At 54.0% G+C, this 115,343-nt stretch carries 105 protein-coding genes and 1 other RNA gene (2 of these 106 cut by a window edge); 49 read left to right on the forward strand and 57 right to left on the reverse strand.

Annotated elements, in window-relative coordinates; all coding sequences use genetic code 11:
* The 9 genes from TH19_RS10410 to TH19_RS10450 all read right to left on the reverse strand — a co-directional run.
* A protein-coding gene (locus TH19_RS10410; RefSeq protein ID WP_114102293.1) for a tetratricopeptide repeat protein crosses the window boundary here: on the reverse strand, nucleotides 1–316 show its 5' portion. It extends 350 nt beyond the left edge of the window; 316 of the gene's 666 nt are visible here — the first part of the coding sequence; its start codon is at nucleotides 314–316; its stop codon lies off the left edge, out of view.
* The gene (locus tag TH19_RS10415; protein WP_114102478.1) at nucleotides 313–1,098 is read right to left on the reverse strand and encodes an SDR family NAD(P)-dependent oxidoreductase; all 786 of its coding nucleotides are present in this window, start codon (nucleotides 1,096–1,098) and stop codon (nucleotides 313–315) included. Before TH19_RS10415 ends, TH19_RS10410 begins: the two co-directional genes overlap by 4 nt.
* Nucleotides 1,088–3,124, reverse strand: a complete 2,037-nt coding sequence (locus TH19_RS10420) for an AMP-binding protein (RefSeq protein ID WP_114102294.1) — start codon at nucleotides 3,122–3,124, stop codon at nucleotides 1,088–1,090. Before TH19_RS10420 ends, TH19_RS10415 begins: the two co-directional genes overlap by 11 nt.
* A 2-nt stretch (nucleotides 3,125–3,126) precedes the next feature.
* Nucleotides 3,127–3,825 carry a thermostable hemolysin gene (locus tag TH19_RS10425; RefSeq protein WP_114102295.1) on the reverse strand — a complete coding sequence of 233 codons (699 nt, stop codon included), beginning with the start codon at nucleotides 3,823–3,825 and terminating at the stop codon, nucleotides 3,127–3,129.
* 101 nt (nucleotides 3,826–3,926) lie between these two features.
* On the reverse strand, nucleotides 3,927–5,255 hold the full coding sequence (locus TH19_RS10430; RefSeq protein WP_114102296.1) for a mechanosensitive ion channel family protein: 1,329 nt from the start codon (nucleotides 5,253–5,255) through the stop codon (nucleotides 3,927–3,929).
* Nucleotides 5,256–5,361: 106 nt separating this feature from the next.
* Entirely contained in the window at nucleotides 5,362–5,607 is a 246-nt protein-coding gene (locus tag TH19_RS10435; RefSeq protein ID WP_147250752.1) for a hypothetical protein, read from the reverse strand.
* Nucleotides 5,607–6,020 (reverse strand): hypothetical protein, encoded by a 414-nt coding sequence (locus tag TH19_RS10440; protein ID WP_114102298.1) that lies wholly within the window; start codon nucleotides 6,018–6,020, stop codon nucleotides 5,607–5,609. The genes TH19_RS10435 and TH19_RS10440 overlap by 1 nt, the downstream gene beginning before the upstream one ends.
* Before the next feature lie 99 nt (nucleotides 6,021–6,119).
* Nucleotides 6,120–7,043: a DnaJ C-terminal domain-containing protein gene (locus TH19_RS10445; RefSeq protein ID WP_114102299.1), complete on the reverse strand. Its 924-nt coding sequence runs from the start codon at nucleotides 7,041–7,043 to the stop codon at nucleotides 6,120–6,122.
* Nucleotides 7,044–7,236: 193 nt separating this feature from the next.
* Nucleotides 7,237–7,713 (reverse strand): RT0821/Lpp0805 family surface protein, encoded by a 477-nt coding sequence (locus TH19_RS10450; protein ID WP_114102479.1) that lies wholly within the window; start codon nucleotides 7,711–7,713, stop codon nucleotides 7,237–7,239.
* A gap of 145 nt (nucleotides 7,714–7,858) precedes the next feature.
* Here TH19_RS10450 and pdxH point away from each other — a divergent pair, with 145 nt between their 5' ends.
* Nucleotides 7,859–8,479, forward strand: coding sequence for a pyridoxamine 5'-phosphate oxidase (gene pdxH, locus TH19_RS10455; protein ID WP_114102300.1), 621 nt, complete (start codon nucleotides 7,859–7,861; stop codon nucleotides 8,477–8,479).
* 107 nt (nucleotides 8,480–8,586) lie between these two features.
* Here pdxH and TH19_RS10460 read toward each other — a convergent pair whose 3' ends face one another.
* Nucleotides 8,587–8,889 carry an ArsR/SmtB family transcription factor gene (locus TH19_RS10460; RefSeq protein WP_114102301.1) on the reverse strand — a complete coding sequence of 101 codons (303 nt, stop codon included), beginning with the start codon at nucleotides 8,887–8,889 and terminating at the stop codon, nucleotides 8,587–8,589.
* Between the two features lie 326 nt (nucleotides 8,890–9,215).
* On the opposite strand from TH19_RS10460, the gene TH19_RS10465 reads away from it, so the two are divergent.
* Together TH19_RS10465 and TH19_RS10470 are read left to right on the forward strand one after the other, a co-directional pair.
* Entirely contained in the window at nucleotides 9,216–10,073 is an 858-nt protein-coding gene (locus TH19_RS10465; protein ID WP_114102302.1) for a universal stress protein, read from the forward strand.
* A 205-nt stretch (nucleotides 10,074–10,278) separates the two neighbouring features.
* Entirely contained in the window at nucleotides 10,279–10,464 is a 186-nt protein-coding gene (locus TH19_RS10470; RefSeq protein ID WP_114102303.1) for a hypothetical protein, read from the forward strand.
* A gap of 47 nt (nucleotides 10,465–10,511) precedes the next feature.
* On the opposite strand, the gene TH19_RS10475 is transcribed toward TH19_RS10470, so the two are convergent.
* Nucleotides 10,512–11,255, reverse strand: coding sequence for an SOS response-associated peptidase (locus TH19_RS10475; protein WP_258547908.1), 744 nt, complete (start codon nucleotides 11,253–11,255; stop codon nucleotides 10,512–10,514).
* Nucleotides 11,256–11,402: 147 nt separating this feature from the next.
* Here TH19_RS10475 and TH19_RS10480 point away from each other — a divergent pair, with 147 nt between their 5' ends.
* The gene (locus TH19_RS10480) at nucleotides 11,403–12,146 is read left to right on the forward strand and encodes an SDR family NAD(P)-dependent oxidoreductase (RefSeq protein ID WP_114102304.1); all 744 of its coding nucleotides are present in this window, start codon (nucleotides 11,403–11,405) and stop codon (nucleotides 12,144–12,146) included.
* Between the two features lie 49 nt (nucleotides 12,147–12,195).
* On the opposite strand, the gene TH19_RS10485 is transcribed toward TH19_RS10480, so the two are convergent.
* From TH19_RS10485 to TH19_RS10520, 8 genes are all read right to left on the reverse strand, one after another.
* Nucleotides 12,196–12,702, reverse strand: coding sequence for a GNAT family N-acetyltransferase (locus TH19_RS10485; RefSeq protein WP_114102305.1), 507 nt, complete (start codon nucleotides 12,700–12,702; stop codon nucleotides 12,196–12,198).
* Between the two features lie 72 nt (nucleotides 12,703–12,774).
* Nucleotides 12,775–13,314: a hypothetical protein gene (locus TH19_RS10490; RefSeq protein ID WP_114102306.1), complete on the reverse strand. Its 540-nt coding sequence runs from the start codon at nucleotides 13,312–13,314 to the stop codon at nucleotides 12,775–12,777.
* Between the two features lie 137 nt (nucleotides 13,315–13,451).
* On the reverse strand, nucleotides 13,452–13,910 hold the full coding sequence (rnk, locus tag TH19_RS10495) for a nucleoside diphosphate kinase regulator (protein ID WP_114102307.1): 459 nt from the start codon (nucleotides 13,908–13,910) through the stop codon (nucleotides 13,452–13,454).
* A 659-nt stretch (nucleotides 13,911–14,569) separates the two neighbouring features.
* A complete protein-coding gene (hemA, locus tag TH19_RS10500; protein ID WP_114102308.1) occupies nucleotides 14,570–15,787 on the reverse strand; it encodes a 5-aminolevulinate synthase in 1,218 nt (405 codons plus the stop codon).
* 530 nt (nucleotides 15,788–16,317) lie between these two features.
* Nucleotides 16,318–17,709, reverse strand: a complete 1,392-nt coding sequence (locus tag TH19_RS10505; RefSeq protein ID WP_114102309.1) for an aspartate aminotransferase family protein — start codon at nucleotides 17,707–17,709, stop codon at nucleotides 16,318–16,320.
* Nucleotides 17,710–17,904: 195 nt separating this feature from the next.
* Nucleotides 17,905–18,747 carry a universal stress protein gene (locus tag TH19_RS10510; protein WP_114102310.1) on the reverse strand — a complete coding sequence of 281 codons (843 nt, stop codon included), beginning with the start codon at nucleotides 18,745–18,747 and terminating at the stop codon, nucleotides 17,905–17,907.
* Nucleotides 18,748–18,897: 150 nt separating this feature from the next.
* Nucleotides 18,898–19,497, reverse strand: coding sequence for a hypothetical protein (locus TH19_RS10515; protein WP_114102311.1), 600 nt, complete (start codon nucleotides 19,495–19,497; stop codon nucleotides 18,898–18,900).
* A 233-nt stretch (nucleotides 19,498–19,730) separates the two neighbouring features.
* The gene (locus TH19_RS10520; RefSeq protein WP_114102312.1) at nucleotides 19,731–20,420 is read right to left on the reverse strand and encodes an orotate phosphoribosyltransferase; all 690 of its coding nucleotides are present in this window, start codon (nucleotides 20,418–20,420) and stop codon (nucleotides 19,731–19,733) included.
* Nucleotides 20,421–20,699: 279 nt separating this feature from the next.
* Between TH19_RS10520 and TH19_RS10525 the strand changes: the two genes are divergently transcribed.
* The 3 genes from TH19_RS10525 to TH19_RS10535 all read left to right on the forward strand — a co-directional run bounded on the left by TH19_RS10525 (nucleotide 20,700) and on the right by TH19_RS10535 (nucleotide 23,749).
* Nucleotides 20,700–20,981 carry a helix-turn-helix domain-containing protein gene (locus TH19_RS10525; RefSeq protein ID WP_114102313.1) on the forward strand — a complete coding sequence of 94 codons (282 nt, stop codon included), beginning with the start codon at nucleotides 20,700–20,702 and terminating at the stop codon, nucleotides 20,979–20,981.
* Nucleotides 20,982–21,091: 110 nt separating this feature from the next.
* Nucleotides 21,092–22,849 (forward strand): SulP family inorganic anion transporter, encoded by a 1,758-nt coding sequence (locus TH19_RS10530; protein ID WP_114102314.1) that lies wholly within the window; start codon nucleotides 21,092–21,094, stop codon nucleotides 22,847–22,849.
* A gap of 114 nt (nucleotides 22,850–22,963) precedes the next feature.
* The gene (locus TH19_RS10535; protein WP_114102315.1) at nucleotides 22,964–23,749 is read left to right on the forward strand and encodes an enoyl-CoA hydratase/isomerase family protein; all 786 of its coding nucleotides are present in this window, start codon (nucleotides 22,964–22,966) and stop codon (nucleotides 23,747–23,749) included.
* A gap of 9 nt (nucleotides 23,750–23,758) precedes the next feature.
* Here TH19_RS10535 and TH19_RS10540 read toward each other — a convergent pair whose 3' ends face one another.
* From TH19_RS10540 to TH19_RS10570, 7 genes are all read right to left on the reverse strand, one after another.
* Nucleotides 23,759–24,268 carry a DinB family protein gene (locus TH19_RS10540; RefSeq protein WP_114102316.1) on the reverse strand — a complete coding sequence of 170 codons (510 nt, stop codon included), beginning with the start codon at nucleotides 24,266–24,268 and terminating at the stop codon, nucleotides 23,759–23,761.
* A gap of 32 nt (nucleotides 24,269–24,300) precedes the next feature.
* A complete protein-coding gene (locus TH19_RS10545) occupies nucleotides 24,301–25,554 on the reverse strand; it encodes a multidrug effflux MFS transporter (RefSeq protein ID WP_147250753.1) in 1,254 nt (417 codons plus the stop codon).
* Between the two features lie 382 nt (nucleotides 25,555–25,936).
* Nucleotides 25,937–27,346 (reverse strand): TRAP transporter large permease, encoded by a 1,410-nt coding sequence (locus tag TH19_RS10550; protein ID WP_114102318.1) that lies wholly within the window; start codon nucleotides 27,344–27,346, stop codon nucleotides 25,937–25,939.
* 21 nt (nucleotides 27,347–27,367) lie between these two features.
* Nucleotides 27,368–27,946 (reverse strand): TRAP transporter small permease, encoded by a 579-nt coding sequence (locus TH19_RS10555; protein WP_114102319.1) that lies wholly within the window; start codon nucleotides 27,944–27,946, stop codon nucleotides 27,368–27,370.
* A gap of 42 nt (nucleotides 27,947–27,988) precedes the next feature.
* A complete protein-coding gene (locus tag TH19_RS10560) occupies nucleotides 27,989–28,978 on the reverse strand; it encodes a TRAP transporter substrate-binding protein (RefSeq protein WP_114102320.1) in 990 nt (329 codons plus the stop codon).
* 296 nt (nucleotides 28,979–29,274) lie between these two features.
* A complete protein-coding gene (locus TH19_RS10565; RefSeq protein ID WP_114102321.1) occupies nucleotides 29,275–30,699 on the reverse strand; it encodes a sigma-54-dependent transcriptional regulator in 1,425 nt (474 codons plus the stop codon).
* Nucleotides 30,699–32,669 carry a sensor histidine kinase gene (locus TH19_RS10570; protein ID WP_258547910.1) on the reverse strand — a complete coding sequence of 657 codons (1,971 nt, stop codon included), beginning with the start codon at nucleotides 32,667–32,669 and terminating at the stop codon, nucleotides 30,699–30,701. Before TH19_RS10570 ends, TH19_RS10565 begins: the two co-directional genes overlap by 1 nt.
* A 286-nt stretch (nucleotides 32,670–32,955) precedes the next feature.
* Here TH19_RS10570 and TH19_RS10575 point away from each other — a divergent pair, with 286 nt between their 5' ends.
* Together TH19_RS10575 and TH19_RS10580 are read left to right on the forward strand one after the other, a co-directional pair.
* Complete coding sequence (locus TH19_RS10575) at nucleotides 32,956–33,963, forward strand: mitochondrial fission ELM1 family protein (RefSeq protein ID WP_114102323.1); 1,008 nt, start codon at nucleotides 32,956–32,958, stop codon at nucleotides 33,961–33,963.
* Between the two features lie 65 nt (nucleotides 33,964–34,028).
* The gene (locus tag TH19_RS10580; protein WP_114102324.1) at nucleotides 34,029–34,979 is read left to right on the forward strand and encodes an EamA family transporter; all 951 of its coding nucleotides are present in this window, start codon (nucleotides 34,029–34,031) and stop codon (nucleotides 34,977–34,979) included.
* 14 nt (nucleotides 34,980–34,993) lie between these two features.
* Here the strand turns inward: TH19_RS10580 and TH19_RS10585 are convergent, their stop codons facing one another.
* Nucleotides 34,994–35,896: a LysR family transcriptional regulator gene (locus TH19_RS10585; protein ID WP_114102325.1), complete on the reverse strand. Its 903-nt coding sequence runs from the start codon at nucleotides 35,894–35,896 to the stop codon at nucleotides 34,994–34,996.
* A 147-nt stretch (nucleotides 35,897–36,043) separates the two neighbouring features.
* Between TH19_RS10585 and TH19_RS10590 the strand changes: the two genes are divergently transcribed.
* Together TH19_RS10590 and TH19_RS10595 are read left to right on the forward strand one after the other, a co-directional pair.
* A complete protein-coding gene (locus TH19_RS10590) occupies nucleotides 36,044–37,228 on the forward strand; it encodes an MFS transporter (RefSeq protein ID WP_114102326.1) in 1,185 nt (394 codons plus the stop codon).
* 89 nt (nucleotides 37,229–37,317) lie between these two features.
* Nucleotides 37,318–38,142, forward strand: a complete 825-nt coding sequence (locus tag TH19_RS10595) for an aldo/keto reductase (RefSeq protein ID WP_114102327.1) — start codon at nucleotides 37,318–37,320, stop codon at nucleotides 38,140–38,142.
* A 68-nt stretch (nucleotides 38,143–38,210) separates the two neighbouring features.
* Here the strand turns inward: TH19_RS10595 and hemN are convergent, their stop codons facing one another.
* Together hemN and TH19_RS10605 are read right to left on the reverse strand one after the other, a co-directional pair.
* Nucleotides 38,211–39,566 (reverse strand): oxygen-independent coproporphyrinogen III oxidase, encoded by a 1,356-nt coding sequence (gene hemN, locus TH19_RS10600; protein WP_114102481.1) that lies wholly within the window; start codon nucleotides 39,564–39,566, stop codon nucleotides 38,211–38,213.
* 91 nt (nucleotides 39,567–39,657) lie between these two features.
* Nucleotides 39,658–40,086, reverse strand: coding sequence for an HIT domain-containing protein (locus TH19_RS10605; protein WP_114102328.1), 429 nt, complete (start codon nucleotides 40,084–40,086; stop codon nucleotides 39,658–39,660).
* Nucleotides 40,087–40,250: 164 nt separating this feature from the next.
* Here TH19_RS10605 and TH19_RS10610 point away from each other — a divergent pair, with 164 nt between their 5' ends.
* A complete protein-coding gene (locus TH19_RS10610; protein WP_114102329.1) occupies nucleotides 40,251–41,543 on the forward strand; it encodes an NAD(P)/FAD-dependent oxidoreductase in 1,293 nt (430 codons plus the stop codon).
* 64 nt (nucleotides 41,544–41,607) lie between these two features.
* Here TH19_RS10610 and TH19_RS10615 read toward each other — a convergent pair whose 3' ends face one another.
* The gene (locus TH19_RS10615) at nucleotides 41,608–42,297 is read right to left on the reverse strand and encodes an FMN-dependent NADH-azoreductase (protein ID WP_114102330.1); all 690 of its coding nucleotides are present in this window, start codon (nucleotides 42,295–42,297) and stop codon (nucleotides 41,608–41,610) included.
* Nucleotides 42,298–42,420: 123 nt separating this feature from the next.
* Here TH19_RS10615 and gcvA point away from each other — a divergent pair, with 123 nt between their 5' ends.
* Complete coding sequence (gene gcvA / locus TH19_RS10620) at nucleotides 42,421–43,314, forward strand: transcriptional regulator GcvA (protein ID WP_114102331.1); 894 nt, start codon at nucleotides 42,421–42,423, stop codon at nucleotides 43,312–43,314.
* A gap of 81 nt (nucleotides 43,315–43,395) precedes the next feature.
* Nucleotides 43,396–44,187, forward strand: a complete 792-nt coding sequence (gene otnI / locus TH19_RS10625; protein ID WP_114102332.1) for a 2-oxo-tetronate isomerase — start codon at nucleotides 43,396–43,398, stop codon at nucleotides 44,185–44,187.
* Nucleotides 44,188–44,202: 15 nt separating this feature from the next.
* Here the strand turns inward: otnI and TH19_RS10630 are convergent, their stop codons facing one another.
* Entirely contained in the window at nucleotides 44,203–45,465 is a 1,263-nt protein-coding gene (locus TH19_RS10630; protein WP_114102333.1) for a glycerate kinase type-2 family protein, read from the reverse strand.
* A gap of 58 nt (nucleotides 45,466–45,523) precedes the next feature.
* Nucleotides 45,524–46,273, reverse strand: coding sequence for a FadR/GntR family transcriptional regulator (locus TH19_RS10635; protein ID WP_114102334.1), 750 nt, complete (start codon nucleotides 46,271–46,273; stop codon nucleotides 45,524–45,526).
* Nucleotides 46,274–46,546: 273 nt separating this feature from the next.
* Between TH19_RS10635 and TH19_RS10640 the strand changes: the two genes are divergently transcribed.
* The 4 genes from TH19_RS10640 to TH19_RS10655 all read left to right on the forward strand — a co-directional run bounded on the left by TH19_RS10640 (nucleotide 46,547) and on the right by TH19_RS10655 (nucleotide 49,388).
* Nucleotides 46,547–47,347: an N-formylglutamate amidohydrolase gene (locus TH19_RS10640; protein ID WP_114102335.1), complete on the forward strand. Its 801-nt coding sequence runs from the start codon at nucleotides 46,547–46,549 to the stop codon at nucleotides 47,345–47,347.
* 1 nt (nucleotide 47,348) lies between these two features.
* On the forward strand, nucleotides 47,349–48,518 hold the full coding sequence (locus TH19_RS10645; RefSeq protein WP_114102336.1) for a carboxylate-amine ligase: 1,170 nt from the start codon (nucleotides 47,349–47,351) through the stop codon (nucleotides 48,516–48,518).
* A 101-nt stretch (nucleotides 48,519–48,619) separates the two neighbouring features.
* The gene (locus TH19_RS10650; protein ID WP_007090950.1) at nucleotides 48,620–48,865 is read left to right on the forward strand and encodes a DUF2312 domain-containing protein; all 246 of its coding nucleotides are present in this window, start codon (nucleotides 48,620–48,622) and stop codon (nucleotides 48,863–48,865) included.
* A 76-nt stretch (nucleotides 48,866–48,941) separates the two neighbouring features.
* Complete coding sequence (locus TH19_RS10655) at nucleotides 48,942–49,388, forward strand: MmcB family DNA repair protein (RefSeq protein WP_114102337.1); 447 nt, start codon at nucleotides 48,942–48,944, stop codon at nucleotides 49,386–49,388.
* 58 nt (nucleotides 49,389–49,446) lie between these two features.
* On the opposite strand, the gene TH19_RS10660 is transcribed toward TH19_RS10655, so the two are convergent.
* Entirely contained in the window at nucleotides 49,447–52,929 is a 3,483-nt protein-coding gene (locus TH19_RS10660; protein WP_114102338.1) for an indolepyruvate ferredoxin oxidoreductase family protein, read from the reverse strand.
* Between the two features lie 396 nt (nucleotides 52,930–53,325).
* On the opposite strand from TH19_RS10660, the gene TH19_RS10665 reads away from it, so the two are divergent.
* From TH19_RS10665 to TH19_RS10680, 4 genes are all read left to right on the forward strand, one after another.
* A complete protein-coding gene (locus tag TH19_RS10665) occupies nucleotides 53,326–53,769 on the forward strand; it encodes a VOC family protein (protein WP_114102339.1) in 444 nt (147 codons plus the stop codon).
* A 150-nt stretch (nucleotides 53,770–53,919) separates the two neighbouring features.
* A complete protein-coding gene (locus tag TH19_RS10670; protein ID WP_114102340.1) occupies nucleotides 53,920–54,582 on the forward strand; it encodes a Crp/Fnr family transcriptional regulator in 663 nt (220 codons plus the stop codon).
* A 186-nt stretch (nucleotides 54,583–54,768) separates the two neighbouring features.
* Nucleotides 54,769–55,632 (forward strand): MBL fold metallo-hydrolase, encoded by an 864-nt coding sequence (locus TH19_RS10675; RefSeq protein WP_258547911.1) that lies wholly within the window; start codon nucleotides 54,769–54,771, stop codon nucleotides 55,630–55,632.
* 42 nt (nucleotides 55,633–55,674) lie between these two features.
* Nucleotides 55,675–57,459, forward strand: coding sequence for a SulP family inorganic anion transporter (locus tag TH19_RS10680; RefSeq protein WP_114102342.1), 1,785 nt, complete (start codon nucleotides 55,675–55,677; stop codon nucleotides 57,457–57,459).
* Nucleotides 57,460–57,526: 67 nt separating this feature from the next.
* On the opposite strand, the gene TH19_RS10685 is transcribed toward TH19_RS10680, so the two are convergent.
* From TH19_RS10685 to TH19_RS22740, 12 genes are all read right to left on the reverse strand, one after another.
* The gene (locus tag TH19_RS10685) at nucleotides 57,527–58,702 is read right to left on the reverse strand and encodes a benzoate/H(+) symporter BenE family transporter (RefSeq protein ID WP_114102343.1); all 1,176 of its coding nucleotides are present in this window, start codon (nucleotides 58,700–58,702) and stop codon (nucleotides 57,527–57,529) included.
* 142 nt (nucleotides 58,703–58,844) lie between these two features.
* Nucleotides 58,845–60,008, reverse strand: a complete 1,164-nt coding sequence (locus TH19_RS10690) for a peptidoglycan -binding protein (protein ID WP_114102344.1) — start codon at nucleotides 60,006–60,008, stop codon at nucleotides 58,845–58,847.
* A gap of 4 nt (nucleotides 60,009–60,012) precedes the next feature.
* Nucleotides 60,013–61,197 carry a flagellar motor protein MotA gene (locus TH19_RS10695; RefSeq protein ID WP_114102345.1) on the reverse strand — a complete coding sequence of 395 codons (1,185 nt, stop codon included), beginning with the start codon at nucleotides 61,195–61,197 and terminating at the stop codon, nucleotides 60,013–60,015.
* Between the two features lie 12 nt (nucleotides 61,198–61,209).
* Entirely contained in the window at nucleotides 61,210–62,439 is a 1,230-nt protein-coding gene (locus tag TH19_RS10700) for an OmpA family protein (protein ID WP_114102346.1), read from the reverse strand.
* A gap of 266 nt (nucleotides 62,440–62,705) precedes the next feature.
* Entirely contained in the window at nucleotides 62,706–63,515 is an 810-nt protein-coding gene (locus tag TH19_RS10705) for an inositol monophosphatase family protein (RefSeq protein ID WP_220151726.1), read from the reverse strand.
* Between the two features lie 53 nt (nucleotides 63,516–63,568).
* A complete protein-coding gene (efp, locus tag TH19_RS10710; RefSeq protein ID WP_114102348.1) occupies nucleotides 63,569–64,135 on the reverse strand; it encodes an elongation factor P in 567 nt (188 codons plus the stop codon).
* Between the two features lie 198 nt (nucleotides 64,136–64,333).
* A complete protein-coding gene (gene thiE / locus TH19_RS10715; RefSeq protein ID WP_114102349.1) occupies nucleotides 64,334–64,975 on the reverse strand; it encodes a thiamine phosphate synthase in 642 nt (213 codons plus the stop codon).
* 63 nt (nucleotides 64,976–65,038) lie between these two features.
* Nucleotides 65,039–65,473: a hypothetical protein gene (locus TH19_RS10720; RefSeq protein ID WP_114102350.1), complete on the reverse strand. Its 435-nt coding sequence runs from the start codon at nucleotides 65,471–65,473 to the stop codon at nucleotides 65,039–65,041.
* Nucleotides 65,474–65,487: 14 nt separating this feature from the next.
* Complete coding sequence (locus TH19_RS10725; RefSeq protein ID WP_114102351.1) at nucleotides 65,488–66,210, reverse strand: polyamine aminopropyltransferase; 723 nt, start codon at nucleotides 66,208–66,210, stop codon at nucleotides 65,488–65,490.
* Nucleotides 66,211–66,336: 126 nt separating this feature from the next.
* Nucleotides 66,337–67,344, reverse strand: coding sequence for a type I glyceraldehyde-3-phosphate dehydrogenase (gap, locus tag TH19_RS10730; RefSeq protein ID WP_114102352.1), 1,008 nt, complete (start codon nucleotides 67,342–67,344; stop codon nucleotides 66,337–66,339).
* A 113-nt stretch (nucleotides 67,345–67,457) separates the two neighbouring features.
* The gene (gene tkt / locus TH19_RS10735; protein WP_114102353.1) at nucleotides 67,458–69,440 is read right to left on the reverse strand and encodes a transketolase; all 1,983 of its coding nucleotides are present in this window, start codon (nucleotides 69,438–69,440) and stop codon (nucleotides 67,458–67,460) included.
* A 218-nt stretch (nucleotides 69,441–69,658) separates the two neighbouring features.
* The gene (locus tag TH19_RS22740; protein ID WP_181846395.1) at nucleotides 69,659–69,907 is read right to left on the reverse strand and encodes a hypothetical protein; all 249 of its coding nucleotides are present in this window, start codon (nucleotides 69,905–69,907) and stop codon (nucleotides 69,659–69,661) included.
* On the opposite strand from TH19_RS22740, the gene TH19_RS10745 reads away from it, so the two are divergent.
* The 4 genes from TH19_RS10745 (at nucleotide 69,907) to TH19_RS10760 (ending at nucleotide 71,740) form a co-directional block, all read left to right on the forward strand.
* The gene (locus TH19_RS10745) at nucleotides 69,907–70,131 is read left to right on the forward strand and encodes a hypothetical protein (RefSeq protein ID WP_258547912.1); all 225 of its coding nucleotides are present in this window, start codon (nucleotides 69,907–69,909) and stop codon (nucleotides 70,129–70,131) included. The two genes, TH19_RS22740 and TH19_RS10745, sit on opposite strands and share 1 nt — an antisense overlap.
* A 3-nt stretch (nucleotides 70,132–70,134) precedes the next feature.
* Nucleotides 70,135–70,473 carry a cell division protein ZapA gene (locus tag TH19_RS10750; protein WP_114102356.1) on the forward strand — a complete coding sequence of 113 codons (339 nt, stop codon included), beginning with the start codon at nucleotides 70,135–70,137 and terminating at the stop codon, nucleotides 70,471–70,473.
* 163 nt (nucleotides 70,474–70,636) lie between these two features.
* Nucleotides 70,637–70,797, forward strand: a non-coding RNA gene (gene ssrS / locus TH19_RS10755) — 6S RNA.
* 127 nt (nucleotides 70,798–70,924) lie between these two features.
* Nucleotides 70,925–71,740 (forward strand): TIGR00282 family metallophosphoesterase, encoded by an 816-nt coding sequence (locus TH19_RS10760; RefSeq protein ID WP_114102357.1) that lies wholly within the window; start codon nucleotides 70,925–70,927, stop codon nucleotides 71,738–71,740.
* Between the two features lie 79 nt (nucleotides 71,741–71,819).
* Here the strand turns inward: TH19_RS10760 and TH19_RS10765 are convergent, their stop codons facing one another.
* From TH19_RS10765 to TH19_RS10775, 3 genes are all read right to left on the reverse strand, one after another.
* Entirely contained in the window at nucleotides 71,820–74,042 is a 2,223-nt protein-coding gene (locus tag TH19_RS10765; protein ID WP_114102358.1) for a methyl-accepting chemotaxis protein, read from the reverse strand.
* A 356-nt stretch (nucleotides 74,043–74,398) separates the two neighbouring features.
* Complete coding sequence (locus TH19_RS10770) at nucleotides 74,399–76,621, reverse strand: methyl-accepting chemotaxis protein (protein WP_114102359.1); 2,223 nt, start codon at nucleotides 76,619–76,621, stop codon at nucleotides 74,399–74,401.
* 376 nt (nucleotides 76,622–76,997) lie between these two features.
* Nucleotides 76,998–79,172, reverse strand: a complete 2,175-nt coding sequence (locus TH19_RS10775) for a methyl-accepting chemotaxis protein (RefSeq protein ID WP_114102360.1) — start codon at nucleotides 79,170–79,172, stop codon at nucleotides 76,998–77,000.
* A gap of 494 nt (nucleotides 79,173–79,666) precedes the next feature.
* Between TH19_RS10775 and TH19_RS10780 the strand changes: the two genes are divergently transcribed.
* The 15 genes from TH19_RS10780 (at nucleotide 79,667) to TH19_RS10850 (ending at nucleotide 94,504) form a co-directional block, all read left to right on the forward strand.
* Nucleotides 79,667–80,413, forward strand: a complete 747-nt coding sequence (locus tag TH19_RS10780; protein WP_114102361.1) for a YebC/PmpR family DNA-binding transcriptional regulator — start codon at nucleotides 79,667–79,669, stop codon at nucleotides 80,411–80,413.
* Between the two features lie 130 nt (nucleotides 80,414–80,543).
* Complete coding sequence (gene ruvC / locus TH19_RS10785) at nucleotides 80,544–81,074, forward strand: crossover junction endodeoxyribonuclease RuvC (protein WP_114102362.1); 531 nt, start codon at nucleotides 80,544–80,546, stop codon at nucleotides 81,072–81,074.
* A complete protein-coding gene (gene ruvA / locus TH19_RS10790; RefSeq protein WP_114102363.1) occupies nucleotides 81,071–81,766 on the forward strand; it encodes a Holliday junction branch migration protein RuvA in 696 nt (231 codons plus the stop codon). The genes ruvC and ruvA overlap by 4 nt, the downstream gene beginning before the upstream one ends.
* Nucleotides 81,763–82,836, forward strand: coding sequence for a Holliday junction branch migration DNA helicase RuvB (gene ruvB, locus TH19_RS10795; protein WP_114102364.1), 1,074 nt, complete (start codon nucleotides 81,763–81,765; stop codon nucleotides 82,834–82,836). Before ruvA ends, ruvB begins: the two co-directional genes overlap by 4 nt.
* Entirely contained in the window at nucleotides 82,836–83,297 is a 462-nt protein-coding gene (locus TH19_RS10800) for a YbgC/FadM family acyl-CoA thioesterase (protein WP_114102365.1), read from the forward strand. Before ruvB ends, TH19_RS10800 begins: the two co-directional genes overlap by 1 nt.
* 7 nt (nucleotides 83,298–83,304) lie before the next feature.
* Nucleotides 83,305–84,036, forward strand: a complete 732-nt coding sequence (tolQ, locus tag TH19_RS10805; RefSeq protein ID WP_114102366.1) for a protein TolQ — start codon at nucleotides 83,305–83,307, stop codon at nucleotides 84,034–84,036.
* Nucleotides 84,037–84,038: 2 nt separating this feature from the next.
* Nucleotides 84,039–84,491, forward strand: a complete 453-nt coding sequence (gene tolR / locus TH19_RS10810; RefSeq protein ID WP_181846388.1) for a protein TolR — start codon at nucleotides 84,039–84,041, stop codon at nucleotides 84,489–84,491.
* A gap of 6 nt (nucleotides 84,492–84,497) precedes the next feature.
* The gene (locus TH19_RS10815; RefSeq protein WP_114102367.1) at nucleotides 84,498–85,481 is read left to right on the forward strand and encodes an energy transducer TonB; all 984 of its coding nucleotides are present in this window, start codon (nucleotides 84,498–84,500) and stop codon (nucleotides 85,479–85,481) included.
* 40 nt (nucleotides 85,482–85,521) lie between these two features.
* On the forward strand, nucleotides 85,522–86,892 hold the full coding sequence (gene tolB, locus TH19_RS10820; RefSeq protein ID WP_114102368.1) for a Tol-Pal system beta propeller repeat protein TolB: 1,371 nt from the start codon (nucleotides 85,522–85,524) through the stop codon (nucleotides 86,890–86,892).
* Between the two features lie 129 nt (nucleotides 86,893–87,021).
* Nucleotides 87,022–87,516: a peptidoglycan-associated lipoprotein Pal gene (gene pal, locus TH19_RS10825; RefSeq protein ID WP_114102369.1), complete on the forward strand. Its 495-nt coding sequence runs from the start codon at nucleotides 87,022–87,024 to the stop codon at nucleotides 87,514–87,516.
* A gap of 153 nt (nucleotides 87,517–87,669) precedes the next feature.
* Nucleotides 87,670–88,809, forward strand: coding sequence for a tol-pal system protein YbgF (gene ybgF, locus TH19_RS10830; RefSeq protein ID WP_258547913.1), 1,140 nt, complete (start codon nucleotides 87,670–87,672; stop codon nucleotides 88,807–88,809).
* 27 nt (nucleotides 88,810–88,836) lie between these two features.
* Nucleotides 88,837–90,291, forward strand: a complete 1,455-nt coding sequence (tilS, locus tag TH19_RS10835) for a tRNA lysidine(34) synthetase TilS (protein ID WP_114102371.1) — start codon at nucleotides 88,837–88,839, stop codon at nucleotides 90,289–90,291.
* An 84-nt stretch (nucleotides 90,292–90,375) separates the two neighbouring features.
* Nucleotides 90,376–92,319: an ATP-dependent zinc metalloprotease FtsH gene (gene ftsH, locus TH19_RS10840; protein ID WP_114102372.1), complete on the forward strand. Its 1,944-nt coding sequence runs from the start codon at nucleotides 90,376–90,378 to the stop codon at nucleotides 92,317–92,319.
* 12 nt (nucleotides 92,320–92,331) lie between these two features.
* A complete protein-coding gene (gene folP / locus TH19_RS10845) occupies nucleotides 92,332–93,447 on the forward strand; it encodes a dihydropteroate synthase (RefSeq protein ID WP_114102373.1) in 1,116 nt (371 codons plus the stop codon).
* 151 nt (nucleotides 93,448–93,598) lie between these two features.
* Entirely contained in the window at nucleotides 93,599–94,504 is a 906-nt protein-coding gene (locus tag TH19_RS10850) for a response regulator transcription factor (RefSeq protein ID WP_258547914.1), read from the forward strand.
* A 69-nt stretch (nucleotides 94,505–94,573) separates the two neighbouring features.
* Here TH19_RS10850 and TH19_RS10855 read toward each other — a convergent pair whose 3' ends face one another.
* Nucleotides 94,574–96,574, reverse strand: coding sequence for a sensor histidine kinase (locus TH19_RS10855; RefSeq protein ID WP_114102374.1), 2,001 nt, complete (start codon nucleotides 96,572–96,574; stop codon nucleotides 94,574–94,576).
* A complete protein-coding gene (locus TH19_RS10860; RefSeq protein ID WP_147250754.1) occupies nucleotides 96,571–98,613 on the reverse strand; it encodes a sensor histidine kinase in 2,043 nt (680 codons plus the stop codon). The genes TH19_RS10855 and TH19_RS10860 overlap by 4 nt, the downstream gene beginning before the upstream one ends.
* 246 nt (nucleotides 98,614–98,859) lie before the next feature.
* On the opposite strand from TH19_RS10860, the gene glmM reads away from it, so the two are divergent.
* From glmM to TH19_RS10880, 4 genes are all read left to right on the forward strand, one after another.
* A complete protein-coding gene (glmM, locus tag TH19_RS10865) occupies nucleotides 98,860–100,209 on the forward strand; it encodes a phosphoglucosamine mutase (protein ID WP_114102376.1) in 1,350 nt (449 codons plus the stop codon).
* A 62-nt stretch (nucleotides 100,210–100,271) separates the two neighbouring features.
* Nucleotides 100,272–101,069, forward strand: a complete 798-nt coding sequence (gene thiD, locus TH19_RS10870; protein WP_114102377.1) for a bifunctional hydroxymethylpyrimidine kinase/phosphomethylpyrimidine kinase — start codon at nucleotides 100,272–100,274, stop codon at nucleotides 101,067–101,069.
* Between the two features lie 50 nt (nucleotides 101,070–101,119).
* Entirely contained in the window at nucleotides 101,120–101,662 is a 543-nt protein-coding gene (locus TH19_RS10875; protein WP_114102378.1) for a DinB family protein, read from the forward strand.
* A gap of 9 nt (nucleotides 101,663–101,671) precedes the next feature.
* Complete coding sequence (locus tag TH19_RS10880) at nucleotides 101,672–102,031, forward strand: hypothetical protein (protein ID WP_114102379.1); 360 nt, start codon at nucleotides 101,672–101,674, stop codon at nucleotides 102,029–102,031.
* Here TH19_RS10880 and TH19_RS10885 read toward each other — a convergent pair.
* Nucleotides 102,028–102,903, reverse strand: a complete 876-nt coding sequence (locus tag TH19_RS10885; RefSeq protein ID WP_114102380.1) for an AEC family transporter — start codon at nucleotides 102,901–102,903, stop codon at nucleotides 102,028–102,030. The two genes, TH19_RS10880 and TH19_RS10885, sit on opposite strands and share 4 nt — an antisense overlap.
* 218 nt (nucleotides 102,904–103,121) lie before the next feature.
* Between TH19_RS10885 and TH19_RS10890 the strand changes: the two genes are divergently transcribed.
* Entirely contained in the window at nucleotides 103,122–103,763 is a 642-nt protein-coding gene (locus TH19_RS10890; protein WP_114102381.1) for a D-glycero-alpha-D-manno-heptose-1,7-bisphosphate 7-phosphatase, read from the forward strand.
* Nucleotides 103,764–103,786: 23 nt separating this feature from the next.
* Here TH19_RS10890 and TH19_RS10895 read toward each other — a convergent pair whose 3' ends face one another.
* Entirely contained in the window at nucleotides 103,787–105,859 is a 2,073-nt protein-coding gene (locus tag TH19_RS10895) for a tetratricopeptide repeat protein (RefSeq protein ID WP_114102382.1), read from the reverse strand.
* Nucleotides 105,860–106,360: 501 nt separating this feature from the next.
* Here TH19_RS10895 and ilvD point away from each other — a divergent pair.
* The gene (gene ilvD, locus TH19_RS10900) at nucleotides 106,361–108,214 is read left to right on the forward strand and encodes a dihydroxy-acid dehydratase (protein WP_114102383.1); all 1,854 of its coding nucleotides are present in this window, start codon (nucleotides 106,361–106,363) and stop codon (nucleotides 108,212–108,214) included.
* 90 nt (nucleotides 108,215–108,304) lie between these two features.
* Here ilvD and ald read toward each other — a convergent pair whose 3' ends face one another.
* Nucleotides 108,305–109,420 (reverse strand): alanine dehydrogenase, encoded by a 1,116-nt coding sequence (gene ald, locus TH19_RS10905; RefSeq protein WP_114102484.1) that lies wholly within the window; start codon nucleotides 109,418–109,420, stop codon nucleotides 108,305–108,307.
* Nucleotides 109,421–109,625: 205 nt separating this feature from the next.
* Between ald and TH19_RS10910 the strand changes: the two genes are divergently transcribed.
* Nucleotides 109,626–110,084: an Lrp/AsnC family transcriptional regulator gene (locus TH19_RS10910; protein WP_068518095.1), complete on the forward strand. Its 459-nt coding sequence runs from the start codon at nucleotides 109,626–109,628 to the stop codon at nucleotides 110,082–110,084.
* A gap of 348 nt (nucleotides 110,085–110,432) precedes the next feature.
* Nucleotides 110,433–111,146, forward strand: coding sequence for a TetR/AcrR family transcriptional regulator (locus tag TH19_RS10915; protein WP_114102384.1), 714 nt, complete (start codon nucleotides 110,433–110,435; stop codon nucleotides 111,144–111,146).
* Between the two features lie 87 nt (nucleotides 111,147–111,233).
* On the opposite strand, the gene TH19_RS10920 is transcribed toward TH19_RS10915, so the two are convergent.
* From TH19_RS10920 to TH19_RS10935, 4 genes are all read right to left on the reverse strand, one after another.
* Nucleotides 111,234–112,067, reverse strand: coding sequence for an ABC transporter permease subunit (locus TH19_RS10920; RefSeq protein ID WP_114102385.1), 834 nt, complete (start codon nucleotides 112,065–112,067; stop codon nucleotides 111,234–111,236).
* Entirely contained in the window at nucleotides 112,064–112,993 is a 930-nt protein-coding gene (locus tag TH19_RS10925; RefSeq protein WP_114102386.1) for an ABC transporter permease subunit, read from the reverse strand. Before TH19_RS10925 ends, TH19_RS10920 begins: the two co-directional genes overlap by 4 nt.
* Complete coding sequence (locus TH19_RS10930; protein ID WP_114102387.1) at nucleotides 112,990–114,156, reverse strand: ABC transporter ATP-binding protein; 1,167 nt, start codon at nucleotides 114,154–114,156, stop codon at nucleotides 112,990–112,992. Before TH19_RS10930 ends, TH19_RS10925 begins: the two co-directional genes overlap by 4 nt.
* 425 nt (nucleotides 114,157–114,581) lie before the next feature.
* Nucleotides 114,582–115,343, reverse strand: partial view of a polyamine ABC transporter substrate-binding protein gene (locus TH19_RS10935; protein ID WP_114102388.1) — the 3' portion only. The gene runs 339 nt beyond the window's last position; only the last 762 of its 1,101 coding nucleotides appear in the window; the start codon falls outside the window, past its right edge; it ends in the stop codon at nucleotides 114,582–114,584.

Here is a 115,343-nt window from a genome sequence, read left to right on the forward strand (position 1 = left end):
CACGGGCATCGCGGACTTTGCCAAGGGCGGAAATGCCGCGATCAATCCCGGCATCGGTCGAAAGAACAATGCCCTGCCAGATTTGAAGTTCCGGACTTTCCGGGAAGCGGACAAGCAACTGATCACCATCCGCTTCAAGCTTGTGAATGGCGGTAATCTGTTGGTCCTTGTCAGTCATGTCATATTTGATCCGGGCCCATTCTGATTGCAGGTGGGTAACCCCGTCCAAAATCTGCGGGTCGGTGGTTGCGGCCTGTCCGGCAATCGGGATCATCACGACCATTGCACAGGACAGAAAAAGTCGTTTCAAAGTCATGCGATGTTCCTCCGGGTGACGTCGCAATCTGCTGCGACCAGGTGGGCGGTTTCGGCAATATCGTGATCTGCGTTAAGGATGTCCATGCCGATGGCGGTGTTCTTGCGAAGGCCCTTGTCAATCAGGGCCGGAAAAACGGCGTTCAGCTGTGCAAACAGGCGTTCGGGCCACCCGATGCGTACATCGGCCTCGTTATGTTCGATGGCATCGGCAATCCGGTTTGCCACGTCACGCGGGCGGTCCTCGGTTGCGTGGGTTCGCTTGTTGAGCAGCCCAAGCTTGCCGCTATTCATTGCGGTATGAACGGCACGCGGCGCGATATGTGATATCCGGACACCGGTGTTTGAAAGTTCGCGTCGCAAAGCGTCGCTAAACCCTTTAAGACCGGATTTGGCGGCACTGTAACCGGTCATATGCGGCAGCGGGATCAAGCCAACCATTGATCCGACATTGACGATCTGACCGTAATTGCGTGCGCGCATATTGGGCAAAACCGCCTGGCAAAGGCGCATCGGAACAAGCAGATTCAGGGTCAATAGCGCGTCGTAATTCTGGTTTTCTGCGAGATCAAATGCGTTGATGCCTGCCAGATTGATCAGGATGTCGGGGGTGTTTTCACCAAGCGCCTTGCAGGTCGTATCGATGTTTTCCATCAGATCACCCTGCTGTGCCCGGTCATAGGTTGAAACCTGTGCGCCCCGTGTTCTGAGTAGGGTGGCAAGCGGCCTGCCAATGCCGCCGCTTGCCCCGGTCAGAAAGACGCTTTTTCCATCAAGCAACATGTTTTCTTTGCCCTTCATGTGGAATGGCAGCGAACAGATTGGCAAACAGACGGAAGGCGTTTTGCGCAACTTCGATGATGGCGGCCTGATCATCGGGATCGGTGATCTTGTTGACGGTCTGTTCGAAGAATTTCATGTGCTCGATATCAAGCGATCCGTGCGAGAACAGATAGCTGAAGGCCGATTTCGGCAGGTCAAGCCCACTCATTACAGCATCGGCACCCTGACTTGCGATCTGGGTCGAGGTGCTTTCAAGCATGAAGACCATGCCAAGGAAACCGACCGGATTTTTGCGCGCGATATAGTCGTAATTATAGGCAACCATGACCTGTGTTTCGAGGTTCGGGGCGGCGTTACGCGCAGTTTCACGATTGCCGCCAGCGGCCTCGATATCATTGAGGATCCATTCCTCGTGACCTTCTTCCTCTTCGAGATATTCAATAATCGCCTTGTGGAGCCAGCGTTTGCTGTCAGGAAGGCGCGACCCCATGGTCATCAGGAAGGGCACCGTGTGTTTGACATGGTGATAGGCCTCGGTCAGATAGGCGACATAGGTCGAACGCGAAATATTGCCCTGAAGCCCGTCAACCAGCTGCGGTACATGATAAAGGCTTGCGCGTGCGGTGGCGGTTTCGGCAACCAGGCGATCATAAAAATTCATCGAAGACTCCGGGGTAAGCTGAGGGGAAAGATAGCGTTGTAAAATCGCGTCGCGCTTGGGACGGCGATTGCCGGTCAGGCAGCCATTTTCGACGCTGAATGGCGGGACGATCTGAAAGTCCCTGATCTGGGCGTAGTCGGGAAAGATTGTGTTGGCCGTTTCAATGACAGCCTTGATGTTGGCATCGGTTCGGGACGGAACGATCAGGGCGCTCAGATGCGGCTGGTCATCACCGTAAACGATGGCCTGATAGATATCGGGTTGCGCCAAAAGAACGGATTCCGGCCATTCCGGGGAAATATTGCGCCCATATGACGTGATCAGAACGTTTTTGCGCCGTCCGGTGACGTGAACAAAACCGTCCGGGTCTATTTCGCCAATGTCGCCGGTGGCAAACCATTCATCAGCCGTTTTGTCGGTATCGCTTGTTGTGCCGATATATCCAAGAAAACCCGGATGACGGACAAAGATTTCACCATCACGGATTTCGGCTGTTACATGGGGTAGCAACGTTCCGGCGGTTCCCGGTTTGTCCTTGCCGGGGATGTTCATCGACAGAACCGATGCACATTCCGAAAGTCCGTACCCTTCATAAACGGGAAGCCCCAATTGACGTGCTATTGCAATCAGGCGCGGGGCCACACGTGCCCCGCCCACGGCAATGAATTTCAAATCGGGCAGGGGGCCTTTGGCCTGGACCTGCATCATCAGGGCGCGCAGGATTTCCGGAACAAGAATCACCGAATTCGCCTGTGCCGTTTTAAGGACCTCGTGCAGGTTCTGATAATGCGGGCCGAATTTCTGTAAGCCGGTCAGATGAATTGTGCACCCGGCCATCAGACCGGCATAGACACCCGCGACATTTTCCAAAAGAACCGCAAGTGGCAGGACGCTGGCATGGGTGCCCACAAACTTGTCGCCCAGAACAGTGTGAATGGAATGGGCGACATTGATCATCGCCTTTTCTGAAAGGCACACACCTTTGGGCGTCCCGGTCGTGCCCGAAGTAAAGGTGATTTTCGTCGTACCTTGCGGGATCAATGCGGAGCGTCGGAGACCTGTCGGAACAAGTCCGCTTGGTGTCACCATATGCGTGATGCCCGCAGTGGCGATGCTGTGATTGATCTGATCCTTGGTGAAAAAGGGCGGCAACGGGATGCAAACGATGCCGATGTAAAGGGCCGCCATGTCCCAGATCAGCCAGTCAATGCCATTATCAACGGCAATGCCCAGCACGTCGACGTCAACCAGCTGATTGCTGCGATCTTCGATGTGGCGGATCAAATCGCCGTAACTCAGTTCAACACCTTCGGCGCGCAAAGCGGTTTTGTGGGATGGATGATTGCGGATACGCTCAAACAGCATAATCAAATCTCGCCGTTATGTTGGAAATGGGGGTACAGGCGCGGGCGCATATGGCTGTATTGGACACCATAAAGCGATTGCAGTTGTCGGAACCCGTGTTCGACGGAACCCGACAGGACATGCGGGCAGCGCTCGTAATAGCGGCCCCAATTGACGTCTTTTTCCGAAAGGCGCGCCGGATCAGCCATCGCATGACGCACCGGGTTCAGGCCCATCTTGCGCAGTCGCTTTTCGATATTGTCGGTGCCGGTCACGACCGCCTGCTTGTAGGCGTTGTGATGCAGATAGGCCGACAGGGCGGTGAACAAAAAGGACGTCCCGCCGCCACCTGACGAAGCCAGATTTCCGATCTCGACAATCTGGTGGCGGGAGATGCCCAGAACGGCATCGATTGGTTGCGGTAGATATTGTTCGAGAAAAAGCGGACCGTGGCCGGCAGACCGAAAACCAAGGGCTGCGACAATTTTTCCGCTGTCGTCGCGGACACTCATAAGGGTGTCGTACTGAACGCGGATTGATGCGTCATAGGCATCGGCATAGGTTGATGCGATGAAGTCTTCGACTTCGGCCCGCTCGGTCGCAAGGCCGGTCAGAATGGAAATCGCACAGGCACGCATTTGCACACGGGCAAGAAAGCCGTTCTTCTGAAGGCTTAATCTTGCGGCCGGGTTGCCATTTTCATTGTAATTCAGCAGAAGCATTTCGGGGCGCCTTTAACTGCGTTAATGACGCATTCTGGCGCTCCTACCTGACAGGAACCTGAAAATGTGATCTGGGTCACAAATTGGTGGTTTTGTCAGGGTTATTCAGGTGGCGGGGACATTTCAACACGAATGGGGAAATCGCCACTTCGCAGATGCAGATCACGCTGCGGGAACGGGATTTCAATTTCATGTTCCTTGAAGGTATCCCAGACATTCAGCAGGATTTCACTGATGATGTTGCCGCGCCCGTTTTGCGGATCGTCGATCCAGAACCGGATTTCCAGATCAACAGAATTGTCACCAAATCCGCGCAACAATGTATTCGGACCGGGATTTTCCAGAACGCGTTTGCATTTGGCCGCGGCTTCGTTGCACAGATTGATTGCAAAGTGGGGATCACAGCTATAGGCAATGCCAACCGGAATTTTCAGACGCAGCTTAACGTCGGAATGGCTCCAGTTTTCGACTTGCGTGGTAATCAGGTCTTCGTTCGGGATCAGGAATTCGGTACCGTCACGGGTCCGAACTGCGGTGTAACGCGCCCCAAGTGACTGAATCCAGCCAAATGTTTCCCCAATCGCAATCACGTCACCGGGCTTGATCGAACGATCAAGCAACAGGATCACGCCACTGATCAGGTTCGCCACAATCCGTTGCAAGCCAAGCCCGATACCAACACCGACCGCACCGCCAAACACAGCCAATGCCGTCAGGTCCACCCCAATGGTCGACAGGGCAAACAGAACCGCGACCGACAGCAGGACAAGTTTCAGAAGTTTTGCCATCAGGACCTGAACCGACGGGGTCAGGCGGTGGACTTTCTGGATGCGCTGTTCAAACAGTCTGGACCCGAATGATGCGACCCAAAGAAGCACGGCCAACGACAAAACAGCCTTCAGGATACCGTATACCGATACCCGGAAGTCACCGACCTGCATGGCAAGCCCGTCCAGGATTTCGATGGTCGGTTCAAGCCAGCCAACAATGTTAAGTGCGGCCAATCCCCATGCGACGGCTGCAATCGTACGGGACCATACCGGATCGTTGACAATCGCGGCGGCAAGCCGAATGGCGATCCAGGCATTCAGAAGGCTTGCGATCAATCGAATGATATTGTGTCGGAAACCAGCTTGGACGGCGATGGCATCAAGTAACCAAACCAAAACGACCAGTAATAGCGGAAAGGCAAGGTCGGGCAGAACATTTGCAAAACGCCGGAACCCTGCATATTGCAAAAGCGGTTTCCAGTTTTGCAGGCGCGACAGTTGCAAGGCGAGTGGCTTGTGCAACAAAAAGGCCGGAATGGTGACAACCACACATGATGCGATCTGCAACAGGATGGGTACAAGGAGTACGTTGGCCTTGATCCACGCAACGATCTGTTCAAGCCACACAAGATACTGATCTGGATTGAGAAGCTGTTCCATATGCCCCTGATGGATTTTTTTGCTTAGTGCGTCACACTGTATGGGGCATATGGGAACTCAAACCGGCTTTTTCAGGGGGCGGGTTGATCGGAATGTGCGTTTCTATTCAATCTGTTGGCGGCTGACGTGTTTCTTCTTCCCAGCTTTCAGTCAGGATTGCCGCCCCGTATCCCAACCCGCCAAAGATCACAAGGCTTAGGATCAAGGCAGGGTAAAGGTTGTCAGAAGGAAGGAATTCTGCGGACCCGCCAGGCAATAGAAGCCAGACCAGCACGGCACTTCCCCAAAGCAAGGCTATGGCTGTTGCGCCAACTGCCATAAAGGCAAGCCGCAAAGGCGTGAAAATTCTCATCAGCCACCTGTGCGGCGTTCAATTGTCCCGTCATGGTGAAGGGCAACTGTTTCACTGGTTGCAGTGTCGCGTGCAATGGCAATGACATCGATCGGCTTGCGTCGCAAAAGAGTAATGATATCGCCAGAGGAAACGTCGCCAATCACATGATATCCCGCAATGCTGACCATTTTGCAGTCACGCAGCGGTTCGGGAAGTGACATCATGGCTTGTTGTTCGGAAAGGGTAAGGTCACTTACCGCGAAGGGACGAATGTCAAAGCCCTCTGCCGTCAGGTCGGCTTTCCAGCGATCAACATTTGTGCAGTTTTCAGAATAGGTAAGATCGGCCGTCGGACGTGCTGTTCCGACAAAGGCGGTTATCCCCATCAATGCAATGCCAACCACAACCGGGACAAGTGTAATCTTGCGCATGATTTTTCCCTTTGAGAGGTCAAATTCGTCAAAAGGAAAAATACATGTGCAAACAAGATCGTTACTTGAGCCCGGTCAAGCCAAAAGGGCCGTCTTAAGTTAACGGGCCTTGTAGGGATGTTTTTCTGACCATTTCTTGATGAAGTCGATCAGTTCATCATCGCGTTCATCCGGCAGTTTGACCGTCAGATGCACATATTGGTCGCCGCGCTTGTTGCCACGGTCATAGGGTGCGCCCTTGCCACGCAGGCGCAGTTTGGTGCCGCTATTGGCGTTGGCGGGGATCTTCATATTGACCTTGCCATCGACAGTCGGAACTTCGATTGATCCGCCAAGCAGGGCTTCGGACAGGCTAATCGCAAGATCACAATGGATATCATTGCCTTCGCGACGGAATGTCGTGTCGGGATGGACATGCAGTTTGATCAGCGCATCACCTGCTTCGCCGCCATTCATTCCGGCCATGCCCTGACCCTTCAGGCGCAGGGTCTGTTCATCTTCGCTTCCGGGCGGAATACGAACTTCAAGGCTTTTGCCGCTGGCAAGGTTGATGCGTTTGGTTGCACCAAGGATTGCTTCGCTGAAATCAAGGCTCAGTTCATAGGAGATATTCGGGCCTTTGACCTTTTGCGGTCTGCGCTCTCCGCCAAAACCTCCAAAGCCGCCACCGGATCGACCGCGTCCCTTGCCGAAAATCTCGTCAAAGATGTCTTCGGCATTGCCGCCGGAAAAACCGAACGGATCGCCATTGCCGCCGCCAAATCCGGAACGTCCGCCGCCACGCGCAAACGGGCTGGTTTCACGGCCATCGGCATCAATTTCGCCATTGTCGAACTTCTTGCGGCGTTCAGCATCACCCAAAAGGTGATAGGCGCTTGAAACCTTTTTGAAGCGTTCTTCGATTTTCGCGTCGCCGGGATTTACGTCTGGATGGAGCTCTCGCGCCAATTTGCGATAGGCTTTTTTGATTTCTTCCTGACTGGCGGCTTTGGAAACGCCAAGAGTCTTATAGGGATCCTGCATGTACTGACCGGTTCTGAATACTAAAAGCACGTTGGATCATTATTAGATCATGATCCGTCAAATATGAACCTTAATCGCAATCAGCAAGATGTGCCGCGATCTGGTTTTTCGGCCACCAAATGCGAAAAGGCGGAGCCAATCACAAAGATTGCTCCGCCTTGTTCTGATTTGCCTTGGATGGGGGTGGCGCAGATCAGTTCACAACCTGCCAGCTGCCATCCGGTTTACGGCAGGCGGTGCCATAAGCGGTCTCTTCCTGACCACCAATCATGACCGTCTGCTGATACTCGCGGCAATATTCCTGGGTTTTTGGGGCCTGATAGGTGCGGGTCGGGGTAACCGTGCCCTGCACGCCGGTATCCGGGTTCTGCCAGGTGGAAGTCTGACCCGTCGGGGTTGCTTCCAGCGTGCGCTGGGTGCTTTGTGCCATGATGGCACGATCCGCATTATCAAGCGAACGGCCGACTTCGCTACCGATAAAGGCGCCAGCCAGTGTTCCAAGCGCAACGCCGACAAGCTGTCCACTGCCTTTACCAAATTGCGCGCCAGCAACAGCACCACCAACCGCACCAAGCAAGGTACCTGCGGTTTGCTTCTGACCCTGATCCTGGGCACAGCCGGCGATGAAGGCGGTCATAACGACCGGAATTACGATATGACGGAATTTCATGTTTGTTTTGCCCATCTTGTCTTTACGGTCCCAACCGATATCTTTTTTGTATATATAGTTTAAACGACGCGTCTGCCACCAAAGTTCCGAATTAGTTGATCCGTTCGGTGACTATTTTCATTCAGTCAAAGGAATTGCTTTTCCAATGGACGAAAAAAATACGCCAAAATTTGGGCACGAACCCCACGAAGCCCCGTTTGAGATGTTCCAGACCTGGTTTGACGAAGCCAAATCAGCTGAAAAAGCATATCCCGATGCCATGACGCTGGCGACGGCGGATGCGCAGGGGCGCCCGTCCGCACGGATTGTACTTCTGAAGGATTTTGATCCGCGCGGTTTTGTTTTCTACACCAACTATGAAAGCCGTAAGGGCGATCAGCTTGGCGAAAACGGCTTTGCGGCCCTTTGTTTCCATTGGAAAACGCTTGAAAAATGCGTGCGCATCGAAGGCAGGGTATCTAGGGTCGATGCCGCTGAGTCTGATGAATATTTCGCATCACGGCCACGTGGCAGCCAGCTTGGCGCCTGGGCATCCATCCAGTCCCGCCCGATGAGTGGCCGGTTTGATCTGGAAAAACGTGTTGCAGAATTCACGGCCAAGTTTGGTCTTGGCAAAGTGCCGCGGCCTGATCACTGGGGCGGGTTCCGTCTGGTGCCCGATCGCATTGAATTCTGGGCCGAAGGCAAATTCCGTCTGCATGACCGCAAATTGTTCACCCGCGATTCTGATGATGCAGGCTGGAACATCGACAAGCTGTTCCCGTAAGGTTTGCGACAGTTCAAAAAACAAAAACGCACAAGGTCAGATGACTTTGTGCGTTTTTGTTAGGGGGGAACCTACACCGGCAGAATGCCGGATGTTGTATTGGGTGTTTATTCTTCTGGCGGACAGAAAAGTTCCTGCAACAGGGCAATCACTTTCATGATGTCCGGGTTCGCCAGCGAATAGTAGATGGTTTGCGCATCACGGCGCGTTTTCACAAGGCCTTCACGACGCAAGCGTGCAAGATGCTGGGACAAGGCGGACTGCTTGATACCCAGTTCATTTTCAAGCGTTCCAACTGATTTTTCCTGATCCCCAAGAGAGCAAAGAATCATCAAACGCCATTCATTGCCCAGAGTTTTGAGGAACTCCGCCGCTTCGCGGGCATTCTCGTGGAGCGATTCATAATCCATTCGGTAGATGACCCATTCCAAGTTCTGTGGCTGATTTCGCCCATTGTTTTGTATTTGCAGTTTTTAAAGGGTGAATTTTCTGATTTGATATTGAAACCGCCATCGTAATCACAACCATAGATGATACAATCATTTTATGTGCAGAACCCCACGAAAAAGGATCAATTTTGTCCTTGATGCATAAATGTTGACTGTGATGGGTGCAGCTTTGATCTTGAACAAAGAAAATGGCGACGAAAGGTCGCAAATTTGACACTGGCTTGAACCGGAATTGTTCCGGATATCAGGTCGCTCGGTTATCAGACTGAATGGCGGGAGTGTGAAAAATGGCAATACGAACGATTCTGGCACCGGTGGCAGGGACTGCCATTGATCAGCGGGTGATGGAAACGGCGTTCCGGATGGCCAAACGGTTTAATGCCCATCTTGAGGCGCTGTTTGTTGCTGCTGAACCACAGGATGCCATCCCGATTGTTGGCGAAGGCATGTCCGGACTTATCATCGAAGAAATGATCCGGGCTGCGGAAACTGAAACCGAAAAACGTGAAGTCAATGGCAAGGCGTCTTTTGCTGCGGCGGTCAAGGATGCGGGAATTGAAACATCCGAAACCCCGACCGATGACGCAAAGCCAACCTGTGCATGGCGCAAAGACAGCGGTCGTGAAGATGAAACTGTCGCACGCCGTGGCCGGTTGTTTGATCTTGTTGTGATCGGCCGTGATCCCAAGGAAGCATCGGCTTCGCTGACCTTTGATGCCGCCCTGATGGAAACCGGGCGTCCGATCCTGGTTGCGCCGGAAAATCCGCCGGCAACCGTTGGCGAAAAAGTCATGATTGCCTGGAATGGCGGGGTCGAAGCCGCACGCGCCGTTACCTCGGCCATGCCGCTTTTGCGCAGTGCCAAGGAAGTGACGATTGTCAGTATCGGTGACGTACCCTATGGCCGTGCATGTGGCAAAGCATTGGCCGTGCAGTTCCGCTGGCACGGAGTCGAGGCGAATGTTGTCGATAATACGGACAGTGGAAACGTGGCTAACGCGCTGATTTCCGAGGCGGAAAAATGTGGTGCCGATACGATTGTTCTGGGCGCTTACAGCCATTCGCGGTTCAAGGAGATGATCCTTGGCGGTGTGACCCAGGATATGCTGGCAAAATGCACATTGCCGCTTTGGATAATGCACTGACGTGCAGGGCATCATAACCATATGATTTCGCGAAATTAAATTACCTATCCAATGGTATATTGCTGAAAAGGCGCATTTTTATGCGCCTTTTTTTGTTGCATCCGCGAATGAAAGGGGACAGGGTTACGGAAATCTTACAAAGACGGAACCCCGAAAAACGAGGCGTTTCGCATGAGGAAAAGAAACGTCTGACAGGGGAACTCCCATGTTATCATTGCGCGATGTCATTGATTTCGCCGCCATGTCCGAGGACCTGGCATATGAACTCAATAACCCGAAAGTAGGTCTTCCTGATCTTGGTGCTGTTGTCGCACGCAAGGCTGGTTTGACCGGTAATCTGTGTGGATGCGGTGCAGCAACCTGTGCTGCCAACGATGTGGATGCCGACTAGGTTCCGCTGGTTCAATTCGCTGCCCTGATGGCGGGTTGGTTGATTATCTATTTCGAAAACAGATCAATTTGATCCCGGGCGCGGGCGGACTTGTTCGTTTCCGGTGTTTCTTCGTGCCAGGCCAAGACATGGTCTGGTAACGGCCCAAGCAATTCCCGCAAATCGTTAAATCCGACCATCGGATCAAGCCAGTATTCAAGATGGTTCGGGCCAAGCACAACCGGCATCCGGCTGTGGATATGGGCAATGGACCCGGACGGGGCACAGGTTATGATGGTGGCCTCGCGACCGTTTTCCAGTCCGGCAAAGAAGAACGGCTGGTGATCGGGCAGGGTGATGCGGTTCTTGTGCTTGCCTTTGCCATCCTTGCGCCATTCATACCAGCCTGTTGCCGGGATCAGGCATCGCTGATCCAGAAGCGGTCGGAATGTCGGCTTTTCGGCCAAAGTTTCAAGCCGCGCATTGATCAGGGGTTTATCAAGTCCGGATGCCGATAGGCCCCATGACCGGATCGCTGCCTTTTTGCCCGGCATGATGACGGCAATCGGATCGGTCGGGCGGCGCGTACCCGTCAGGCTTTCAAAGGCGGCTTCAAGTGCATCTTCATCAACGCCATCTTCCTGATCTGTAACAGGTGTCTGGGCATCCCGCATTGCCCTGCGATGGATATCTTTCATATCCAGTCCCAGATGAACCTGAAAGGCGCGGATATCACTATTTAGATCAAATCGGCTGCACATGTTCTTTGTTACCTGTGTGGTGACCAGATCATAGCGGCTTTGATGAACCATGCCAAACCGCCAACAGGGGCGGTATGCGAAAGCGCCATTAAAAATACATGATTTCCGGGCTTTTTCTTCAATGGTTTGGCACGGCGATGCTATAAGAACAACATCCAATATATGGACAATTGTCCACGTCCTGAAGCGAGCACATAAATGACCAATAGCGCCCCGAAAACAGTTGTTCTGACAGGTGCCAGTCGCGGCATCGGTCACGTCACCGTTGGCTATTTTGCCAAACGTGGCTGGCGGGTGATTTGCTGTTCACGTGAAGCGCCGCCGCCAAGCTGCCCGCGTGATCCGGCACAGGGGATTCATATCCGGGCTGATCTTTCCAAACCCGAAGATGTCGAAACCTTTATCGCGCAGGCCAATGAAGTTCTGGGTGACGACCCGCTTCATGCCTTGGTCAATAATGCCGGTGTGTCGCCAAAAACCCCCTATAAGGAACGGCTTGGCTGTTTGAACGGGGATATTGCCGCTTGGCGCGATGTGTTTGAACTGAATTTCTTTACCCCGCTGACACTGGCGCGCGGATTTGCTGCCGCCTTGCATCGTGGCAAAGGGGCGATCTGCAATATCACATCCATCGCGGGCCATTATGTGCATCCCTTTGCGGGATCGGCCTATTCCACGTCAAAGGCTGCCCTTTCCGGGTTGACCCGCGAAATGGCGGTGGAGTTCGCCGAGCTTGGGGTGCGGGTAAACGCCGTTGCCCCCGGCGAGATCAAAACCGACATGATTTCCCCGGAATACGAGGCATTGGTCCCCCGTATCCCGATGAACCGGATGGGCACGCCCGAAGACGTGGCCGCAGCCGTTCATTATCTGGTCGGGGATGACAGTTCCTATGTGACCGGCACCGAGATTTTCGTGACTGGCGGGCAGCATTTGTATTGAAACTGGCGATTTGCTCTGAGTAAGAAAAAGGCAGTCCTTGAGGCTGCCTTTATGCTGTCGGCTCAATATAAAACGCCGGGTCGTAATCGACTTTGCCCCTAGGTGTTTGATCACTCAGTGCAAAGGCCATGAAATATTGTTCAGGAACACCATCAAGTTTCAAGTCGGGCAGGGGGGCAAAGCCGAACCGGCTGTAATAGTTGGGTTCACCAAGAACCACACAGCCGTCTGCATCATTGGCGCGAAGATGCCGGATACCGCTTTGGATCAGTTCCGACCCAATGCCCATACCTTGTCGATCCGGTGTCACGGCAACCGGGCCAAGCCCGTACCAGCCTGAATTGGCCCCGTTGATTTTGACAGGAGAAAAGGCAACGCAGCCGACCAGTTCGCCGTCTTCCTCAGCAATTAGCGACAGGGTCAAATTGCCGCTTTGCCGCAGGGCATCGACAATCAGATGTTCGGTTTTCTGGCTATGAGGTGCTGTTTCAAAGGCGCTGGATAACAGCGCACTGATTGCCGCGAAGTCTTTTTCGGTTTCTTCACGTATCAACATTTTCCGTCCCTGCCTGTGACGTTGGACCTGCTTCCTGCCGGTCTTCGGTCACGACTATAACGGGAAAATGCGTCAGGCCAACAAGCTTTTCAGCCAGTCGCGTTTTTGTTCAAGGCGTTTGACTTCCATTTCAAGCCACCCGGTAAAGTTTCCGGCTTCGTTGGCATGCTCGTCGCGCAGGGCAAGGACGCGATCAAGATCAAGTTCGCAGACATCTTGAAGGATTTCGATTTGATCGGCGCGGATGTCGTCATCAAGCAGATGCAAGAACCGCATCTTAAGCGCCATGATCAGACGGGAAAGCTCGCCCGAGGTATCACGCAGATTACCCTGCATCAGCTCGATGAATTTCTCGTGCCCGGCTGCGGTCAGGCTAAGCTGCGCGTCGGAAAACGATCCGTTGGCGGTATCTTCCTTGACCAGTCCTTCAAGTTTCAGAAGTTGAAGCGAGCTTCCCATCATATCAAGCGACGGCCCCATGATATGGGACATGAAATGACGGACCGAATTGGCCAGATCGGCATAGCTGATCGGCTTGTCGGAAAGGGCAAGGGTGCCAAGCGCGCAAAGTCGCAGACATTCTTTGGGAAGCAAGGTTCTATCCGAATACATGGGGCGGTCCCTGTTTGATGACAGGTCCGACGTTAACGCGAACGGTTCTTAATTGCAAATATTCAGTGCCGGATTGTTCCGGTACCTTCTATATAGACCACAAAACCGATCTCGCAAATACAGTGTCACCGGTTAATTCAGCGCGGAACTGCGCCATTTGGAACGCCACGGTCGTGATTGTTGCTTACGACGTCATGGATGGTCAGTTCGCGAACTTCATTGTCCATTGTCTGCCACCAGATCGTCTCGCCTTTGCGAATCCCGATCAGGGCCGCACCGATTGGCGTCATGATCGAAATGCGGTGGGTGGTGATATCGGCATCGGTTGGCATGGTCAGGATGACGGTCTGCATGTTGCCTGTGGCGTTGTCACGAAATGTGACTTCCGATCCGATGGTGACGATATCAGATGACAGCTCGGTACTATTCACAATGACGGCGCGATCAATTTCTTCAAGCAATCGGTTTGCGGCCAACGGGTTCCTTGCCATGTTGGCATAGGCAAGGTTTTCAAGCTGATCTGCAATGGCGCGATCAATGTAAACGTCCGGGTCGGTGGTGTGGGGCGTGTCAGGGATAGAGGTCTGGGTATTCATTTTGAATTCTCTCTTTGGTTTGAAAGTGGGGCTGTCTGCGTTACTGCAAACAACAAATGATCTTTGAAGGTGGCTTGTTGCAAAGGGTGAACGGCGCTGCCAAACCCCGAAAAATCCGGTTATCGGCAACTTTGATTCGATGCGTGATGCTGGATTAACGGAGAGCCAACGGGGCGCATGGCAACGATGTTAGCGCTAACATCGCGGCAATTGCCTGCGCGCGGACCGGGCATGGAGATGGCATTGACAGAGATTCTGTCTGCGCGGAACGGTCATACAAATTCACAAGCCGTTTCGGAACGGCAAACGAATTAGGGGTACATTTCGGGAATGTGGTGAAGCTGTTGTCTGGAAACGGCGTCATTGTGATCCTGCCTCTCGGCAGCTTGAGCTGCCTGTCATCGGTTATTGAAGATTGACTTCAAAACCCCGAGTGCAGATGCAGGAAACCGTTCCTCACCCCACTCGGGGAGAGGTTCCTGCGAGCAGAGAACCCGCATTGATCACAAAGCGAACAAACAGTTTATACTTCAACATGATGACAGCAGTGTAGCACATCGCCCGCGGAATAAATCGATAAATTTCGTCCGCGTGCGACCCCGGACAGCAGGCCGGGGTGTGAAGCAGGAGCGATATCACAATATCGCTCCTGGGAAGCTTTAGGCAGCTTTGGAAATACCCAGCTGGCTCCAGACGGTCAGGAGCGAGTCAATCAGATGATCAATCAGGGCATCGTCATGAAGCGGACCCGGGGTAAAGCGCAGGCGTTCGGTGCCACGCGGAACGGTCGGGTAATTGATCGGCTGAACATAAATGTCATGTTCAAACAACAGACGATCACTTGCTTCCTTGCACATCGACGCATCGCCAACCATCAAAGGCACGATATGGCTTGGCGCATCCATCACCGGAAGGCCAGCCGCACGCATGCGTTCACGCAGAGTTTCCGCGCGTTCCTTCTGGGCCTGACGTTCTGCGTCGCTTTCTTTCAGGTGGCGCACAGATGCCAGTGCACCGGCCGCAATGCTTGGCGGATGGGAACTGGTAAAGATGAAGCCGTTGCCAAAGCTGCGCACGAAATCGACGATTTCCGGTTTGGCCGCGATATAGCCACCAATCACACCAAATGCCTTGGCAAGGGTGCCCTGGATGATGTCAACGCGGTCCATGACGCCGTCACGTTCGGCAACACCGCCACCGCGCGGGCCATACATGCCAACCGCGTGGACTTCATCAAGATATGAAATCGCGTTGTACTTTTCGCAAAGATCAAGGATCTCGGCGATTGGGGCAATGTCGCCATCCATCGAATAGACCGACTCAAAGGCAACAATCTTGGCGCGTTCCGGGCCGATTTCCTTGAGGATCTGTTCAAGATGTTCGACGTCGTTGTGGTTCCAGATACGGCGTTCGGCCTTGGAATGGCGCATGCCTTCGATCATGGAATTGTGGTTCTGCGAGTCCGAAATGATCACGCAATCAGGCAATTTGGAGCCAAGGGTCGAAAGCGTGGTCCAGTTCGCGACATAGCCCGAAGTCATCAAAAGGGCGGCTTCCTTGCCGTGCAGATCGGCGAGTTCTTGCTCAAGCGCGACATGCAGATGGTTGGAGCCGGAAATGTTACGTGTGCCACCGGCTCCGCCACCCTGACCTGTGATGGCATCCTGCATGGCTTCGATCACTTTGGGGTGCTGTCCCATGCCAAGGTAATCGTTGGAACACCATACGGTGATTTCGCGCGGTGCTTCGCCGTTGCCCGGGTGATACATGGCCTTCGGGAATTTGCCGACAATACGTTCAAGGTTGGCGAACACACGATAGCGACCTTCAGCCTTGAGGCCAGCCAGCGCGTCTTTGAAGAAGTTGTTATAATTCATCTTTGGTTCTTTCGCCTGTCTCTGTGTGGCCGAAACAATTGGCCACGAAGCTCTGTCAGCGCCCGGATCAGAAACCTGATCAGAACATTTCTGCCTGTTTTGACCGGTGCATGATTTATCCCTTATCGGACATGGCGACCGACGGGGCATTGACCCTTGTCAAAAATTAAAGCGATTCCAGTTTTGTTTGGAACCGTTCGGGCAAAAAAGATGTTCTGTCTCTCGATTGTCGATCTTGCACTATGGGCGCGCTATATCGGGAAAAATCGGCTCGCCTCGTCTTATTACAGTTCTCAATTTGAGCCTATTGGCTTCATTTGGCAAGGATTTGAACGCATTTGGCGGCACAATTATATTGATTTAATTCATAGATAAAATCGATGAATTTTCTGCCGTGGTAATTGCTGTGTCTATTTTGATTGATCTGCGGTTTCAAAGCCAAAGGACCGTTCAAAATCAAATCCCGCGCAATCATCGGGATTGGCGCGGGACTCGTCAGTGCGATCAGTTGAATTCGATGCTGTATCGAATTATTTGGTTGCGTGCCAAGCGGTTAGTGCGGCTTCAACCTTGTCGAACATATCGTTGATCTGGTCTTCGGTGATGATCAGCGGCGGGCAGAAGGCCACCGTGTCGCCAAGTGCACGCAGGATCACGCCATGTTGCAGGCAGGCCTCGGCAACGGCTTTGCCCGCTGCGCCATAGGGCTCGAACGGCGTCTTGGCGCATTTGTCTGCCACCAGCTCAAACGCGCCGATCAGGCCGCGACCACGGGTTTCCCCGACATGATCGAACTTGTTCAGGTCTTTCAGGCGTTTCTGGAACGGCGACATGACAGTGCGGACATGCTCGATAATGCCGTCATCCTCATAGATTTTAAGGGTCTCAAGGGCGACTGCCGCGGCAACCGGATGGCCGGAATAGGTGAAGCCATGGCCGAATGTGCCAACCTCGTTCGATCCCTTTTTGACCGCCTGATAAATCTTGTCATTGATGAACAGGGCAGAAATCGGCTGATAGGCCGATGAAAGCTGTTTGGCGACCGTGATCATGTCGGGTTTCAGGTTAAAGGTCTCGGTCGCAAACATCCGGCCGGTACGGCCAAAGCCGCAAATAACCTCGTCCGCGATGAACAGAATGTCATAGCGGTTCAGGACTTCCTGAACCTTTTCAAAATAGGTGCGCGGCGGAACAATGACGCCACCAGCCCCCATGATCGGCTCGGCGATAAAGGCACCAACTGTTTCCGGGCCTTCGGCCTGAATAAGGTCTTCAAGCTGTTCGGCAAGACGGGTTGCGAAATCTTCTTCTTCCTCGCCCGGCTGTGCTTCGCGCCAGTAATGGGGTGTATCGGTATGCAGGATCCGGTCAATCGGAAGATCAAACAGTTTGTGGTTGCCCGGCAGGCCGGTCATCGATGCGGATGCAACCGTAACACCGTGATAGCCCTTTTTGCGCGAAATGATCTTCTTCTTTTCGGGCTGACCGATGGCGTTGTGATAATACCAGACCATCTTGACTGCGGAATCGGTTGCTTCGGACCCGCTATTGGCAAAGAACACCTTCGACATCGGGACCGGCACAAGTTCCAGAAGCTTCTCGGCAAGATCAATCGCCGGGTTTGTGCTTTTGGATGCAAAGGTGTGGTAATAGGGCAGGGTGCTGAGCTGTTTGGTTGCGGCATCAACCAGACGCTTCTCGCTAAAGCCAAGGGACGCACACCACAGGCCTGCCATGCCTTCGATCAGGCTGCGGCCACTGTCATCGGTCACATAGATGCCGTTGCCGCCCGTGATGATATGCGGGCCGGTTTTTTCATGGGTGACCAGATTGGTATAGGGATGCAGATAGCTTGCAACATCGCGGCTGGCATCCGAATTGCCGGGAATGGTCGGATTGACGTTGGTGGCGTCGATGGTCATGTCGAACCTCTGATTTCTATGGGGCGTCAAAGCCCGAATATCGTTTAAGGCACTTTAATCCTGCTACCGGGTTGCGCAACTCTTTCCTGTGTTGATGGCAATGATTGATGTGCGGGCGGTCGTGCAAACAACAAAACCGGTCAGAAAACTGACCGGTTTTGGGTGTTCAGGATCATTAAAACTGATATTGCCGGATCAGTGCGACATCAAGACCGGAACCGTCATGTGACGCAGAAGATGCTGGGTGACGCCACCCATCATCAGTTCACGCAGGCGCGGGCGGCCATAGGCGCCACAAACGATCAGATCGATGCTTTCATCGGCTGCACGCGACAGCAACAGATCGCCAACACTGATGCCGGTGGCATTCATGGTTTCGCGACGAACCTTGATGCCGTGGCGTTCAAGGCGGGCGGTCACATTAGTGCCCGGTACCGGCATGGTGTCACGGGCGCCCTTGTTCGGGTCGGCACACAAAACCAGCGCGGATTTGGCGTTTTCCAGGAACGGCATGCCGTCATTCACCGCACGGACTGCTTCGCGATACGGTTTCCATGCAACCATGATGCGTTCGCCCACGGTGTCAAACCGGCCGACATACGGCACAACCAGAACCGGGGCACCGGACGTCAGGATGACCTTGTCGGGCATTTCCGAGACCGAACACGGATCAGAGCTTTCCGGATCATGCTGACCCATGATGGTCAGGTCATGGTGACGGGCATACATCGCGGCGGTATCGGCGATTTCGGATGCCGAACATGCGGTCTGCTGCCAGCTGAACGGAACACCGGCTTCTTCACAGGCGTGCTTGAATTCCTTGTGGGCGTCATTGGCGGTTTCGGCCATGGCTGCACGCTGCTGGGAGATGATTTCCTCGGTGATCTGCACTTCCATGAAACGCGGAATTTCGGCATAGGGCAAAAGATACAGACCGGTAAGGTGTGCGTTCTGTGCTTTTGCGATTTTCAATGCAACCGAAAGACGTTCCTTGCACGAGGGCGAGGTGTCGATATGAACAAGAATATCCCGATACATAGAGCAATCTCCGTTAGGTAAAAGACGTGGCGCAGACCGAATTGGCACTGTGCCACGATGGCCTTGACGTCATGACAACGAAGATATCCGCGCACCCGGAAGTTTTCTTTGTTCTATCTCAAATTGCAGTCTGTTGAGACGAAAAGAATTTTATCCGTCAGTGCCCGGTTGGGTCATCGGAATGATCTTTTCCATCGACGGGGTGTTTGTGCTGTCGGTCGGGGCATTCATCGCCGGTGCCGTCATTGCGGGTGTCATCGGGGATGTATCATTCATCTCGGGCATATCGGGCAGGGCGGAGGCACCGGAAGGCCCCGTCATCGGTGCCTGCATGGGGTCTTTTGAAAACATCGACAGCGTTTTGTGCAATTGCTGGGACAGGCTTGGCCAGTTGGTTTGTAGTGTTGCGCAGGCTGCTGCCTCGCCGCCCTGAACACATCGTTGTGCCATACGATCAAGAATGCCCAACGCAATGCGGGCCTCGTCGATCTGCTGTTGCTGCATAAGATCAATGGCCTGACGTTTGATGTCTTGCATAATCACCAGACTGTCATCGCTTTGCGCACCATTTGCCGTGGCGTGGGACGGGGATGCTGACGACGTCGTTCCCCACGGCGTGACCAGCGTCTGCGTTCCGTTGGGACTTGTGACAGGTGCCTGCTGTTCAAGGGCGCAACCAGACAAGGCAATGCCCGTCGCAAAGACAATCGCAACGGTGGTCAGACTTTTGGCCGTTTTGTGCATCGACATGCGTTGCTCCTTTGACCGCGGGGCAATGAGACTGCCCTTATCACGTCAATATGTATCCCGTGGAACCGCCATAGTTGGTGCTATGGCTTTGCTTTTACTTGGGAACATATTGAACCGACTTGTCGCACCTGTCCAGAAAAGGCGGGATGACAAATCCCTGAAATGCAAAACGCCCGCCGATAAATCGACGGGCGTTTGAAATAGTGCTGATTGATCAGGGCCGGGAAGGCTGATCAGTCGTGCTTGCCACCATTGGCTTTGGACCAGCCGATCGGGTCGTTCAGGAAGGAACGAACGCCTTCGATGGCTTCCTTGCTGAAATATTCACCTTCTTCGGCAATGGCCAGAACATCGGCCCAGGTTGCCAGATAGTGCATTTCGATATCGTCTTTGCGCAGTTCATCAAGTGCGCCTTCAAAAATGTCATAGAAGAAGACGACAAAGGCGTGTTTGCACTCGGCACCGGCTTCGCGGATGGCATTGACGAAATTGACTTTCGATGCGCCATCGGTTGCCAGATCTTCGACCAGAAGAACGCGCTGACCTTCGTGAATGTCACCTTCGATGCGGGCTTTGCGGCCAAAACCTTTCGGCTTTTTGCGGACATACTGCATCGGAAGATCAAGCGCATCGGCCAGCCATGCCGAATAGGGGATACCAGCCGTTTCACCACCGGCAACCGCATCGAATGCTTCGTATCCGGCGGCATCAGAAACCTGACGGGCAGCAAGTTCAATGACCTTGCGGCGCGCACGCGGGAAAGAAATCAGTTTGCGGCAATCGATATAGACCGGGCTGGCCCAGCCGGACGTCAGGATATAGGCTTCTTCCGGGCGGAAGTTTACCGCGCCAATATCAAGCAAAATTTTGGCGACGGTCTTCGCAGCATAGGTGCAATGCGCGGTCGGTTTTTCGTTGGTCATGGCGAATATACCCTTCTCGGATCGAATATTTGCGCACCTCTTAACGCTTTCTGCCCAAAAGCGCAAAGAAAAGCCGCTGACCGTTTGGTCAGGTTTGCCTCGGTCGTCGGCAGATCGGGCGTATATGCTTGCCCGGATTTCCGCGGGTTGCTGATGCTGTGTACTTAAAAACGGCAATATTGATATTTCAAACATCAATATTATGGTTTAGTATCTGAATTATGCGTATGAAACCCGTACTGGTTCGTGTGCAGACAGGGTGTAGATGAAGGTGCCGATATGATTACAGCCGGACAATTGCGGGCTGCACGTGCCCTTTTGGGCATTGATCAGAAAACACTTGCCGAAATGGCGGGGGTGTCGGTGCCGACCATTCAGCGGATGGAAGCCAGTCAGGGCAATGTTCGCGGCGTGGTCGATACATTGTCAAAGGTGGTCACCGCCCTTGATCGCGCCGGTATCGAGCTTATCGGTGAACAGGTGCCCAGCATTGCCTTGGGGCGCGGTGTCCGTTTGAAAGAACCTGTGCCACAGGCTGTCAGCGACGACACCGCGGAATAGAAAAGTGGCCCCGCGTTCGGGCCTGAAGTCCTGAGATGAATATTGCGGCTTCCCGATTTGCCTGCGGGGAGCCGTTTTGTGCAATCACTGTCACGAGGTTGCCAGATACCATGAAGACAGCAACACCACCCAAAAGCCGCGCTGCCGGTCCGGGATTTGTTGAGCTTTTTACCCCGAAACTGATCACGGTTTTACGGGAAGGCTATGGTCTTGCGCAGTTGCGCGCCGATGCCATCGCCGGACTGACGGTTGCGATTGTGGCCCTGCCTTTGTCGATGGCCATTGCCATCGCATCGGGGGCAAGCCCGGCACAGGGTCTGTATACAGCGATCATCGGCGGTATTCTGGTATCACTTCTTGGTGGAAGCCGCTTTCAGATTGGTGGGCCGGCGGGGGCCTTCATCGTGCTTGTTGCGGCAACGGTTCAGCAACACGGAATGGATGGATTGTTGCTGGCAACAATCCTTGCCGGATTGATGTTGGTTGTGATCGGTTTTTTGCGGCTGGGAACCTATATCAAGTTTATTCCCTATCCGGTTACGGTCGGTTTTACAGCCGGAATTGCCGTCATCATCTTTGCAAGCCAGATCAAGGATCTTCTGGGATTAAAGCTGTCGGGGGGTGAACCCGGGCCGCTTCTTGAAAAGCTGCCCGTCATCTGGGATGCCTTGCCCGGAACGGATTTGACCACGGTCGTTCTGTCGGGACTTACAATCGTGGTGATTGTCGGTCTGAAGCATCTGAAGCCGCATTGGCCCGGGATGCTGATTGCGGTGGCCTGTGCTGCCATGGCGACAGCCATGCTTGATTTGCCGGTTTCAACAATCGGCAGTGTTTTTGGCGGGATACCGGGGTCCTTGCCGATCCCGTCACTTCCGGAAATCTCGGCGACCAAGATGCAGGCTGTTTTGCCCAATGCCATTGCGTTTGCGCTGCTTGGCGCGATTGAGTCTTTGCTGTCTGCTGTGGTTGCGGACGGGATGACGGGGCGGCGGCATCGTTCGAATTGTGAGCTGGTTGCACAGGGTGTCGCCAATGTTGCATCGGGCCTGTTTGGCGGCATTTGCGTGACCGGAACGATTGCCCGTACTGCAACCAATGTCCGTTCCAAGGCACATGGGCCGGTTGCCGGGATTTTGCACGGTGTTTTCCTGTTGCTGTTCATCCTGATTGCTGCACCTTTGGCAAGCTTCATTCCGCTTGCATGTCTTGCCGGTGTGCTGGCGGTGGTTGCCTGGAACATGATCGAAAGGCACGCAATCATCACATTGTTACGGTCTTCGCGTGGTGATGCCGCTGTTTTGCTGACCACATTGTTGCTGACGGTTTTTCGCGACCTGCTTGAGGCGATTGTGGTTGGCTTTGCTTTGGGATCGGTTTTGTTTATCCGCCGAATGTCAAACATCGCCGATGTCGAAAGTGACACGCCATTTGTTGCCGAAGACCGCGCCGATAGTCAGGTTTCCGTGCCAAAGGATGGAACTGTTTCGGCTGGCGATCCGGATGTTGTTGTTTTCCGCATTTCGGGCGTGTTTTTCTTTGGGGCCACGGCGGCGTTCGGATCGGTTCTGGATCGCATTGGTGATACACGTCGGGCGCTTATTGTCGATTTTTCCGCCGTTCCATTTCTGGACTCAACAGCGGCCAATACGCTTGCCGGGCTGGTACAGAAGGTGCGTGGACGGGGCGGGTATATCGTTTTTTGTGGCACAAAGCACGATATCAGGCGTGATCTTTTCGTGCATGGCATGAAGCCACCACTTGTCCATTACGAAGCCGATATTGATCAGGCCGTCACCTGGGCCAACAAGCGACTTGATAAAACGGTCAATGCAACAGCGGGGCTGGCCGACAAACATCACGCCTGAATTCAAAATGCGATGAAGTTGTTGTCTTATATTGGCAAATCGGTTGTTTCGGTTTATTCGGTATAGTTATACCGATTTAAGCTGTGTCAAACAGCAAGCCCCAAAGGAAATGTCATGACCGATCAAACCGGATTGAATGTCGCCATTGCAGATGGCATCGCGACCGTCACCATTTGTCAGCCCGAACGCAAAAATGCCCTGACAAAACCCATGTGGGGCACGCTTGCCAATATTGCAGAGAAACTGTCTGACGATCTTGATTTGCGTTGCATCGTCATTCGTGGCGGCGAGGGGGCTGGTTTCGGTGCCGGTGCCGATATTCATGAATTTGTCCGCGAACGGGCAGGGTTTGACAAGGCGCGTGATTATGGGCTTCTGCATGCCGAGGCCCTGCAAGCGATCCAGAATTGCATCCATCCGGTGATTGCCGCGATTGATGGCCCGTGCATGGGGGCATCCTTTGTTCTGGCATCGGCCTGTGATCTGCGCATTGCGGCGGATAACGCCAAATTTGCTGTCCCGCCGATGAAACTTGGCGCGACGCTTGGCTATCCCGAGCTTGAGATCATGCTTGATCTTCTGGGCGAGGCAGCCCTGTTTGAAATTCTGCTTGAAGGCCAGATGTTTGATGCCGAACGCGCACGCGAAATCGGTTTTGTGGCCCGTCACGTGCCGATTGCCGATTTCGATGCCGAGATCGATAAAACCGCGCATCGTATCGCCGGTGGCGCGCCGATTACCCAGCGCCTGCACAAGAAAATGATCAATCGCCTGCGTCAGGGCGGGGCGATTGATGCCCGTGAATTTGATGAAGGTTATCGCGCGTTTGACAGCGCGGATTTCAAGGAAGGATACACCGCCTTCCTTGAAAAGCGTAAAGCCGTCTTTACCGGGAAGTAATTGCGAATATCACAATGGCAGATCGGGCGTCAGGGGTACGTCCGTGATGCCGTAATCAAGTCCCATCTTGTGCAATTCACTGGTGATTTGTGATCTGTGATGGGTTTGATGATTGAAAAACTGGATCAGGAATAATGGTCGGGGCAGGTTGCGGGTGATGCCGTCTACGCCGGTAAATTCACGAAAACCGTCCTGCCAGTCACAATCGTCCGAGGAGACGAATGCCTCAATCTCGGCATCCAGTTCACGGCGGATTTCACGCAGGGTTTCAAAATCATCGGCGACCTGTGTATGGGCGTCATAGACCGGGGCTTCGCCGGTTTTCATGATGCCCAGAATGCGGCGGTCAATATGGATAAGATGATTGAGCGTCGCATCGATTGATTTGAAAAACATGCCGCGATCACGTGCGCGTTCTTCAGCCCCGATCTGATCGCAAAGATCATAGAGAACCCGGTTTTGCCAGCTGTTGTAAACAGCCATGCAGCGGCCGTAATCGTTGAAACTCATCTTTGCCATGATCGCGGGGCTCCTGTTCTATGCTTTGTTATCTATTCTGCGCTGTTTGTTGCGGCTGCTTCGCGCAGGCTTGCGGTGACATCGGATGGCTTGGCTGCGGCAACGAAGTGAACCATGACATTGGTGAAAATGCCAAAGCCCAGCATCGATAAGGTAACCGGCAACAATGTCCCGTCATGGAAATGGCCGATGACCATACCGGCCAGTGCACCTGTTGCAAACTGGATGGTGCCCATAAGGGCAGTGGCGGTTCCCCCGATATGGGGGAAGAACTGCATGAAGGATGCGGTTGCGCTCGGCGCGGTCAAACCGATCATACCGACCGAGATCATCACCAGCGGCACAACAACATAAAGGCTTGGCTCGAAAATATTGACCGCAACAAACAATCCGACGACCGCTGCAAGCTGAAGGGCGGTTGCGATTTTAAGGATCTGGTGCAGTTCATAACGTCGCAGCAACGGGTTGTTCAGGCGATTGCATATGACGATCACCATGACATTGGCCCCGAACAAATAGGGGAACTGTCCGGGTGTGACGCCAAAAAAGTCGATATACATGAACGGGCTGTCGGTCAGGAAGCTGAACATCACCGCACTTGCCCCGGTATGGGTCAACATAAAGCCAACCGCCTTGCGGGTGCGCAGAACTTCCAGATAGGTCCACCAGACGCGGCGTGTCGGTCCGGCATAATGCGGGCGATATTTGGTGGTTTCGGGCATCTTGAACCAGACAATCACCAGCATCAGGCTGCCATATCCGATCAAAAGGACAAAGATCGCCTGCCAGCTAAACCAGACCAGAAGAACAGAGCCGACCGTTGGCGCGGCAAGCGGCGCAATCATCATGATCACGGCAATCAGCGCAAACATCTGTGCCGCTTCCTTGCCGTCATAAAGATCACGTACAGATGCCCCGACAACCACAAGGGCAAAGCCCCCGCCAATCGCCTGCACAAAGCGCATGATGTTAAGCGCACCGGCACTATCAACACCGGTGATAATTGCGCTGGTGATGATGTAAATCACCAGTCCGATCAGGGCGACGGGCCGACGACCAATGCGATCAGACAAGGGGCCGCCAATCAATTGGCCAAGGGCAAAGCCGATCAAAAAGGTACTGATCGATACTTCAACCGCATGGGTTGCCGCGCCAAAATCGGCCGCCATTGCCGGGATCGCGGGAAGATAGGTATCAATGGCAAAGGGTGCCGTTGCAATCAGGGCTGCAAGCAGTAATGCCAGACGTTTGGGATCGGGTCTGTTGTCAGGCGTAACATGTGCCATGGGGCTGCATTCCGTTCCGTTTGGTGGCAAGTGGGGCGCATATTCCGCGATTGCCGGTGCGTCATGACGTTCGATTGCCAAGGGCGGGGCGCAAAAGGCCGCGTTCAATTCTGGACGCGGCTTGGGGCTGAACCCTGATCAATAAGGCATATTGGGTGGCGTCAATGCTGCGTCCGGGCCTGCGCAACCAACTGGTGCGCCATCGGGGACTGCAACCTGAAACGATTCAAGAGATGCCATTATCCACAAGATTGGTGTTTTTTCCAAGTATCTCAATTTGATCGCCCGGAATGGCTGCCATGCGTACAAACGAAAAAAGGGCGACATCGATATTTGATGCCGCCCTTAAGTGGTCTTTCTTGGGGAAAGACTGTTTTATGAATTAGTGGGTCATGATCCGTTCCGGCCCCATAAGGGTGGTCGGAAGCCATGTGGATATGGCCGGGACATAGGTAATCAGAACCAGGAAGCCCAACAGGATCAGCAACCACGGGAAGGCGGCCTTGACGACCTTAAGCAACGGCATCCCGGTGATCCCGGATGTTACAAACAGGTTCAATCCGACCGGCGGTGTGATCATGCCGATTTCCATATTGACCACCATGATGATGCCCAGATGGATCGGATCAATGCCCAGCTGCATGGCAATCGGGAACAGGATCGGCGCCATGATCAGAAGGATCGCCGATGGTTCCATGAAGTTGCCGGCAATCAGCAGAACGATGTTGACGACAATCAGGAAGCCCCATGCCGGAAGACCCCAGCCAATGATGGTTTCTGCAATGGTGTGCGGGATACGTTCGGATGTCAGAACATGGGCAAACAGCATCGCGTTGGCGATGATGAACATCAGCATGATGGTGACTTTGCCTGCATCCAGAAGAACGTGACGCACATCCTTGTCAAAGGGCAGCAGCACAAGCGCCTTGCCCATTTTCGGCAGGTTATAGGCCATGACATTGCCGAAACCGGTTTTGCCGTTTGCAGGGGTCCAGGAAAGATCCTTGATCGGGCCCATGTCGCGGTAAAACAGCACGGCAACAAACATGGCATAGAAGGCGGCAACGGCGGCCGCCTCGGTCGGGGGAAAGACCCCGCCATAAATGCCACCCATGATCAGGATAACCAGCAAAAGCCCGCCGGATGCGGAAAACAGTGCGCTGCCCCATTCGCCAAGGGTCGGGCGCGGCTGGCTTGGCAGTTTCTTGATGCGTGCAACGATATAGATCGCAATCATCAGCAACAGGCCAACCATGATGCCCGGAATAACCCCGCCCAGGAACATGCGGCCAACTGAAACCTCGGTCGCGGCTGCGTAAACCACCATGACGATGGATGGCGGGATCAGGATGCCAAGTGTTCCGGCGTTACAGATCACGCCCGCAGCAAAGCTTTGCGGGTAACCTGCACGAACCATCCCGGCGATCACGATGGAGCCGATGGCAACAACCGTTGCCGGGCTTGAACCCGAAACAGCAGCGAACAGCATACAGGCCAGAACCGATGCCATGGCAAGGCCACCGGGGAACCAGCCCACAGTATCAATGGCAAAGCGGATCAGGCGGCGGGCAACGCCACCGGTCGACAGAAATGCCGATGCCAGAATGAAATAGGGAATGGCAAGAAGGGTGTAATGTTCCATCCCGCCAAACAGCTTTTCGGCCAGCGTGGCAAGGCTGTCATCACCAAACATCAAAATGGTGGCAAGCGACGATACGCCAAGCGAAATGGCAATCGGTGCGCCCATCGCCATCAGGCCGAACAGCAGGATAAACAGAAATGCAATTGTCATGAAATATGTCCCCCGCGCGGCTTATGCGTTTGGCTTTGACGCGCTGGCGGTCTTGTCGCCATCTGCGGTCCCATCGCCAGCATGATTAAGCTGGTCAATGGCTTCGCGTGCTTCGTCTGCCAGGTTAAAGCCGACCTGTTTGCCGGTGATGATGCGCCAGCCCACCTGTGCCAGACGGAACGCCAGCAATGCAGCGCCAACCGGCATGATCAGATAGACAAACCACAGCATAAGCGGGCTGTCCTCGGCTTCCATTTCAAGCATGTGGTTGAAGCTGACCAGTTCCCAGCCACCAATGATCAACCAGCTCGAATATAGAATGCCCGTGGCAACCACGATCAGGCCAATGACGCGCTGAACCCGATCCGGGAACAGGCGAACAAGGGCATCGACACCAATATGCGAGCCAACCTTGACCCCATAGGACATGCCAAACAGGATCAGCCAGGCAAACAGAAACTCGGTGATTTCCAGCGCCCATGTAAGGCCGGAATTAAAGACATAACGCATGACGACGTTTACAAAAGTAAGCGATGTCATGGCGGCGAGCAGGAGGGCAATAATGCCCTCCTCCAGCCGGGTAACGACCGTCGAAATCATCGTAAACGGCCCTTTTCCGAAAATGGTTGGAAAAAGTGTGGATCAGTTACACGCAGCAGCGGCGTCGATGATGTCCTGACCGATATCGCCAGCGAACTCATCCCAAACCGGCTTCATTGCGGTCTGCCACTTTGCGAAATCTTCCGGAGATACGGACAGGATCTCGGTTTCGCCGGAATCGATGACTGCCTGACGCTGTTCGGCGGTCAGATCAGCCGACAGGCCGTTGGCATATTCGGATGCTTCGTTCATAGCCTGGGTCAGGCCGTCACGAATTTCCTGGTCCAGACCATCCCACCACTTGGTCGAGGTAACGACCATATAGTCGAGAAGACCGTGGTTGGATTCGGTGATGTAATCCTGAACTTCGAAGAACTTCTTGGAATAGATGTTCGACCAGGTGTTTTCCTGACCATCAACAACGCCGGTCTGAAGGGCGGAATAGGTTTCCGAGAACGCCATTTTCTGCGGAACAGCGTCGATTGCTTCGAACTGTGCGGCAATCACGTCAGAGGACTGAATACGGAATTTCAGGCCTGCGGCATCTTCCGGAAGGCGCAGCGGCTTGTTTGCCGAAAGCTGTTTCAGGCCGTTGTGCCAGTAACCAACACCGGTCAGACCTTTGCCAGACATGGCATTAAGCAGTTCCTGACCTTTGGCACCGTTCTGGAAGCAGGAAACAGCATCCATGTCCTTGAACAGGAATGGAAGATCATAGACCTGCAGTTTTTTGGTCCATTTGCCGAATTTCGCAAGCGACGGTGCGCCGAACTGTACGTCGCCGCGCAGAATGGCCGGAAGGACCTTGTCGTCGTCAAACAGCTGCGAGTTCGGATAGATTTCGATTTTAACCTTGTCGCCCAGAATTTCTTCAGCGCGTTTTTTGAAATATTCCGCACCCTGACCTTTCGGGGTGTTCGGCGCAACAACGTGCGCAAATTTGATAACTTCCTGTGCGGATGCAACGTTGGCACCCATCAGGGCAGCGGCAGCAACACCAGCTGCAAGAATATGTTTGGTGATAGGACGCATTAGAATGTCTCCCTTTGACTGGCTTATGCGTTTTCCCGTAAGCGCGCCTTTTGTGGCGTCGTTTTGAAACGCCGTTTGGCGCTGTGCCGTAATCAGCAAGGTGCGGGCCAGTTTTGGGAATTCCGATTTAACTTATAAAAATCAGATGCTTATGGTGGCTTTTGTATTGCTGCAATGCGGTGTAAATCATTGATTTGTTGGCTATTTCGCACATAATATTTTGCTTGATGTGTGGTAATTCACACAGTTGTTTTGTCGTCAATCCAAGGCGGAGTTACGGCAAAGAAAAAGCCCGCCTAATTGGCGGGCTCGTCGTCCGAAGCGCTGCGTGTGCGCCTGAATTCGGCTGGTGTAATTTCGTATTTGGTCAGCTTGTCATAAAATGTTTTGCGCGGCACGCCCAGCGCACTGACCGTGGCCGTGACGTTGCCTGCATGTTCACGAAGGGCCTCGGTAATCAGGCTGCGTTCAAACGCCTCGACCTGTTGGGGCAGGGTCAGGCCGCTTTGGGTATTGGCGTCGTTGCCGCTGTTAAGGGGATCAAGGCCAAGGACCCGCCGTTCCGCGGCGTTGCGCAGCTCGCGGACATTGCCGGGCCAGTCATAGGCAGTAAATTGCGCCATTTCGGCGGGGGTTACCAGATTGACCGGGCGTTCAAACCTTTTGGCGGCATCGCGGCTGAAATGTTCAAACAAAAGCGGGATGTCATCCTTGCGGTCGCGCAGGGGCGGGATGTGGAGTTGCACGACATTAAGCCGGTAATAAAGGTCTTCGCGGAATTCCCCGCGTGATGATGCCGCCCGAAGATCGGTTTTGGTTGCGGCAACCACGCGCAGATCAATCGGTTGCACCCGGTTTGATCCCAACCGTTCAAGGGCGCGTTCCTGTAAAACACGCAACAGCTTGATCTGAAGGGCAAGGGGCATGCTTTCGATTTCATCGAGGAAGATCGTGCCCTTGTCGGCAAATTCAAACTTGCCGATACGCTTGTGATCTGCCCCGGTAAAGGCACCGGCTTCGTGACCGAACAGCTCGGATTCAATCAGGTTTTCCGGCATGCCGCCGCAATTGACCGCGACGAACGGGCCGCTACGGCCCGACATTTCATGCAGATTACGCGCAATGACTTCCTTGCCTGCACCGGTTTCACCATTGATCAGGACATGGGCATTGGTGCTGGCGACATTGCGGATCAGGGTGCGCAGCTTTTCCATTGCCGGATTGCGGCCGATAAAGTCCGATGCATTTTTGGTGTGGCGGGCAAGCTCGATCCGCAATGTCCGGTTTTCAAGGATCAGCTGGCGGTGGCTCATTGCGCGTCTGGTGATGTCGACGAACAAATCCGGGGCATAGGGTTTTTCGATAAAGTCAAATGCACCGCTTTGCATGGCTTTGACAGCCGTTGCGACATCGCCATGCCCGGTCACCATGATCACCGGCATATCGGGATCGATTTTTTTAACCTCGGTCAGGAATTCAAGCCCGTCCATCTTGGGCATACGGATGTCGGAAACAACAACGCCGGGCCAACCTTTGCGTAGATGGGCAAGGGCAGATGCCGCGTCTGGAAATACTTCGACATGGATATCTGCAAGTTCCAGCGTTTGCTGTGCGGCTTCACGCACATCGGCGTCGTCATCAACAAACAGGACACAATTGGCAATCGCTGACACTGACTTTTCCTTTGACCCTGATCGGCAATCAGGGGACGGATGGTGCATCAGGCCTGATCGCGGTGTGCATCAACGGGGGATGCATATTTTTCAAAGGTTCTATCAGGACCGGCCATCGTCGTCGAGATGCTGTTTTCTTCCGCGTTTTCGTCAATATCTTCCTGACGAAGCTCAATCACAAAAGATGATCCGCCATTTGGGCGGTTTTCCGCACGGATGGTCCCGCCGAAGCTTCGAATGATGCCATAACAGATCGAAAGCCCCAGTCCCAAGCCATCGCCGAACGGCTTGGTGGTAAAGAACGGGTCAAATATTTTGGGCAGGTTTTCCGGCAGGATACCATGACCATTGTCGTTGACCTTGACGATGATCCGGCCTTCGCGCTCGATGATTGATATGTCGATACGCGGGTCTTCAATGTTCTGGCAGGCATCGGCTGCGTTGCTGATCAGGTTGGTAAAGACCTGTGTCAGCTGGTTGGCCTCGGCAATGACGGGGCGCAGGTCATCTTCGTGGCTAAGTGAAATGTTGGATGCACCAGTTCGGCCGGTTTCAAGAACCAGATCGATGGCCTTTTGCATTTGCTTGGGGACATCAACCAGATGGTTGTCCTGTTCGGGGCGGCGTGAAAATGTCTTGAGGTTATTGGTGATCCGCCCCATGCGGTCCGTCAGTTCGGAAATCCGTTGCAGGTTGCGTCCTGCGGTTTCCTCGTTGCCGCGCGCAATGAATTTAAGGGCATTTTCCGCATAGCTGCGAATGGCCGTCAGGGGCTGGTTGATTTCATGGGCAATGCCCGCAGACATCTGACCAAGGGCGGCAAGCTTGCTGGTCTGGACCAGTTCGGCCTGTGCAGATCGCAGGGCGTCTTCGGTGCGCGACCGTTCGGTGATTTCCTGTGCCAGTCGCAGGTTGGTGCTCATCAAATCGGCGGTGCGCAGGCGGACCTGGCGTTCAAGTTCGCGTTGGGACCAGTCGCGAATTTCAAGCTGTTCAAGCATCGCCCGGCGTCGTTGCAAGATGATGAAAACCAGACCGGTGAAAATGATATGGGCGGCACCGCCCATCAGACCGGAACTGATCACTGATTTATCAAGCGCGGACTTGTCGGTCAGAAGATACATCCGCCACCCTTGGGTGGGCAGGGTGCTGCCCGTCACAAGATAGGTGGTCTTTGCCGGTTCCGGTTTGGCGTTTTCCGAACGTGCTGATCTGGCATTCGGTTCGGGCGCGACACTTTGATCGCCGATATCGCGCGGTGTCACACCAAGCGCAAGCGTGCCAAGGTCATTACCCTTGGGCCATGCACCGGAAATCAGGGGCATCGGATCAAGCGGTGAGTCGCCATATTTGCGCGATGCAATCAGGCGCGGGCGATCCCGCGATGGCAAACCGTCAAGATCGCGGAACCGCCATTCCGGATGGGATGCAATGATGACAACACCGTTTTCATCGGTCACCAGAACGCTTTCACTGCCGCGTGCCCAGCGTTGGACAAGGGCTTCGAGGTGGGTCTTGACGATCACGGCACCCTGAAACGTTGTGCCGTCCGGCCGCACAGGATGGGAAATGTAATAACCCGGCACATTCGATGTGATCCCGAATGCAAAGTAATGCCCGGTGATGCCCATGCGGGCCTGCTGGAAATAGGGGCGGAACGAAAAGTTGCGCCCGATAAAGGATGCCTGGCTGTTCCAGTTGCTGGCCGCAATCGTGGTGCCGGCCTTGTCCATGAAATAGATGTCAGACGCGCCGCTGTCGGTTGTCAGGCGTTCAAGATAGACATTCACCGCCGATGCGGTTTCCGGATCGGCATCAAGGGCAAGATCAATGATGCGCTTGTCAGAGGCCAGCGTAATCGGAAGATATTCATGTTCCTTGATCGCACCCTGAAGGTTGGAACGATACAGTTCCAGCTTGTTGCGTCCGTCTTCGGTGATGTCGATCAGTTTGGTTTCGCGCCAGAATTCGGTGACCAGCCAAACAGTTACAGGCAACAGGGCAAGCAGGATGCACAAAACAATCCTAGATGTTTTTTTGACTGAACCCGATGTGCCTAGCATTCTGCCCACGCTTGATTAATCCCGTTTTCCCACACTAAAGAATAGGTGGGGACGCGAGATTAAATTACAAAATTGTTTCAATTCCCAGCACCAAATTCATGACTTGGCGTGGATGCTTGATAAACCCGCAATCTGACTGTACCTATCAGGGCAGGGCATCGACGCCAGCATGGTAAACGATTATGATCTGCTGTTACGCGCACCCCAAAGAACAATAATCAAATCAGGAAAGTTTCCCTGAATGTCCGAGCAAGATACGCATCTGATCTGGGTTCTGGCCGATGATCGTGCCGGGAATGTCAATCAGGCAATCGGCGTGGCCGAGGCACTGGCACAACCCTTCAAGCGTATTGATATCGGTTACACAAAGCTCGCGCGCCTGCCCAATATCATCCGCGGGACAAGTTTGATGGGCGTTGATGTTCCATCGCGCACCCGGCTTGTCGCCCCCTGGCCCGATCTTGTGATATCGGCCGGGCGTCGAACAGCCCCCATTGCCCGGTGGATTAAAAAACAAAGTCGCGGTCATACCCGGATTTGCCAGATCATGCGCCCCGATTGTGGCGAAGGTGCCTTTGATCTGATTGCCGTACCGGCCCATGATCGGATGACTATCCGCGAAAACATCCTTGAAATTCCCGGTGCCCCGCATCGCGTGACCGAAACCCGTTTATTGATCGAAGCCGATACCTGGCGTCCCCAGTTCAAGGGGCTTCCGACACCGCGCTTTGCGGTGATTGTTGGCGGCAACACCAAGAAATCGGTATTCACGCGTGACATGGCCGACGAACTTATCTCAAAGGCGATCGAGGCGGCCCGTGCGGTTGATGGCAGTCTGATGGTCACAACAAGCCGCCGTACCGGACCTGAAAACGAAGCCCTGATTGCCGAACGTCTCGAAACATCGGGTCTGACCTACCATCTGCATGACTGGATGTCGAAAAACGAAAATCCGTATTTCGGATATCTGGCCCTTGCCGATGTGCTGATTGTAACCGGTGATTCCGTTTCTATGTGTTGCGAGGCCGCGGCCGCCCCCGGCGGGGTTTATATCTATGCCCCGGATGGGTTGGCTTTGGATCGGCACAAGTTGTTGCACCAGTCGCTTTATGAAGGCGGCTATGCCTGCCCGATGCTTGCGGGTAGCGAACTGGTTCCGTTCCGTCATCCTTCCTTGCAACCAGCCCGTCTGGTTGCACAACGCTGTCTGGAACTTCTAAGTGCAACAGAAAGCCGGACTTCAATATAACGCCTTGATTCCGCAAGGGGTATAAGGTCTATTCGTGCGGCCCCAATCAATCAGGAAGCCGCCCGATGTCCGCCGCCAATTCCCAACCATCTGCAACCAGTCCGAGTGGTGCGCCCGCGCTGTTGCCGCGCCATATCGCGGTCATGACATTGGCGCTTGTCGCGTGCAGCTTTGCCGGAAACCATGTGGCGGCACGTCTTGCCTTTGAAAATGGGACCGGGTTGCTGTTGGCGGTTTTGTGCCGGTCGGGTGTGGCACTGCTTATTCTGATTTCGATTGTCAGTTTGCAGCGTCATTCCATCCGGTTGCCCAAGGGACTGGGGCGTTGGCAGTTGCTTGTGGGATTGATGATCACGATCCAAAGCCTGTGTCTTTATTCCGCTGTTGCGCGTGTGCCGGTTGCCCTTGCCTTACTGACCGCCAATACCTTTCCGATCATTCTGGCATTGCTGACATGGGGATTGGGCGGGGCGCGCCCGACATTGAAATCGGCGGCCCTGATGCTGTTCATTTTGTCGGGCCTTGTCCTAGCACTTGATCTGCCCGGTATTCTTGGCGGTGGTGTCACTGTTACCGATGAATGGTGGCTGGGCATCGCCTTTGCCCTGACGGCGGCGATGGCCTTGTCGGTGGCGTTCTGGGTGACAGATCACAAGCTTGCCGCGCTGAACGGATCGGTGCGATCCATGTTCACAATGCTTGTTGTGTTTATCGCGATGATCTTTGCCGGGGTTGGCAATGTGTTGCCCGGTGGCATGGCATTGCCCGATGCCTTGCCCGGCTGGATCGGACTTGGGGTATTGGTGTTGCTGTATGGCAGTGCGTTTTCGGTGCTGTTCATCACCGTGCCGCGCCTTGATATGGCGCGTAATGCCCCGGTGATGAATGTGGAACCGATTGCCACCTTGCTGTTTGGCTGGGTGATCCTTGATCAGATGATCAGCCCGACCCAGATGGCCGGTGGCCTGATTGTGGTTAGCGGCATTGTCATTCTGACCTTGCGAAAGTCCGCCTGATCCGGCCCGTGATTTCAGGCCTCTTTAACGCAGCTTGCGACAAAATCGATAAAGGCACGAATGCGGGTGGCAAGATGATCGTGGCCAGCCCAAACCGCATGAACAGTTTCCACGTCATCGGCCGTCCAGTCGTTTAGAATTTCAACCAGATCACCGCGTTTGATCGCATCTTCGACATGGAAATTGCCAATCCGGGCAATGCCGATGCCTGCAATACACATGGCTTTGACCAGCGGGCCGTTATTTCCCAGAAAATCACCGCTGATCGTTTGTTCAAACCGTCGGCCTGATTGCGGGTCGGTGAATGGCCAGAAATTGCGGCCTTTTATGAAATTGAACCGCAAGCATTTGTGACGCGCAAGGTCGGCTGGGGTTTGCGGAATGCCATGTTCGGCAAGATAGTCCGGCGATGCGACGATCTTGCGCTTGGTTTCCAGAAGCTTGCGCGCCATCAGATTGGAATCAGCTAACAAGCCGGATCGAATGGCGATATCGGCCCGTTCTTCAAGCAGATCAACAATGCCGTCGGTTTGGGTCAGTTCAAGTTCGATATCGGGATATTGACGCAAAAACCGGGGCAGGTTGGGGATAAGGAATACCTGCGCAAAGGCCACAGACGCATTGACGCTAAGCTTGCCACGCGGTGCGGCCTGACCGCCACCACCGATCAATCGATCCGTTTCATCAATCTGATCAAGGATGGTTCGGGCGCGGCGCAGATACATCTCGCCTTCCGGTGTGAGTTGCAGCTGGCGGGTGGACCGGACAAGCAACCGCGTGCCAAGGCGGTCCTCGATGCGTGTGACCAGTTTGCTGACAGCAGATGGTGACATGTGCAAATCCCGTGCGGCTTGGGAAAAGCTGCCATGTTCGATGACCTTGACAAAGGTCTCCATTTCGCCTGCACGATTGTCCAATTGTGCCTCGTCTTTGAATTGAATTCACATATGGTTGTCGCGCAATCCTGATTATCGCGCAAGGTTTTGATTGGCATAGTTACGCCAAATTCCGGGGAAGCCCGATGAAACCCAATTGTCCGCATAAAGTGCGGAAGGAGAATTTCGATGCCACTTGCCTTGTTTGCGTTGACCATCGCTGCCTATGCGATCGGGACAACAGAATTCGTGATCGTCGGGCTTTTGCCTACGGTTGCAACTGATCTTGCTGTGACCTTGCCGATGGCGGGCCTGATCGTCAGTGTCTATGCCCTTGGTGTGACCTTTGGCGCGCCGATCCTGACCGCGCTTACCGGGGGGATGAACCGCAAATCCCTGATGCTGGGATTAATGGGCCTGTTTGTGATCGGCAATGCGGTTGCCGCACTAAGCCCCAGTTACGAACTTCTTTTGGTTGCCCGGGTGATTTCCGCGTTCGCGCATGGTGTGTTCTTCTCGGTCGGGGCAACGATTGCCGCGGACCTTGTACCGGAAGACCGTCGTGCATCGGCAATCGCCATGATGTTCATGGGCCTAACGGTTGCCATTGTTACCGGTGTGCCACTGGGAACCTTCATCGGTCAGATGTTTGGCTGGCGTGCGACTTTCTGGGGTGTTGCCCTTTTGGGGGTCATTTCGTTTGTCGGGATTGCAGCACTGCTTCCTGCGAACCTTAAACGTGGCGAAGCCGCCGGTATTGGCGATCAGCTTCGCGTCTTGGGGAGCGGGCGTTTGTTGATTGTCTATGGCATGACAGCACTTGGTTATGGCGGGACATTTGTTGCCTTCACCTATCTGTCTGCGATCTTGCAGGAAATCACCGGCTTTGCCGAATCATCGGTCAGCTTGATCCTGATCTTTTACGGTGTTGCCATCGCCATCGGCAATCTGGTGGGCGGGAAGCTTGCCAATCGCAATCCTGTTCGCGCTCTGACTGGATTGTTTGTTTTGCAGGCGACCGTCCTTGTCCTGTTCAGTTTTGCCGTGATGTCGCCGGCGGCAACCATTGTGACCCTGGGCGCCCTTGGTTTCCTGCAATTTGCCAATGTGCCGGGCTTGCAGCTTTATGTCGTGAAACTTGCCAAACAACACCGCCCCAATGGTGTTGATGTTGCCTCGGCACTCAATATCGCGGCGTTTAACCTTGGTATTGCCCTTGGTGCCTGGATCGGCGGGCAGGTTGTCGCATCAAACCTTGGTTTGGGTGCGACCCCGTGGATCGGTGCCATTCTCGTGATCGGTGCGCTTGGTCTGACAGTACTGAGTGGGGCGCTTGACCGCCGGGACGAAGCCGGTCTTCAACCCGCTGAATAACCGCGATGCCCGGCAAAGTAACCCTGTTTGAGACGCAAACATCAATGCGATTTTGCGTAATCAGAACCCAATAAAACGAGGTTTGAAAAATGTTTGATGTAACCGCAAATGGTGCGCGCATTCCTGCACTTGGATTTGGGACGTTTCGTGTCTCCGAAGATGATGTGAAGCGTATCGTGCCCAAGGCCCTGCAAACCGGATTTCGTCATATAGATACCGCGCAGATTTACGAGAACGAGGCGGCGGTGGGCGAGGCCATCGAAATATCCGGTGTCGCGCGCAAGGATATCTTCCTGACCACCAAGGTCTGGGTCGGTAATTATCGCCATGATGATTTCATCGCGTCGGTCGATGAAAGTCTGGCGAAGCTGCGGACCGATTATGTTGACCTTTTGCTTTTGCATTGGCCAAACAATGATGTGCCGCTGGCAGAGCAAATTGGCGCCCTGAATGCTGTGCAAAAGGCCGGAAAGGTTCGTCATATCGGCGTCAGCAACTTTAACACGGCCTTGATGGCCGACGCTGTATCGCTTTCCGATGCCCCGATTGTTACCAATCAGGTCGAATATCATCCCTTCCTTGATCAATCGGCTGTGATGGATGCGGCCAACCGGTTCGGGATGTCGTTAACCAGCTACTTTGCCATGGCCGATGGCAAGGTCTTTGAAAATGATGTCCTGAAGGATATCGCAGCAGATCACGGGAAGTCGGTGGCACAGGTCGTTCTGCGGTGGGTGATCGCACAGAACAACGTCATTGCCCTGTCCAAGACGGTTACCGAGCACCGATTGGCAGAAAACTTTGACATCTTTGATTTCGAACTGACTGCCGAACAGATGAAGGCCATTCATAGTCTTGCAAATGCAAATGGCCGGATCGTCAGCCCGGACGGGCTGGCGCCGCAGTGGGATTGATCATCGCTGTATCATCGCACAATAAAAAAGGGGCCAATCGGCCCCTTTTTGCTGAGCGATGTGACGCATCAAACCGCTTGGGAGTGGCGTCCATGCGCGGGATCAAGATAGGTATCAAAGACTGCACAAACCGCACGGACCAGGGGGCGGCCGATATCGGTCAATGAAATGTGATTGCCGTTAACTTCAACGATGTTATCGCCGGTCATCGCCTTGATACGTTCCAGTTCCGGGGCAAATCGATCTGCCGATGTGCCAAACTGTGTGCAGACCACATCAAGATCAACATGAAGATTGCACATCAATTCGTTGATGATTTCCCGGCGCAGCTTGTCCGTGCCCGAAAGGGCGACGCCTTTTTCAATCGCGCATTCACCGGCTTCGATGCTGCGCTGCCAGCGGGCCAGTGCCGGGTCATTTTGCCCGTAGCCCTGCGGCAGGGATGAAATCGCAGACGGGCCAAATCCGACAAGGGCTTCGGCGCGGTCGGTGGTGTATCCCTGAAAATTGCGGTGCAGTTTACCATCGGCAAGGGCGATGGCCATGCTGTCGGCCTGATGGGCAAAGTGATCAAGCCCGATGGCGACATATCCGTGCTTGGCAAGGCGGTTCTGGATTTCTTCGTACTGGGCCCAGCGTTCTTCGGTATTTGGCAGAACTTCGGTCGGGATCAGTTGTTGATGTTTTTTCATCCACGGCACATGTGCATAGCCAAACACCGAAAGGCGGTCCGGGCAAAGTGCAACCGTCTGGTCAACCGTTTCGCGCAGGGTTTCAAGCGTCTGATGGGGCAGGCCATACATCAGATCCACATTGATCCCCTTGATGCCGCGATGGCGAAGACCGGCAATCACATCACGCACCAGTTCGATGCTTTGAACGCGGTTAACCGCGCGCTGAACATCGATGTTGAAATCCTGAATGCCGATGCTGGCCCGGTTAAAGCCGCATTCAATCATGGCATCCATGAAGTCTTCTTTGGCGGTCCGCGGGTCCATTTCAATGGCGATTTCCGCATCTTCAAGGATATCGACCTTGGTGCGAATGGCGGCCATGATGGTGCGCAGATCGTCGGCCTTAAGGATGGTCGGGCTGCCACCACCAAAATGGATATGGGAAACGCCAAACCGTTCACCATCGGGCAATTTGCCAAGGGTGCTTTCGATCTCGCTCAGCAAGGCCGCGACATAGCTGATGATCGGTTTGTAATGTTTGGTGATTTTGGTGTTACAGCCGCAAAACCAGCACATTTCCTCGCAATAGGGGACATGCAGATAAAGCGATAATGGCTGTTTGGGATCAAGATCGGAAAGCCATCCTTCAAATACCTTTCCGTCTACACCGGCGTGAAAATGTGGTGCGGTCGGATAACTGGTATAACGCGGCAGTCGCAGGTCGTATTTTTCATAAAGCGCAAGCTGCATGACGGACATCCCGATTAATTCGTTCTGTCCGTCTTTTGCATTATTCCAATCTGGGCTGCCTTGATGTGCGTCAAGCAACCCGATTTGATGTTCAAAGATGCTTGAAGGCGGAAACCAGATCGGCACGCAGGGCCGCAAGTCGATCCCGTCCGGCATCTTCGCCATAGGGTTCCGCCGTACCAACACCCCAGATCGGGCCGGGCCAGGCCGGGTCATCCTTGAAACGGCCAACAACGTGGCAATGCAACTGCGGCACCATATTGCCCAGCATCGCGACATTGGTTTTATGCGCATCGAACCGGCGTTTGATAACCTTGGAAACGGCGGCTGCTTCGTTGCCAAGGGTAATGCGATCCTCGATGCTCAGATCATCATAATCCACAAGGTCCGGACGCTTGGGCACAAGGATCAACCACGGATAGCGCGCATCATTCATCAGCAACACATGCGACAACGGACCATCCGTCACAAGGGTCGTATCTGCGGCAAGTTGGGGATGCAGGGAAAAGGCGTTGTTCATGTGGGGCCTCTATCATGATGACAATGGTTTGTTCTTATAGCGATAAGGTGCGTGCTTGTCTTGGATTGCGTGTGTAGCCGATCACATTGGTTTGCTTGCACTTTCGTGATGTTGTTACTAAGTTGTGGTCGGGGTGGGATCATGCCCAAACGGAGTATGCCAGCATGTCCGATCGGAAACGCGTGGTCATTGTCGGGGCTGGTTTCGGCGGAATGAGTGCCGCCAAAAAACTGGCGGGAAAGAACGTTGAAGTCGTTCTGATTGATAAGCGTAACCATCATCTGTTTCAGCCCCTGCTATATCAGGTGGCAACGGCCGATTTGTCCCCGGCCGAAATCGCCTGGCCAACCCGAAGCATTTTCAGCCGGTCTTCAAATGTCTCGGTCTTTATGGGCGAGGTAACCGGCATTGATCTGACACAGCAGCGCGTTCTGTCGGGGGATCATCACCTTGATTTCGATTACCTGATTTTGGCAACTGGCGCGGTGACATCCTATTTCGGGAATGATCACTGGGCGGCTTTGGCACCGGGTCTTAAAAACATTACCGAAGCCACAGACATTCGCAAAAACCTTCTTCTGGCGTTCGAGCGTGCCGAAAATAGCGAAGACGAAGACCAGAAACGTCGTCTGTTGAATTTTGTCGTGGTTGGTGGCGGTCCGACCGGGGTCGAAATGGCAGGCGCAATTGCCGAACTTGCCAAAAAGGCACTTTCCGAGGACTTCCGCCGGATTGATCCGCGCGATGCCCGTATCCTTCTTGTCGAAGGCGGTGACAGGCTGCTTGGCGCTTTCCCGCAAAGTTTGTCGGACTATACCCGGCAATCCCTTGAAGGTCTGGGCGTCGAAGTTCGGCTTGGCAGTCCGGTTTCCGATATCACCGAACAGGGTGTAAAGATCGGTGATGAATTTATCCCGGCGGCCAATGTGATCTGGGGTGCCGGGGTGCAGGTGCCCGATCTAAAGGACTGGGTGCAAAAACCGTCTGATCGTGGCGGGCGGATCATTGTTGAACCCGATCTTTCTGTGCCGGATCACCGCAATGTCTTTGTCATAGGGGATGCCGCCCATGTCGCATGGCGGGACGGGCTTGCCGTGCCGGGGATTGCGCCCGCGGCCAAGCAACAGGGCAAGTATGTTGCGCGCCGCATTCTCGATATCATGAACGGGCGATCAATACCCGACTTCAAATACAGCCATGCGGGTAATCTTGCGACCATTGGCCGTCACCGGGCTGTGATCGATCTGAACGGGTTCAAGCTTAAAGGATGGCTTGCCTGGTGGTTCTGGGGATTGGCGCATATTTACTTCCTGATTGGCATCCGTGCCCCGGCACTTGTCATGGTGCAGTGGGTCTGGAGCTACCTTTTCCGCAAGAAGGGCGCACGCCTGATCACCGGGCAGGACAAGGACAATGCCCGTGCGGTGGTGCCGCCCGCCAACCAAAAAGCCGGATGATTATATCGATTGTTGAACATGAACGGACCGGGCAGGGGACACCAACCTTGCCCGGTCCGTGATTTTAGGCGGCACTTTTTGTTGTGTGCTTTTGGATCAGTTTTTCGGCAATCGCGATGGTCTCGGCCTCGGCCAAGGCGATGGATTGTTGGGTACGGTCGTCGCCGAACTCGTCATATTCAATTGCCGTACCGTGCTGATCAGTGATGCCAAGATATTCAAGCGGGGTGAAAAGACCGCCTTCAACAAAGTTCAGATGCGCAACACGACCGCCTGCGTCGTACCCGTAATCACCACGCGATGACAAAACGACAATCGATTTGCCATCGGTCACCATTGGCCAATAAGGAACGCCTTCGCGGGACCGATCAAAACCGAATGTCTTGCCGACACGGACAATGTTATCGACCCATGCCTTCATCTGGGCGGGCATGCCGAAATTATACATTGGAACGCCGGTAACAATGACATCTGCGGACAAAAGTTCATCAACCAAAAGGTCGCTTTCACGCAGGACGTCATGCATCCAGTCTTCGCGATCGTCGGGTTTGGTGAATGCTGCATGGACCCAGTCACCTGTGACCGGCGCTGGCGGATTTGCACCGACATCACGATAGATAACCTCGTCACCCGGACGCAGAGCGCGCCAATGTTCGATGAATTTGGCGGTCAGACGGCGGCTGTGGGAACCGTGCTGCTTTTGATCAGACCGGCCGGGGCGGGCGCTGCTGTCGATATGAAGAATTCTGGTCATCGCGGGTCTCCATTTTGATGAAATCATTTCATCTGTGATTATGTGATGACCAAGACTTGCCTTGTTTTGATGTCTCGGGCAAAATCGAATTCATCATGTTATAGATGAGTTGAATTCATCCATATGTCTCTGCCACCCCTTGCGGCCTTGCGCGCGTTCGAAGCCGCTGCACGTCATCAAAGCTTTAAAAAAGCTGCTGCCGAGATTGCCGTGACGCCAACGGCGATCAGCCATCAGATACGCCTTCTTGAAGAAACGCTGGGCGTGCGTCTGTTTGACCGCAAACCAAGGCAGGTGGTGTTAACCCAGGCCGGGCAGGAACTTTATCCCGTGCTTCGTGATGGCTTTGCCTCCTTTGCCAATGCGGTGGATGCTATTCGTCGCCGCAAAACATCGCGTGGTTTGACGGTTTCGGTTCTTCCGTCTTTTGCTGCCAAATGGTTGCTTCCCCGTTTGCCGGATTTTCAGAAACGCCATCCCGATATTCATTTGCGACTTCATACCTCGGCTGCGGCGGTTGATCTTGCCAGCGGGGCGGTTGATGCCGCCATCCGCTATGGGCGCGGACCATTTCCCGGGCTTGTCGCCCAAACAATGTTTCGCGAAACCTTTGCCCCGCTTTGCAGCCCGATGTTGGGCATTCAAAGTTTTGCAGACCTTGGCAATGCGACCTTGCTGCATCTTGACTGGTTACACCCCGATGATGTCACGCCAACCTGGGAACGCTGGGCGGCGGCGAACGGGGTTAAGGGGCTTAAAACATCGGGTGGGATCAGTTTTTCCGATGATACCCACGCCATTCAGGCGGCGATTGCCGGGCAGGGCGTGGTTCTTGCCAGCCCGGCAATGGCGCGTGACGAACTGAATGCCGGTCTTCTGATCTTGCCTTTTGGTCGGCATCTGGACGGGCACCATTATCATTTCCTGCATACCGGGCGTGGTGACAACCGGACCGAGGTCGCGGCATTTGGTGACTGGATTTTGGCAGAAGTCACCAAATCGCGAACCGCATCCTGAAATTCCTTTGATTGATGATTGACCTCGGGTGGCGCATGGGAAACGATACCCGCCCAATTTCATTCACCCGTCAGGTGCGATATGCCACGCTTTGCCGCCAATCTTTCATTTCTGTTTGCCGATCTTCCGTTTGAAAAACGCTTTGCGGCGGCTGCAAATGCCGGTTTTGCCGGGGTGGAATATATCGGTGCCTATGACATGCCACTTTCAACCGTCAAATCGCTTTTGGCCGATAACGGGTTACAGCAGGTCCTGTTTAACTTGCCTGCCGGTAACTGGGAGGCGGGCGACCGTGGCCTTGCCTGCCGTCCGGGGCGCGAAGATGAATTTCGTGATTCTGTAATCAAGGGGCTTGATTACGCGGCGGCGACCGGGTGCAAGATGCTCCATTGCATGGCCGGTTTGAAAGGCGAAGCCGAAAATTCCGGTGAATTGGCCCGGCTTTATTGTGACAATCTGCTTTATGCAGCCGACCTTGCCGATCAGGCCGGGGTTGATATCCTGATCGAACCGATCAATCCGATTGATATGCCGGGATATCTTTTGAATTCCATCGAACAGGCCGCCGTGATCCTCGAACAGCTCGATCATCCGCGCTTGAAGCTGCAATTTGACATCTATCACGCGCAAATTGTCGGCGGGAATATTGCGGCCCGCCTGGACAAGCATCTTGATCGTATTGCCCATGTGCAGGTTGCCGGTGCGCCGGGCCGCCACGAACCCGATAGCGGGGAACTGAATTACCCGTTCCTGTTCTACATGCTTGATCGCATTGGCTATGACGGCTGGATCGGCTGCGAATACAAACCGCATGGCAAAACCGAAGACGGGCTTGGCTGGGTACGTCCCTGGATGCCAAGCCCCGGTGTTTAGGTCCTGACCCTCGTCCTATTCGATCAGGATCGCCCGAAAATCATTCACATTGGTCAATGTCGGACCAGTGATGATCAGATCATCAATCCGGGCAAAGGCGCTATAGGCGTCGTTACTTGCAAGATATTCCCGAAGATCGACACCGGCTTTCTGTGCCTTTTGCCAGCTTGTCCCATCCATGATGGCACCGGCATTGTCTTCGCTGCCATCAATGCCATCGGTATCAATGGCAATGGCACTAAATCCCGGCTGATCACGCAACTGTATCAAAAGGGACAGCAAAAACTCGCTATTGCGACCGCCGCGTCCACCTTTGCTTCGAACCGTCACTGTGGTTTCCCCACCCGAAAGCAGGACACAGGGTTTGGTGGCGGGTTGTCCGTGATTGGCAACCTGATGGGCGATACCGGCATGCATGATGGCGACTTCGCGCGATTCCCCTTCGATGGCATCGCCAAGGATCACCGGGTTCAGGCCCATTTTACGCGCGATTTCCGCAGCTGCTTCAAGGCTGTCTTGCGGGCGCGAGAGCATCACGGTTTCATTCCCGTCAAGGCAGGGATCATCGGGTTTTACGGTTTCGTCATTGGCACTGCGCAAAAGCTTCTCGGCGGCTTCGGGAATGTCGATCTGATAATGACGGATGATATCAAGGGCGTCCTGTCCCGATGTCGGGTCGGCGACGGTCGGCCCCGATGCAATGATTGCCGGATCATCACCGGGCACATCTGAAACCAGATAGGTAATCATTCGGGCCGGTGCGGCAGCCTTGGCAAGACGGCCGCCCTTGATCGCAGACAGGTGTTTGCGCACGCAATTCATTTCCGAAATGGTTGCACCACTGCGCAGCAATGCCTTGTTGATCGATTGCTTGTCATCAAGGGTCAATCCCGGACCGGGCAGGGCAAGCAGGGCCGATCCGCCACCTGAAATCATGCAGACCACCAGATCATCCGGGCCAGCGGCCTGAACGATCTCCAGGATACGCTTGGCGGCTTCTTCACCAGCGGCATCCGGTACAGGGTGCGATGCCTCGACGATTTCGACCTTTTCGCAGGGAACGGCGTGGCCATACCGGGTAACAACCAGTCCTTCGAGATCACCTTTCCATGCCTGTTCAAAGGCGCGCGCCATGTTGGCCGATGCCTTGCCCGCGCCAATCAGGATGGTTTTTCCTTTGGGTGGGGTTGGCATGTTAAGCGGGATTTGAACCCCGGGATCGGCCGCCTTAAGGGCTGCATCCATCAAAGCCAGAAGTTTCTCGCGAGACGTCATCATATCGGGGTTCCCTGCATGAATTATATTGTTTTCGGCCGTCTTGTTTTATGTGCGGCGATCAGGTCGCCTGTTTGTCAGAGGCCGTTTTAAAGAAATCAAGCACCGCCTGAAGGTGGTTGGACATCGCTTTTTCGGCGGCATCCGGATCACGGGCGGCAATGGCTTCGATGATGTCGCGATGATGATCCTGAACCATGCGGTCAAAGTTCGGACCGTTCATGGAATTAAACCGGATTTCGGTCAGGGCGGCCTGCAATACGTCATGAAGCATCTTCATGACGTGATAATAAATGATCGAACCGGTGGCCCGTCCGATCATCATATGCAGCCGGTGGTCATCATCGGCGCGGTATTTGGCCGCACGTCGCGGGTCATGGGCCTGACGGAATGCCAGACGCAACAGTTTGATATCCTCGTCGCTGGCATTGATGGCTGCGCGCCGGGCTGCCCATGTTTCAAGTGTGCAGCGGATTTCCTGCAAATCACGCAGGTTATTGATCGAATCGCGTACAAGGTCGGTCATCGCCGTATCCATATCGATCCCGGTCGAGGACAGGATTTCGGTGCCACCACCCTGAACCGCGCGCAGATATCCGCGGGTTTTAAGTTTTTGCAGGGCTGCACGAACCGAAACGCGGCTGACCTTCATGTTCTCGGCAAGCTGGCGTTCACCGGGCAGGCGATCACCGGGCAGAAAAATACCGTCTGAAATCTTTTCAAGAATCTGGTCGGCGACCTGATCGGCAATTCTTTTGGGACGTTTGGCGTCCTGATTGTCGATGTCCGAGGCTGGTTTGGCAGACGGCATGTTGGGTTTACTCCAATCGTTTTATTCTGTGCCAACACGATTTGAATTCGGCTATCACCATAATGGTCATACCACTTTACGGGATGTTGCGATCAGACGCAAAGTGTCGATGCGCGAAGTGATGGCATATTGCAGGGTAATCTTGTCTCGGCCCCGATAAATTGATAGTTCAACAGATGTCAGATTGTTCACAGTCACCACATTTGTCGGGACTGTGGTCCATCGTCAGAACCCGCCACCACACAGCAAATACCGACTTTCAGGAGAATACGCGTGTCTCACCATGCAGGGACCTTGTTGGGCCAGGATGATCCGGCCCCGTTCGAAGTTTTGAATGAAGCAGGCAAGGGGCATTCGCTTTTTGTTTGTGATCACGCATCACGCGTTATTCCAAAAAGTCTCGGCACCCTTGGCCTGCCCGAGGAAGAGCGCAAACGCCATATCGGTTGGGATATCGGCGCGCGCAAGGTCACCGAAATTCTGGTCGACCGGTTTGATTGCCCGGCTGTTCTGGGGGGCTTTTCCCGTCTGGTGATTGACTGTAATCGTCAACTTTGGGACCCGACCGGCATGCCTGAAATCGCCGATCAGACTGTTGTTCCGGGCAACAAGAATATCTCGCCGACCGAACACATGAAACGCATCCGCGAGATTTTCCTGCCTTATCACGGTGCCATCGAAGAACGCATTGCCAATTTCCATGCGCATAAAATCGTCCCGGCCCTGATTGCAATTCACAGCTTCACCCCGGTGTTCCAGGGTTTTGAACGCCCGTGGGAAATCGGTGTGCTTTGGGATCAGGATGATCGTATTCCGGTGCCGCTTTTGGCCAAGCTGCGCGAACAGAACCCGGATCTGACCATCGGGGATAACGAACCCTATTCCGGGCAGCATATGGCCGATTACACCATCGATCATCACGGCGAAGCTGGTGGACTGCCCTGTGTGTCGATTGAAATCCGTCAGGACCTGATTGATACTGACGAAGGTTGCGAGAAATGGGCAAAGATCCTTGGCGATGCCTTTGTCGATATTCTGGCCGATCCGAACCTTTATAAAATCCGGAGAGACTGATTTGGTTGGGTCCAGTGCACAGGAACCGGGATTTTCCATCGGGATCGAAGAAGAATTCTGGCTTGTTGATCGCCAAAGCCGCGATCTTGCCAAGGACCCGCCCGCTGATTTCCTGAAAGACGCCAAGTCCAAACTTGGCGATCAGGTTTCCAGCGAATTCATGCGTTGTCAGATCGAAACCGGAAGCACGGTCTGTAACAGTGCGGCCGAGGCCCGGCAACAACTTGTCCATATGCGCTCGACCCTGTCCGAGGTCGCTGCGAAATATGATATGGCGCTGCTTGCAGCCTCGACCCATCCGTTTGCGCAATGGGATAGTCAGAAACATACCGACGGTGAACGCTACAACACGATTGCCCGTGATTTGCGTACCGTTGTGGATCGTTTGCTGATTTGCGGGATGCATGTCCATATCGGGATCGAGGATGATGATCTTCGGATCGAATTGATGGCGCAGGCAAGTTACTTCCTGCCCCATCTTTTGGCCCTGACGACAAGCTCCCCATTCTGGCGGGGCAGGGATACCGGCCTTCAGACTTTCCGACTTTCGGTGTTTGACAACCTTCCGCGTACAGGCCTTCCCGAAGTCTTCGGTTCCTGGGCGGAATATCGCCGTCATGTCGACATGTTGATCCAGGCTGGTGTGATCGAAGATGGCACCAAGCTTTGGTGGGATTTGCGTCCCTCTGATCGCTGGCCTACGCTTGAAATGCGTATTGCCGATGTGTGTACCGATCTGGAAGATGCAATTTGTGTGGCGTCGATTACGCGCTGCGTGATGCGGATGTTGTATCGTTTGCGGCGAAACAATCAACGCTGGCGGATTTATTCGAACATGCTGGTGCGTGAAAACCGCTGGCGGGCCTGCCGCTATGGCAGTGATGCCGGGGATAAAACCGGGCTTATTGATTTCGGACGTGGCGAGATTGTGCCTTATGCCGACTTGCTTGAAGAAATCCTTGAACTGATCCGCCCGGATGCCGAACATTTCGGCTGTGTTGCCGAGGTCGAACATGCCCGTGAAATCATCCATCGCGGCACCAGTGCCCGGCGTCAGCGCGAAATTTACACAGCCGCGATCGAACAGGGCGCAACCCCGCACGATGCATTGCTTGCAGTCGCAGATCGCCTGATTGAACGAACGGTGCCCGGATCGGGAATTGCATCCTAACGAGACTTGTCATGGCGCAGCGCATTGAGTATCGTCGCGCCCGCATTAAAAATTTCGCGCACCGGGTATCCGCTGTGCAATCCATCATCGGAGATGAATAGATGACCGAAGTCGGTGGTATCGCAGCCGATCAGCTTGCGAGCTATGTAGAGCGTATCGAACGCCTCGAAGAAGAAAAAGCCAACCTGATGGCAGACATCAAGGAAGTCTATGGCGAAGCCAAGGCTTTGGGCTATGACGTGAAAATCCTGCGCCAGATCATCCGTCTGCGCAAAATGGAAGACCACGAGCGCACCGAACAGGAAGAAATCCTCGAGGTTTACAAACGCGCGCTTGGTATGAGCTGACACCTTTTGTCAGTAGACATACACGATCCCAAGTAGCCCGCTTTCGAGCGGGCTTTCGTTTTTGTAAGATTTCCCCATGGAAACACGAACCCGTCCCCAAATCACATCCGAAGTCACCGAAGGTGTCTGTCGGCTTTTGTATCATCATCAGATGGCCTGTCTGACCGAGTTACTTCTGGGCAATGGTCGGCGGCTGGATGTTTTGGCGTTGGGGGCCAAGGGGGAATTGTGGGCGGTGGAAGTCAAATCTTCTGTCGAGGATTTCCGGGTTGATCAGAAATGGCAAAGCTATCTTGAGTATTGCGACCGGTTTTTCTTTGCCGTGCCGATGGGTTTTCCACGGGAACTGATCCCTGAAAATGTTGGTTTGATTGTGGCTGACAGGTTTGAAGCCGCAATCATCCGGCAATGTGAGGAAGCCTCACTTTCTGGCGCAAGGCGCAAAAAGCTTCTGATTTCGTTTGGTCAAACGGCGGCCGCCCGTCTTCAGGGGAGCGGGAATGACGGGGTGTTCATCACCTGAATTTGCGCAAAACAAAAGGCCCTGAAACATGTTCAGGGCCTTTGCCGTTTCTCGGGTCTTATTCCGCCGCCTTAAGGTGTTCTGGCGGGTTGCGGAATTGTTCGATCAATTCGGCTTCGCGCTTTTTGACCTTGTCGATATTGCCATCCTTGACATTACCATAGCCGCGAATTTGTTCGGGCAGGGCAAGCAAAGCATTGGCAATACGGGCATTATCCGCATTCAGGCCATCAATGACTTCGCTGACCAGCTTTTCGTAATCAGCAATCAGCTGGCGTTCCATTTTGCGTTCATGGGTACGACCAAACGGATCAAGCGCCGTGCCGCGCAGGAATTTGAACCTGGTCAGAACACGAAACGCACTCATCATCCATGGGCCATAGGCCGATTTCTTAAGCTGGCCGTTTTCCGGGTCCTGGGTTGCAAAGGCCGGCGGGGCAAGGTGGAATTTGATCTTGTAATCGCCGGTGAAGTTCTTGGCTACTTTGGCAAGGAATTTCGGATCAGTGTAAAGACGTGCAACTTCATACTCGTCCTTATAGGCCATCAGCTTGAAGTAATATTTGGCAACCGTACGTGACAGTTCGTCATTGCTGCCAAGCTGTTTTTCGGCTGCGACAACCTTGTCCACCAGGCTGGCAAAACGATCCGCATAGGCAGCATTCTGATAGTCGGTAAGGAATGCACGGCGCTTGGCAACGATATCGGAAAGTTCGGTTGCAATCGGATGAATTTCGGCTTCGTTCGGGCCGACCACATCAATCACTCGTTTGGGATCGTGGGCATACAGGCGGCCCCAGTGGAAGGACTGCTTGTTCATGTCTATGGCAACGCCATTAAGCTCGATCGCCTGCATCAGGGCTTCTTCACTGATCGGGATCAGGCCGCGCTGCCAGGCAACGCCTAGCATGAACAGGTTGGTTGCAATCGAATTGCCCATCAAACGCGTGGCAACGTCGCTGCCTTCAACAAAATGTACGGCATCGGCGCCACAGGCATCGTTGATGACTTTCATATGCTCGTTGGTGCGAAGCTGGAAGTCAGGGTTACGGGTAAAGGCGCCGGTGACGGTTTCATGGGTGTTGATCACAGCCTGCGTAAAGTTGCGGCGCATCTTGGCAAGGCCTTCGAAACTAGCCGCAACCAAAAGGTCACAACCAAGAACCACGTTTGCTTCGCCGGCCGGAATGCGGGCGGCATGCAGTTTGTTCTGATCATTGGCAAAGCGGATGTGACTGACGACAGCACCCCCTTTCTGGGCAAGGCCCGCCATATCAAGGCCGACAATGCCTTTGCCTTCGATATGGGCCGCCATGCCAAGCAGTGCGCCGATGGTGACAACGCCCGTGCCGCCAACCCCGGTGATCAGGACCGACCACGGGTCGTCAATATCGGGCAGGGTCGGACGCGGCAGGCTGGCAAAAACGGCATCGCCAGAATTGTCACCCTTGGCGGCAGCTTCGGGTTTGCGCAGTGATCCGCCTTCGATGGTCACAAAGCTTGGGCAGAAGCCGTTAAGGCACGACATGTCCTTGTTACACGCCGACTGATCAATTGCGCGTTTGCGGCCAAACTCGGTTTCAACCGGAACCACGGCAAGGCAGTTGGATTTTTCACCGCAATCGCCACAGCCTTCGCAGACCAGATCGTTGATAAAGACACGCTTGGGCGGATCGACCATCAGTTTGCGTTTACGACGGCGGCGTTTTTCCGCGGCACAGGTCTGATCAAAGATCAGGATCGATACACCTTCAATTTCACGCAGTTCTTTCTGGGTGTTTTCAAGCTCGTCCCGGTGGCGGATATCGACACCCGGGGCAAAGTCCGATCCCATCGGATATTTATCGGGTTCGTCGGATAGAACGATGATGCGTTTCGCACCTTCGTTAAACATCTGACGGGTGATTTGCGGGACTGTAAGCGGCCCGTCAACCGGCTGTCCGCCGGTCATGGCAACCGCGTCGTTAAACAGGATTTTATAGGTAATGTTCACACCCGATGCGACGGCGGCACGCACCGCCAGCGATCCGGAATGGTAATAGGTGCCATCCCCAAGGTTCTGGAAAACGTGCTTTTCGTTGGTAAAGGGTGCCTGACCGATCCAGGTCGCACCTTCGCCGCCCATATGGGTAAAGGTTTCGGTCGAACGGTCCATCCAGTTGACCATGTAATGGCACCCGATACCGGCCATGGCACGGCTACCCTCGGGGACCTTGGTCGAACTGTTATGCGGGCAACCCGGGCAGAACCAAGGAATACGGGCAACATCCGGGCGCGGTTCGGCAATTTCCTGTTCTTTCTCGGCAAGCCAGTTGATGCGTTCATGGATGGCCGGACTGTCATAGAACCGCTTGATGCGTTCGGCCAGAACCACGGCAATGCGCGCCGGGGTCAGTTCGTCCATCGATGGCAGGATCCATTCGCCTTTTTCATCAAACTTGCCGATCACGGTCGGGCGCACATCTTCGCGCCAGTTATAAAGCTGTTCCTTGACCTGGTTTTCCATCACCGCGCGTTTTTCTTCAACGACGATGATTTCTTCCAGGCCCATCGCGAATTCACGTACATCATCGCGGTTGAGCGGCCAGCTCATACCAACCTTAAGCACGCGAATGCCGATCTTGGCGGCATCTTCCTCGGAAATGCCAAGGTCATCGAATGCCTGCATGACATCAAGATATGCCTTGCCCGTGGTGATGATGCCGATCTTGGCATTCGGGCTGTCGATAACGGTTTTATTGAGCTTGTTGGCGCGTGCATATGCCAGTGCGGCATATAGCTTGTATTTCATCAGGCGGTGTTCCTGTTCCTTTGGCGTATCAGGCCAACGGATATGAAGACCGCCTTCGGGCATGGCGAAATCATCGGGAATGATCGGGGTGATGCGATCCGGTGCCACGTCGGCCGCAGCAGAACTTTCCACCGTCTCGGCGATGGTCTTCATCGCAACCCAGCAGCCGGAATAGCGGCTCATTGCCCAGCCATGGATACCGAAATCAAGAATATCCTGCACACCCGACGGGTTCAGAACCGGGATTTGCGCATCGATAAAGGCATATTCAGTCTGATGGGGCAGGGTGGATGATTTGCACGAATGGTCATCACCGGCCAGAACCAGAACACCGCCATGCTTGGATGTACCTGCATGGTTGGCATGCTTGAAAACGTCACCGGACCGGTCAACGCCAGGACCCTTGCCGTACCACATGCCAAAGACGCCATCATATTTGGCATCCTTATACATATTGACCTGCTGGCTACCCCAGACGACAGTCGCGGCAAGGTCTTCGTTCACTCCGGGCTGGAATTCGATTTGCTGCTTGGTCAGGAATTTTTTGGCACGCCAAAGCTGCTGATCCAGTCCGCCAAGTGGCGAACCGCGATAACCGGAAATGCAGCCAGCGGTATTTAACCCCGCGCGCGCATCAAGCTGTCGCTGCATCAGGGGCAGGCGTACCAGGGCCTGAATACCTGTCAGGTAAACCCGACCTTCTTCCAGCGTATATTTGTCATCCAGACTGATTGCCGCCAATTGTGCCATGACCGGTCTCCCTTGGGATCTCTCTGATATGCGGGGTCATTTTGGGCCGTACGCACTGCATTTATTGATATGGGTGTTATTGCAGTGTTTCGGTATGACCTGTGTGTCTTTCATCCAGTGACGGTTTGCGGGACCGATACCGAATACAAGAATGGTAATGAATACTGACCTTTTTTCAAAATGAACTCGCATCGCAATGCGTAAAACGCCTGATTGCATCGGTTGACGTCGGGTCAACTTATTATTTACTTATTTCAGTACCGATTTGCGCGCAATATAATTGCGCTTCTGTTGCGGTGCGAAATTTCACGATGTGTCGAGTCCATGCTCGGACAGGGAAAACGATCATGTTAAACTGGGCCGGGTTTTGGGTGCTCTGACATCAAGGAGCATAATATGGAACAGCGTGTTTCGCTGATTACACTGGGTGTGGCGGACCTTGATCGGTCGCGCCGGTTTTACGAGGACGGCCTTGGCTGGAAAATGACCGAAATGGTTGAAGGCCAAGTTGTTTTCTATCAATTGTCCAATGGTCTTGCCCTTGGGCTTTTCGGGCGTGAGGACCTGAAAAAGGACGGACAGTTTGATGATGATACCGGGGCGACCTTTGCCGGTCTGACTTTGGCCTATAACGCGCGCAGCGAGGATGAAGTCGATCAGGTAATGGCCGAGGCCCAAAAGGCCGGGGCGAAAATCCAGAAACCGGCTGAAAAGGTGTTCTGGGGTGGGTATTCCGGCTATTTTCGCGATCCTGACGGCCACGCCTGGGAGGTTGCTTTTAACCCGTTCTGGGAAATTGATCCCATGGGTAATCTGGTGATCCCAACGACCAAACCCTGAAAATACGGCCATTGTGAAAAGCCCCGCCCGTCTGTGCGGGACTTTTGCGTTTGTAAACCGACCTTTGTTCTTGCAATTGCGGATACAACAGCCCAAAACACATAATGTTTATGTGAATTTTTCCGTGCTTGAAAACAAACAGGAAATCAGATGTCGCATTCAGACTGGATCATGCAGTTTCCCGGCCTGTCCCGGTTGCCTGACGACATCCGAAAGTACCTGACGGGGCAAAGCAAGGTGATTGATATCCCGGCAGACACCATCATTTTTGGTCCGGGAAAGCCCCCCGAACAGTTGCTATTGCTTCTGAGCGGGACGGTGCGTGTTCAAAAAACATCCGAGGCCGGGCGCGAGATTGTTCTTTATCGGGTTCATGCCGGTGAAAGCTGTGTTCTGACCACAGCCTGTTTGATGGCCTATGAAGATTACTCGGCCGAGGGGATTGCAGAAACCGGCCTTCGTGCGGTGGCGATCCCGCGCGAGGTCTTTGATCGTATGGTCGCAGATTCCCCGGAATTTCGTCAATTCGTGTTCATGGCCTATTCCAAGCGCATGACAGACCTTTTTGCCGTGGTTGAAGAAATTGCCTTTCGCAGGCTGGATATACGACTGGCGCAAAAACTGATCGAACTGTCATCAGATCAGGACAGCATTCAAACAACCCATCAAAAACTTGCGGTCGAGTTGGGCACCGCGCGTGAAGTGGTGTCGCGGCAACTTTCGGAATTTCAGCGGCGCGGCTGGATCGAACAGGCACGTGGCATCATTCATATCCTTGACCGGGAACAGATCACGGGGCTTGCGACCCAATAGGCGAAATTGCCCCGGCAGGTGCAGTCATATCTATAAATTTAATTAATTATAATGTTTCGATAGAGTTGGTGACTTGGTCACAGACGGACAAACAGGCAAGCGCCTAGAATGGTCTTAACAGTGTTCAACGGCGCAGATTTCATGCACCAGTATGAAGGAGATAGCATGTCCTCGTACCCGATAAATATGTCTGTGAAACCAGATGTGCGCGCCTTTTTTGACGCGGCAACAAATACCATCAGCTATGTGGTCAAAGACCCGGAAAGCAACGCCTGTGCGGTGGTCGATTCCGTGATGGATATTGATTACGCCGCCGGGCGGATCAGCTTTGATCACGCCGATGCCATCATTGCCGATATCGGCGAACGTGGCCTTGATCTGCAATGGATCATTGAAACCCACGTTCATGCCGATCATCTTTCCGCAGCCCCCTATATCCAGCAAAAACTCGGCGGGAAACTTGGCATCGGGGCGAATATCCGGGTCGTTCAGGAAACCTTTGGCAAGATTTTCAACGAAGGAACCGGGTTCCAGCGTGACGGCAGCCAGTTCGATAAACTGTTCGAGGATGGTGATACCTATCAGGTTGGCAACATGACCTGTGTTGCGATATTCACCCCCGGTCATACTCCGGCCTGCATGGTGCATGTCATGGGGAATGCTGCCTTTGTCGGCGATACCCTGTTTATGCCCGATGGCGGATCGGCGCGTGCCGATTTCCCCGGGGGGGATGCCGGGGTGCTTTATGACAGCATTCAAAAGGTTCTGGCACTTCCTGACGAGATGCGTCTTTTCATGTGTCATGACTATGGTCCGAACGGGCGCGATATTCGTTGGGAAACCAGTGTTGGTGACGAGCGTTTGCACAATATCCATGTTGGTGCTGGTAAAACCCGCGACGAGTTCATTGCGTTTCGTACCGAACGCGACGCACAGCTTGATATGCCGCGTCTGATCCTGCCATCGCTTCAGGTCAATATGCGTGCCGGTCAATTGCCCAAGGATGAAAGTGGTCGCTTGATGCTTAAAGTACCGTTGAACGGACTTTGATCGAATGAACTGCTCTATGATGCACATCCGAAAGTCACGAATATGATCTTGCCGCGTATCAGGAAATATATCCCCGTCCTTGATTGGGGGCGCAGTTACGACCGGACGGCATTCGGCGATGACATGGTTGCGGCGATCATCGTGACCATCATGCTGATCCCGCAATCACTGGCCTATGCGCTTCTGGCTGGCTTGCCGCCGGAAGCCGGGCTTTATGCATCGATTGTACCGATCATCCTTTACGCGGTTTTCGGAACCAGTCGGGCACTGGCGGTTGGACCGGTGGCGGTGGTGTCCCTGATGACAGCGGCGGCCATTGGTAATGTCGCCGAGGCGGGAACAATAGGATATGCGGTTGCGGCACTGACACTTGCCGCCCTGTCCGGTGCGATATTGCTGGCAATGGGGATATTCAAGCTTGGTTTCCTTGCCAACTTTCTGTCGCACCCGGTGATTGCCGGTTTCATTACGGCATCGGGCATTCTGATTGCGGCCAGTCAGCTTAAACATATTCTGGGCGTTGATGCCGATGGGCATACGCTTTGGGAAATGGTGGCATCCCTTGTAGCGCATCTGTCATCGACCAATCTGGTCACGCTTGTGATCGGCGCATCGGCGACTGTGTTCCTGTTCTGGGTGCGCAAGGGGCTTAAACCGACCCTGCGAAAGTTGGGCGTCGGGGCACGTCTTGCCGATGTGATGACCAAGGCTGGTCCGGTTGCCGCCGTCATCGCGACAACAATTGCAGTGTGGTATTTCCATCTGGCAGATGTCGGGGTCAAAATTGTTGGTGATGTACCGCAAAGTTTGCCGCCGCTGACCTTGCCGGACTTTTCGCCAGGATTGATGTCGGAACTTCTGGTGCCAGCCATTCTGATTTCGGTGATCGGATTTGTAGAATCAATTTCGGTTGCCCAGACCCTGGCGGCCAAATGTCGGCAACGGATCAACCCGGATCAGGAACTTATTGGTCTTGGTGCGGCAAACCTTGGTGCGGCCTTTACTGGTGGCTATCCGGTGACAGGTGGCTTTGCCCGTTCAGTCGTTAATTTTGATGCCGGGGCGCAAACGCCTGCTGCTGGCGCCTTTACCGCCATTGGTCTTGCGATTGCAGCCATAGCACTAACGCCGCTTGTGTATTTTCTGCCAAAGGCGACACTGGCCGCGACCATTATTGTTGCCGTGCTGTCGCTGGTGGATTTCTCGATCCTGAAAACCAGTTGGCGCTATTCAAAGGCGGATTTCGTGGCGGTTCTGGCCACGATCATTCTGACCCTTGGTTTCGGGGTCGAAGTTGGGGTGACGTCCGGCGTTGTCCTGTCGATTGGCTTGTTCCTTTATAGAACGTCGCGCCCGCATATTGCCGAGGTTGGTCTGGTGCCAAGCACGCAGCATTTCCGCAATATCAAACGCCACAATGTCTTTACCGATCCGTCGGTGGTTACCATCCGGATTGATGAAAGCCTTTATTTTGCCAATGCCCGTTTTCTTGAGGACTACATTCTTGATCGTGTGGTGGGCGAGGAAAAGTTGCGTCATGTCATTCTGATGTGTTCGGCAATCAACGAGATTGATCTCAGTGCGCTTGAATCACTCGAAGCGATCAATCATCGCCTTGATGAAATGGGCATCGCCCTTCATCTTTCCGAGGTCAAAGGCCCGGTGATGGATCGCCTGAAATGTGCCCATTTCCTTGAGGAGCTTACTGGCAAGGTTTTCCTATCGCAATATGACGCAATGAGTGACTTGTTAAAGGAACCATCGGTGTCCGTCGCCCCCACAAGCGATGCGGACACGGCAACAAAACCGGCTTCCAAGGCGGTTTGATAGCTGTTCCAAAATGACAAAAGCCCGGCACATTATGCGCCGGGCTATTGGTTTGAATACTGTGATCCTAGCGATTTTTAAGATGGGTCAACAGATAGATCAGACCACCTGCAAGAAGCCCCCAAAACGCCCCGGATATCCCATAGAATGTCAGGCCGGCCGCCGTAACGATAAAGGTCACTGCGGCGGCTTCGCGGGCATCTTCTTCCTTGAAGGCCGCGACAGCCGATCCGGCAAATGCCCCGATCAGGGCAAGACCGGCAACTGCTTCGATCAGGATGCCCGGCGCCAAACTGACAAAGGCCATGACAAGACCGGCCAACAAGCCAAAGGCAACATAGAAAACACCGCCAAAGACTGCCGCCCAATAGCGTTTCTTGGGATCGGGATGCGCATCCTTGCCCGCGCAAAGGGCGGCGGTGATGGCTGCCAGGTTGACCGCATGGCCACCAAATGGTGCGGAAATCAGCGAAAAGATACCTGTAACCGTGAAAAGCGGGCCGGGCGGAGTATCGTAATCATTGGCGCGGAGTACGGCGGTGCCCGGAATGTTTTGCGATGCCATGGTGACGATGAACAGGGGCAGGGCAATACCGATCAATCCGCTTAGGGTAAATTCAGGCATTACAAACTCGACCGGCGGCGCGATCGAACTGCCAAGATCGGCAAGGGCGTTTTCCGGGAAATCGATGCCAAATACCATGACAAGGACAAAGGCCAAAAGTGCGGCAGGCACTGCAAGCAATCGGTTAAACCGGCCAACCACAAGCCATGCAATCGCAATCGGCAATCCAAGCAACGGGTCAAACGCAACCGCCTTGACCGGGGCAAGGCACAGGCCAAGCAACACACCTGCGAGCATTGCATTGGCAAGCGGGGCAGGGATACCGGCAACCGCACGCCCCAAAGGACGCCACACGCCACTGATAATGATCAGCACGGCACAGACGATAAAGGCCCCAACCGCGACGGAAAAACCGCCATCAATCGTGCCAGACGTTGCAAGCAAGGCCGCACCTGGTGTTGACCAGGCAATACTGATCGGAAGTCGGGTTTTAAGCGAAAGGACAATTGCGCAAAGACCCATCGAAATCGACAGGGCCATAAGCCCGGATGCCGCCTGATCCGGGGTGGCACCAACGGCGGTCAAACCTTGCAGAACAACGGCAAAGGAACTGGCCGACCCGACAAAGCCTGCCAACAGGCCCATGAATATGCTTTGGGGCGAAATATCGCGCAGCATGGTGGCTCCGATATAAAATCATTATTTGGGATAATGCTGAAAAGCAGTTTTCGACCCTAGCGGGAAGTTATTGAACTCTCCAGTAAAAACAAAGGCTCCGGGGACAACCCCGGAGCCTTTTAATCATTTTAATATCTGAAACTTAGCGTTCCGTGATCTTGAATTCGATACGCCGGTTGCGGCGATAGGCGATTTCATCGTCGCGGTTATCAAGGGGCTGATATTCACCAAACCCTGCGGCAACCAGTCGATTTGGCGGGACGCCCTGTTCGATCAGGAATTTGACCACCGAAATGGCACGCGCCGATGACAGTTCCCAGTTCGACGCGAATTTAAGGTTACGGATCGGAACCTTGTCAGTGTGGCCGTCAACACGCATGACCCAGTCGATATCATCGGGAATTTCCGATGCAATCGCAGTCAGGGTCTGACCAAGCTTTGCCAGCTGTTCCTGACCTTCAAGGCCAAGGTCGGCCGATCCTGATCCAAACAGAACTTCGGACTGGAAGACAAAGCGGTCACCCACAACCCGGATGTCCTGACGTTCGCCAAGAACTTCACGCAGGCGACCAAAGAATTCCGAACGATAACGCTGCAATTCGGCAACCTTGGTTGCCAGTGCTGCGTTCAGGCGGTTGCCAAGATTGACGATCTGGGCGTTCTTTTCTTCGTTTTCGCGCTCGGACGCTTCAAGGGCGGCCTCAATCCGGGCAAGCTGTTGGCGAAGTGCCAGCATCTGCTGATTAAGGGCGGCAACCTGTGCCTGTGCCTCGGTACTCAGATTTTTCTGCGTTTCAAGTTCAGCCGCACGCGATGCCAGAAGGGCGGAAAGCTCTTCGATGCGGGTATCCTGATCCGCGATCTTTTCATCACTGGTGTTGCGCAGTTCGGAAAGTTCCGTTTCCTTGCTTTCAAGCGAAGCAAGGGCAGCAAGAAGCTTTTTCTCGATCTCGTCTGCCGACAATTTCGCATCGGCAAGCTGTGTCGCAAGGGCAGCGGCGCGATTTTTAAGGTCGTCGCGCTGATTGCTGGTATTGGAAAGCTCGGTCGTGAGCTGGGTTAGTTCCAGTTCCATCCGCTGATTATTGCCACGTTCAAGCGACAGCAGATTGGTCAGCTCGTTAACCTGTGCGGTCAGGTCACTTAATGCCTCGTCACGCCCGGAAAGGGCAGCACCAAGATAGACCTGCGCAATGACAAAGATCATCAGAAGGAAGATGATCACCATCAAAAGCGTTGCCAGCGCGTCAACAAAGCCTGGCCAGGTATTTACATCGCGGTTACGACGGCGCGAAAGCCCGATCATGCGATCAGCCCTCCTCGGCGATAGCGGCTATGGTACGGGCCAGAAGCTTGATCTCGCTTCTGATTTCCTGTGTGGACTGCTGGCGGCCGATGGTCAGTTCTTCGGCAACACGGCCAAGCTGGTTATCTAGCGAACGGATATGGGCGCGGGTGTTATCATCAATGCCAAAGCTGCCCATTTTCATGGAATCTGCAAGCTGATCGAGCACCGGCTTCAGATGCATCTGGTTTTCCGCCAGCTTGACCATCAATTGCTGTTCGGCCTTCATCTGATCGGTCAGGGTCGACAATTTGTCGGCCAGATCAATCAGGGTATTGTGTGACTTGATCTGCGAGCTTTCCGAACGCTGGATCGAGTTTTGCAACCCTTCCATATTGTCGGCCATCTGTTCGATCAGGGCAGAAAGATAGGCCGGAACCGACTGTTCACCATCAGAAAGCGCACCGCCCGATCCCAGACGGGTAAAGCTTGAAAGCCATTCTTCAAGGTCGTTAAAGAAACGGTTCTGTGCCTGACCGGCCTGCATATCGAGAAGACCAAGGGCAAGCGAACCGGCAAGACCAAACAGGGATGACGAAAACGCCGTTCCCATGCCGCTGAGCGGTTCGGACAGACCTTCTTTGAGTTCCGAGAACCAAAGATCCATGTTCTGACCGCTGCCAACATTGACGTTACCAATGACGTTGGCGACCGAGTTAACGGTCTGAAGAAGACCCCAGAAGGTCCCAAGAAGGCCAAGAAACACCAGAAGCCCGACGACATAGCGCGACAATTCGCGGCTTTCATCAAGGCGGGATCGGATCGAATCAAGGATGGTCCGGGTCGAGGTCGTTGAAAGTTGCGGGCGGTCGCGGCGCTGTTCGGTCATCATGGCGGCCATCGGCGCCAGAAGTTTCGGCGGAACTTGCGATGTCAGGCCCGGACGCGAACGACGGAAATCCTCGATCCAGGTGACTTCCGGCGACAGGCTTGCAGCCATCCGGAAAGTATAGACAACACCGACGACAAAGACGCCAAGTATCAGCCCGTTCAGAACAGCATTGGCCATAAAGGCATCAGACAATGCAGGGTACAGCAGCGCGCCGACCCCAACGATAATGGCAACAAAGATTGCCATACGTGTCAGATAACTTCCGGGTTTGGTAATGGGCAGGACTGTGCCTGCGCCATTGGCCGAATGACTGCTCATGACGGATTAATCCTAGCGTTGAACGGTTTTGATATCGACGCGATCGGCCGGGCCGGACGGAACGTTCGAGCCAAGGGCACGAACATCAATACGTGTGGAACGCACACCCTGATCGATCAGATAGGAACGAACCTGAAGCGCACGTGACAGCGACAGGCGACGTGCCTTGGACGCATTTGCACCGTCACCCTGTGCATAGGCCTGAAGCTGGATGCGAAGGCTGTCATCCTTGCCCATCGCAGCAATAACCTGATTAAGCTCGCGCTTTGCGGTTTCGCTCAGCTCAAAGCTGTCGGCAGCAAAGCCAAGGCTGTATTCATCGCCACTGCCTGCGGGCATCGGGGTCGGGCTTGGCGTATTGGCCGGGGGAACAGCGGCCTGTTCGACAGGCGGTGCCGGTTCTGCCTTTGGCATCGGGGCCGATTGCGCCATTGCCGGTGCGGACTGCGTCGTATCGGGCGAAGGTGCAGGTGCTGGCGGAACTTCGTTATTCGATGCAATCGGTTCAACGGCCGACGCACTTGGTGCTGCCGGTGCAGCACTTTCTTCGGAAATAAGCGGCGGGGCCTTTGGCGGTTCAACTGCCTCGGCTGTTTCCGTTACCGGTGCCGCAACAGGGGCAGGCACTGGCGCGGGTGTCGGCGCCGGAGTAGGTGCTGCTACCATTGTCGGTGCTGCCGGGGCCGGTGTTGGCTTGGCAAGTGGGGGCGGTGCGTTGGTCGACGCACTTGTGCTTGCCACTTCGGTTTTGGTGACAACCGGTTTGCTGCGCGGTGCCGCGGTTGGTTCGGGCTGCTGCAACGCGATGACCTGGTTTGCACCATCATCCATGGATGCAGATGCGCTTACACCGGGGACACCATAAAATTCTGATCTGGTGGGAATGCCATTGGCACTGCCTGCACCGTCAATGACAACGGTTTCAAATCCGTCGCTATCGCCTTCCGAAGCATTGCTTGCGGCGAACTGATTGCTGGCCAGGAAGGCCGATTTCGGTTTGGTTTCCGGGTAAATCAGATCACCACCGGGCATCACGACATGTTCGCGCGAGACGCTGGGTGACAGATATTGCGGGACGGTCGGCTGATCGCCGTAACCGTCTGCGACATCCCAGTTTACCTGGACGCTATTGTCAACCGAGACGGGGGAGTATTGCTGTGCGGATGCGCTGGCGCCAAAGAACACGGTGGTTCCCAGTGCAGCCGACATCGCAAGCACCGAAATCTTGGAATACTCCTTCATCAAATCGCAGGCCCCTTAATACCCTGTGTTTGAAATCGTTTTAGAACGTTTTTCTTTTTCACACAGTTTTGTGTCGATCGTTAGGCACCCGCAAATTCTTGTCGAATGCCACCCCTGTTGTCTGGCCGTCGTTATTTGATGGCTCAGTATCAAGCACCATAGCTTAGAGACAGATAATGGACAACCGCTTTGACCGAGAAAGCAAAAGGGGCACTTCGGATATTTCCGAAGTGCCCCTTTCAAAAAACGGTAATAAAAGCGGGATGTTAGTCCGTGATCGCTTTCTTGAGCGTTTTTGCCAGAACCGGCTGGATATAGTCGTTGGCCGCAACGACGCTACCGGTGCCAAGCATGTTGGTGCCACCTTTTGCATCGCGAACATAGCCGCCAGCTTCGGTCACGATCAGAAGACCGGCTGCAATGTCCCACGCATTAAGGTCTGCTTCCCAGTAACCGTCGTAACGGCCGGCTGCAACATATGCCAGATCAAGTGATGCTGCGCCCATGCGACGAACACCTGCACAACGGTCCATGACCGAATGCAGCTGTTTTTCAAAGGCAGCATGATCACCATGACCAAGATGCGGAACGCCACAAGCCAGAACGCATTCGTTCAAACGACGGCGGCCGGAAACACGCAGGCGACGGTTGTCAAGAAACGCACCAAGGCCTTTTTCCGCCCAGAAGCACTCATCCTTGGCAACGTCATAGATCATGCCGGCGATGATTTCGTCACCCTTCTGAAGGGCAACCGAAATGGCAAAATGCGGAATGCCATGCAGGAAGTTGGTGGTGCCATCAAGCGGATCAATGATCCAGCGATGTTCCGGATCGGAACCCTTGACCTCACCACCTTCTTCAAGAAGGAAACCGTAACCCGGACGGGCACGTTCCAGCTCTTCACGCAGGCGTTTCTCGGCACGGTGATCAGCCGCAGATACGAAATCTGCCGGGCCTTTCATCGACACCTGAAGGTTTTCGACTTCACCGAAGTCGCGTTTCAGTCCATAGGCTGCTTTTTCAACAGCCTTGTACATAACGTTGATATTCGCAGAACGACGGGCGGCGCCTCGCACGGCATATCTCCCGGTGTTTGAATTAAAGAAAAACCGAAGGGCAGGGAACGCCCTTAGTCCTTGGCACGCTCGATATAGGTGCCTTCAACGGTGTTCACGACGATGCGCGTACCCGATTCAATATGCGGGGGCACCATGACACGAACGCCATTTTCAAGGACGGCCGGTTTGAAAGAAGAAGACTGGGTCTGACCTTTGACAACCGCGTCGGCTTCGACAATCTGGAAGACGACATGTTCCGGAAGGGTCACGCCAAGCGGCTCGCCTTCGAAGGATTCGATGGTCACAACCATGCCATCCTGAAGATAAACAACCGGTTCGCCAATAAGGTCGGAATTGATCGTGATCTGTTCGTAGGTTTCGCTGTCCATGAAGGTGATCATGTCACCATCGGCAAACAGGTAGGAGTATTCTTTCTGCTCGAGGCGAATCTTTTCAACCGTTTCCGAAGCGCGGAAACGTTCGTTCAGCTTGGTGCCGGTACGAATGTCTTTAAGTTCAACCTGGTTAAAAGCACCGCCTTTACCCGGCTTTACAGCCTGGCATTTTACTGCACGCCACAGGGCACCTTTATGTTCGATAAGGTTACCCGGACGGATTTCGTTGCCGTTGATTTTCATGGCACCAACCGTTCTTTCAGATCACAGATTCACAATGCAAAGAGGGGGCACTTGCCCCATTTAAGGGCCCGTAAGTACCAGTTTGGCGTGTTTGCTGCAAGAAGATTGATCAGGGTTATCGCGCATGACAGCCCGTCATTCGCGCATGGCTAACGCCAAACACCTGTCATTTCAAATCTTTCGGATTGCGATGCCCGGTTAAATTTCGGTTGCCGCAATCGCCGCCTTGATCGCCTTGGCACCGGCTTCGGGGCCGTCGGGATGGTTCCAGACGCCGCCGGTCACGGCGACAAAATCGGCACCGGCCAGAACAATCGGTGCCACATTTTCGGCGGTAATGCCACCAATGGCAACGCAGGGAACGGTGGTAAAGGTCGTCCAGATTTCAAGGATTTCCGGCGTGACGCTTGTTTTGGCTTCTTTGGTTTCGGTCGGATAAAACGCGCCAAATGCAACGTAATCCGCACCCTTGTCACCAAGGATCATCGCACGGTGGCGGCTGTCATAGCATGACACGCCGACAATATGTTCTTCGCCCATGATCGCGCGGGCTTCGTCATAGCTGGCATCTTCCTCGCCAACATGCACGCCGTCGCAGCCGGATTTTTTGGCAATGTCGGGACGGTCATTAAGGATCAGCGGAATGTCGCGGTCGTTACACATCGGAAGGATGGTATCAATCGCTTTGCGGATGTCATCATCGCTGACATCTTTCAGGCGAAGCTGCAGGCAATCTACCGCACCGGTATCAAGAACCGACTTCAGCTTGTCGCCAAAGGTTGCGAGTTCGATTTTCGGCGGGGTCAGAAGATAAAGACCGGCAAGTTCGTCAGTGTTCACGATGATAATTCCTGATGATTTCCTGCGTGTTATGTAACCCTTGCCAGTGCTTTTGGCAATTGCCTAGCCGATATGGGCTTTCAGGCGTTTGTCCAGCTCATGATCGGGAAGACGGTGATCTTCCATCTCATAGATATCCGCTGCATTTGGCGGGGATGTAAATATCTCGCAGTTCTTTTGTAGGCCCATATCGCACAAGTTTTCAATCTGGGCATCTGGCAGGGCATCAACAATCACCCCTTCAAGGCCAATTTCAATGGCCGCAAGGGCACCTGAAACCCGGCCTCGGCAATCAAGGACCGCCTGAAACGATGCTGTGTTAAATTCTTCACGCACGATCTGCACAAGATCGGCGAACCATTGCGCACCATGTGACAGCGCGGCATTTCGCGGCGAAAGCAGCTTAAAAGGGGCCTGTTCAAAGACCCGGCAAGCAGACCTTGCGCCTTTGATGCCGTGGATGCGGATGATCGGGACCTGAACCGGGTTTTGCGTCATGTCTTTGTATGTTCTCAGGAAGCGGTGCGCGCGACATAGACCGTGTTGATATCTTCGCGGTCAATCACCGGATGCTTGAAGGTGATGACATCGGCGCGAATGCCGTCAAAGGCCGCCGCCAGATTTTCCTCAAACCACGGTTCGGGAAGTTCTGTCGACCACAGAGCAAAGATGCCGCCGGGCACAAGGTGGCTGGCAAGTTTGCGGAGCCCGTCCTTGGTGTAAAGCGCCTTGTGATTTTCATGCAAAACGTTGCCCGGTGAATGATCAACATCCAGCAGGATGGCATCATGCTTTGTTGTTGGGGCATCGGGGTTCATTCCGGCCGTTTCCGACAATGCCGCGCCAAAGAAATCCCCATGGACAAGCGCACAGCGCGGATCGTTCGAAAGCTGTTCACCAAGCGGCAGTAATCCCTGCTGGTGCCATTCAATCACTTCGGGCAGGGTATCCAGAACCGTAAGTTTGCCGGTCTTGGGATTATCAAGCGCTGCTTTGGCGGTATAGCCGAGACCGAGACCACCAACGACAACATCAAGGCCGTCACGATCAAGTTCCGCCAAACCCAGATCGGCAAGCGCGATCTCGGCATCGGTAAACAGGCTCGACATCAGATATTCGTCATCAAGCTTGATTTCGAAAACATCGATATCAAGGCTTAGTTCGCGACGACGACGCAGGCTTAGAACGCCCATCGGGGTCGGCCGGTAATCGAGTTCCTTGAATAAAAGGCTCACAGCCGGGCTCCTGTCATTTGAATGGGCGGTCAGGGATGGTCAGACAGACTGACCGATCACTGCGCAAAAGAAAAGTGCCCGAAGCAGAATACTTCGGGCACTTCCCAAATTCTAACCAAGCGATGCTTAGAGGAACTTCGCCATAGCAACAGCGGTGTCGCTCATACGGTTGGAGAAGCCCCACTCGTTGTCGTACCAGGACAGGATACGAACGAAGTTGCCGTCCATAACCTGGGTCTGGGTCGCATCAAAGGTCGAGCTGTTCGGGTTGTGGTTGAAGTCAACCGAAACCAGCGGTGCTTCGCAAACGCCAAGAACGCCTTTAAGCGGGCCGTTTGCAGCTTCTTTGATGGCAGCGTTGACTTCTTCAACGCTGGTGTCGCGACCAGCAACGAAGGTCAGGTCAACCATGGAAACGTTCGGGGTCGGAACGCGGATGGCGGTACCATCGAGTTTGCCCTTAAGTTCCGGAAGAACAAGACCAACAGCCTTGGCCGCACCGGTCGAGGTCGGGATCATCGAAAGCGATGCCGAACGCGCACGGCGCAGGTCTTTGTGCAGGCTGTCCACGGTGTTCTGGTCGCCAGTGAAGGCGTGAACAGTGGTCATGAAGCCTTTGGTGATGCCAACGGTTTTGTTCAGAACGTCTGCAACCGGTGCAAGGCAGTTGGTGGTGCACGAAGCGTTCGAAACGATGACGTCATCAGCGGTCAGGGTATCAGAGTTAACACCGTAAACAACGGTCTTGATGTCGCCCTTTGCCGGGGCAGAGATCAGAACGCGTTTTGCGCCAGCGGTCAGGTGTTTGCCTGCGCCAGCTTCGTCAAGGAAGATACCGGTGCACTCGAATGCGATATCAACATTCAGGGCTGCCCACGGCAGGTTCGCCGGGTCACGCTCGGAGCAAACTTTGATGGCTTTGCCGTCAATGACCAGGTTATCGCCTTCGGCTTTGACGTCGTTGGCAAGAACGCCATGAACGGAATCATATTTCAGAAGATGTGCGTTGGTGGCGACATCACCCAGGTCGTTGATGGCAACGACTTCGACGTCGGTGCGACCGCTTTCAACGATAGAACGCAGAACAAGACGGCCGATACGACCGAAACCATTAATCGCTACGCGAATAGCCATTCATCCCTCCAAAATTATAATGATTGCTACCTGGGGAGTACCAATCACGGCTTAGGGTTCAACACCCGCAGAAAAAAGGCCGGATCGGCATGTTACCGATCCGGCCCTGTAAATTAAACCAGTTCCTTGGCCGCTTTGACCAGCGCGTCGGCGGTGATGCCGAAATGCTCGTAAAGGACCGGGGCCGGTGCCGAGGCACCAAAACCGTGCATGCCGATAACTTTGCCGTTATCGCCGACATATTTTTCCCAGCCAAAGACCGAAAGGGCTTCGATGGCAACGCGCGGTGCGCTGCCCAGAACGTCCTTGCGGTATTCCGGGGATTGAGCGTCGAACAGTTCCCAGCTCGGCAGCGAAACAACAACAGCATTGATGCCGTCTGCTTTCAGCTTGGCCTGTGCGGCAACTGCGATTTCAACTTCGGAACCGGTTGCAATCAGGGTAACCTGACGATCACCGTCGCAATCGGAAATCACGTAACCGCCACGTGCGACAAGGTTGTCTTCACGATAGTCGGTGCGCAGCGTCGGAAGGTTCTGACGGGTCAGGGCCAGAACGGTCGGGCCGCTTTCATTGGTGATGGCCATTGCCCATGCTTCTGCCGTCTCGACTGCGTCCGCCGGGCGGATCACGGTGACGTTCGGCATTGCGCGCAACGACGCAACATGTTCGACCGGCTGATGGGTCGGGCCGTCTTCGCCAAGACCGATGGAATCATGGGTCATGACATAAACAACGCGCTGGTTCATCAAAGCCGACAGACGGATCGACGGGCGGCAATAATCGGTAAAGACCAGGAAGGTCCCGCCATACGGAAGAACGCCACCATGCAGTGCCAGACCGTTCATGGCTGCTGCCATGCCGTGTTCACGGATACCGTAATAGATATACGCGCCTTCATAACCGCCTTCGGCGGTAATCGGGGACTGAACGCTGGTTTTGGTGTTGTTCGAACCGGTCAGGTCGGCAGAACCACCGATCATTTCCGGGATCGCTTTGGTCAGAACTTCAAGAACGTTTTCCGAAGCCTTACGGGTCGCGACTTTCGGCTGATCAGCGGTGATCTGCTTTTTGTAGTCGTTGAACGCTTCGATCCAGTTTTCCGGAAGTTTGCCTTCGACGCGGCGCTCGAACTCGTCTTTCAGACCAGCTTCAAGACCTTCGAAACGGCCACCCCAAGCATTGAAATCGTCGGCACCACGTGCACCGGCTGCAAGCCATGCGTCACGGATGTCTGCCGGGATATCGAACGGCTCGTGGCTCCAGCCGAGTTTCTCGCGCATACCGGCAAGCTCGGATGCACCAAGCGGCGAACCATGCGTTGCCGAGGTGCCACCCTTGGTCGGTGCGCCAAAACCGATCTCGGTTTTGCAAGCAATCATCGACGGGGTGTTGGTGGTTTTTGCCTTGGCAATAGCTGCTTCGATGGCGACCGGATCATGGCCGTCAATTTCCTGAACGTCCCAGCCAGCTGCTTCAAAGCGCTTGGTGTGATCTTCGGAAGTCGAAAGCGAGGTCGGACCATCAATCGAAATGCCGTTATCGTCAAACAGAACGATCAGCTTCGACAGTTTCAGGTGACCGGCAAGCGAAATGGCTTCCTGCGAGATACCTTCCATAAGGCAACCGTCGCCAGCAATCACATAGGTGAAGTGATCAACCACGTCATTGCCATAGCGCGCATTCATGATGCGTTCGCCAAGTGCGAAACCGACCGAGGTCGCAATACCCTGACCCAGCGGGCCGGTGGTGGTTTCGATACCTTCGCCGTGACCGAATTCCGGGTGACCGGCGGTGCGGAAGCCCATCTGACGGAAATTCTTGATCTGATCAAGATCGAAATCTTCGTAACCGGTCAGGTGCAGAAGCGAATAAAGAAGCATCGAGCCGTGACCTGCGGACAGGATGAAACGGTCGCGGTCCGGCCAGTTCGGGTGCTTCGGATCGAATTTCAAGAATTTGGTGTAAAGAACAGTCGCAACGTCTGCCATGCCCATCGGCATACCCGGGTGTCCGGAGTTGGCTTTCTCAACAGCGTCTGCCGAAAGGAAGCGAATGGCATTGGCCATGCGGTTGTGTTCTACTTGCGTCGTCATGTGATGCGGTTCCTGGGGGTTTCGCGGTCGGGCGATGAAAACACTTTAAATACGGTTATTCCATCATTAACGGAATTTGCGCGGAAGATGCCCTTATGGGGGGCATACGTCAACCGCTTCTGTGGAAAATCTGCGCCCGTTACCCGGATTCCAGCTAACAGGTGTGACGATTGTGCATGGCTGGCTGCGGGTCTGTTGACCGGTTTATCATCGCTGCTCTATGTTTTCATGGGTTTACCAACATGTCTGTGGATCACGGCTTTTCCGCCCGGGCGGGCAAAAATGTTGTTGATCCGGATCGTGAATGTTAAATCAGCCTTTATCATGACATCTTCGCCGGGCTTGATATCGCCAATGGTGATTCGTCGCAGATCAATTCGTTCTGTGGTCTTGGTTAAAACAGCTAACAATCGGGTAGTAATCCATGTCGCGGTTGCAACAAGCAAGTGATCGACTGAATGCAGCATTGGAACGTCTTGAAATGGTTGCGGAGTCGACTATTGCAGACAAAAGCCAGCAGGCAGATTCAGATAATCAGGAAGTTGAAGAACTACGTGCACAGCTTGCCGCGATGCGTGCCGATTACGACCGTCTGACCGAGGCAACCGAAACGGTTTCTGCCCGTCTTGACGGTGCTGTTGATCAGCTCAAATTTGTTCTGTCCGAAGACCCCGTAAAGAAACAGGCGTAATCCATGGCACAGGTTTCAATTCGCATTAACGGCCGCAATTACGACATCGCATGTGATGACGGTCAGGAAGATCGCATTCACGCCCTTGCCGGATATGTCAATGACCGGGTCAAGGAAATCGCCGATGCGGTCGGCCAGATCGGTGAACAGCGCCTTCTGGTGATGACCAGTCTTCTGATTGCAGATGAACTTGGCAGTGCACAGGCAAAACTCGACAACGGTGCAAATCCGCAGCCGCAGGCATCCGGTTTGACCGATGCCGAAAGTGAAGCACTGGCCGAGAATTTCGAAAGCATTGCGGCCCGTATCGAAACCATCGCCGACAAACTTGCCCAAAGCTGATCTTTGCGGGTAGGGTGTCTGTCCGGCTGCCTGCAAAGGTTTGATCGCTCCGTTTGTTGGGGCTTTCGGGTGTAATCTACTTGAAATTCGCATGTCCCGGGACTAAGTTCCGGGCGCTGACAGTTTGCGATGCGCCCTCGCGGCGATCAAGAACCCAGCATCAAGGGGGCTGCCCTGTTCGTCAGGTTCGCTAATTCCCGGGGCCGATGCTCATTTCTCTAGGGAGCTGTCCCTTTCCAGACCGTGGTCTGGTTATACGGCGCCCACCTGCACCTGCAGGTCACGAGGAATTACCACATGGCCAACGGCAGCGGTGGCTCCCGTTTATCTTCGGGCAATTGCCCTGACATATCCCTTCTCCTTTGCGTAATGCTGTATGCTGTGCGTCCCGGATGGGGTGCATCGATAAAAGCCGTGCCAATTCGGGCATGTAAAAGACACAGGAAAGAATATGCGTTTACTTCATCTTGGCGACGTTTTGGGTCAAACCGGTCGCAAGGCAGCACTCGATGCATTGCCGATGCTCCGTGATCGTTTGTCCGTTGATGTTGCCGTGGTGAATGTGGAAAACGCGGCGCATGGCTTTGGTGTCACGGCAAAAATCTGCAAGGAATTCTATGGGGCAGGGGCCGATGTCCTGACCACAGGCAACCATGTCTGGGATCAGCGCGAAATCATCGCCTATATCGACGAAGATGAAAAACTCCTGCGTCCCTGGAACTTCCCGGATGGTACGCCGGGCAACGGCGATTACGTCTTTAAAACCAAATCGGGCAAGAAGGTCTGCGTCATCAACATGATGGGTCGCCTTTTCATGGATCCGCTTTCCTGTCCGTTCCAGGGAGCTGACAAGCTGTTTAACAAGCACAAGCTTGGCAAAAATGTCGATGCGATCATTCTGGATTTCCATGCCGAAACCACGTCGGAAAAGATGGCTTTTGGCCATCATTGCGACGGGCGGGCGTCACTTGTGCTGGGCACGCATACGCATGTGCCGACCGCAGATGCGCAAATCCTGCCAAATGGCACGGCCTATCAAACCGATGTTGGCATGTGCGGCGATTTTGATTCCGTGATCGGCATGAAAAAAGAAAACTCGGTCCGCAAGTTCCTGACCAAAATGCCGTCCGGTCGCTTTGAACCGGCCGAGGGACCGGCAACCGTGTGCGGCGTATTTGTCGAGACCGATGACAAAACCGGCCTTGCCAAGCGCATTGAACCGGTTCGCATTGGCGGTCGCCTTAAAGGCAGCTGGCCAAGCGCCTGATATAGACGGGTAGAACAGACAAAAATGCAAAAGGCCCGCCTGATTGGCGGGCCTTTGTCGTTAAACATCGTCCGGGCTATTACGCTGCGCGGTCACGTGCCTGTTGGCGCAATTCATCAAGGATGGTGGCAATGCGATTGCGCATTTCCCCAACTTTTTCCGATGCCGCCCGCGACGTGGTCAGAACTTCACCCGACAACTGGCCGGTACGGCCGGTTTCATTGGCAACCTCGGTGATAGATGCCGATACCGCACGGGTGCGGTCGGCTGCACCACGGACATTGCGGCTGATCTCATCAGTCGCAGCCCCTTGCTGTTCGACCGCGGCCGAAATCGATGTCGCAATTTCATTGAGGTTATCAATGATCGACCCGATTTCACCGATGGCGGTCACGGACTCACCAGTTGCTTTCTGAATGCCGGAAATCTGTCCGGCGATTTCTTCGGTCGCCTTTTCGGTCTGGTTGGCAAGGTTTTTGACCTCGGCGGCAACCACGGCAAAGCCTTTGCCGGCATCACCGGCGCGCGCCGCTTCGATGGTGGCATTCAGGGCCAGAAGATTGGTCTGTTCGGCAATGTCGGTAATAAGGGCGATGACCTCGCCAATACGACCGGCCGATTGCGACAGGCTGACGACAAGCGCATTGGTGTGCTGGGCACGCTGGGCGGCTTCGTTGGAAATGCGGGTGGTTTCCGCCATCTGGCGATTGATTTCCGCGTTCGAGTTGGAAAGTTGCTCGGTCGCGGCGGCAACGGTTTCAACATTACCGGTGGCTTCCTGTGCAGATGATGAAACATCTTCGCTTTGATTGGAAACAAGGGCGGCACTTTGGGTCATCTGACCCGAAACCCCCTGAAGCTGTTCACCAAGGGCGGCGATTTCATTCACGGCGGTTTCAACTTCGCCCTGAAGCGTATCGGCAAGGCTCAGAAGTTCGTCGCGCAATGCCTCGTTGCGTTCACGGTTAAGGCGCTCTTCCTCGGCCTGCATGTCGCGGACCTTGACGGCGTTTTCCTTGAACACATCAACTGCCCGGCCCATGGCTGAAATCTCGTCACTGCCATTTGACGGGACAGTGACATCAAGATCCCCCTCTGCTAGGGAAACCATCGATTTCTGAAGGCCTGCCAACCGGCGCAAAAGGCTGCCATGCACGTAAAACACATAGATCAGAAGCGGCAGGATAATTGCCGCGGCACCAACCGCATACATGACCAAGGAGCTTTGCTTGGTCAGTGCATTGGCTGATTCCGCAGAACGGTCAACGCCGGTCTGAAGCATATCAACCAGTCCGGTGACACCTTGTTCCATCGCCGATGCATAATCCGCACTTTGCGCAACAATCTCGATCTGTCGGGCGGAAAGGCCAAGCTCGGTCGCGCGCAGGGTCGGGATGCTGCGCTCGCCGGTGGACAATTCGGTAATGTCCTTCATCAGTCCCTGATAGAACTTTTTGAGTTTCTCGTTCTCAAGGCTTTCGACCGTGCTGTTAACAACGCCAACCGAACCGCGTACCTGAACCCCCATCAGTTTCAATTGCATGGCGTCGTTCGATGATGCCGCCGAAAGGATGGTGTTGCTGATTTCAGCACCGCGATTTGAAAGTTCAAGAACCGGCGCACGGGCCGTCATGATTTCATCAAGCTTGAACAGCAGCCCCTTGGTCGACGCATTTTGTTCGGCCGTCATGAATGCGCCACTCAGGCGCAATTCCTGGATCTGGCTGGTGATGCCGGTAAGCTGGGTCTGGGATGCAGACAGAACCGGCTGGATCATCGAATTGAACCGCCCGGTCAATTGCTGAAACTTGCCAAGCGACCCTGCAAGCTCCTGGGCGATTTCAAATCGTTCAATCGTGGTTTGATGCAAAGTTTCCAAACTGTTTGCCAGGTCTTTGCCATTCGCCTCGATCTGGCTCAGAGATTCTTCGGGCAGACCCGAATGGGCAAGTTGCCCCAGATATTCATTCAGACTGGCAAGCAATTGATCAAGTTCCGCCTTGATCAACAGTTCTTCGTCTGGCGTGGAGGCCGCAACAATACGCGGGGCCGATGCCACGATCTTTGAACTGGTCGCAGAAAGCTGCTGGGCCGCAAACATCGGCGGCAATTGTTCATAGGCAATCTTGCCAAGCTGGCTGCCGAATTTTGAAAAGGAAAAGACCGCAACCGCGGCTGCAAGGACCGCAATAACGCCGGTCAGAAAGAATGACGCCGCCAGTTTTTCACGGACGCCGAACCCTGATTTGTTCGTCTTTTTCGACGATGACGGCTTAACGCCGTGCTTGATATTCGAAGCCATACTCCACTTACCCCGTAGACCAGAGAACCAAACGCCGACATAGCAACGTGCCGACGCATAAGATGCGCGTTGCTTGGACTTTGTTTCCTGATCAAGCCGCTTTGGGGAACCCGCAAATCGCCGGAAACGGGATTACGGGAATAGAAAGGGAAGGCTTGCTTTTATATTTATTAGGATAATCGATACCACGTTCTCAAAACGTTCGCAGGATTTTCCGCCAAAACTATGCACCGGTATAGGATTTTGTGTCGAGCGTGAAATACATCTCTGCGCACATGAAAACGGTATGCAATTGTGCCCCAAAGAAAAAGGCCCGCCATGTGACGGGCCTTTTTAAGAAAGTCGGACAGGGCAGTTTATGCCGCGCGGTCACGTGCCTGTTGGCGAAGGTCTTCCAGAATAGTGGCAATGCGGTTGCGCATTTCACTGACCTTTTCCGATGCCGCACGGGACGTCGTCAGAACTTCGCCCGACAACTGACCAGTACGACCGGTTTCGTTGGCAACCTCGGTGATCGATGCCGATACTGCACGGGTGCGATCGGCAGCACCGCGAACGTTGCGGCTGATTTCATCGGTTGCCGCACCCTGTTCCTCGACCGCTGCCGAAATCGTGGTGGCAATTTCATTGAGGTTATCAATGATCGCACCTATCTCGCCAATCGCGGTGACGGACTCACCGGTTGCCTTCTGAATGCCGGAAATCTGACCGGCGATTTCTTCGGTCGCCTTTTCAGTCTGGTTGGCAAGGTTTTTGACCTCGGCGGCAACCACGGCAAAGCCTTTGCCTGCATCACCGGCACGGGCTGCCTCGATGGTGGCGTTCAGGGCCAGAAGGTTGGTCTGCTCTGCAATGTCGGTAATAAGGGCGATGACTTCGCCGATACGACCGGCCGATTGCGACAGGCTGTGCACCAGCTCATTGGTGTGCTGGGCACGCTGGGCGGCTTCGTTGGAAATGCGGGTGGTCTCGGCCATCTGCCGATTGATTTCCGCATTCGAGCTTGAAAGCTGTTCGGTTGCGGCGGCAACGGTTTCAACATTGCCGGTGGCTTCCTGCGCCGAGGTCGAAACATCTTCGCTTTGGTTGGAAACCAGTTCGGCACTTTGGGTCATCTGACCCGAAACACCCTGAAGCTGTTCACCAAGGGCGGCGATTTCATTCACCGCAGTTTCAACTTCGCCCTGAAGGGTATCGGCAAGGCTCAGAAGTTCGTCGCGCAATGCTTCGTTACGTTCACGGTTAAGGCGTTCTTCCTCGGCCTGCATCTCGCGGACCTTGATCGCATTTTCCTTGAACACGTCAACTGCACGACCCATTGCCGAAATCTCGTCATTGCCCTTGGACGGGACATCGACATCAAGATCGCCATCGGCAAGAGACACCATGGTTTTCTGCAAACCGGCAAGGCGACGGAGCAGGCTGCCACGTACATAGAAGACAAAGATCAGAAGCGGCAAAACAATTGCTGCTGCACCAACGGCATACATGACATAGGTGCTTTGGGTGTTCAGGGTCTTGGCAGCACCGGCAGAACGGTCAACACCGGTTTGCAGGGACTGAACCAGTGCATCAACACCGCTTTCCATTGCGGTGGCATATTCGCCACTTTCCGCAACAACATCGGCCTGTTCCTTGATCAGGGCCAGTTCCGAAAGGCGCATTGCCGGAATGCTGTCATTGCCAACTGCAAGCGGCTTAATCTGGGTCATCAGATCGGAATAGTATTTCTGGAGTTTCTTGTTCTCCAGACCTGAAATCAGGGTCTCGACCGAACCGATGACGGCATTCACCTGCACACCAATAATCTTGAGGCGTGTTTCATCATTGCCCGAAGCGGCACCCAGAACAGTGTTGGCGATGTCCCCGCCAAGTTTGGACAGTTCAAGAACCGGTTCGCGTTCGGCGATGGCATCGTCGAGTTTGACCAGAAGGTCCGTACCCTTTGTTTTCTGCTCGAAGGTCAGGTAGGCAGCATCCTTGCGGATTTCTTCGACCTGATTGCCGATATTGTTGATCTGGTTCTGTGACATCGCCAGCAACGGTTTCAGCATCGAGTTGTATTTGCTGTTCAGGTCCTGAAACTTGCTGATCCCGTCGGCCAGCTTGTTCGCAGCATCAAAGCGGCGCAGGGTGGCTTCGTGCAGAGTTTCAAGATTTTGTGCCAGACGTTTGCCGTCGGCTTCAATCTGGGCCAACGCAGCGGTCGGCAATCCTGAAGCGGACAGGATGTCCAGTTTCTCGCGCAAGCTATCAAGCAGAATATCAAGCTTGATTTTGACAATCTGTTCTTCCTCGGGCGAGGTCGCTGCAACAATGCGCGGGGCTGCGGCTACAACCTTCACACTGTCGGTTGCCAACTGCTGTGCCGTGAACATCGGTGGCAATTGTTCATAGGTGATGTAGTCAAGCTGCCCGCCAAATTTATTGAACGAGAATACAGAAACGGATGCAGCAAGAATGGCAATCAACCCGACAAGGAAGAAAGCGCCAGCAAGTTTACCGCGTACCCCAAACCCAGATTTTTTTGTTTTGCTTGATGGCGACGGGGAGGTGCCGCGTTTAAAAATAAGTCCCATAGTTCATGTTACCCCAAAGACAAATTAGTCCAGTGTCGACACATCGCTGCGTCAACGCACATATTGCGGGTCTCTCAGAGTTAGCTTCCCGGGAATGCCGTTTTTAGGAAGGGTCGGTCTGCCAGGTCGTGGGGCGACATGACCGAATACAAACGGCTTATCTATTGTTATTGAAGGGGATATAGCACAGTTAACGCAAACTAAGCATGAGTTTTCATGCTTAAACAGACGTATAGGTTGTGGCAAATGTCAGGCTGATAGCTGCTTCTGCGTGATGATGGGGCGGGTTTGAAAGGGCCGGGGATACATCCGGCAAACAAAAAAGGACCCGCCAACCGGCGGGTCCTTTCAGTCAGGAAGAGGTTAGATACCCTGATCAGGAAGCAGCACGATCATGTGCCTGTTTGCGCAGATCATCGAGAATGCCGTTGATCCGCGAACGCAGATTTTCGACCTTCTCGGAGGCATCCTGTGCCGTGGCAAGAACCTGGCTCGACAATTCGCCGGTCTTGCCGGTTTCACTGGCGACCTCGGTGATCGATGCCGAAACCGACCGGGTGCGATCCGCCGCACCGCGAACGTTGCGGGTGATCTCGTCGGTGGCGGCACCCTGTTCTTCGACCGCTGCCGAAATGGTGGTGGCAATCTCATTGATGTTTTCAATGATGCGGCCGATATCACCAATCGCGTTTACAGACTCACCGGTTGCACGTTGAATACCGGCAATCTGTCCCGAGATTTCCTCGGTCGCTTTTTCGGTCTGGTTGGCAAGGTTTTTGACCTCGGCGGCAACCACGGCAAAGCCTTTGCCCGCATCACCGGCGCGCGCGGCCTCGATGGTGGCGTTAAGGGCCAGCAGGTTGGTCTGTTCGGCAATATCGGTAATCAGTGCGATAACCTCGCCGATACGATCTGCTGACTGCGACAGGCTGACCACCAGTTCGTTGGTCTGCTGTGCGCGGGTCGATGCCTCGCTGGAGATACGGGTTGATTCCGCCATCTGACGATTAATTTCGGCGTTCGATGCCGAAAGCTGTTCGGTCGCTGCGGCAACGGTTTCAACGTTACCGGTGGCTTCCTGTGCAGATGTCGCAACGTCTTCGGTCTGTCCGGAAACAAGTTCCGCACTTGACGTCATCTGACCCGAAACACCCTGAAGCTGCTGGCCAAGGGCCGCAATTTCGTTCACGGCGGTTTCAACTTCGCCCTGAAGGGTATCGGCAAGGCCAAGAAGCTCGTCACGCAATGCTTCGTTGCGTTCACGGTTCAGGCGTTCTTCCTCGGCCTGCATTTCGCGAACCTTAAGGGCATTTTCCTTAAAGACCTCGACGGCACGACCCATCGCGCTGATCTCGTCAGTGCCCTTTGCCGGGACATCAACATCAAGATTGCCGTCGGCAAGCTGAACCATGGTTTTCTGCAAGCCGCCAAGACGACGCAGAACGTTGCCACGGACATACAGAACATAGATCAGAAGCGAAATGATAATGCCAATTGCAGCAACAGCAGCAAGGGCAGTCAGACCTTGTTTCTCGACAACACCGGCCTGTGTGGCGGCATCGGCGACTTCCTGATTAAGGCCGGCAACCAGTTCGGCAACACTTGCGCGCATCGCATTGGCATATTCGCCACTCTGCACGACAAGAGCCTGGCTCTGTTCACCTGCTTCAAGTTCGCGTTTGCGCAGATCGGGCAGGCTGCCATCACCAACCGAAAGGGCCTGCATTTTCTCGATCAGATCGACATAGAATGCCTTAAGGCGATCGTTGCCGATGGAATCAAGCTTGCTAAGCGCATCGCTATAGGTGCCACGGATACGCACCGGGATGATCGACAGGCGAACTGCCTGTGTTTCCGTGGTGCTCGAAATGATCATGTTCGAAGCAGACGAACCCAGACGTTCGATCTCGAGGATCGGGGTGCGGGTATCGATTGCAGAAGAATACTTCTTGAAGACCTCGAGAATTTCTTCCTTGTCGGTGCTGTATTGCTTCGACGGGTCTTTCTCGAAGGACGCAGCAAATTGCCCGCCCTGGGAAATGTCATTCTGGGTATAGGACAGAACCGGCTTCAGCGTATCGGCATACCGTTTTGCCAGATTCTGGAAATCGGTAAGCTTCTCGGCTTTCTCGTCCGTGATCTGGAAACGTTCCTGGGTGACGGCATGAAGCTTTTCAAGGTTGTCCTGCAACAGGCCACGGTTGTCATTGATGCTGGCAATGACTTCGGGCATGAAGCCGGTGGCTTCGATTTCGTTGATTTTCGAAACAAGTGCCTGCAGGCGCAAGGCAAGTTCGTCATTGATCGCGTTTTCTTCCTCGGTATTGGCGGCTGCGACAATACGCGGTGCGATGGCGACGATTTCGGCACTTTCAGTTGCCAGTTCCTGTGCGGCGGCAATTGGTGGCAGTTTTTCTTCTGTGATGGTTGTAAGGGCATCACCGAACTTGTTGAAAGAAACGGCACCGACAACAGCGGATACGACCGCCAACAATCCAACAAGAGCAAATGAAATCAGTAATTTGCTTTGGACCCCGAATCTAGTTCCCATTCTATCTAACCTTTGTTTCCTGATTGTCCCGTCTGGCTTCTGTGTCCGTTCGGGTTGTGTCGACTGCTGAATAAAGCGATGAGCCTTTTCAGATAGCCGGTATTTTGGACCCCTAGAGCGTTGGAGCGTTCTTCTTTAGTTTAATAAGCTCCATTCTTATTATTAATGAAAGAATATCTTGACCTCTGCAACATCTAACCAAACCAAAGCCGCAAAATGCAAGAAAATTACTGTGGATTTCACCGGTCGCGAGATCGGTCCGGCAGGGGCATGGTTGCGCGGATGTTAATGTTCCTTCCAAGCTCTGCTGGACCTGTGCAGGTAAACACGCTATAGGAGCGGTCGAAATTTTCGTCCGTGACGGTCGCAGTGGACATAAAACGATGTCTTGCGAAGGCCCGGACGGGCTGGTCTGACAGGGAACTCCCGCATGACCGGCGTGGTATCACCCGATACCGTTCCACATCGAGTTCAATGAATACAGGTTTTAGGTTATGGCCGGCCATTCCCAATTTAAGAACATCATGCATCGCAAAGGTGCGCAGGATAAAAAGCGCGCCAAGATCTTCACCAAGCTTGCCCGCGAAATTACCGTGTCGGCAAAGATCAGTGACGATATCAACAGCAACCCGCGTCTGCGTGCCGCGATTGCTGCTGCCCGTGGGCAGAACATGCCGAAAGATAACATCGACCGCGCAATCAAAAAGGCGACCGGTGCAGGTGACGGCGACAACTACGAAGAAGTCCGCTACGAGGGTTATGGCACCGCTGGCGTTGCTGTTATTGTCGAAGCTCTGACCGACAACCGCAACCGTACCGCATCCGAAGTCCGTGCTGCCTTTGCAAAAAGCGGCGGCAACCTTGGCGAAACCGGTTCGGTCGGCTTCATGTTCAACCGTCTTGGCGAAATCGTCTATCCGGCGGATGCCGCCAATGCAGACGAACTCTTCGAAGCCGCCCTCGAAGCAGGTGCCGCAAACGTTGAGTCGGACGAGAACAGCCACGTCATTGATACCGAAATCGAAGACCTGAACGCTGTTCGCGAAGCGCTGACCGAAAAGTTCGGCGATCCGGAAAGTGCGAAACTGGTCTTCCGTGCTGCGACCGAAGCCGAGATCAATGTTGATCAGGCCCAGAGCATCATGAAGCTGGTTGATGTCCTTGAAGACAACGATGACGTTCAGAACGTCTGGACCAATGTTGCCTGGACCGACGAAATCGTTGCCGGTCTCGATAACTAAGCTTGTTTAAAAAGTACTCCCCCGAATATGCTGGTTGATGCCATCGTTTTCGGGGGCGGCTTTATGCCCGCCCTTCATATTTTGAATGGCGGGTGTTTTGTATCTGCTTTGTGGGAAATAGGGTGACGCTGTGGTCAGAGTTCTCGGAATTGACCCCGGACTTCAACGCACGGGCTGGGGCATCATTGACCTTCAGGACAACCGTATGCGCCACGTGGCCAACGGTATTGTGACCTCGACCCAATCCCTGACCCTTGCCGAACGTCTTGACCAGCTTCATACCGGTCTGATCGAAGTGATCCAGACTTGGTCCCCGGACGAGGCGGCGGTCGAAGAAACCTTCGTAAACAAAAACCCGGTATCGACCCTTAAATTGGGGCAGGCGCGTGGTGTCGCGTTGCTGGCACCGGCACGCAACGGCATTCCGGTAACGGAATATACACCCAATGCCGTCAAAAAGACTGTGGTGGGGGCTGGTCACGCTGCCAAGCAACAGGTCGAGATGATGGTCTCGACCCTGCTTCCGGGATGTGAAATTTCCGGGGCGGATGCGGCCGATGCCCTTGCAGTTGCCATTTGTCATGCGCAACATGCTGGTAACAGGTCGCTGGCGGCAAGTCTGTCAGCCAAACCAACAGGATACGGGAGACGATACAGGTGATCGCGAAACTGCGCGGAATTGTCGATTTTATTGGCGAAGACAGCGTCATCATTGATGTGAATGGTGTCGGCTATCTTGTTTTTGCATCGCGCCGGACATTGTCGATGCTGCCTGCCAAGGGCGGGGATGCCGGTTTGATGATCGAAACCCATGTCCGTGAAGATCACATTCATCTGTATGGCTTTGCCGATAATGCGGAAAAGCAGTGGTTCAACCTTCTCACCACCGTTCAGGGTGTTGGCGCAAAGGTTGGCCTTGCATTGCTGTCTGTTCTAAGCCCGACCGATCTTTTGCGCGCCCTTGCCGCACAGGATACGACGGCCCTTTGCCGTGCACCGGGTATTGGTCCCAAAGTTGCCACCCGTATTGTCGGCGAACTGAAAGACAAGGCCGCCAAGCTTAATCTTGGTCCGGTTGCAGCCCCGGCTGCCCCGGCGGCAGAACCGGCGAAACCGGCTGGAAAATCGAAAAAAGCATCAAAATCATCTGCGGATGTGAATATCGACAAAGCCCCGGCCGAGCCGGTTGTGGATGATAGTGTCGTGATGGCGGACGCGGTTTCTGCGCTGGTCAATCTTGGCTATGGCCGTTCCGAGGCATTTGGTGCGGTCGGCAAGGCAGCCCAGCAGGCTGGTGATGACAAGACAATTGATACCCTGATCCGTCTGGGACTAAAGGAGCTTAGCGCGTGAGCGAAGAAGAAGACCGTCTGCTCAGTGGTGAGCGTCGCGAAGAAGACCATCAGGAAGGATCGCTGCGTCCGCGTCGACTGGATGATTTCACCGGTCAGAAAGAAGTGCGCGAAAACCTTGATGTCTTTATTCAGGCGGCGCGTGCCCGCGAAGAGGCGATGGATCATGTCTTGTTCTTTGGGCCTCCGGGCCTGGGTAAAACCACGCTTTCGCAAATTGTCGCCAGCGAACTGGGTGTCGGGTTCCGTGCGACATCGGGTCCGGTTATCGCCAAGGCAGGTGATCTTGCCGCACTTCTGACCAATCTTCAGCCGCGTGACGTTCTGTTCATTGACGAAATTCACCGTTTGAACCCGGCGGTGGAGGAAATCCTTTATCCGGCGATGGAAGATTTCCAGCTTGATCTGATCATTGGCGAGGGGCCCGCAGCCCGATCCGTCCGTATTGATCTGCCGCCCTTTACCCTTGTCGGGGCGACCACGCGTTCGGGTCTTTTGACAACACCGTTGCGCGATCGTTTTGGTATTCCGCTGCGTCTGCGTTTCTATGAACCTGAAGAACTGGTCAGCATCGTTTCACGTGGTGCGCGGCTTCTGAATTTCGATATGACCGAAGAAGGTGCGATGGAAATCGCCCGTCGGTCACGCGGTACGCCCCGTATTGCCGGGCGCTTGTTGCGGCGTGTGCGTGACTTTGCCGCCGTGGCCGAAAAGTCGCCGGTCGATAAGTTCATTGCCGATGCGGCGTTGACCCGTCTTGAGGTCGATAACCTTGGCCTCGACAGTCAGGACCGTCGTTACCTTAATTGTATTGCTGGTAACTATGGTGGTGGTCCGGTCGGGGTCGATACCCTTGCCGCTGCGTTGTCAGAAGAACGCGACACCATCGAAGACGTGATTGAACCGTACCTTCTGCAACAGGGGCTGATTCAGCGTACCCCGCGCGGGCGTATGCTGGGCATCAAAGGGTTCCAGCATCTTGGTCTGACGCCGCCGCGTGAAGCGGGCGGGGTGCCGATGTCTGATTTGTTTGATCGTCAGGCCAACGGATCATCCGGGGGCGATTCCTGATGACCCAAACTGCGCATGACGTCCTGATGGGGCAGATCGAAGGCAAGCGCCACATTTATCCTTTAGTCGTATTTTATGAAGATACAGATGCTGGCGGCATCGTCTATCACGCCAACTATCTGGCATTTGCCGAGCGTGCGCGTTCAGCGATGCTTAACCTGTTGGGCTTTACCAATCGAAATGTTGCAGAACGCCACAAAGTTGCCATAGCGGTTCGACACTGTACCGTCGATTTTCGTCGCGCTGCCCAGTTGGAAGACCGCCTTACGGTGGAAAGCCGGGTGATTAAGCTAGGGGGCGCATCGCTTGGTTTCGAACAGAAAATCATGCGCGACGGGGATGAACTTGTGGTGATCGAGATTTATCTCGCCTGCATGTCGCTGGAAGAACTTCGGGCACAAAGATTGCCCGAAGAATTAAGAACGGTATTTAGTCGATATCTGGATGTGAACAAGGACTGACGGGAATATGGAAAATCAAGTGGTCGACGCGGTAACGCTGGGGCAGTCGGTCATGGCGCATGACATGTCTCTGTGGGGACTTTTCATGCAGGCTGGACTGGTCGTCAAAACGGTGATGATCGGACTGTTGATGGCTTCTGTCTGGGTATGGGCGATTGTAATCGAAAAACTGATGCGCCTGCGCAAGTTGCGCGCACAGGCCAATACCTTCGAAGAAGCCTTCTGGTCGGGCGGGTCACTCGAAGATTTGTATGACCGGATTGCTGACAAACCGCGTGATCCGATGTCGGCAATCTTTGTGTCGGCCATGCGTGAATGGCGTCGTTCGAATGCGCGCGGTGTTCATGGTGATACCATGCGCGCCCGTTTGCAGCAGCGCCTTGAAAAATCCATGGAAATCACCCTTGGTCGTGAAATGGACCGGGTCGAGAAATACATGACCTTCCTGGCGTCCGTTGGCTCAACCGCACCTTTCGTCGGTCTGTTTGGTACGGTCTGGGGCATCATGGTTTCGTTCCAGTCGATTGCTGCTTCGAAAAACACATCGCTTGCTGTTGTGGCACCGGGTATTGCCGAGGCACTTTTTGCAACCGCCATGGGCCTTGTCGCCGCAATTCCGGCGGTGGTTGCCTATAACAAGATTTCCAGTGACCTCAACCGTTACAGCAACCGGCTCGAAGCTTTCGTGGACGAGTTCAGCTCGATCCTGTCGCGCCAACTTGACGATTCGAGAGACTGATTATGGGCGCACAGCTTGCCAAATCGGGTGGAGGACGCCGTCGCGGACGTCGCAACAATCGCCGTTCCGCGATGAGCGACATCAACGTCACGCCAATGGTCGATGTCATGCTGGTGCTGCTTGTGATCTTCATGGTCGCGGCACCCTTGATGACCGTCGGGGTCGAGGTTGACCTTCCTGAAACCAGTGCTGCTCCGATGACAGGCCAGGATGAACCGCTTGTCGTGTCGGTATCGCGCGAAGGTACGATTTATATTATGGACAGCGAAATCGCTCAGGACACCCTGACCGAAAAACTCGCTGCGATCACCGACAACAAGGCCGATACCCGCATCTTTGTGCGCGGGGACAAGGCCATTGATTATGGTCGGGTGATGGAAGTCATGGGGCTGATCAAGGATGCCGGCTTTAGCAAGGTGGCCCTGATTGCCGAACTGCCCCAAAAGGGTTCGTAACTGATTATGCTGCGTTACGCTCTCATATCGCTTGGTTTGCATCTTGTGCTGTTTCTGGTGGCATGGTTGGGCTTGCCTGACCTGTTTGATGAAACGCCGCTGGAATTGCAGTCCATTTCGGTCGAAGTCGTGACTGTGGATGAATTTTCCGCAGCCCCGACCAAGGCTTTGCCAAAGCCGGAACCGAAAAAGGAACCCAAACCGGCCCCCAAGCCAGAGCCGAAACCCGAACCCAAGCCTGAACCAAAACCCGAGCCGAAACCGGAACCGAAGCCAGAGCCAAAGCCCGAACCAAAACCGGAGCCCAAGCCAGAGCCGAAACCCGAACCCAAGCCGGAACCGAAGCCAGAGCCCAAACCGGCCCCGAAACCTGAACCGGTTCCGTTGCCTGAAGTTAAAAAAGAGCCCGAGCCGAAGCCTGAACCAAAGCCGACCGAGTTGGCCGCGGTAAAGCCTGAAAGCAAACCAAAACCATCCAAACCGGAGCCGGAGAAGAAGCCGGAACCGAAAAAAGAAGAACCCAAGAAGGAAGAGCCGAAGAAACGCGACTTCCTGAGCGTTCTTAAGGATGTGAGTAAGCTAAAGGAGACTGCACAGGCGACACCGGAACCGCAACCCGATGAAGTTCCACAGGAAAATGCCAGCGAGGTTGTTGCAACCAGACTGGACGCCAATCTGACGATGAGCGAACTTGACGCGGTCAAACGTCAGATTGAACGCTGTTGGAGCCCGCCGGCTGGTGCAAAAGAAGCAGGGAACTTTGCTGTTGAAATTCATGTCAGCGCAAACCCCGACGGAACTGTTCGACAGGCACGTATCAGTAATCTGAATGATATTCAGGGCGATTCTTCTCGCCGTACGATTGCAGAAAGTGCTTTGCGAGCAGTGCTAAATCCGCAATGCAGTCCTCTAAAACTGCCGCTGGATAAATATGAAATGTGGCGCACATTCACGTTCAATTTCGACATGCGTGAAATGCTGGGCCTTTAATGATAAGTTCTTGAACACGCGTGGAAAATAGCGAGGCAGGATGACCATCAAGACCAACGCAGGAAAACGATTTTGGGCAAAAGGCAGTGTTGCGGCACTGTGTGCCCTGGCCGTTGTCGCTGGCCTGAATGTCAGTTTTATGTCGCCGGCAAAGGCGGAGCTCCGGATTGACATCACCCGGGGCGAGCTGAAACCGATGCCGATCGCCGTCACCCGTTTCCCGGGCGATGGTGTGGCCGAAACCGAAATCGGCCAGAATCTGACGCAGGTGATTGCTGCTGACCTGGAACGTTCGGGGCTGTTTGCGCCGATCAATGAAAAGGCATTCATCCAGAGTGCGGCTTCATTGGCGGTCAACCCGAACTTTGCCGAATGGCGTGCCATCAGTGCGCAAGCACTGGTCAATGGTCGCGTCGTTACGGAACCAAACGGATTACTTCGTGTCGAATTCCGACTTTGGGATGTGTTGGCAGAAACCCAGATGTCCGGGGTTGCCTATCGTACACAGCCCAATAACTGGCGTCGGATTGCGCATAAGATCGCTGACGAGATCTATAAGCGTATCACCGGCGAAAGCGGTTATTTCGATACCAGGATTGTATATGTGTCTGAATCAGGCCCGGCTGACAAACGTGTAAAACGTTTGGCGATCATGGATCAGGATGGTGCAAACCATCGGTTCCTGTCGGACGGTCGGTTCCTTGTGCTGAACCCGCGCTTCTCGCCGACGGCACAGGAAGTGGTTTATATGTCGTACTTTAACGACAAGCCGCGCGTTTATGTTTTGGATATTGATACCGGCGAGTTGGAGCTGCTGGGCGATTTCCCGGGGATGACTTTTGCACCCCGATTCGCGCCAGACGGGAACTCGGTCGTCATGTCGCAAGCGTTTGACGGGAACAGCGAGATTTATCAGCTGGACCTGCGCACACGTGAAAAGCACCAGCTTACGCGTCATCCGGCCGTGGATACCTCGCCCTCCTATTCGCCTGACGGGTCGCGCATTGCTTTCAACTCCGATCGCAGTGGTGCACAACAAATTTATGTGATGAATGCCGATGGTGGGGGCGTGCAGCGTATCAGCTTTGGCGGTGGTCTTTATGCCACACCAGTCTGGTCGCCACGCGGGGACCTGATTGCATTCACCAAATCGCAAGGAGGTCGGTTCTATATCGGTGTCATGCGGCCAGATGGCAGTGGAGAAAGGCTGCTGGCCGAAGGGTTCCTCGTCGAGGGACCAACATGGGCGCCGAACGGAAGAGTGTTGATGTATCACCGCCAGCACCCGTCCAGGGACGGGACCAAGGATCGCTATCGTCTGTATTCGATCGATCTCACAGGTTACAACGAGCGAGAGATCGTTACACCTGCAGATGGGTCGGATCCAGCATGGTCGCCCTTGATTCCCTGATTTCTCAAGAGTATAGTCATCGCGAAGCACTGAATGCGATTCGCTTTAATCGCGGGCATTTTCGGTGTCGCGAGACATGGAAAACACCAACCTCGGGCGAATGCGTCCGGTGTTAAGGGGAAAACTTAAATGAAACTTCGTATTCTCAGCGTTTTTGCTGCCGCCGCTCTTCTGGCTGCATGTGAAACTGCACCTGATAACTCTGCGACCACTGGTGGCGAGGGTGTATCGACTGTAAACCAGCCGTCCACCAGCACGTCGCTGTCGGAAAGCAGCCCAGAGTGGTTCGCTGTTAACGTTGGTGACCGCGTCTTCTTCGGCTTCGATAAATACGACCTCGCCGGTGAAGCTCGTCGCACCCTCGAACTGCAGGCCGCTTGGCTGAAGAAATACCCGCAGTACAAAGTTGTTGTCGAAGGCCACGCCGATGAGCGCGGTACCCGTGAATACAACCTTGCACTCGGCGAACGCCGTGCGAACTCGGTTAAAGATTACCTGATCGCTCTGGGTATCGATCCGTCGCGCGTCGAAACCATTTCTTATGGCAAAGAGCGCCCGGTTGCTCTTGGTCATGACGACGAAAGCTGGGCTAAAAACCGCCGCTCTGTATCGGTTATCCGTTAAGCGCGTGCAGGTGAAAGCCTGACTTGAATATCAAGGCGTCTGTCCCGTTCGGGGCAGGCGCCTTATTTTTGCCGCCAGAAAATGTTGAAACTATGCTTGTGTCCTGTTCATAGTGACGCATCAAAGATTGCATTGACGACAAAGGACCCGACAATGATCCGAGTTCGACCGACCACGAAACAGCACATTACTGTTAGTGCATCCATCCAGTCTGACCGGACAGAGATCACAGGTTCTGGCGCATCCCGGATGGTTGCTTTGCGTAAAGGCCGGCATCTTCTTGCAGCCCTTGCCATCGGCACCGTATTTGGCATGACGTCGCTTGCGACCACGCAGGTCCACGCACAAGATGCCAACATGTCCCGTCAGGTCGACCAGTTGCGCAAGGATCTTGATCTGTTGCAGCGCTATGTCTATCGCGAAGGGACGGGCGGGGCTGCTGGCGCATCTGGTGGTGCCGCCGTTGCAGGGGCCGATGACGGATCCCCGGCTGCTGCTCGCCAACAAGTCCAGATTAACGATCTTCAACGCAGTGCAACCCAACTGACCGGTCAGATCGAACAGTTCGATTTCCGTATTCGGAAAATGGAAGAACGTCTTGAACGGCTGGTTGCTGATATTGATTTCCGTCTCGGCCAACTCGAAGGCGGGTCTGTGATGTCTGGTGGGGCTGCTGGTGTTGCCCCGCAAGCTGGTGCAGAAACCAGTGCTGCGGCACCGACCGGCAATGGTGTTGCCGCGACCCAGTTGGGTGGTGGTGCCGGGAGTGGTGAACAGCTTAATGATCGTGGCACCAAACTGTTTGGTGTGATTGAAAATGAAGGCCAGCCGCCGAAAATCCCGTCTGGTCCTGCTGCATCCACGGGGGCCGTGGCTTCAACCGCAACCCAGACCGCGGCGCTTTCCGGTGGCACCCCCGAAGAACAGTATCGCGAAGCATTTGGCTTGTTGCGCAAACAGGATTTCCCGGCTGCTGAAAAAGCACTGAGCAGCTTTGTGTCCTCGCATCCCAACGATCCGCTGGCCGGGAATGCGCAATACTGGCTTGGTGAAACCTATTATGTGCGCGGTCAGTTTGAAAACGCGGCCATTGCCTTTACCGAAGGTTTTCAGACCTATCCGGATAGCACCAAGGCCCCGGACAATCTTTTGAAGCTGGGCATGTCGCTTGCCAATCTAGGCAAGAATGAAGATGCCTGCACCGCTTTTGGTCATTTGATCGACAACTTCCCGAATGCCTCCAACGTGGTGCTTGATCGCGCCCGACAGGAACGCAAAAACCGCGGATGTTAGTCGCCTGTTTTTGGTGACAGTCATGTCATGACCGACAGTGTTCCAACAAATCCTGATCTTGCTGCGGCGTCCAGTGGAACTCCATTGGACGCCGTTGTCTTTGAACAATTGATGGTGCAGTTTGACCCGTTCGAGCAGAACCCGCGTGTGGCGGTTGCCGTGTCGGGCGGCGCAGACAGCATGGCGCTGGTTCTGTTGGCCCATCACTGGTGTCAGGCGCAAGGCGGTGCGGTTCTGGCCATCACTGTCGATCATGGTTTACGCGCTGATTCTGCGTCCGAGGCCGCATGGGTCGGATCGCAGCTTTCCAGATACGGGATTGAACATGTCGTCGTCCGTTGGGAAGGCGATAAACCGTCTGGTGCGGTGCAGGAACGTGCACGCATCGCCCGCTATGATCTGATTGATCAGGTCATGGTGGACCACGGCATTTTCCACCTTCTGGTTGCCCATCATGCCGGGGATCAGGCCGAAACGATTGCCATGCGCCAGTTGCGCAATGCCGGGACACTGGGCCGGGCAGGGATGTCTGCCCGGCGGTTCTTGCCAAATGGCCGTTTGTTGCGCCCGCTTTTGAATGTGTCCAAGGCTGATCTGATCGCAACACTTCGCGCATTCAATCAGGACTGGGTTGAAGATCCGTCAAACCGGAATGACAAGTTCGAACGGGTGCGCGTGCGTAAATCGCTCCACGAACAAGACGTTCCTTCGGATGTTTTGGGCAATAATGATGCCGACCGGTTGACGCTTGAACACGATATCGGCTGCTTGCTGGCGCGTGCTGTGACGTTGCATGGTTGTGGTGTGGCACTGTTTGATTACGATGCCTTTTTTGCCGCTGAGTTTGGCAAAACCACGCGGGTCTATGCGCTGGGGCAGGTGGTCCGTACCGTGGGCGGGGCTGATTACATGCCGGCCTTTGATGCGCTTGATGCCGCGATCAGCAAACTTTCCCAAGACGCAACCGGGCGTATAAGCCTCGGCGGGTGTATGTTACATGGCCGCAAGGGACAGATTTGCGTTTATCGCGAAGTCGGGCGGGTTGATCGTACGCCGGTTGTTGTTTCGCCAAATTACGGGAACAAACAACCTTTGTTGCGTTGGGATAACCGGTTTGAATTGTTGTTAAACGGCCAAATGGATGCGCCGTTTGACGGCCTGCTGGCAGGGCCGCTTGACCTTTGTGATGTCAGTCACACAAAGGCATTTCGGGCCGCATTGCGCGAAATAGTACCATTTATTGGTAATTTGCCACGCGCAGCCCTTGCATCCATGCCTGCACTCTATGATAAAGAAGGCTTGCGATCCGTTGGCGGGCTTGAGGTTTCGGAGCTTTCCGACGTATTATCCGCCGCCGGCTGCGATTGGCCTCTGGGCAGGGGAAAAATTGCATTTGGCGGAGGATGGCGGTTTGCACCACCAGTACCTTTGTGGGAAAGTGGTTTCAAATCGTCGCCGAAACCCGACAACCTACTTGCGTAAGCAAGGCTTGTGACTATCTGATGTTCAAGCCTTGTGCAGGAAGTTTTGCGTCACGGCACACATAATTGCGACCAGTAGCTTGGAATGAATATGGGAAAAAATCTCGCACTGTGGGTTATCATTGCCATCCTTTTGGTGGCCTTGTTTAACCTGTTTCAGTCGCCCTCCGGACGGTCCGGTCAGTCGTCGCTGGCATTTTCGGACTTCCTTGCCGAAGTTGATACCGGCCAGATTTCGGAAGTCACGATCCAGGGCAACACTCTGATTGCAGAAACGCGCGACGGTCGCTCTGTTAATGTTTACACCCCGGATTACCCGAACCTTGTCGAAAAACTGAACGACAAAGGTGTCCGCATCATCGCGCAGCCGGAAGAAAGCCTTTCGCCGCTGATGAGTGCACTGATCAGCTGGTTCCCGATGCTGCTGATCATTGGTGTCTGGATTTTCTTCATGCGCCAGATGCAGGGCGGCGGTGGCAAAGCCATGGGCTTTGGCAAGTCAAAGGCCAAAATGCTGACCGAGAAATCCGGTCGCGTTACCTTTGAAGACGTTGCTGGCATCGAGGAAGCAAAGGGTGAACTTGAAGAAGTCGTCGACTTCCTTCGTGATCCCCAGAAATTCCAGCGTCTTGGCGGTAAAATCCCCAAAGGGATGCTGCTTGTTGGTCCTCCGGGTACGGGTAAAACGCTTCTGGCACGTGCAATTGCCGGCGAAGCAAACGTTCCGTTCTTCACCATTTCGGGTTCCGACTTTGTCGAGATGTTCGTTGGTGTCGGTGCGTCGCGTGTCCGTGACATGTTCGAACAGGGCAAGAAAAACGCACCTTGCATCATCTTCATCGATGAGATCGACGCTGTTGGCCGCCATCGTGGTGCCGGTCTTGGCGGCGGTAACGATGAACGCGAACAGACCCTTAACCAGCTCCTTGTCGAGATGGATGGTTTCGAAGCCAACGAAGGCGTGATCCTGGTTGCTGCAACCAACCGTCCGGACGTTCTGGACCCTGCATTGCTGCGTCCGGGTCGTTTCGACCGCCAGATTGTTGTCCCGAACCCCGATCTTGAAGGCCGCGAACATATTCTTGGTGTTCATGCCCGCAAGGTTCCGCTGGGTCCGGATGTTGATCTGCGCACGGTTGCACGTGGTACACCGGGCTTCTCCGGTGCTGATCTGGCGAACCTTGTCAACGAAGCAGCCCTTCTTGCTGCCCGTCTTGGCAAGCGCGTTGTCACCATGGCCGATTTCGAAAACGCCAAGGATAAAGTCATGATGGGTGCGGAACGCCGTTCCATGATCATGACCGATGACGAGAAAAAGCTGACGGCCTATCACGAAGGTGGCCACGCATTGGTTGCCCTTCATACCCCGGCATCCGATCCGATCCACAAGGCAACCATCATCCCGCGCGGTCGCGCACTGGGTATGGTGATGCGCCTGCCGGAACGTGATCAGGTTTCCAAGTCCTATGAACAGCTGATTTCCGACCTTGCGGTTGCGATGGGTGGCCGTGTTGCCGAGGAAATCATCTTTGGCAAGGACAAGGTAACCACCGGTGCTTCTTCGGACATCAATATGGTGACGCAATATGCGCGCAAGATGGTGACCGAATGGGGCTTCTCGGACAAACTGGGTAACGTCAAATACGTTGATAACCAGGAAGAAGTGTTCCTTGGTCACAGCGTCGCACAGCACAAAAACGTGTCTGAAAAGACCGCCCAGCTGATCGATGATGAAGTACGCCGTTATTCCGACGAAGCATATGAGTTCGCCAAGCGTGTTCTGACCGAACATATTGACGATCTGCATACGCTGTCGCAGGGCCTTCTGGAATATGAAACCCTGTCGGGTGATGAAATCAACGCGCTGCTGCGTGGCGAAGAAATCAACCGTCCGGGCCATTCGACTGGCGGCGGCAAGGATGCCGGTGGTGGACGCCGTTCCACCGTGCCGAGCTCCGGCGGTGCCCGCAAAGACAACCCTGGTGAAGGTGGCGGGGATCTGTCCCCGGAGCCGCAACCGGGAAGCTAACGAAAGAGACTGATGGACGAGATCAAACGATCGGTCCTGCGAAGCCCCGCCGATGTGCGGGGCTTTGCTGATTTTGATGGACCGCTTTACTACGCACCTACGGGTTTCATCGATCATGCTGATGATCCCAATACGCTTCCGCTGGCTGGTTCCCGCCGCGGTTTTTCCGCACTCGAGATCATCCGTCGCCGTGACGAAGGCGGTGCCGAAAGCATGATCCTGCCGCTCCTAGCCCTAGAAGGCTGGGTTCAAAACAGCGGGCGTGTGGATGAAATCAACAATGTTCTTGATCGGCTGATGGCCAAACGTCCGGAATATGCCGGGCTTGATATGGCATCCTGCCATGTGATGGGCATCATCAATGTGACACCTGACAGCTTTTCGGATGGTGGCGACTACAACACCACTTCTGATGCGGTTGCACGCGGGCGCAAGATGATTGAAATGGGCGCTTCCATTCTTGATATCGGGGGCGAATCGACCCGTCCCGGTGCAGCCGAAGTTTCCGAGCAGGAAGAAATTGATCGGGTTGTGCCGGTGATCCGCGAACTGGCGGCCGATGGTCATGTGATTTCAATCGACACCCGTCATGCTTCGGTCATGGAAGCCGCACTTGAAGCCGGTGCAGCCATAATCAATGACGTCACCGGCCTTGAAGGTGACGAACGGTCGATGGAAGTTGCTGCTGCGTCGGGCAAGCCGGTGATGCTGATGCATATGCAGGGCGAACCGGGCACCATGCAGGCCGATCCGCAATATGATTGCGCGGTTCTGGATGTCTATGACTACTTGCTTGATCGTATCGAAAGCTGCGAACGTGCCGGGATTTCACGGGATCGCATTTGCATCGATCCGGGTATCGGATTTGGCAAAACGCTGTCTCATAATCTGGAACTTCTGTCGCGTCTGGCGATGTTCCATGGTTTGGGCTGTCCGATCCTGCTTGGAACGTCACGCAAATCCTTTATCGGCAAGATTGATCCCAAAGCCGATCCCAAGCAACGGTTGGGCGGATCAATCGCCTCGGCCGTCAATGGTTGGCGACATGGCGTTCAGATGATCCGTGTCCACGATGTTCAGGAAACGGTTCAGGCACTGGCGGTTTCAAGTTCTACTTCCATAGTATAGCGCGATAGGGAATTACACTCACTAGCTGTATAGCTTGAGATTCTGAGTGTTTCCATTAAAAGGCAAGTACTTCTGTTCTTCGGGAAAATGCGTTCCTGACTGAATGGAATTCTTGCCTTTTTTATATCGGGATTCTGGCATTTTCTGACCTTTGAAGGTTCAGACTTGCGAAAAGGTTAATATCGTCACATACCAGATGATGAACGAGTACAAGTGGCGCAAAGTCACATCTCTTGGTTGGCGTAAATGCAAACGCGAAGGTCTTTGTATGAACCGAATTGGCGGCCTGACGCGGCCTGATGAAAGCAGCGTCACATCCGACCGGGATGCCATGACACAATGTGTTTTTGTCGTTGAAGACAACACGGACCTGAACAAGGACCTGTGTGAGTATCTGGAAATGTGCGGTTTTGACGTCGTTGGATGTGAAACCGGCGCGGCCTTTTATCGTGCTCTTCAAACCAAACAACCAGATGCCGTAATCCTTGATATCATGCTGCCCGATGCTGATGGCTATGAACTGGCAAAGCATGTACGCAAGAATATCGACTGCGGCATCATGATGCTGACGTCGCTTTCCGGCATGGATAACCATTTGACCGGTTATAAGTCCGGTGCGGACGTTTATCTGACCAAAGACAGTCCGCTGTCCGTTATCGAAGCCGCGCTTAAGCCGCTTATGCGTCGTACAGCGCGTACTGATGTTGAAAGTGATCAGGAACAAATTGCCACCGAAGATGGCTGGGTTCTTGATATGCTGAACTGGACGCTGCGCAATCCGCAAGGCGACGAAGCAAGCCTGACCGCAACAGAACGAACAATCGTCAAGTTGCTGATTGAAGCAAATGGTGCCTGGCTGACCCGGCCCGAAATCATTGTGGAACTTGGCAAGGCAGATACTGCGGAAAATTGCCGCAACCTTGATACGGCAATCCGGCGGGTACGCCAAAAGATCCTTAAGGAAATTGGTGAAGAACTGCCTGTCAAAACCGCCTATGGCCGCGGCTATGCCTTTACGTCGCCTGCTGTTGTTCTGGGCACTGCCGACGCATCCTAATTAGGTTACGAACGGATCTTGTCCCGAATGCTTTCGCGACAAACTGGCGCGGATTTACCTGTCAGATTTTCAGTCCTTCTCTACGGTGCTTTCTTCGCAGGGCAGAAGAAGGCAAAGCTCGATACCCGTCATCCCGTGGTCGCGCAATTTAATCGATCCGCCATGGGCATCAACAATGCGTTGTGAGATATGCAGGCCAAGGGCACTGCGCATTGACTGGGTTTCGACATCATGCCGGAACAGGGCATTGCCAATCAGCCGGATTTCCTCGTCATCAAGTTCGGGGCCCGAACAGGGAATAGCGATCTCGGCAAGCCACTGGCTCTGATGGTGCAGTTTGATCTGAATGGGTTCTCCGTGGGCGAACCGTCGTGCCGTTTCTATCAGGTTGGTAATGGCAAGCCCGATCAGTGTCGGGTCGATATAGGATTCAAGCGTTTCCGGAACATTGCCGGTTACAAGGATTTCAGCATCGTCGCGTGATGTGTGGGCGACAAACTCGTCCATGAACGGTTTAAGCTGAACCACTTCACGGGCCAGAGAAAAAGCCTGATCGTCCATGCCATCCTTGCTTAGGAATATATCGACCAGACGGGCAAGTTTCTGTGCCTGAAGCTGAATACGTTGCAGGCGGTCCTGCACATCACCGTTACTTTCACGTAATCTGAGCATCAACATCTCTGCCGATCTTTGAATAACCGCAAGCGGTGTGCGGAATTCATGCGACAACATCGAAATCAGGTTGCGTTGTTCCTCGACCAGGGTGGTCGTTTCCTTGGCCTTAAGCGATATCGAGATGCGTTCACGGTCCATGCGCGCCAACCGGAATCCCATCAGAACGCCCATGCCGACGATATGGAATAGGGTCGTAAACTGATGAAGCCCAAGACGAAGCGGAGTTATGTCAATCAAACCCGTATGGGAAAGTTGCAGCAGTATGGCGGGACCTGTCGGGATAACCAGAAAAGTCAGATATGCCCAAAGCTGTAGGTTGCGCAGGTCATCAATCAACAGTCTGAGTAGATAGGCACACATCAGGGCCATGAAAAGAGAATGGCTCGGAACAAGGTAGGTTCCGAAAATCGTATAAAGATTGTTGGTCGCACCACCCATGAACACCAAAATCAGTGCGACATAGCCACAGCATATCTTGAACATCAATGGATGACGTTTACGAACATCAGCAATGTGAAGCCACAAATATGCAGTGGTTGCGTGGGATATGATATTGATGTTGCCAAGTAAAAAGTCATTAAGCCAAGGCGTCTCGGGCTTGATGTCACTCAGGACGACCCCGTTCACAATTGCAATAACGCTACCTACGCTGATCACCCAGACGCCATACAGAACGACGATCCTGTCATGTGCGATGGAACCAAGTGTCAGATAGGCAAGGCCAAGCGTTATAATCAGCCCGAAGAACACGTTGGTCGCGACATTCCGGAAAGTAAGGGACGTGATCAAATCGGTTGGTGGCCAGAATTTCACCTGTATAAAGCTGGTGCTATTGCTTTGTACCCGGATATACATCCGGTAATTCCCGGCTTCCAGGGATGGCAAATCCGTCACATGGGTTGTGCCGGCAAACGGCCGCTGGCTGGCCGGGACGTGATCCCCAAGATGGGATTGCCAGATGGGTTTTCTGGTCCCGTCGGCGAAAATCGCAACATCAATGAAGTTCAGATAAGTCGGATTAAACTCGACAAGCGGATGCGTGGTCAGCTTGTCAAAAACAGTCATGTCCAGCCGATACCAGATCACATCGCGGCTATAGCCAAAGGACGGGATCGCCTTGTCTTTGATAAACGCATCACCCGGAAGGTTGGCGATATCATCAAAGGTCAAACCATGTGATCTGTCTACAAACCATCTCAGGTGCTGTGTGACATCAATCGGGGCAGGAAGAAAACTTGAAAGTTCCAGTATTTTGGGAACCTGCGTTGTCTCTTCATCGGCCTGTGCAGGCGGGCACAGCACACTTGCAATGAATGCGATTAGCAACGCTGTGATCATCGCAACCTGTGTGCGGAATGATGACATTCTCGGGAATGAAACAGATTGCCCAATCATGGTTCATTCCTTTTGCCCGGGGTTGGACGCACGTGTCCCGGAATGCTCATTTTCTGTTGGCTGTTTCCAAGAATGGTTGCTTCCTGATTGTAAGGCAGTTTAAGCAGGATCGTCGTACCGCCATGTTCGCCGACACTGACGGACATGGTGCCGTTATGGGCTTCAATGATCCGGCTCGTGATATGCAGGCCCAGTCCGACGCCCTGCGTTACCGACGAATCCTTACCGCGATAAAAGGCGTTCTGAACCTTGCCAAGTTCGTCTGCGGGAATGCCTGGCCCTTCGTCAACCACGCGAATATAGACATATCCGTTTGCCGATCGTGTCGAAGCGATCCAAACCGGCGCACCCCGGGCATATTTGCGGGCATTTTCGATCAGGTTAATGATCGCGCGTTCCAAAAGAATACGGTCAATATCGACAATCGCGAAATCCGCACCGATCAGGCTGACATTCTGTTCCTGGACTTCATGGGAACGCCGGGCCACCAAATCTGTCAGGAACTGATCAATGGCGACATGTTCGCGTGATGTCGAAAAGGTCGCGCTATCGAGCGTATCTTTGGTCAAAAAGGCATCGACAAGGGCTGAAAGCTGCCCGGCATTGCGCCGTATCGTCACCAGCCGACTTTTGATGGTTTCGTCTTCCTTGCGCATATGCAATCCCAGAATTTCAGCAGATCGCTGGATAATGGCAAGCGGAGTGCGAAATTCATGGGAAAGCATGGTGATGAAGGTGCGCTGTTCACCTGCAAGCTGGGTGGCGCGCTGACTGCTTTGATAGGCATCGGCCCGTTTGTGCGCCAGTCGATACAAACGAACCGCCATCGCAATAGCCACCATGCCAAGATGGATGGTCGAGCTTGCCTTATAGATATTTGCGGTAAAGGCATTGATGGGGGCGACGCCGATCAAGGTCAAAAGATGGATCGATGCCGCGATGGTCGGAACGCCCAGTGCCACCAGATAAAAGACGTACATCAGGATGCCGTTATCCCGGTATCCTTGGACAATCAGATATCCCAGCAGCACAAAGAACAGGCACACCTGGGGGATAAAGAAGATCCGGGCAAAGTAGATGTAATAGTCCGTTACCGATGTCAGCATCCCCATGATCAGAAGGGCCGCAATACCGATCATAATTCGGAACAGGATCGGATTATGCTTATCAAGACGGACGATATAGGCCCACATGATGCAAGATGAACCGATCAGCAGTGCGGTTCCGGTACCGGTAATGAAATCCGATGCCAGCAGCCACACGCCCTTAAGCAACAATTGGGCATATCCGGTGGTGCTGAAATTCAGCAGGAACAACGCAAAGATATAAACCGAATACCAGATGACAGGCGGGTCACGCGACAACAGGCCAAAAGTCAGATAAAGCCCGAAAGCAACAATCAAAATACCCAGATAACTGCCATTGCGATAACTTTCGCTGCCGGTCTCGGCGATGAATGTTTTCTCGGTTTGCAGTTCGGCTTCGAATACGTGGGAACTTGTGGTAACCACCCGAATGATCAGCCAGTAATGACCAAAATCCAGGTCCGGCCACAGGCTGACATGTTTCAGATTGGCCATCCGTCCGGGAAGTTGCGGGATGCGATCACCCACCCGGTCTTCCCATACGACATTCCCGGTTTCCTGTGAAATGATGGTCAGGGCAATATCATTCAGATATGCCGCCCCCATTTCGATAAAGGCGGAGCTGCCCGGATTGTCAAAGCGGCTTTCGACCGTAAAGGGCGCGCGCAACCAAACAGCACGGGAAGTATATCCGGGGCCGGGGCGGCCATAAACCGGTTCGAATTCGCCAGAAGGAATATTGACAAGATCAGCAGGGATCGTGATTTCCCGGTCGGTCGTCAGACGTTCAAGAAACTGATTAAGGGCGATATCGTTGATCGGGCCATCACGGCCGACGACAAAATGTTGCTGACCCTCATGGGCATGGGAGGGCTGCGAAAAAACAGCAAAAAGACCGCTGGCAATGATTGCCCACAATGCAATCAACATCATGTTCAAGCGGAAAACGCGCAAAATGCCCCCGGCTCCAAGCCTTTAAAATTAATAGGTTCTGTCACCTGCTTTTTGATAGCCGGTTTTTCAAAGCAGGTCATTGCTTTTATCAGAAGCCGGGCATGTATTCCCGTTAACGGATTGGTGGGGGAAATTGGCTAAAATGTTGCACTTGTCTGTGGCATTGAACGGCCACTTTGATATAACCGGCAATCAGAATTTATAGAACAGGCATGACTGCCCGTTGCATAAGCAGAGAAAAGAAGCATGAGCCGCAAATATTTTGGTACCGATGGAATTCGTGGAACCGCCAATACCGCCCCGATGACGGCCGATGTGGCGCTTAAGGTCGGGATGGCAGCGGGACATTATTTCACGCGCGGCAACCATCGCCACAAGGTCGTCATTGGCAAGGATACCCGTTTGTCGGGCTATATGCTTGAACCGGCACTGGTGGCCGGTTTTACCTCGATGGGGATGGATGTGATGCTGGTCGGTCCGATGCCGACGCCTGCCGTTGCCATGCTGACCAAATCCATGCGTGCCGATATTGGCGTGATGATCTCTGCGTCGCACAATCCGTTTCAGGATAACGGGATCAAACTGTTTGGTCCGGACGGTTTCAAACTGTCGGACGAGGTCGAACTTGAAATCGAAGAACTGATGGAAAGCGACCTTTCAAGCAAACTGGTTCCGGCCAATTCGCTTGGTCGGGCCAAGCGCATCGATGATGCCCCGGGCCGCTATATCGAAGCCGTGAAATCTTCGTTGCCGGGCACAGTTTCGCTTGAAGGTATGCGCATCGTCCTTGATTGCGCCAATGGTGCCGGTTACTCGGTCGCGCCCAAGGTTCTGCGCGAACTGGGGGCCGAGGTCATTGAAATCGGCACAAGCCCGAATGGCCTGAACATCAACGACAAATGCGGATCGACCTATACCAAGACCATGTGTGACCGTGTTCTGGCCGAAAAGGCCGATGTCGGGATTGCGCTTGATGGCGATGCTGACCGCGTTCAGATGTGCGATGAAAAAGGCCAGTTGATTGATGGTGATCAGTTGATGGGCCTTGTCACTACCCATTGGAAACGTACCGGTCAGTTGCGTGGCAATGCGCTGGTGGCAACCGTGATGTCGAACCTTGGTCTTGAACGTTATCTCGAAAGCAACGATGTCCGCCTGATCCGCACCAAGGTCGGTGACCGTTATGTTGTCGAACAGATGCGGGCCCTTGATTGCAATGTTGGTGGCGAACAGTCCGGCCATATTGTCCTGTCTGACTTCGCATCGACCGGGGACGGCCTGCTTGCCGGTCTTCAGGTTCTTGCTGTTCTTGCCAGCCGCGAAGGCCGTGTCTCGGAAATGAGCCGCGTGTTCGAACCGCTGCCGCAGATTCTTAAAAATGTGCGCTATCCGGCTGGGTCCGACCCGCTGTCCGACAGCAGTGTGATCGAAGCCATTTCGTCGGCGGAAAAGGCCTTTGATGGCGATGGCCGTGTCCTGATCCGTAAATCCGGGACCGAACCGCTGATCCGTGTCATGGCCGAGGGCGACGATGCGCTTAAGGTCGAACAGATCGTTGACGGGATCGTTGCGCAAATCACTGCGGTGGCGGGTTAATTCCCGCTATCTGGTCATTTCGTCGCCATAACAACATCTTGCACGCATAAAGGAAGTCGATCATGAAAGGTCGTGTCTTGATCATTGCCGGGTCCGATTGTTCGGGCGGGGCGGGTATTCAGGCCGATATCAAGTCGGTAACCGCTCTTGGCGGCTATGCCGCAACGGCAATTACCGCGCTTACGGTGCAAAATACGACCGGAGTCTTCGACGTTCTGGGCATTGCACCGGAAATGATCGTCCATCAGGCCACTGTCACGATTGACGATATCGGGGCCGATGCGATCAAAACCGGTATGCTTCATTCCGTGCCGGTGATCGAAGCGGTGGCGGGATTTATCAAAGAAAAGGCAGCCGGAATTCCGGTGGTTGTTGACCCTGTGATGGTTTCGCAAAGCGGTTCGCCATTGCTTCAGGAAGATGCCGTTTCGGCCCTGATCGAAAAGATGATCCCGCTTGCAACGGTTCTGACACCAAATATTCCCGAAGCCGAAGTACTGTCAGGCATGAAAATCACCAGCGAAAGTGATATGATTGCTGCGGCGCACAAAATTGGCGAGCTCGGAGCCGAAGCTGTCCTGATCAAAGGTGGTCACGCCGAAGGGGACAAGATCGTCGATATTCTGTGGCGCCGGGACGGTGATGTAGAAGGTTTCGAAGGAACGCGCATTCCGTCTGAAAATAATCATGGTACGGGCTGCTCGCTTGCAAGTTCGATTGCAACCGGGCTGGCACAGGGCATGGGACTGAGTGATGCTGTTGCCCGCGCGCGGGCTTATGTCCGCGAAGCCATCCGAACCGCACCAAATTACGGCAAAGGAAACGGTCCGCTAAACCATGCGCATCCGGTGACCGGTTAAGCCACTTAACGGAATGTCACGGAGCGCCAAAAAGTTGGGACACTTGCGGTATGCCGGGAACTTCGTTTTTTCATCAGGCACGTAACAATGCCTGGTCCAATCATCGTTTGTATGGTGTCTGCCAAAATCTGACACCACACGAACTGACGTCCAAGCGAACAAGTTTTACACCCTCGATCCTCGAAGCCCTTAATCACACTCTGATCGTTGACTGGTACTATTTTGATGCCTTGACCGATGGCGGGCGGGGGCTGGATTGTTTGCGCAATGACATGCCGTTTGCCGATATCGTCAGGCTGGCCGCCGCCCAGCGCGATACAGACCACAAACTGATGACATTCTGTGATCAGCATGGTGAAAAGGATGCGATGCGCGAAGTTGAACTTGAACGTCAAAACAACGTCGTTACACGCGAAACCGTGGCCGATATCTTGTCGCACCTTTTCGTCTATCAAACCCATCACCGCGGGCAGGTACATGTGTTGTTGGGCAATACCACGCAATCGCCGCCGCCACTTGATGACTACCACCTTGAATATGATGCGCCTTTCCCCGGCTTTGATTTGATCGTGACCGGTGGCAAGGGGGCCTGAAGGATACAAATGAATAAACGAATGCTGCGCCGTGCCCTGTTGGCGACCGGAATTGCTGTTCTTGCGGCGGTAAGCCTCGGTAACCCGGAACGCTCTATCGCCGATCTGATCTGGGCTGATGATGCCGCCCCATGGGAACAAGTAACTGCCGTTTACACGCCAGACATTACAAAACCCGGCAAGATCGAAATTTCCGAACCGGTCTTTGCCAATGTTGCGGCCTGCCGTGATCATGTACTGAAACTGGCGGCAGAGCGCGGCGATCCTGACCTGCAAAAGGGCCGGTTTGAATGCGCGGTTGGCTTCTATCCGGAAAAGTCAGGCGATAAAGGTCCGATTACCGGGGATTACCGGCTGGTTACAAATTAAAGCACGTACCAAAGAAGGGCCGGAAGCGATACCGCAGCGATAAAGCTTGAGCTGATGACAACGCCTGCGACTTCTTCCGGCTCGCGGTTGTAAAGCTGCGCAAACAGGTAGCAGAACACCGCAACCGGCATCGAACATTGCAAGATCACAACGCCGCGTTCGATGCCTGTAAGGCCCATAACTTCTGACAGGCCCAGACCAACCCCGAACCCCATACCAAGACGCAGGACACTAAGCGCAGTGCTGCGTGCAAGGCTGACCGGGCGCAGCTTGGCAAGAGATACGCCAAGGGTAAACAGCATCAACGGAATGGTCAGCTGTCCGATCAGATTGGTGGTGTTGTAAAGCCATTCCGGAACGGCGGTGTCGGTCGCAAGAAAGATCGTGGCAACAAGGGTTGCGGGAATGATCGGCATCTTTGCCAATGATCTGATCGAGAAGCTGCCAGATACAAAGGCAACCCCGATGGTCAGCTGAATAACGACATAGGCGGCAAAAAACGCGACCGAAAGCGCAAGACCTTCCTTGCCATAGGCCAGCATACAAAGCGGCAAGCCGACATTGCCGACATTGGGCCATGTCAGGGACTGCAAATAGGTTTGCGGTGCCAGTTTAAAGACCTTAAGGATCGGCCAACCGATCAGCACAAACAGAATATTGGCCACAAGTGCCGCTGTTCCCATCAAAATCAGGGTATCACCACCCAGCTCAACAGTCGCCAATGCCGCAAAGGTAAGACACGGCGTTGCGAAATAGGTGACGATTGATGTCACAAGATTGGTGTCAAAATGCTTGCCGGCGCGGGCCCAGAAATAGCCAAGTCCTGCGGTGATAAAAACCGGGGCCAAAATAGCAAAGATATCGGCAAACATGGATTGTGCGTTCCCTGATAAGGTTCTTTTGGGGCGGATATGCGGGGTATGCCCTTGCTGAACCTGTCATGGTAGGCAGCGTTTCTGCAAGTAAATAATGGTAATACCACTTGGGTTTTTTGCCCTGCGGAATACGGGGTGTCTTTTTCCCGATAACTTGCCATATTGGACCGCATTCCGGCATTCTTGCCAAAACGTGATTGCAGACAAGGCCCCCGATGAATAGCCAATCCCACGACACCGTCAAACGTCATCTGATTGATCCGGCTCCGCGTTTTCGGGATCGGCGTAATCCGTTGCCGGCAGTATTTCTGGATCGTGATGGCGTGATCAACGAAGAAGTCCATTACCTGTCACGGGTCGAGGACTTTCATCTGATCAAAGGTGTGGCAACGGCAATCCGCCGTTTGAACGAGGCGGGCATTCCGGTGATTGTTGTTACCAACCAATCGGCCGTGGCGCGCGGTTACATCACCGAAGACCAGCTTATGGATATTCATAAGGCAATGGTCGCCTTGCTGGCCCGGGAACAGGCATCGGTGCAGGGCGTTTTCTATTCGCCGTATCATGAAAAGGGCGAGGGCGAATATCGCCGCCAATCCACATGCCGCAAACCCGAACCGGGCATGTTACTCGCCGCGGCAGAAGAATTCGCAATTTCACTGCCAAAAAGTGTTTTGGTCGGGGATCGGGTCAATGATGTGCGCGCAGGCCACGCGGCGGGAACCCGCGCCATCATGGTCAGAACCGGACACGGGGCCAAGGAAACCACCTTTGCCGAGGCATCAGAGGCCGATTTGATCACAGATGATCTTGCCGCGGCGGTCGATGAAATTCTTGCATCCATGATCACGCGATAAAACGTGATCAGGGGGCAAAATCCCTAACCCTTTTGAAGACAGAAATTCTGCCACATCTCGCGACAGGCTTCTTCAAACTCGCGGGCAACGGCGGGGGCGTGGAATGCTTTGCTGTTGCGGATGCGATCACGCATGTTTTCGCGGATGCTGGCAAGTGCGCTTAAATCCGAACTCAGCATGATCGCTTTGTCGACATAGCCCTTTTCGGTTTGCGCACAAAGGGCCTCAAGCCCGATATCGGTAAGCAACCCAAGGCCAAGCCGCGACCCCGGCAGATCATTGGCAAGGGATATGAACGGCACCCCGTGCCAAAGCATCTCGTAATAGTTTTCAAGCGATATGGACGGGAAGGGGGCAAGCCCGATATCGATCTGCGCGAAAAGCGATGCGCGGTCGTCCGTGGCAATGCCACCTGCAAGATCAAGTCTGTCCCGATTGATCCCGGCTTGCCGGATGCGATCAAGGAATGTCTTGGCAGCATACGAATCTTCAAGAACATCATCCTGAATGACGATCCGGCTGTTTTTGACTTTGTTAAGCATCCGCGCAAAGCAATTCAGTGTCTGATCACTGATATTGGCAACCCGATCGATACAGCCAAACCGGATGGTGCCATCCCCGAACGCAGCGGGAAGGGGGCTTACGGGGCGTGCATCTTCAAGCTGATCTGGCACAAACGGGCCAAGATCAAGTTTCTGCCCCCGTTCGGAAAACAGTTTGTTGCTGGCAAGCTCGCCTGCAAACACCTGCTTATGCCCGATCAGGTAATCGATCTGTGCAATGCCGGTGGTGATTGTTGAAAGGCTGGCCTGAACCGGGGCCGCATAAAGGGCAAAGACCTCAATCGGTTGTGTCGGATGTACGCCGCACAGATCAATCAGGATATCGACCTTGTCCTTGCGGATGCGATCGGCAATCTGCATTGGGTCCTGGCCAAATACCTCGCGCCAGCCATCGGCCATCACTTGCCATGAACGGGTGACGTCATCGGGGCGCGGTGTCGCTGAATAAAGGAACAGTTCGACCTCGTGGCGGTTCAAATGACGCGCCAAAGGACGAAGAAGCTGATGGGCCGGGTGTTCACAGAAAAACGGTGACAGCCACCCGATCCGAAGCCGCTTGTCTGCCTGCCTTGTGTTGGCAAATTTCGGACGGGCGGCAATCGGCATATGATGCTTTGCCCAGTTCTTGGCGTCCTTGGCATGATCGGTGGCATCGGCCGATGCCAGCTTGGCCTTTGCCCGCAAAAGCAACGCATCGGCCGTGGCGTGATCCGGATGTTTTTTCAGAACGCTTTCAAGATTGTCGATGGTTTCGACCAGATCGCCGCATTTAAGGGTGATGTCGGCCAGAACCAGATCAATTTCGACCGTATCCTTGGTAAGCTGGCGGGCGGTTTTCAAAAGCGCAACCGCCTTGGCGTAATATCCCTGATGGGCAAGTGCCTGACCAAGGCCGCGCAAGCCCGGGACAAATTTCGCATTGATGCTAAGTGCACGCTGATAAAGGTTCTGCGCCTGCGTCGGATAACCAAGTCGCAAATATGTTCCGGCAACCCGGCAAATCAGATCGGGCGAAATGCCCGCTGCCTGTGCGGCATGTTCCAGCGATGTCAGGGCGGCTTCTTCCTGCCCAAGCGCATGAAGCGCATCGCCAAACAACAACAATCCTTCATAATGATCGGGCTTCAGGCCCAGCAACCGGCCCAAAAGATCAACAGTCTGCCCCAGATGCCCGCGTGGCATTTCAAGCCGGGCAAGATGATAAAGCGCGGTGGGGAAATCCCCGTGATAACTGATCGCCTGTTTGAACTGATCAATCGCCTTCTCAATCTGACCTGATGTTTCAAGGGCGATGGCATAGTTGCATCGTGCGGCCGGATTGGCCCCAAAGCTTGAAAGGCAGCTTTCAAAAAGGTCAATTGCCTCGCCATGGCGGCCAAGACCGGTCAGAAGGGTGGCCAGTAAATGTTCGGCTTCCGCATTGTTCGGGGCGATATCAAGAACCTGGCGATAGATTTTCTCGGCTTCCTCGGGGCGGTTGCCCTCGTGCGCCGTCAGTCCGCGTCGCAACAATGTCTTGAGTTGGTCGGACATGGGGGGCCGTTTCTCCACCGGGTGATCACGTTCTAGGCTTCATCATTGATCTCAGACATTAAAGGGTTCCGCTAAACCTTTAAAGTAGGCAGTTGAAATAGATAGGGCTTGGATAGGAAAGCCGGAAAAAAAAGAACCCCGAACCGTTTCGGGTCCGGGGTGAGAATGGGAGTGGGAGAATCGCCTGGCGGCGATAATCATCCATTAAGATATGAATTGTTTAGATGAAGGTCGCCTATCCAAGGGGATAGTGCCTTTGGTATTTGGGGTAGGTATTTCAGGGCGATGGTCTGAAAAGTGTGAAGTTGTTCACAATTGTCTGCCTGCGTGACGACCGACACGCTTTTTGCAGCCGTTCTTAACCCAAATGGGTAGTTATCGTATCAAATGAACACGCCAGATGAAATTTTCACGCAAAAAACTGTCAAAATGCGCGAATACTGTGCTAGAACGCGATAATATAAAGAAACGTACCCCGCGAAGATTTAGAGAGGTTCCTCCATGCCGGAATATCGGTCCCGTACAACAACCCATGGCCGCAATATGGCCGGTGCGCGCGGCCTTTGGCGCGCCACTGGTATGACTGACGAAGATTTCGACAAGCCGATCATCGCGGTCGTCAACAGCTTTACCCAGTTCGTGCCCGGTCACGTCCATCTCAAGGATCTCGGCCAGATGGTCGCCCGCGAGATCGAGGCCGCCGGTGGTGTTGCCAAGGAATTCAACACGATTGCTGTTGATGATGGCATCGCGATGGGTCATGACGGCATGCTTTATAGCTTGCCGTCCCGTGAAATCATTGCCGATTCCGTCGAATACATGGTCAATGCCCATTGCGCCGATGCGATGGTTTGCATTTCCAACTGTGACAAGATCACCCCGGGCATGTTGATGGCTGCGATGCGCCTTAACATCCCGGCTGTGTTTGTGTCCGGTGGCCCGATGGAGGCAGGCAAGGTAATCCTGAACGGCGACGAACATCACCTCGATCTGGTCGATGCGATGGTTCAGGCTGCCGATCCGAAAATTTCGGACGAACAGGTCAAAACCGTTGAACGTTCTGCGTGCCCGACATGTGGTTCTTGCTCTGGCATGTTCACCGCCAACTCGATGAACTGTCTGGCCGAGGCCCTTGGTCTTGCGCTTCCGGGTAATGGTTCGGTGCTGGCAACCCATGCTGCGCGTAAGGAACTCTTCCTTGAAGCTGCACGCACATCGGTCAAGCTGGCACGTCGCTATTACGAAGAAGAAGATATCACCGCGACCCCGCGTGGTATTGCCACCTTCGAGGCATTTGAAAATGCCATGGCGCTTGATATCGCAATGGGCGGTTCGACCAACACGGTTCTGCATCTTCTGGCAATAGCCAAGGAAGCCGAGGTTGAATTCACCATGGCCGACATGGATCGTTTGTCGCGCAAGATCCCGTATCTTTCCAAGGTCGCGCCGAACCATCCGAAATTCCACATGGAAGATGTCCATCGTGCCGGTGGGATCATGCGTATTCTGGGTGAACTGGATCGTGCCGGTTTGCTGCACACCGATGTTTCGACCGTGCATACCAAAACCATGGCAGATGCCCTTGCAAAATGGGACATCAAACGCACCACCAACGAAGCTGTTCACAAGTTCTTCCGTGCAATGCCGGGCGGTGTTCCGACCCAGACCGCATTCTCGCAGGAACGTTATTGGGATGATCTTGATCTTGACGAAAAAGAAGGCTGCGTACGTGACGTTGCACATGCCTATAGTCAGGATGGTGGTCTTGCGGTTCTGTTTGGCAACCTTGCGGTCAATGGCTGCATCGTTAAAACCGGTGGTGTGGATGAAAGCATCCTGAAATTCACCGGCCCGGCTGTGATCTGCGAAAGCCAGGACGAAGCCGTTGCCAAGGTTCTTGGTGGTGAAGTCAAGGAAGGTGACGTTGTCATCGTTCGTTACGAAGGACCAAAGGGCGGGCCGGGCATGCAGGAAATGCTCTATCCGACCAGCTATCTGAAATCGATGGGGCTGGGCAAGGCTTGTGCGCTGATCACCGATGGTCGTTTCTCGGGCGGGTCTTCGGGCCTGTCGATCGGTCACGTGTCACCGGAAGCTGCGGCTGGTGGTGATATCGGCCTGATCGAACCGGGCGATATGATCGAAATCGATATCCCGAACCGGACGATCAAGATTGCCGTTGATGACGCGACGCTTGCTGCCCGCCGTCAGGCGATGGAGGCCAAGGGCCCCGAAGCATGGCGCCCGGCCAAGCCGCGCAAACGTAAAGTCACAACCGCCCTTCGTGCCTATGCCGCCATGGCAACCAGTGCCGATCAGGGTGCTGTACGTGATGTGACCCAGGTCGAATTCTGATCGATCCGGCATACGCCAAAGACATGAAAAAGGGCACCTTTCGGTGCCCTTTTTTTGTTTTGGTGCTTTGAGTGCTTTGGGCGCTGTTGATCAGGCCAGCGCCTTTTCCAGCGACAAACTGTCATAGCCAAGGGCATCTGCGACCGCCTGATAGGTGATCCGTCCGTTATGGACGTTCAGGCCCGCGGCCAGATGTGCGTCATCCGTGCACGCCTGTTTCCAACCCTTGTTGGCCAGTGCCAGGGCAAAGGGCAGGGTGGCATTGTTCAACGCAAAGGTCGATGTGCGTGCGACCGCACCGGGCATATTGGCAACACAGTAATGCACGACATCGTCCACGATATAGGTCGGGTCTGCATGGGTGGTGGCTTTGGATGTTTCAAAACATCCGCCCTGATCAATCGCCACATCGACAATGACCGAACCCGGTTTCATCTTTGATAATTGGTCCTTGCGGATCAGTTTCGGGGCGGCGGCACCGGGGATCAGAACTGCGCCAACAACCATGTCGGCTTCAAATACCACCGCCTCGGTATCATCAATCGTCGCATACTGGGTTTTGATCCGCGGGCCAAATACATCATCAATATAGGTCAGCCGTTTGACGTTCTTATCAAGGATCGTGACATCCGCGCCCATCCCGGCAGCAATACGGGCGGCATTGGTGCCAACAACGCCACCGCCGATCACAACGACCTTGGCCGGGGCAACACCCGGAACACCGCCCAGCAACATGCCGCGCCCGCCATTGGCTTTTTGCAAGGCTGTTGCGCCGACTTGCGGGGCCATGCGTCCGGCAACTTCGGACATCGGCGCCAAAAGCGGCAGGCCGCCATTGCGATCTGTCACGGTTTCATAGGCAATCGCCGTTACACCGGATTTGATCAGGCCTTTGGTCTGTTCCGGGTCTGGTGCCAGATGAAGATAGGTAAACAGCAACTGTCCTTCACGCAGCTGTTCATATTCGACTTTTTGCGGCTCCTTGACCTTGATCACCATTTCGGCGGTGGCAAAGATCTCGGCCGCGGTGCCGACAATTTCTGCACCGGCTGCGACATAGTCCGCGTCGCTAAAGCCGATGCCGGCACCGGCCATGGTTTCAATTTTGACAGCATGGCCGTGGGTAGTGATTTCGCGGACTGAACTGGGTGTCAGCCCGACACGGTACTCGTTGTTTTTGATTTCCTTTGGAACACCGATAAGCATTTCGTTTTCTCCCGACGAAATAAGGTGGCAATTGCGGTGTTTCATGGCTTTTGCCATGGCACCCGGGCGGTTTGCGCCCATTTTCTTATGGTTTCTGCATGATACCCTAAAAATGGGGCAATTAATCTTCAATTCCAGATGCGATTGGTGGTATCATTGCTAGATAATTTAAAAGAATGATCGATATCACGGAGGATTATTCAAAATGCAGATGGACGAACGGGATCGTATGATCCTGCGCTTGTTGCAGAAAGACGGTCGTATCAGTAACGCCGACCTTGCCGAAAAGGTGAACCTGTCGGCATCGGCGTGCTTGCGGCGTGTGCGCCTGCTGGAAGAGGCTGGGTTCATTGACCATTACACCATGCTTCTCAATCCGGCCCGGATCGGCAAGCCCGGCAATGCCTTCGTCAATATCGCCATCACCCGGCAGACTCGCGAAGCACTCGAAACCTTTGAAAAAGAAGTCCAAAAAGTTCCGGAGGTTGTCGAATGCTATCTTCTGGCCGGGCAAAGCGACTATCTGGTGCATGTCGTTTATAGTGACACCGCCGATTACGAGCGCATCCACAGCGAAGTCCTGACCCAGTTGCCCGGTGTTGAACGCGTCCAGACCGTCATCACGCTTCGCGAAGTCAAACGGACAACCGAACTTCCGGTTTGATCAATCCGCCCAAGCCCGTGAAATGAACACAAGGTCACTTCGATTGTGGCGTGCGGAAACGTGTTCGTTGATGGGCAGGGGGCGGTAATTGGTAGTCTGTGCGCATTTTTACAAATCGCGACTCGGTTTGAAAATGTACTGATTCGCGAAATTTGTTCAGATTTTGGTGTTGCGCTGGGTTTATGTGACCATAATTCATCTAATACGTAGGGGTTTTTGCAGATGAAACCCCTGATTTTTCAAGGCGTCATGAGTTTTGTCGATTTATTCTCGTTCCACGGTTTGACTTTTAGGTGAATTACAATGCAATAATATGCACGGGGAAAAACGCTGGGGGAAGTTAACTAAATGGAACAAGAGAATCTTGTTCGGGCACGTAGCCATGAACAAAAGTTAAAGCGTCGTGCAGATATTCTTGAAGCTGCACGTGAACTCTATCTCGAAGGCGATGGAACGTTGCCATCGGCCGCTGAAGTTGCCCGCAAGGCCAATCTGGCCAAAGGGACACTTTATCTCTATTTCTCAAGCAAGGAGGCTTTGTTCCTCGAAGTGCTGCGTCACTTCCAGAAAAGCTGGTTTGAGAACAATCTTGATATCATCGATCAGGAAGCACTGCGTCGGCCCGAAGAGCGGGATTCAACCCGCGTGGCCCGTGAATTTGTGCAATATCTTGTAAAGAATGAGAAATTCCTGTGTCTTGCGTCTTTGTCGCAGGGCGTGCTGGAATCTGGCTCGGACGACGAAATGGTCGTCGGACAGCGCCGTTTCCTGGCATCGATGGTCAAACGTACTGCGGATGCCCTGGCCGAGCTTTATGCCATCACACCTGATGCGGCCAGTAAACTGATGCGGTCTTCCTATGCGCTGGTGATTGGCCTGTGGCAGATGTCACAGCTGCCTGATCGCGTTAAAAAGCTGATGGAACAGAACGCGTTGACCAACCTGATCATTGATTTCGAAGAGGCCGCTGAAGAAGCCGTCGTGTCCTATTGGCGCGTAGCCGCACCTGGCATGAAATGCCGGGAAATGATGCGTCGCGCCGCTGAGGCCGATTGCGGATAACAGGGGTTCGATCTTCTGAATAGAAAACAGCGCCGGAACTGATGTTCCGGCGCTGTTTTTTTAGGTCTTTGGTTTGAGCGGTGCGGATTACGCGTCGCTGCCATTGGCTGCGCGATTGCGCATCCGTTCTGATCGCAGGATCAGGAAGCTGGCAATCACGATCATGATCGACACAGTCAGGATGATCAGGGTCGCAAGCGCGTTGATTTCCGGCGATACGCCGAGGCGTACCGAAGAAAATACCTTCATCGGCAGGGTGGTGGAGCCCGGACCCGCGACAAAGCTTGCAATCACCAGATCATCAAGCGACAGGGTGAAAGACAAAAGCCACCCGGCCAAAAGGGCCGGCAGGATCATCGGAAGCGTGATGACAAAGAAAATCTTGGCCGGCTTCGCGCCAAGGTCCATTGCCGCTTCCTCGACCGAGATATCCATGCCCGACAGGCGCGATTGCACAACAACCGCGACATAGGCCGCACAGAATGTCGTATGGGCAATCGTGATGGTCGAAAGACCACGTCCTGCTGGCCAGCCAACAAGTTGTTCAAGTGTCACAAACAACAGCAAAAGCGACAGGCCGGTAATGACTTCGGGCATCACAAGCGGGGCGGCAATCATCCCAGAAAACATGGTCCGGCCCTTAAACCGCCCGAAACGGGACATGACAAGCCCGGCGGGCGTGCCAAGTGCCAGGGCAAGCGTTGCCGACATCACGCCAATGCGCAGGCTGTTCCAGGCGGCATCAATCATGCCGTCATTGTTAAACAGCGACACATACCATTTGGTCGAAAAGCCTGCCCAAACCGTAACGAGTTTGCCTTCGTTGAACGAGTAAATGATCACAAGCAGGATCGGCACGTACAGAAACGCAAAGCCGAACACCAATGCCGAAATCAGGAAGGTTGAACGTTTGCCATTCATTGTTCACGTTCCTCCTGCTTGGTCTGGATATGCTGGAACCACATGATCGGAACCACAAGGAACAGCAGCATCGCAATCGCCACGGCCGATGCAATCGGCCAGTCACGGTTGGCAAAGAATTCGTTCCAAAGGGTTCGACCGATCATAAGCGTGTTCGGACCACCCAGAAGTTCCGGAATAACAAATTCACCAACAGCAGGAATAAACACCAGAAGCGACCCGGCCAGAATGCCCGGCATCGACAATGGCAGCGTCACTTTGACAAAGGCCTGCCAGGGCTTGCAGCCCAGATCAAGTGCGGCCTCGATCAGGCTGACATCCATTTTCTCAAGCGTCGAATAAAGCGGCAGGATCATGAAAGGCAAATAGGTGTAAACAATGCCGACATAGACCGCGAATTCGGTCTGGCGCATGATCAGTGGTTCGGAAATGATCCCGGTCCAAAGAAGAAACGCGTTGATCAGGCCTTCTCGGTCAAGAATGCCGATCCAGGCATAAACACGGATCAGGAAACTGGTCCAGAATGGCAGGATCACAAGCATCAAAAGAACGCTGCGCATCGATCCGCGGGCGCGCGCAATGCCATAGGCCATCGGATAACCGATCAAAAGGGTGATGATCGTTGAAATGGCTGCAATACGGATCGAGTTAAGATAGGCGGTGGCATAAAGGCTGTCTGATAACAGGAACAGATAGTTCCCGAAATTAAGTGTTATCGTGATGCCTTCATCAATCCATTCAAACAGCGGCGTATAGGGCGGCTGTGCATATTCCGCCACCGAGAAACTGATCTTCAGAACGATCAGAAACGGCACCAGGAAGAACAGGAAAAGCCAGAAATACGGGATGCCAATGACCAGTACCCGGCCATGTTTGATCATCCAGCGATCAAAACGTTGTTTCAGGGTTAGCTTGTCACTGCTCATTTGTTCAGAACCGACGCAGCCCCGGCCTCCCACGATACCCAAACGCGATCTTCCCACGTATAGGTCGGCTCGTTATGGCGGCCGGTATTCGGTTCGGTAACCTTGATCCGTTTGCCGCTTTCAAGGCGCACGTGATAGGTCGAAATACCGCCAAGATACCCGATCTCTTCGATCTTGCCCGAAACACAATTGTATTTGGTTTCCTCGGGTTCGGTCTTGGTCAGGCGCAGGCGTTCCGGGCGGATTGCCGCCCAGAATGTCATGCCTTCATGGCCCTGAACGGCGTGATCGATATAGATATCGCAATTGGCTTCGTCCGATTTGATGACGGCATATTTCTCGTCATCATCAACCAGCACCCCTTCAAGCAGGTTGACCTGGCCAAGGAAGTTCGCGGTATAGCGGCTGTTGGGATATTCATACAGCTCGAACGGCGTTCCGGTCTGACTGATCACCCCTTCATTCATCACCGCAATGCGCGATGCCATGGTCATGGCTTCTTCCTGGTCATGGGTGACCATGACAAAGGTGGTGCCAACCTTTTCCTGAATATTGACCAGTTCGAACTGGGTCTGTTCGCGAAGCTTCTTGTCCAGTGCGCCAAGCGGTTCATCAAGCAGAAGTACCTTGGGGCGCTTGATCAGTGACCGGGCAAGGGCAACGCGCTGGCGCTGACCGCCTGAAAGCTGATGGGGTTTGCGTTTGGCAAATTTGCTCATCTGCACCAGACCCAGCATCTCGGCGACGAGTTCCTTGATCTCGGAGCGCGAAACACCATCCTGCACAAGCCCGAACGCCACATTCTGTTCAACCGTCATATGCGGGAACAGGGCATAGGACTGGAACATCATGTTGGTCGGGCGTTCATAGGCCGGAACACCTGCCATATCGACGCCGTCGATGTAAATCTTTCCCGATGTGGGTTCTTCAAATCCGGCCAGCATTCGCAAAAGCGTCGTTTTCCCGCAGCCCGAACCACCCAGAAGGGCAAAAAGTTCGTGGCGATAAATATCAAGGGAAACATCGTCGACGGCATAGAAGTCGCCGAATTTCTTGGTCACATTCTCGAAGCGGATATAGGGAACCGCATCTGGATTGTTCCAAGGTTGCGTCTTATGCACATCTTCGTGCGCGCGCTCCAAAACCGCCTCAGGCACCAGCATTCTCCCCTGTTTCAATATCAAGATGAACCGATTAGACCAGACGACAGTCCCTGATGATCTGCTGCGCAATCTATGAGTGTTGCGTCGGCGCCGGTATGTCGGTTCGCTCTGATAACAGGATGAAGCAATTCTACAATCTGTAAAGAGGGGTGTGCGATATTTCGAACAACATCCAGTCTGTGCCATGATAAATGGCAGTAAATTGGCCATGGGTGTTCAGAAAATGTGCATTATTCGACTGTGCGCGCCGTCCGTGAAACAGATCGATGCGCTGTGAAGTTTGTCACAAGGTTGCGAGTCACATCCGCAGATGACCAACAGCATCCCGAAGGGCTGGGATTGCGGATAAAGAAAAGGGCGCGATCGAAATCGCGCCCTGTTCATTTCTGATGTCTGATCATCAAATGATGATCCAAATCCCTGTCTTACTGACCGGTTTTAAGTTTGGTCCACAGACGGGTGCGGGTACGCAATTCGCGCGAGCCCGGCTCGACTTTCGAACGCAGACGTTCTTTGACTTCCTGCGGCGGATAGATGCCCGGATCAGCCAGAAGGGATTCGTCGACCAGCTCCATGGCGGCAAGGTTCGGCGTTGCATAGGCGACATAGTTGGCAATGTCGGCTTCAACGTCGGCACGCAGGACATAGTCGATGAATTTATGTGCCAGTTCCGGGTTCGGTGCATCTTCCGGGATCATCATGGCATCAAACCAGATCAGGGTGCCTTCCTTCGGAATGACATACTTGATCTCGTTGCCGTTGCCGGCTTCTTCTGCACGAAGGGCAGCCATGCCAACGTCACCCGACCAGCCAACAGAAACGCAGGTGTTCCCGTTTGCAAGGTCGTTGATGTATTGCGAGCTGTGGAAATAGGTCACGAACGGACGGATTTTCTCAAGCTGGGCAATACCCGACTCAATGGTTGCCGCCGACGGTGCGCCGTCTTCCATGTTACCAAGATAGAAGTTCACAAGCGGAACAACTTCGCCCGGATCATCCAGAAGGCTGAGACCGCATTTCGAAAGCGGTTCGGCATATTTCGGATCAAAGATCATCGCCCAGCTATCGACCGGTGCGTCATCGCCAAGGACTTCCTTGACCTTTTCGACGTTATAGCCAAAGCCGTTGGTGCCCCAGAAATACGGAACCGCATAGGTGTTGTCCGGGTCGTATTTGGCCTGCTGTTT

It is taken from the genome of Thalassospira profundimaris (genome assembly GCF_003326675.1).
In the GTDB taxonomy this organism is placed as follows: domain Bacteria; phylum Pseudomonadota; class Alphaproteobacteria; order Rhodospirillales; family Thalassospiraceae; genus Thalassospira; species Thalassospira aquimaris.

Bases quoted from the DNA above. Each gene is read 5' to 3' on its own strand.
- TH19_RS10660 (WP_114102338.1), bottom strand. From the start codon at position 52,929: ATGGCACAATTGGCGGCAATCAGTCTGGATGACAAATATACGCTGGAA.
- TH19_RS10430 (WP_114102296.1), bottom strand. From the start codon at position 5,255: ATGGAACAGCTTCTCAATCCAGATCAGTATCTTGTGTGGCTTGAACAG.
- hemA (WP_114102308.1), bottom strand. From the start codon at position 15,787: ATGAATTATAACAACTTCTTCAAAGACGCGCTGGCTGGCCTCAAGGCT.
- TH19_RS22740 (WP_181846395.1), bottom strand. From the start codon at position 69,907: ATGCTGCATTCAGTCGATCACTTGCTTGTTGCAACCGCGACATGGATT.
- TH19_RS10925 (WP_114102386.1), bottom strand. From the start codon at position 112,993: ATGAGCAGTGACAAGCTAACCCTGAAACAACGTTTTGATCGCTGGATG.
- gcvA (WP_114102331.1), top strand. From the start codon at position 42,421: ATGTCTCTGCCACCCCTTGCGGCCTTGCGCGCGTTCGAAGCCGCTGCA.
- folP (WP_114102373.1), top strand. From the start codon at position 92,332: ATGGACGAGATCAAACGATCGGTCCTGCGAAGCCCCGCCGATGTGCGG.
- ybgF (WP_258547913.1), top strand. From the start codon at position 87,670: ATGATCCGAGTTCGACCGACCACGAAACAGCACATTACTGTTAGTGCA.
- TH19_RS10525 (WP_114102313.1), top strand. From the start codon at position 20,700: ATGATTACAGCCGGACAATTGCGGGCTGCACGTGCCCTTTTGGGCATT.
- TH19_RS10490 (WP_114102306.1), bottom strand. From the start codon at position 13,314: ATGTATTCGGATAGAACCTTGCTTCCCAAAGAATGTCTGCGACTTTGC.
- TH19_RS10555 (WP_114102319.1), bottom strand. From the start codon at position 27,946: ATGATTTCGACGGTCGTTACCCGGCTGGAGGAGGGCATTATTGCCCTC.
- TH19_RS10415 (WP_114102478.1), bottom strand. From the start codon at position 1,098: ATGTTGCTTGATGGAAAAAGCGTCTTTCTGACCGGGGCAAGCGGCGGC.
- gap (WP_114102352.1), bottom strand. From the start codon at position 67,344: ATGGCTATTCGCGTAGCGATTAATGGTTTCGGTCGTATCGGCCGTCTT.
- TH19_RS10815 (WP_114102367.1), top strand. From the start codon at position 84,498: ATGCTGCGTTACGCTCTCATATCGCTTGGTTTGCATCTTGTGCTGTTT.
- TH19_RS10460 (WP_114102301.1), bottom strand. From the start codon at position 8,889: ATGGATTATGAATCGCTCCACGAGAATGCCCGCGAAGCGGCGGAGTTC.
- TH19_RS10920 (WP_114102385.1), bottom strand. From the start codon at position 112,067: ATGAATGGCAAACGTTCAACCTTCCTGATTTCGGCATTGGTGTTCGGC.
- tolR (WP_181846388.1), top strand. From the start codon at position 84,039: ATGGGCGCACAGCTTGCCAAATCGGGTGGAGGACGCCGTCGCGGACGT.
- TH19_RS10575 (WP_114102323.1), top strand. From the start codon at position 32,956: ATGTCCGAGCAAGATACGCATCTGATCTGGGTTCTGGCCGATGATCGT.
- TH19_RS10540 (WP_114102316.1), bottom strand. From the start codon at position 24,268: ATGGCAAAGATGAGTTTCAACGATTACGGCCGCTGCATGGCTGTTTAC.
- TH19_RS10440 (WP_114102298.1), bottom strand. From the start codon at position 6,020: ATGCGCAAGATTACACTTGTCCCGGTTGTGGTTGGCATTGCATTGATG.
- TH19_RS10780 (WP_114102361.1), top strand. From the start codon at position 79,667: ATGGCCGGCCATTCCCAATTTAAGAACATCATGCATCGCAAAGGTGCG.
- TH19_RS10875 (WP_114102378.1), top strand. From the start codon at position 101,120: ATGCCGGGAACTTCGTTTTTTCATCAGGCACGTAACAATGCCTGGTCC.
- TH19_RS10680 (WP_114102342.1), top strand. From the start codon at position 55,675: ATGATCTTGCCGCGTATCAGGAAATATATCCCCGTCCTTGATTGGGGG.
- tkt (WP_114102353.1), bottom strand. From the start codon at position 69,440: ATGACGACGCAAGTAGAACACAACCGCATGGCCAATGCCATTCGCTTC.
- TH19_RS10635 (WP_114102334.1), bottom strand. From the start codon at position 46,273: ATGCCGTCTGCCAAACCAGCCTCGGACATCGACAATCAGGACGCCAAA.
- TH19_RS10880 (WP_114102379.1), top strand. From the start codon at position 101,672: ATGAATAAACGAATGCTGCGCCGTGCCCTGTTGGCGACCGGAATTGCT.
- TH19_RS10670 (WP_114102340.1), top strand. From the start codon at position 53,920: ATGTCGCATTCAGACTGGATCATGCAGTTTCCCGGCCTGTCCCGGTTG.
- hemN (WP_114102481.1), bottom strand. From the start codon at position 39,566: ATGCAGCTTGCGCTTTATGAAAAATACGACCTGCGACTGCCGCGTTAT.
- TH19_RS10420 (WP_114102294.1), bottom strand. From the start codon at position 3,124: ATGCTGTTTGAGCGTATCCGCAATCATCCATCCCACAAAACCGCTTTG.
- thiD (WP_114102377.1), top strand. From the start codon at position 100,272: ATGAAAGGTCGTGTCTTGATCATTGCCGGGTCCGATTGTTCGGGCGGG.
- TH19_RS10915 (WP_114102384.1), top strand. From the start codon at position 110,433: ATGGAACAAGAGAATCTTGTTCGGGCACGTAGCCATGAACAAAAGTTA.
- TH19_RS10605 (WP_114102328.1), bottom strand. From the start codon at position 40,086: ATGAACAACGCCTTTTCCCTGCATCCCCAACTTGCCGCAGATACGACC.
- TH19_RS10690 (WP_114102344.1), bottom strand. From the start codon at position 60,008: ATGATCGGGCTTTCGCGCCGTCGTAACCGCGATGTAAATACCTGGCCA.
- rnk (WP_114102307.1), bottom strand. From the start codon at position 13,910: ATGAATACCCAGACCTCTATCCCTGACACGCCCCACACCACCGACCCG.
- TH19_RS10650 (WP_007090950.1), top strand. From the start codon at position 48,620: ATGACCGAAGTCGGTGGTATCGCAGCCGATCAGCTTGCGAGCTATGTA.
- TH19_RS10855 (WP_114102374.1), bottom strand. From the start codon at position 96,574: ATGATTGGGCAATCTGTTTCATTCCCGAGAATGTCATCATTCCGCACA.
- TH19_RS10465 (WP_114102302.1), top strand. From the start codon at position 9,216: ATGGCAATACGAACGATTCTGGCACCGGTGGCAGGGACTGCCATTGAT.
- TH19_RS10770 (WP_114102359.1), bottom strand. From the start codon at position 76,621: ATGGGACTTATTTTTAAACGCGGCACCTCCCCGTCGCCATCAAGCAAA.
- TH19_RS10565 (WP_114102321.1), bottom strand. From the start codon at position 30,699: ATGCACCATCCGTCCCCTGATTGCCGATCAGGGTCAAAGGAAAAGTCA.
- TH19_RS10765 (WP_114102358.1), bottom strand. From the start codon at position 74,042: ATGGCTTCGAATATCAAGCACGGCGTTAAGCCGTCATCGTCGAAAAAG.
- TH19_RS10720 (WP_114102350.1), bottom strand. From the start codon at position 65,473: ATGACGCAAAACCCGGTTCAGGTCCCGATCATCCGCATCCACGGCATC.
- TH19_RS10450 (WP_114102479.1), bottom strand. From the start codon at position 7,713: ATGAAATTCCGTCATATCGTAATTCCGGTCGTTATGACCGCCTTCATC.
- TH19_RS10665 (WP_114102339.1), top strand. From the start codon at position 53,326: ATGGAACAGCGTGTTTCGCTGATTACACTGGGTGTGGCGGACCTTGAT.
- TH19_RS10895 (WP_114102382.1), bottom strand. From the start codon at position 105,859: ATGTCCGACCAACTCAAGACATTGTTGCGACGCGGACTGACGGCGCAC.
- TH19_RS10595 (WP_114102327.1), top strand. From the start codon at position 37,318: ATGTTTGATGTAACCGCAAATGGTGCGCGCATTCCTGCACTTGGATTT.
- TH19_RS10515 (WP_114102311.1), bottom strand. From the start codon at position 19,497: ATGTCGATGCACAAAACGGCCAAAAGTCTGACCACCGTTGCGATTGTC.
- pdxH (WP_114102300.1), top strand. From the start codon at position 7,859: ATGGACGAAAAAAATACGCCAAAATTTGGGCACGAACCCCACGAAGCC.
- TH19_RS10510 (WP_114102310.1), bottom strand. From the start codon at position 18,747: ATGTATCGGGATATTCTTGTTCATATCGACACCTCGCCCTCGTGCAAG.
- TH19_RS10520 (WP_114102312.1), bottom strand. From the start codon at position 20,420: ATGACCAACGAAAAACCGACCGCGCATTGCACCTATGCTGCGAAGACC.
- TH19_RS10675 (WP_258547911.1), top strand. From the start codon at position 54,769: ATGTCTGTGAAACCAGATGTGCGCGCCTTTTTTGACGCGGCAACAAAT.
- ftsH (WP_114102372.1), top strand. From the start codon at position 90,376: ATGAATATGGGAAAAAATCTCGCACTGTGGGTTATCATTGCCATCCTT.
- ald (WP_114102484.1), bottom strand. From the start codon at position 109,420: ATGCTTATCGGTGTTCCAAAGGAAATCAAAAACAACGAGTACCGTGTC.
- TH19_RS10700 (WP_114102346.1), bottom strand. From the start codon at position 62,439: ATGAAGGAGTATTCCAAGATTTCGGTGCTTGCGATGTCGGCTGCACTG.
- TH19_RS10445 (WP_114102299.1), bottom strand. From the start codon at position 7,043: ATGCAGGATCCCTATAAGACTCTTGGCGTTTCCAAAGCCGCCAGTCAG.
- TH19_RS10475 (WP_258547908.1), bottom strand. From the start codon at position 11,255: ATGGTTCATCAAAGCCGCTATGATCTGGTCACCACACAGGTAACAAAG.
- TH19_RS10480 (WP_114102304.1), top strand. From the start codon at position 11,403: ATGACCAATAGCGCCCCGAAAACAGTTGTTCTGACAGGTGCCAGTCGC.
- glmM (WP_114102376.1), top strand. From the start codon at position 98,860: ATGAGCCGCAAATATTTTGGTACCGATGGAATTCGTGGAACCGCCAAT.
- tolQ (WP_114102366.1), top strand. From the start codon at position 83,305: ATGGAAAATCAAGTGGTCGACGCGGTAACGCTGGGGCAGTCGGTCATG.
- TH19_RS10910 (WP_068518095.1), top strand. From the start codon at position 109,626: ATGCAGATGGACGAACGGGATCGTATGATCCTGCGCTTGTTGCAGAAA.
- TH19_RS10425 (WP_114102295.1), bottom strand. From the start codon at position 3,825: ATGCTTCTGCTGAATTACAATGAAAATGGCAACCCGGCCGCAAGATTA.
- pal (WP_114102369.1), top strand. From the start codon at position 87,022: ATGAAACTTCGTATTCTCAGCGTTTTTGCTGCCGCCGCTCTTCTGGCT.
- tolB (WP_114102368.1), top strand. From the start codon at position 85,522: ATGACCATCAAGACCAACGCAGGAAAACGATTTTGGGCAAAAGGCAGT.
- TH19_RS10885 (WP_114102380.1), bottom strand. From the start codon at position 102,903: ATGTTTGCCGATATCTTTGCTATTTTGGCCCCGGTTTTTATCACCGCA.
- TH19_RS10800 (WP_114102365.1), top strand. From the start codon at position 82,836: ATGACCCAAACTGCGCATGACGTCCTGATGGGGCAGATCGAAGGCAAG.
- TH19_RS10485 (WP_114102305.1), bottom strand. From the start codon at position 12,702: ATGTTGATACGTGAAGAAACCGAAAAAGACTTCGCGGCAATCAGTGCG.
- TH19_RS10535 (WP_114102315.1), top strand. From the start codon at position 22,964: ATGACCGATCAAACCGGATTGAATGTCGCCATTGCAGATGGCATCGCG.
- TH19_RS10610 (WP_114102329.1), top strand. From the start codon at position 40,251: ATGTCCGATCGGAAACGCGTGGTCATTGTCGGGGCTGGTTTCGGCGGA.
- TH19_RS10760 (WP_114102357.1), top strand. From the start codon at position 70,925: ATGCGTTTACTTCATCTTGGCGACGTTTTGGGTCAAACCGGTCGCAAG.
- TH19_RS10685 (WP_114102343.1), bottom strand. From the start codon at position 58,702: ATGCTGCGCGATATTTCGCCCCAAAGCATATTCATGGGCCTGTTGGCA.
- TH19_RS10505 (WP_114102309.1), bottom strand. From the start codon at position 17,709: ATGACCATCGACGCCACCAACGTCAATCCGACCATTCCCGGCAATTCG.
- otnI (WP_114102332.1), top strand. From the start codon at position 43,396: ATGCCACGCTTTGCCGCCAATCTTTCATTTCTGTTTGCCGATCTTCCG.
- tilS (WP_114102371.1), top strand. From the start codon at position 88,837: ATGACCGACAGTGTTCCAACAAATCCTGATCTTGCTGCGGCGTCCAGT.
- TH19_RS10750 (WP_114102356.1), top strand. From the start codon at position 70,135: ATGGCACAGGTTTCAATTCGCATTAACGGCCGCAATTACGACATCGCA.
- efp (WP_114102348.1), bottom strand. From the start codon at position 64,135: ATGAAAATCAACGGCAACGAAATCCGTCCGGGTAACCTTATCGAACAT.
- TH19_RS10580 (WP_114102324.1), top strand. From the start codon at position 34,029: ATGTCCGCCGCCAATTCCCAACCATCTGCAACCAGTCCGAGTGGTGCG.
- TH19_RS10560 (WP_114102320.1), bottom strand. From the start codon at position 28,978: ATGCGTCCTATCACCAAACATATTCTTGCAGCTGGTGTTGCTGCCGCT.
- TH19_RS10590 (WP_114102326.1), top strand. From the start codon at position 36,044: ATGCCACTTGCCTTGTTTGCGTTGACCATCGCTGCCTATGCGATCGGG.
- TH19_RS10695 (WP_114102345.1), bottom strand. From the start codon at position 61,197: ATGAGCAGTCATTCGGCCAATGGCGCAGGCACAGTCCTGCCCATTACC.
- TH19_RS10550 (WP_114102318.1), bottom strand. From the start codon at position 27,346: ATGACAATTGCATTTCTGTTTATCCTGCTGTTCGGCCTGATGGCGATG.
- TH19_RS10655 (WP_114102337.1), top strand. From the start codon at position 48,942: ATGGAAACACGAACCCGTCCCCAAATCACATCCGAAGTCACCGAAGGT.
- TH19_RS10775 (WP_114102360.1), bottom strand. From the start codon at position 79,172: ATGGGAACTAGATTCGGGGTCCAAAGCAAATTACTGATTTCATTTGCT.
- TH19_RS10435 (WP_147250752.1), bottom strand. From the start codon at position 5,607: ATGAGAATTTTCACGCCTTTGCGGCTTGCCTTTATGGCAGTTGGCGCA.
- TH19_RS10890 (WP_114102381.1), top strand. From the start codon at position 103,122: ATGAATAGCCAATCCCACGACACCGTCAAACGTCATCTGATTGATCCG.
- TH19_RS10470 (WP_114102303.1), top strand. From the start codon at position 10,279: ATGTTATCATTGCGCGATGTCATTGATTTCGCCGCCATGTCCGAGGAC.
- TH19_RS10530 (WP_114102314.1), top strand. From the start codon at position 21,092: ATGAAGACAGCAACACCACCCAAAAGCCGCGCTGCCGGTCCGGGATTT.
- TH19_RS10930 (WP_114102387.1), bottom strand. From the start codon at position 114,156: ATGCTGGTGCCTGAGGCGGTTTTGGAGCGCGCGCACGAAGATGTGCAT.
- TH19_RS10545 (WP_147250753.1), bottom strand. From the start codon at position 25,554: ATGGCACATGTTACGCCTGACAACAGACCCGATCCCAAACGTCTGGCA.
- ilvD (WP_114102383.1), top strand. From the start codon at position 106,361: ATGCCGGAATATCGGTCCCGTACAACAACCCATGGCCGCAATATGGCC.
- TH19_RS10630 (WP_114102333.1), bottom strand. From the start codon at position 45,465: ATGATGACGTCTCGCGAGAAACTTCTGGCTTTGATGGATGCAGCCCTT.
- TH19_RS10615 (WP_114102330.1), bottom strand. From the start codon at position 42,297: ATGACCAGAATTCTTCATATCGACAGCAGCGCCCGCCCCGGCCGGTCT.